This window comes from Bradyrhizobium diazoefficiens (assembly GCF_016612535.1).
GTDB classification, from domain to species: domain Bacteria; phylum Pseudomonadota; class Alphaproteobacteria; order Rhizobiales; family Xanthobacteraceae; genus Bradyrhizobium; species Bradyrhizobium diazoefficiens_C.
The window spans coordinates 2,405,816-2,521,158 of sequence record NZ_JAENXS010000001.1 but is presented as its reverse complement, the minus strand read 5'-3'; the positions used below and the strand labels follow the sequence as shown (position 1 = coordinate 2,521,158).

The window sequence follows — 115,343 nt, the reverse complement described above, 5'->3', positions numbered from 1 at the left end:
CGAGCCGTTGATCCAGCGCGTCGACGTCATCGGCCTGCCGATCGTCACCTATGCCGCGATCTCGCCCGGCAAGACGCCCGAGCAACTCTCCTATTTCGTCGACGATGTGGTTAAGCGCGCGCTGCAAGGCGTGCGCGGCGTCGCCCAGGTCGAGCGCATCGGCGGTGTCGAGCGCGAGATCCTGGTCTCGCTCGATCCCGACCGCCTGCAGGCGATGGGGCTGACCGCCGTCAATGTCAGCCAAAGCCTGCGCGGCACCAATGTCGACGTCGCCGGTGGCCGCGCCGAGATCGGCAAGAATGACCAGGCGATCCGGACACTGGCCGGCGCCAAGACACTGAGCGATCTCGCCGGCACCATGGTCCCGCTGTTCGGCGGCGGCGAAGTCCGCCTCGACGATCTCGGCACCGTCACTGACACCATCGCCGACCGCCGCACCTTCGCCCGCTTCAACGGTGAGCCGGTAGTCGCGCTCGGCATCAAGCGTTCCAAGGGCGCCAGTGACGTGAAGGTCGCCGAAGCGGTGCAGAAGCGCATCGACGCGCTCAAGGCCGCCTATCCCGATGTCGACCTCAAGCTGATCGACACCTCCGTCGAATACACCAACGGCAATTACGAAGCGGCGATCTCGACCCTGTTCGAGGGCGCCATACTGGCCGTCGTCATCGTACTGCTGTTCCTGCGCGACCTGCGCGCCACCATCATTGCCGCGGTCTCGCTGCCGCTGTCGATCTTCCCGGCTTTCTGGGCGATGGACATTCTCGGCTTCTCGCTCAACCTCGTCAGCTTCCTCGCGATCACGCTATCGACGGGTATTCTCGTCGACGACGCCATCGTCGAGATCGAGAACATCGTGCGGCATATGAACATGGGCAAATCGCCCTATCGTGCCGCACTGGAAGCCGCCGACGAGATCGGCCTCGCCGTGATCGCGATCTCGCTGACCATCATCGCGATCTTCGCGCCCGCGAGCTTCATGTCGGGCATCGCCGGACAGTTCTTCAAGCAATTCGGCATCACCGTCTCGGTGCAGGTGTTCTTCTCGCTGCTCGCGGCACGCTTCGTGACGCCGATGCTGGCGGCTTACTTCCTCAAGCATCACAATCACGAAGAGCCCCCGCCCGGCCGCGTGCTGCGGACCTACCATAAGGTCGTAACATGGTCGGTGAGGCACTATTTCATCACCGTGCTGGCCGGCTTCGGCATCTTCGCGGCCTCGATCTGGAGCATCACGCTGCTGCCGCAGGGCTTCCTGCCGGCGCAGGACAGCGCCCGTTCCCTGTTGGCCCTCGAACTGCCGCCGGGCACACAGCTCGCCTACACCGAAAAAGTCACCGAGGACATCGTCGCACGCCTGCGCAAGCGGCCCGAGGTGAAGAGCATCTTCGTCGACGGCGGGCGCGTTCCTCCGGGGACCCAGGAGGTCCGGCGCGCCGCCTTGATCATCAATTATACGCCCAAGAACGACCGCAACATCACCCAGCGCGAGCTCGAATTCTCGATCAGCCAGGAGCTGGAGAACGTTCCCGATATCCGCTTCTGGTTCCTGGATGAGAACGGCCTGCGCGCGATCTCGCTGGTCGTGACCGGTGCCGACCCCAATATCGTCAACAACGTCGCCAGCGAGCTTGCGACGCAGATGAAGCGGATTCCAACCATCTCCGACGTGATCTCGGAGACATCGCTGGAACGTCCCGAACTGCGCATCGAGCCGCGCGCCGATCTCGCCGCGCGGCTCGGCGTCTCGACCGAAAGCCTGTCGCAGACCATCCGTGTCGCGACCATCGGCGACGTCGGTCCGGCGCTCGCCAAGTTCGACGTCGGCGACCGCCTGGTGCCGATCCGCGTGCAGCTCGAGGACGCCGCGCGCGGCAATCTCAAGACGCTGGAGCAGCTGCGCGTGCCGCTCGGTGAGCACGGCGAGAAGGGCGGCGTGCCGCTCGCGGTCATCGCCGACGTCAAGCTCGACCAAGGCCCGACCAGCATCAACCGCTACGACCGCGAGCGGCAGGCAACCGTCGCCGCCGACCTCGTCGGCTCCGCGGCACTCGGCGATGCCACCAAGAAGATCTACGACCTCCCGGTGATGAAGAGCCTGCCGAAGGGCGTGAAGGTCTCACCCTCCGGCGACGCCGAAAGCCTCAACGAGCTATCCGACGGTTTTGCCACCGCGATCACGGCCGGCCTGATGATGGTCTATGCGGTGCTGGTGCTGCTGTTCGGCACCTTCCTCCAACCGATCACCATCCTGTTCTCACTGCCGCTGTCGATCGGCGGCGCGATCGCCGCCCTGCTCGTCACCGGCAAGCAGCTCACGACGCCGGTGTGGATCGGCATCCTGATGCTGATGGGCATCGTCACCAAGAACGCCATCATGCTGGTGGAATTCGCCATCGAAGCGATCCATGCCGGCAAGCCGCGCGACGAGGCGATGATCGACGCCGGCATGAAACGCGCCCGCCCGATCGTGATGACCACGATCGCGATGGCCGCCGGCATGATGCCGAGCGCGCTCGCGGTCGGCGCCGGCGGCGAGTTCCGCTCACCGATGGCGCTCGCGGTGATCGGCGGCTTAATCTTCTCGACCATCCTGTCGCTGGTGTTCGTGCCCGCGATGTTCATGGTGATGGACGACCTCGGCGCCCTGATCTGGCGCTTCGGCAAGCGGCTGATCGTGCACAGCGAGGATGCGGAGACCGCCGGTCATCACGCGACTCCGCCCGCCGACGCCGCGCACGCGGAAGCCATGCCGAAGAACATCGTGCATCCGGCGGCGGAATAATCGCGGCACCGACGGAAGCGACGCGGCCTGGCTGCGCCCCTATTCGTTCCGGGCAATTGTCGTCAATTTTGTCATGTTCTTAAGGAGGATGCGCCCGCGCTGGAGGTCCAGGATCGCCTCCTTCCGCCAGGCCTGAAGCTGCCGGTTGACGCTCTCGCGCGCGGCGCCGACGAAGACACCGAGCTGCTCCTGGGAGATGTGCACCTCGGAGCCAAAATCGGCGGCGAGCGCGCAGAGCCGCCGCGCCAGCCGCACCGGCAAAGGTTGCAGCATGGATTCTTCCATGCGCTCGCTTTGCCAGCGGATGCGCTGGCACAAGAGTGCAATGATCTTGATCGCCACCCTGGGCTCGCGCTCGAGGAAGGCGAGGAAGTCTTCGCGCCGCAGCACGAATAATTCGCTGGCCTCGCCGGCGGTCGCATCCGCGGTGCGACTCTGACCGTCCAGCACCGCGACCTCGCCGAACAGATCGCCCGATCCCATGAAATTCAGCGTCAACCGGCTGCCGTCGGAGGCGCCGGTCTCGATCCGGACCTGGCCGCGGCGCACGCCGAACAGCGCGTCGCCAGGGTCACCCTTCTGGAACAGCACCTCGCCGTTCGCCAGATGCTGGGTGTGGCAGAGGTTTGACAGCCGCTGGAGTTCGTCCGCACCGAGATCGGCGAACATGGCATTCATTTTCAGAATGACCGCAAATTCGGCCTGCTTGCTCATTTCAACGTCCTTGTGAATTTGTTTTGGCAAATCGCTTGGAAGCATCAACGTCAGAATCGCGTAAAACCGCGCCGTGGAAGTGTGTCATAAGTCACATAACTTTGCAGCACCTTCCGACTATTTTTAGTCGCTTGGAGCGGCTTCCCGTCCCGGGATAAACTCAGGCGTGAAGGACGGGTCATCTGCCGGATTCGACGCCGCTCGTCCGTCGTTGGAAAGTCCACATGAGAGCAGTGAAATTCGCCGGCGCCGCGGTGGCCGCAATCATCATCGTGATCGCACTCCTGCTGGTGATCGGGATCCCTTCGGGCTTCCTGACCGCGACGATCGCCTCGCGCGTCGAGCAGGCGACCGGTTATCGCCTGTCGATCGACGGCACCACCAAGATCAGCGTTTGGCCGACGCTGGACGTCACGCTGAACGACCTCACGCTTGCCGACCCCAAGGACCGCAGCGGCATCACCCGCCTGACCATCGAGAGCGTGCGGGCCGAGATGTCGCTGTCCAGCGCATGGTCGGGTCACCCGAATATCCGCGAGATCGTCGTCACCCATCCCGTGCTGTACCAGCCGTTGCTGCGTGACCGCCTGCCGAACGCCGACGCATCGCCGAAGCCGCTCGCGCTCGACATCAATGGCGCCAGCATCGACCGCATCAGGATTACCAACGGGGAGATCGCATTCTCTCGCGCGCGCGATCGCATCGAAGGCCGCATCAGCGCCATCAATGCCGACGCAGCCGCGGGACACGACCGCAAGATCAATGTCACGGGCACCGCGCGTGTCGGCGAGCACCCGACCAAGTTCGATATCAAGGCGACCACGCCGGCCCCGCCGATCGAGCGGCAGACCATCCCGGTGGATTTCGTCATCGACATGCCCGACGTGCTGACGTCGCAGCTCGCGGGCCATGCCGAGTTGCGGCTCAACGGCCCGATCGTGATGGTCAACGGCGTCAACGGCACGCTCGGCGATGGCGCCTTCAGCGGCTGGGCCTCGGTCGACATCGCGAGCAAGCCACTGGTGAAGGTCGATCTCGACTTCCAGCGGCTGGCGATCCCGCTGGCGAAATCGCCTGATGGCGCGTCCGGACGGCCCTGGAGCGATGCTCCGATCGACGTGTCCGGGCTCAACTATGTCGACGCGCAAATCAGGATCTCGGCCAACGAAGCCGTCATCGGCGAGGCCCGTCTTGCGCCGCTCGCGCTCGACGCGAAGCTCGCCGGCGGCATCTTGAAGGCGGGCACCGCCAATCTCGGCGCCTATGGCGGCCAGATCTCGGGCGAGGTGATTCTCGACGCGACCAGCGGCGCGCCGAGCTTTGCGATGCATTCCGATCTCGTCGGCGTGCGCGCGCTGCCGCTGCTGAAGGGCCTTGCCGAATTCGACCGGATCGACGGCAAACTGCAGGCCAAGCTTGCGCTGCGCAGCGCCGGCACCAGCCAGCGCGCGCTGATGGCGAACATGCAGGGCACGGCCTTCGTCACTTTCCAGGACGGCGCCATCCGCGGCATCAATGTCGCACAGATGATCCGCTCGCTGACGTCGGGCACGCTGTCGGGCTGGCAGGACAACCAGAACAACAGCCAAGAGCAGAGCACTGACCTGTCGCAGCTCTCCGCCTCCTTCCGCATCGACAAGGGCCAGGCGGTGACGACGGATCTCAATTTGATCGGGCCACTCGTGCGCGTCACCGGCGCCGGCACCATTGCGCTCGACACCAAGATGATGGGGTTTCGCGTCGAGCCGAAGCTGGTGATGACGACCGAGGGCCAGGGCCGCGCCTCCGATCCGGTCGGCTTCGGCATTCCCGTGATGATTACAGGGCCGTGGTCGCAGCCGCGGATCTATCCGGACATGGCCGGGGTGCTCGACAATCCGGACGCCGCCTATGCCAAGCTGCGCGAGATGGGCAAGGGCCTGTTCGGTCCCGATGGCGCTGGGCTCGGCAACATTCTGAACAGTTTTGGCCTCGGCGGCGCCGCAGCACCGGGTGGCGGCAACGCGGCCGGCAATGCCAATCCGCAGACGCAGCAGCCGGGGCAAGGACAAGGGCAGAACAATCTGCTCGGCGGACAGCTCGGAGAGACGATCGGCAATTTGATCCAGCAGGGGCTGTCGAGCGGCGCGGGAAACGGCACCGGCCGAAGCCGCAGCCTGCCCGGCGCCCCGACCACACCGGCACCGCAGGCTTCGCCGACCTCTCCCACCCAAGACCCGCCCGAGGTGCACCCGCCCGAGGCGCAGCAGGACAGCCAGCCGATGAATGACGTGATGCGGCAACTCTTTAATCGGTAGTTTGCGGACCAACGCGCTGAACTCCGAGGGCGGTCTTTACACCGGCTCCCCATCCACTTCTTCCTCCGAACGGATGAGGCCGCGCCGCAGACGGCTGCGACGATTCGCCGCCCTGCCAGCTCCCGGCAATTCCCGGGCGGGTAACCACACCGGCCCCTTGCCGGTCCAAAGGCCCAAATTGTGGTAGAAGGGCCATAGGCCTGTACGGCCCATGGCGCCGGCGTCAGTCGCGGCGCGAGAGGATCCGGATGGCGGGAGCGAAAGACAAGACCTGGTTTCTGCGCGAGGGCCTGTTCGCCAAATATGTCGTCTCCCTCGTCGGCCTCGTCGTGTTCGTGCTCGCCGTCAACGGCGCGATGGAGACCTGGATCTCCTATCGCGCCACCAAGATCTCACTGACCGACGCCCTCGAGGACAAGGCGCAAGGAACCGCCCGGCGCGTGGAGCAATCCGTCTCCGAGCTCGAACGCCAGATCAGCTGGGTGACGACGGCAAGCCGGGACACGATCGAGAAACGCCGCGCCGACTACGCCCAGCTGCTGCAGCAGGTCTCGGTCGTTTCCCAGCTGTTCCAGCTCAACGGCGACGGCCGCGAGGTGCTGCGCGTTTCGCGCCAATCGACCACGACCAATGGCAATGCCGACCTCGTCCGCGACATGCGCTTCACTGATGCGGTGGCGCGCGGCGTGAGCTACTCGCCAGCCAACTTCGTCGATCAGCGACCGGTGATGTCGATCTCGGTGGCGCATTCCGGCTTCAATGCCGGCGTCACCGTGGCCGAGATCGATCTCAGCTTCCTCTCCGACTTCCTGTCCGACGCCCAGGTCGGCAAGGCGGCGTTTGCCTATGTGGTCGACGCACGGGGCCGTGTGCTGGCGTCCTCGTCGAAGGGACCCGATGTCGGCAAGGATTTGTCGAAACTGCCACAGGTCGCGGCTGCGATCGCGCCCGCGCGCGAGCCGGAGACGTCGGGCACCGACTTCAACGGCCATGCGGTGCTATCAGCCGCGAGCACGGTGCCGAAGCTCGGCTGGAGCGTGCTGTTCGAGCAGCCGACCGCGCAGGCGCTGACGCCGATCCGCGACCAGCTCGTGCGCATCGCGCTGCTGATCGGCATGGGGCTGCTGGTTGCGATCCTCGCCGGCACGCTGCTGGCGCGCCGCATGATCATCCCGATCACGGCGCTGCGCGACGGTGCGCACAAGCTCGGCGAGGGCGATTTCAGCCACCGCATCGACGTGCACACCTCCGACGAGCTCGAAGAGCTCGCCGGCCAGTTCAACCGCATGGCGGGCCAGCTCCAGGAGACCTATTCGGACCTCGAAACAAAAGTCGAGGAGCGCACCCGCGATCTCGCGCAGTCGATCAACGAGCTGAAGGTGCTGGAGGAGGTCGGCCGTGCGGTGGCCTCCTCGCTCGACCTCAACGCCGTGCTGCCGACCATTGCCGCCCGCGCGCTGGAGATCAGCCACGCGGATGCGGTGCTGATCTACGGCTATGATGCCGAGAAACGCTGCTTCAACTTGGTCGAAGCCGACGGCATCGACAAATCGGCCGACGGCGCGCATGTCACGATCGACGAAGGCGACAACATCTTGAGCGAAGCCGCCGCGCGCTGCGAACCGATCGCGCTTGCCGATCTCGATCACGCCACCGAGCAGCCGCTGCGCGACGTCGCGGTCAATGCCGGCTTCCATTCGGTGCTGGTGGTGCCACTGGTCGACCAGCAGGGCACGCTCGGCTCGCTGGTGGTGCTGCGCCGCGCCGGCGGCGCGTTCGAAGGCAGCCTCACCGGGCTGATGCGCACCTTCGCCAACCAGGCGGTGCTGGCGATGCGCAATGCGCGGCTGTTCACCGAGGTCGACCACAAGAGCCACGCGCTGGAGACCGCGCACGAGACCGTGCGCGCCCAGGCCGACCAGCTGCGCGAGCAGACCGAGCAACTCAAGAACTGGAACAAGTCGCTGGAAGAACGCGTCGCGACCCAGCTCGGCGAGATCGAGCGCATCCGCAAGCTCGAGCGTTTCCTGGCGCCGCAGGTGGCGCAGCTGATCGCCTCCTCCGACAGCCCCGAGGGGCTGCTCGCGAGCCACCGTCGCGAGGTGACCGTGGTGTTCTGCGATCTGCGCGGCTTCACCGCGTTCACGGAAGCGACCGAGCCGGAGGAGGCGATGAACGTGCTGCGCGAATATCACGCAGCGCTGGGCAAGCTGATCTTCAAATATGAAGGCACGCTCGACAAATATGCCGGCGACGGCGTGATGATCCTGTTCAACGCGCCGATCCAGTTCGAGGACCACACCGCGCGCGCCGTGAAGATGGCGGTGGAGATGCGTGACACCATTGGCCCGCTGACCGAGCGCTGGCGCAACCGCGGGCATAGCCTGGGATTCGGCATCGGCATCGCGCTCGGCTATGCCACGCTCGGCCAGGTCGGCTTCGAGCAGCGGCTGGAATATGCCGCGATCGGCAGCGTCACCAACCTCGCCTCCCGCCTCTGCAGCGAGGCCCAGGCCGGCCAGATCGTGGTCAGCCGCCGCGTCTACGGCATCGTCGAGCCCTGGGTCGAGGCCCGCGCGCTCGACGATCTCCAGCTCAAGGGATTTAACCACCCCGTGCTGGCGATGGAGATCCTGTCGCTGCGCGACGAGGTGGACGACGTGGCCGACGTGGTCGACGCGTCGGCGGCGCGGCGGAGAGGGTAGCCGCAAACAAAAAGTCGAAAACAACCCCATGCACAGTAGGGAAGGCCCTGAGCGGCATGGCGATTTTCGTCAGCACTGCGGATTTTGCGAAATTCCCTTTGACACGTCGGGCAAAACACCGGCATGATGGCATCATCGGTCGTTTGCGCCGGGTCTCACCAAGCTCCGGTTTTTGCCTCGCGCCAGATCGTCGCGCTCGGGCGACCGCGCTGTGGTTGATCTCGCGAATCTTGCGGACCAGACGAACGACCTTTGGAGAATAGTGCTTCATTGCGCGCTCACGGCGCACTTGCCAGAAACGGGTTGACGACGGCGAGTCCCCCGATGCTGCGGCCGTGCTGCAAATCTTCGCTGTAGAGCGTGTCGCAGCCGGCCTCGATCGCGGAGGCAATGATCAGCGCGTCGTAGAAGGAAAAGCCGTGATCCCGGGCGAGCGCGAGGGCGGCGCGGCTGGTCGCGGCGGTCAGCGGCACCGCGGGTTCGAGCGCGTTGTCGATGTCGTCAAGGACGAGCTCGATATCGCGCCAGCTTCGATGGTCCTTCTTGCGCAGCACATTCGTCAGCTCGTTCAGGACCTGGGCGCTGACCGTCCCGCCTTGGGCGATGAGGTCTTGCGAGATGGTCGCTTTCGGGCCGGTCTGCTGGGCGTAGACGAGAATGTTGGTATCGAGGAACGCGCTCACCGCTCGTTCGCCTCGTCACGATCGAACTTGTAATCGGCCGGCAAGGCCGGCCAGTTCCTCGCCCGCATGTTTTCGATCGCGCGCTGCCGCCGCTGCTCTTTGGTCTCAACCTCGATCGTGCCTTCGCCGGCGGCGACGACCTCCAGCTCATCACCCTCCTTGAGGCCGAGCTGATCGACCAGCGCCTTGGGCAAGCGGACGGCGAGACTGTTGCCCCATTTGGAAACCTGCATAGGACCCTCGAAGATATACGCTTCGGGTTTGTATATCATATAGAGGATATGCTAGCCGTTCAACTGCGCATTTTGATCGCAGGGCCGCTCAGCCGCAATTCGGCCGGGCACGAGAGATGGGCGTCCACAGACCTTCTCAGCCAGGTCATTCCCCCGTCATCGGCTCCCGATACGGGTCGCGACTGGATCATCTGAAGACGCCGTCCAGCGTCGATTTTCTGAACATCCTTGGGGGGATCATGACTGCTTTCACCGTGGCAAGCGGGGCTACCGTCACGTCCGCGAAGACCGTCAGCGGCGCCGACACCGGCACCATTCAGGCAGGCGGCACGCTGTCCGACACCACCGACATCGTCTGGACCGGCGGGACGGCCGGGCAGACCGTGGTGATCGACAATGCCGGCACCATCAGCGCGACCACGCGCGGCATCGACACCAAGGGCTCGTTCACCTCGGGCAACCTGACCTTCGTCAACGAGGCCGGCGCCAAGCTGATTGCGGGCGACGACGCGTTTCGCATCAACACCGCGCTGACCGGCGGCACCATCAATGTCAACAATTCCGGCACCATCGTGTCGGGCACGGTTGACGCGTCGGGCAACATCGTTGCGGGCTCGAGCGGCCAGGCGCTCGACTTCGCCGCCATCGTGTCGGCAACCGAGGTGATCAACATCACCAATCACACCGGTGCCGTGATCGGCGCCTCCGGCGACGACGCGATCCGCCCCGGCGCCGGCATCGTCACCATCGACAATAACGGGCTGATCGACGCCACCGCATCGGCCAGCCGCGCGATCAACCTCAAGACCTCCAGCCTCTCGAACATCACCTCGTTCACGCTGGAGAACGACCAGCACGGCGTGATCCAGTCGCAGGGCGATGCGGTTCGCATCACAGCCTCGACGCTGACCACGACCGCAACCTACACGGTTTCAGTCGACAATGCCGGCACCATCCAGTCGACGGGATCGGGCGCGAACAACGGCCAGGCGATCGATTTCACCGACCTGGTCTCGACCAATGGCACCATCCATCTCACCAACGAGGCGACCGGCCTGATCAAGGCCGCCGATGCCGACGCGATCCGCGGCGGCGTCAACATGGTGATCGACAATTACGGAAAAGTCTTCGGCGGCAATTCGGGTGGCGACGACAACGACGGCATCGACTTCCAGGGCAATGCCGGCGGCACCGTCAACAACCACACCGGCGGCACCATCGAGGGCACGCGCCACGGCATCACCGGCGATGCGCCGGTCACGGTCAACAATGACGGCACCATCACCGGCGATCTCGGCAGCGGCATCAACCTCGACACGCCCAGCCTGTCGATGACCACTGTGACCAATCACGGCACCATCATCGGCACCGGCGGCTACCTCGCCGGCGTCGCGGTGGACGGCGACGGCATCGACGTCGACGGACTTTTGACGCTCGACAATTTCGGCACCATCCAGGCGGCCGGCGTACATGTGGTCGAGGCCGACGGCACGGTCGACCTCCAGGAGGCCGTCACCATCGGCGGCGGCACCATCATCAACGAGACCGGCGGCGTCATCACCAGCTTTGAGCGCGCGATCACCGTCAACGACAGCGACGGCACCGGCGGTCCCGATCACAACAACGGCAGCAATGGCGGCAATGGCTGGGCGCCGACGACGATCGTGAACTGGGGCCTCATTCACGGCGGCAATGGCGAGGCGATCTCCATCACCGACACCTTCGCCGACACCCTCACCAACCACGGCACGATCGAGGGCAGCGTCGCGCTCGGTGGCGGTGACGACATCGTCAACGACTATACCGGCGCGACCTTCACCGGCACGGTCGACGGCGGCACCGGCACCGACACTTTCAACCTGCTCGGCACCAGCTCCGGCACGCTGGCGCACACGGTCAATTTCGAGGTGCTCGACGTGCAGGGCGGCAACTGGTCCGTGACCGACGCCGAAAGCTTCACCTCCGGCATCAGCATCGAGACCGGCGCCAAGCTGACCGTGACCGACGGCGGCGCGCTCGTGGGCAATGTCACCGACAATGGCGTGTTTGTGTCGACGCATTCCGACGTCTTCACGTTCAACGCCTCGATTTCCGGCAGCGGCTCGCTCGACCAGGCCGGCACCGGCACCACCGTGCTGAGCCAGACCGACAGCTATACCGGCGGCACGACGCTGCATGCCGGCACGCTGGAGCTCGCCGCACTCGACGCGGCCGGCACCGGCGCAATCACCTTCGAGAGCGGCGCGCAGACGCTGACGATCGACAAGGCGGCGCTGGACCATGGCCACCTCGACAACACCATCGACGGCTTTGGCGTCGGCGACACCATCGATCTCGCCGGCATCGGCAAGGCCACGAAAGCAACGCTGTCGGCCGACAATGTGCTCAGCATCACCGGCGGCAATTCCGGCACCATCACGCTGCAGCTCGACTCGCATGCCTATGCCTCGGGGCTGAACTACCAGCTGGCGTCCGACGGCCATGGCGGCACCAAGATCAGCGTCGTCTCCGACAATCTCGTCGAGGGCAATGACGGCAACAATCTGCTGGTCGCAAACCTGTTCAGCCCCGTCGGCAGCTTCCTCGACGGGAAGGGCGGCAACGACATCCTGATCGGCGGCCAGCATTCCGACGTGCTCAATGGCGGCGGCGGCAACGATCTGCTCTACGCCGGCGCCGGCGCCGACCAGTTCCGCTTCAACGGCACCGACGAGAAGGCCGGCCAGCACGCCACCGACACCGTGTTCGACCTCAACTTTAGCAAGGGCGACAGCCTGGTGTTCTATGATTACGAGGCCGGCTCCTTCGCCTCATCCGGCGCACATCCCGCGACCGTGCTCGATACCGGCGAGGGTGCGGGCTCCGGCGTGGTGGTGAACTCGATGGCGTCACTGGCCGATCTGGTGAAGAACTCGGCTGACGTCACCGCCCAGCGCAGCGGCGGCAACGACCTCGTCATCGACATCAGTCAGAGCAATGGCAGCCACGAGACCATCGTGCTCGATCATCAATGGCAGGCCTACTCGCAGGCATCCAGCGGGCACTTCTTCAGCTGACGAACTCGCCGGAGAGCGCTTGAGTGCGCTCTCCGGTCGCCTCCGCTCACATCCCGCGCTTCGGCCCGATCGCCTCGAACCCCGCCTTCTGCTCATCGCTAAGATCGGCCTCGAAATCGTCGAGCGCATCGGCGACACCGTTGACCGCCTGCAGCATCGTCTGCAGCCGCGCCTTCACGGCGGCGAGGCGGGCTTGCGGTGTCGCTGCTGGCTTTAACGGGCAGGGACTGAGCGTCTCCATGGTGCGCAGCGTGGTGTCCTGGAGCACGTCGAGCCGGGCGCTTCCGGTGTCGTCGAGCTTCAGCGTGCTGACGATCTCGGCAGAGGGCCATTGCTGCTGCACGAACTGCTCGTATTGACGCTGGGCCTGCACATCGTAGCGGGGATCGTAGTTCGGATCGCAGGCAGATACCGCCTGCGCGTCCTTGTGCTGAGCCGCGGCAAGCGCCGCGCGGCGTTCGTTGGCCAGCGAATCGAGCTTTGCTTTCTGGCTATCATCGAGGAGATCGACGAATTTGGCCAGCGGCGCTGCGACGGCGTCCGTGGCCTTGATCATCGCGTCGAGGCGGGCCTGCATCACGCCGAGGCGCTCCGGCGCTGTCGCTGCCGCCTGCGCCGGGCACGAGGCGCGGATGGTCTCGCGCGCGGCCAGCCAGGCGGCGCTGAGATCGTCGAGGGCGGTGCGCTGCATCTCGTTCGGCTGCACCGCGGCGGCGATGCGATCGACGGGCAGGCCGCCGGTGTCGCTGGCATCGCAGACATTCTCCACCGACGGGACTCGTCGCGCGCGACGGCCCTGCGGCGCGGTGTAGGCGGCGAGTTCCGGGCTCGCATAGGGCGCGAAGATCGCCGCATAGATATCGCCATAGCCATAGAGCGAGAGGCTGGTCGTATCGCCTGATATCACCGCATTGGTGAGATCGTCATGCGCGAACGGCCAGAACACGGGACCGATCCAGCCATAGCTGCCGTCGGGATGACGCCACCAGCCCTGCGGACGGCGGCCGCCATGCCAGCCCGATAGCGCAGCTCCTGCCGTCAGCGCCGCGCGCAAAACGTAGGGATTGGCGGGCTGGCCACGCTCGGCCCCGCGAGGGTCCTGCGATCTCAAGGCGGCGTCGCGGGTCCGACCGCCCCGCACCGCCATCCGGGCATGGCGCAATCGCGACAGGCCGATGATGTGGCCGACGGCAAAGCGCGCAACACCGAGCGGCCCGCCACGCAGTCCGAATTGCGCCTCCGCCCTGTTCGGCAACAGCACTGCCAGAAGAGCGACAAGGGCTGCGCCCGCCAGTGCCAAGCGTGAGTTGACCACCGAGCCGACCACCTTTTGGCCCTCCTCCAGCGCCAAACGCGCATCACGTCGCATGAAGAAGACGCGCCAGGGAACCAAATGTTCCGCGGCGAGACGGTCAAAGCGTCGCACGACGGAGGGACGTCATCGCGGCGAGCGTGCGCTTTACCTCGCCCCGCTTGCGGAGAGAGGTCGGATCACATCGCAGATGTAATCCGGGTGAGGGGGTACAGGTCTCTCGACGATCTCGCTCGCGGCGAGGGCCCCTCACCCCGTAGGAATGGGGTGAGGGAGAAGGCCAAACCGCCTCACTGCGCCTTTTGCGGCATCACAAAAGTCTGGCCGGGATAGATCAGGTTGGGATTGTGGATCTTGTCGCGGTTGGCGTTGACGATCACCGCGTAGCGGTTGCCGTCGCCGTAAGCGAGACGGCTCAGCGCCCAGAGGCTGTCGCCGCGGGAAATCACCCGGCTGCCGCCGGCCTCGGCCGGCGGCGTGTTGAAGACCTCGGTCGGCGAGGCCGATGCGACCGTGGCACTCGCCGCCGGCAGCCTCGCCATGGCTCTCGGCTTGGGCGTGCCCGTCATTCTGGAGCGTATCGGCGCCGCGGCCAGACGCGGCGCCGGCAGCGACGCAACGACGTCCGATTTGTCCTGCGGCTTTTCACCCGGCTTGGCCTCCGGCTTCACGGCCGCCGCAACGCGCGCGGGCGGCGGCGCGGCTTCGGCGATTGTCACCGGCATGGTGCGGCTGGATTGCATGACGCTGCCATCCGGCGCCTTGGCGCGCAGCGTCAGCTCGTAGCTGCCGGCGGGAAGCTTGGGCGGGGTCATCACGAACTGGCCGGACGCATCGGCCACCGCGCTGTCGAGCGGCTGGCCGTCGCGCAGCAGTTCGACCTTCGCGCCCGGCGTGGCCTGGCCCGCGATCACGGCCGCCTCGCCAAAATCGTCGACGCGAGCGACGTCGAAACGCGGCCCGGTGTCCGCAATGGCCGGCTGCGGCTTGACCGGCGCGACATCGGCCAGCGCCGTGACCTGCTTCTGGGTCTCGGCGAGCGCATCCGGCCTCACATCCGCTTTGGGCGCGGGAGCCGGCGACGCGGCTGGCGCGGGTGGTGCAACCGCGGCGAGTTTCGGTTCTTCGGCCTTCTCGGTCTTGGGTTCGACCTTGGCTTCAGCCTTCACCTCAGGCTTCGCGACCGCGGCGACCTCGGTGTTCACCCCGCCCGGCAGCAGGCGGCGCAGCCCGGTCGGGCCGATCACCAGCACGGTGCCGGCCAGCGCGAGCAGGCAGAACGCAATGACGGCCTTGGATGCGGTGATCATCAGTCCTCAAACCTTGGGGCGCAAATCGCCCCTTGGCAAATTGCGCTGTTTTGGCCACGGCAGCAAGACGGTCGATGGATGAACCGGCACGGCCCCGTCTGCGTCAAACCAGCGAGGCCGCCTGACCACCATTTTCAGGGAATTTCCCCGTGACCGCATTTTGCCGCACCGCGCCATGGCTGGCGCTGGCCCTGACGCTCGCCGCCTCTCCCGCGGCTGCCGCCGCCGGGCCGCCGCCGGGGTTCATCCTCACCGACAATGCCGATCTCGCCTTCACCTCGCCGGACGGCGCCACCAGGCTCGAGCAGTACATGAAGGACGGTGGCGATTGGGACGTCAAATGGCAGGTCTGGGCGCGGCACGGCGAGCAGAGGACGGAGCTGAAGCCGGAACAGGGCTATGGCGCCGGCTTCCGCTTCACCCCCGACTCGCAATGGCTGGTGCGGATGCAAAAGACCGGCTCTGGCGAGCAGGATCTGTTTCTCTACCATCTCGAGAATGGCGTCTTCGTCAGCGCGACGAAGAAAACATCGCTCAGCGATCTCGCCTGGGCCTATTTCTACGGCCGGCCGGAGACGAAGAATTTCGCCAGGCTCGACTTCCACATCTCGGCCAATCTGATGAAAGGCACGGAAGAGGCCTATCGCTGGCTCGGCGTGAACTGGCCCGACAACCGCTACCTCGTGCTCTCGCTCGGGGGCGAATACGACAAGCATCCGAAAAACACCGTCATGAAGGGGCTGGGCGGCTGGCAATGCCGCTATGACCTCCAGACCGGCAAGTTCGACGTGCCGGCGATGTTCGCCAAGGAGAATGCCGAGGCGATGAAATGGGAGGTGAAGCGCCGGTAAAAACGGCCCCGGAATCGCGTCGCTATTTTGCGCTCCCCATACGTCGCGCCAACTCCCTGATTTTGTTCCGATTCACACTTCCCTAACCCTCGCTGGTAACGCGGTCTTTTTGGTTTTGCTGCATCTTGCCTCCGACGGGAGAGTGGGATGGGCGCATCAATTCGATGGACCGCGCGACTGCGCGCGTTGCTTCGCCGTTGGCGGGGCGCGCCGCTGACGTGGCTGATCGTCGGCGGCTTCGTGCTGATGGCGGCGATGGCCATCGGCACCGGGCTCACCGTCGATCGTTTCCGCCAGAATGCCATCGAGAGCGGCCGCGACAGCCTGGAAAGCTCCGTCCGTCTGCTCGCCCGGCATTTCGACCGCGAGTTCGAGGATTTTGCGGTGCTCCAGAAGAGCATCATCGCGGAACTCGAAAGCCACGGCATCGAGTCCCCTGACGTGTTCCGCAGCGAGATGGCCACGCTCGCCATGCACGAAGTTCTGCGCAACAAGGCGAGCGGCTGGTCCGACGTTGCCGGCGCCAACGTGTTCGATTCCAACGGCATCCTGATCAACTCGTCGAGGCGCTGGCCGGTCGCCGATATCTCGGTGTCCGATCGCGGCTATTTCAACCGGCTGAAGAACGATCCGGCCTCGCAGGAAGAGATCGAGGTCGTTCCCGGCCGGTTCGGCAAAGGTCCGGCGATCGTGATCGCCCGGCGCGTCTCCGGCCCGCACAGCGAATTCCTCGGCCTGGTGTCACGCGCCATCACGCCGGAGCAGCTCGAATCGTTCTTCGCCTCGACCGGAATCGGTGAGGACTCCTCGATCGCGATGCACCACCAGAACGGCCAGCTGCTGGCGCGCGTTCCGCATGTCGACGCCATGATCGGGCAGAACTACCGCACCGGCCCGCCCGAGCAGATGGCCGTGTTCGAGCGCAGCTTCGTCACGACAGAGCTCACAAGCCCGATCGACGGCAAGGACCGCATCGTCGCCTCGCGCATGCTGACCGGCGAGCCGCTGGTCGTGGTCGCCACCAAATCGCTGGACGCGACGCTCGCCACCTGGCGCACCCAAACCAAATTCTTCGTCACTGTCGCCGTGCTGTCGATCGGCCTGCTCGTGCTCACGCTGTTCCTGATCTTCCGCCAGGTGACGCATCGCGTCTCGCTGGAGAAGCAGCGGCTCGACACCGCAATGAACACGATGACGCAGGGCCTGTTGATGTTCGACCAGGACGAGCGGCTGATCGTCTGCAACCGCCGCTACATCGACATGTACGGGCTTTCGACCGCGGTGGTGAAACCCGGCGCCCATTTCCGCGACGTGATCCAGCATCGCCACGACACCGGCTCGTTCGAGGGCGACGTCGATTCCTATTGCGACGACATCTTGAACAGCGCCGGACGCATTCAGAGCAACATCATCGAGACCTCCGACGGACGCCTGATCGAAATCAAGAACCAGCCCGGCGCCGCCGGCGGCTGGCTCGCCACCCATGACGACGTCACCGAGCGCATCCGCGCCGACGAGCGGATCGCCCACATGGCGCATTACGACGCGCTGACCGATCTGCCCAACCGCGTGCTGATGCGCAGACATCTGGAGCGCCGGGTCGCGGAGCTCGCCGAGGGTAAGCCGTTCGCGATCCTCTATATCGACGTCGACGAGTTCAAGGGCGTCAATGATTCGCTCGGCCACGAGGTCGGCGACGAATTGCTGCGCCAGATCGCCAACCGCCTGCGCGCCTGCGTCAGCGGCAACGATCTGGTGGCGCGGCTCGGCGGCGACGAATTCGCCATCGTCAAGACCGGCACCACTGACCAGGCCGAGCTGACTATGCTCGCCGAACAGATCCTGAAGACGCTGCGCACGCCGGTGGACTGCAAGGGCCAGGAAATTGCGACCGACGCCAGCATCGGCATCGCGATCGCACCCGACCACGGCGACAATCTCGACGATCTGTTCAAGCGCGCCGATCTCGCGATGTATGCGGCGAAATCGGAAGGCCGCGGCACCTTCCGCATCTTCGTGCCCGAATACGACGCCAAGGCCGGGCTGCGCCGCCAGCTCGAGCTCGACCTGCGGCAGGCGCTCGTCCGCGGCGAGTTCGAGGTGCACTACCAGCCGCTGGTCGATCTGTCCGCCAATGTCGTCACCGGCTGCGAGGCGCTGCTCAGGTGGCACCATCCGGAGCGCGGCATGGTTTCGCCCGCGGACTTCATTCCGGTCGCGGAAGACACCGGCCTGATCGGCGAGATCGGCGAATGGGTGCTGAAGCAGGCCTGCAACGAGGCCGCGTCGTGGCCCGGCGGCATCCACATCGCGGTCAACGTCTCGCCGGTGCAGTTCCGATCGAAGACGCTGGCGCTGAAGGTTGCCGCTGCGCTCGCCGAGTCGGGCCTGGCGCCGGGACGGCTCGAGCTCGAGATCACCGAAACCGTGCTGATCCGCGACGACGAGGAGGCGCTGACCATCCTGCAGCAACTGCGCGAGCTCGGCGTGCGCATCGCGCTCGACGATTTCGGCACCGGCTATTCGTCGCTGAGCTATCTGCACCGCTTCCCGTTCGACAAAATCAAGATCGACCGCAGCTTCATCAGCGACATCGGCGAGCCCGAGGACTCGTCTCCGATCGTGCAGGCCGTGGTGCACATGGCCGCCGCCCGCCACATGGCGACGACGGCGGAAGGCGTCGAGACCGAAGCGCAGCGCGAGGTGCTGCGGCAGCTCGGATGCAGCCAGATGCAGGGCTGGCTGTTCAGCCCGGCCGTGCCGGCGGCGAAGCTGAAGCTATTGCTGTCGAAGCAGGCTGTTGCGGCTTGAGCCGCAGCCCCGTCAAAATCCATGGGGTGGAACTTTCTGGACCGCTGTCATCACAAGGCGAGACATTCTATGGATAAATTGACGACGGATGAATCGGCCAGGCAGGCGCAGCCGGAGATCAAATGACCAGCGACGAAGCGAATACCCGCCTCCTGCGGGAGGCCAATCGTGCTTTCAAGGCGACCGAAACCGCAAAACCGATGACCGACTACGCGAAAGCGCAGCAATCCTTCCACGACAACCGCGAGCGATTGAAAGCCGAGCGTTTGGCGCGCGAAGTCAACCCGAAAGACGCTCCCGGCTAGCCTGGCGCCTTGCCGCAAGGCGCGCTCGCGCCAGATGCGCGTTTCCCTTCAGATACTTGCGAAGGGAGCTGACGGCTTGCTTGCCGGTCTTATCGATTGACACGGCCACGCGAGAGTGGTCACGTCGCATCCACCGAACCGTATCGCTGTGACAAGATCGGCTTGTTCGAGGCCGGCGACGAAATACGCGGTCACGCTCATCCTCCCAATCGCAACAAATCTCCTGCGCAACTGGCTGCGTGCAGGATTGCCACGTTTCGCAGCCCAGCGAGGAGTTTCCAAATGCAGGTACTCGTCCGCGACAACAACGTCGATCAGGCTCTCCGCGTTCTGAAGAAGAAGATGCAACGCGAGGGCGTCTTTCGGGAAATGAAAGAGCGGCGCGCGTATGAGAAGCCTTCGGAGCGAAAGGCGCGCGAAAAATCCGAGGCCATTCGCCGCGCCCGCAAGCTCGCACGCAAGCAGGCGATCCGGGAAGGATTGCTGCCGGCGCCGCCGAAAAAGAAGCTTCCAGAGCGCAAGCCGCCGCTGCCGCAGGCCCCCGCCAGGCCCGCGGGCTGAAAAGCCGGCTTCCGACCGGACCTCGCGCGCAAGCCGACGTCGTTGCTGCGCACCTTGCATCCGCCAAGTTGTTCCATATCTCTTCGGCATGACGAAGCTCACGCTCATCCAGGACCAGGCGATACAGGCGCTCATGGCGGGCGCTGTCGGCGCCGAAACGTTCGATCGACTCTTCGCGGGCATCCGTTTCGACAAGCTCGACGGTACGATGCTCTACGCCTTCGCAAAGGACGAAGAGATCGCCTCCGACATCGAGGATGGCTATTCGATGTATATCGCGGCGGTCGCGTCGCGCGTGTTGAAGCGACAGGTCGATGTCGTCGTCGTGATGCCAAAGGTTCTGCAATAGGCGTGTCGATCTCCTTGGCTCAGTCGATGAGGGCCGCAAGCTCGTCGGGTGTTCCGGAGGGAAACGCTTCCTTGAGATAGTCGAAGAAGGCGGACACGCGGGCGCTCAGCAGTCGGCGCGATGGGTAGAGCGTCCAGAGCGTGATCTCAGGTCCATCGACATCACCCCAGTGCACAAGCGTTCCGGCCGCCAGATCGCGACTCACAAGCGACACGGGAAGCCGAGCGGCGCCGACGCCGGCTCGGACCGCATCGGGGACCATGATTAGCGATGACAGGCAAAGCACTGGTTGGACCATGATCCGCAAGTTTCCACCCGGCGCGACCACATCCCAGCTGGACGTCGGATCACCCGTCTCGCGCACCACGGCTGGAACGGCACGATCGCCGGCAGGACGACCCAGGCTCGGGCTCGCCACGACCACCAGCCGATCGCGCAGAAAGATTCGTCCGACGAGACTTTCGTCCGGATCCGGATTGACGCGGATCACCAGGTCATAACCTTCCTCGATCATGTCGACGGGACGGTCTTCCGTAGTGACCTCGAGCCGGACTTGCGGATATCTCAGCGCGAAGCCGGCGGCCAGCTTTCCCATCGCGGTCTGCGAGAAGAGGAGCGGCGCACTGATCCGCAGCGTCCCGCGCGGTCTGTCTCCGCCCGAGGCGATCGCAGCTGCGGTCTCGTCGAGTTCGGCAAGCAACGCCCCCGTCCGTTCGTGGAGCGCGCGTCCTTCCTGGGTGAGCTTCAGGTCGCGCGTTCCGCGCTCGAACAGGCGTAGATCGAGGCTGTTCTCCAGTTCCGAGACCCGGCGGGACAGCGTCGCCTTTGGACGGCCGGTGGCCCGTGCGGCCCGGCCAAACCCTCCGTGACGGGCGACCAGATTGAAATCGGAGAGGGCAAGAAGGTCCATCTGTTCCACCAATGAGACACTAGGTCTAGATATAGCGTCTATCGGGCCGCATGTGGATCACTAACTTGCGTGGTGTCTCTTAACCCCCAAACAGGAGTGACCCCCATGACCATCCTCGTAACCGGCGCTACCGGCCGTGTCGGCCGCCACGTTGTCCAGCAACTCGTTACGCGCGGCGCCGACGTGCGCGTGCTGTCCCGCGATCCCGCGAAGGCCGAATTCCCGGCCGGCGTGAAGGTCGTGAAAGGCGATTTGCTCGATATCGCTTCGCTGCGCGCGGCGTTCAGCGGCGTCAACACGCTGTTCCTGCTCAACGCTGTGACGGGAGACGAATTCACTCAGGCGCTCATCACCCTGAACATTGCGCGGGAGTCGGGCGTCGACCGGGTCGTCTATCTCTCGGTGCTCCACGCCGATCGCTTCGTGAACGTGCCGCACTTCGCGGTGAAGTTCGGCGCCGAGCGGATGCTCGAATCGATGGGCTTCAGTGCCACGATCCTGCGTCCGTCCTACTTCATCGACAATGATCTCACGATCAAGGACGTCATCTTCAACCATGACGTCTACCCGATGCCGATCGGAGCTAAGGGTGTCGCCATGGTCGATGCCCGCGACATCGGCGAGGTCGCAGCGATCGAGCTGATCCGGCGCGAGCAGGCGGCGGGCAAGCTGCCGATCGAAACCATCAATCTTGTCGGCCCCGATACGCTGACCGGTCCAGACGTGGCCGCGATCTGGTCGGACGTCCTGGGCCGCCCGATCGTCTATGGCGGCGATGATCCCACCGGCTTCGAGCAGAATCTGGCGACGTTCATGCCGCGATGGATGGCCTACGAGATGCGCCTGATGACCGAGCGCTTTGTCGGCGACGGAATGATCCCCGAGGCTGGCGACGTGGCGCGCCTCACCAAAATCCTTGGCCGCCCGCTGCATTCCTACCGCAACTTCGCGACGCAGATCGCGGCGGCTGCGGCAAAGCCGATCTGATCCTCGCAGCAACGCGCATACGATGGCTCTTAGGGCCAGCCCCCCCGGACGCCGCCACGAGGCGACGTCCGGGACTCACATGACTGCGGCATGACCTCGCGATGAAACCACGCTACCCGCTTGGGACACGAACAAGAGGAAACGCCAATCGTGTACGACTTCATCATCCTGGGCGGCGGCTCGGCGGGGTCCGTGCTGGCCCACCGGCTCTCCGCCAAGAGCGCCAACAAGGTCTTGCTGTGCGAAGCCGGACAGGACACGCCACCCGGCAATTGAGCCGGCCGAAATCCGAGACAGCTATCCGGGCATCGCCTATTTCAGAGCAGCAAACAACGGCACGTCAATCAGGCGCGGAGAGATTTACGGAAAAACACGCGCTGATAGCCGTTCTGCTCGCGACGATCTATCTCGACCCATCCGAGAGCGGGATACATCGCCAGATTTTCCGACATCTTCTCGTGCGTATACAAGATGATCTCGCGATAGCCGCGGCGAACGGCTTCCTGTTCGGCAAAATTCAACAGCGCGCGTCCGATACCGCGACCGTGATGACCCGGGTCAACGGCGACGTTGTCGAGGAGAAGGTGGTCCGTTTGCTCGATGAGGATCAACAGTCCTGCGATCTCGCCGCTCATGTCCGCCACCCAGGCAGCGCCGCTCTGAACGTGCGCAGAATAATCGTCCAGCATGGGCCCCGGAGGTTTTCCAATCCGCTCGATGTAGACGCTATATGCATCCGACACGATGCGTTCGATCGCAGGCAGATCAGTGACGTTCGCTGGACGAATGATCACGGGCTTTCCTGATCGGAGCCACACGGAAACAACAGACTCGCCGCTTGCAAGTCTGGACCACGTTCGACGAAACGGACAAGCCGTTTTTACACCTCGAATAAGCCGTTGATTTTGTTGATCGCACTCGTTCGCAATTGCGCGATCCGAAACATGCGCAACAGTGCGCTGACCTTCGATTGGGCGGACCGCCTCGGCTCGTTTGGGAAAGACCGATGCCCACGGCTTGCGCGGTAGCGCGCGCCGCCTCGCAAGATTGGATCAGGCCGCCCTGAGATCGCCGACGAAGCGATCGACGTCGCGCTTGAGATCATCGGACAAGCGCGCCAGCATCTTGGCCGAATCCAGCACTTCGCCGGCGGCTGCTCCCGTCAATTGAGGCTCATTTCGCCCGCCTTGTGGCCTGGATCTCGACGAACTCGGCGTCTGGATGGGCGACGATGGTGGTGAACATGATTCCGCTGATGATGAGCGACCAGGCGGTGTCCCAATAAATCCAAAACACTTTCCAGCCTCCGTTTTGCCAGCCTCTGTTTCAGCGTCCTCCACCCCGCAAGACCGGAGTAACGGCGGGAGGAGGCTGCCGTTCCCGAATGATCATGGGCCCACGGCCTGCGGCTCGAGCAGGCAAAGCTTAGCGCCTTCGGGGGTTGGTCGGCGAGACCTTGCGACCGGTTTGATCAGATTGACCGGTGTGGCGCTTTGCCACGACATCTTCATCTTCATCGTGCCCGCCTTCTCGCGGACGAGGCTGCGGCTTGGGCTGGCCGGACTGGCCGCCGTGCTTGCCCCCCATATCGGGTTTACCTTCAAGGTCGTTTTCGCCGGGCATGCCGGGTCAATGCACACGGCCGGCAATGGTTCGTAATTTGCTCGCGCGCGATTCGGCTGTGAACGAGTTCATAGGGTCGCCACCTTTTGCGGTGCACGATGGTTGGCGCGCTTTGGGCGCTCAAACTTTCGACGGACGGATTTGGCCTGATGCGGAAGCAACTCGTCGCCTGGACCCTCCTGACCTCGGCTCTGGTCGCCGTCGCCGTGTGGACCGTGCTCGGACCGCCCGACCATCCGGCCGGCCCGCATCTGCCCTCGCGCGACCGGACCGCCGCGGTGCGGTAGCGGGTACACCCGAACCGATACAATTTCGGCATCGATCAATCCCAACTGGAATTTGGTACAGCGGAACACGAGCCGCTATCCTCTCCCACAAAACGACAACGCCACACCGGCAGGAGGACGCCCATGATCACACCGACACGCCCCATCGCATCCGCAGCACCCCGCGCTGCAATCGCCACCACCCTCTTCACCTGTCTCGTTACTTGTCTTGCCCTGGTTTCCGGAGTCCGCGCCGGCATGGCCGAAACCTTCGCCTATGTCGGCAATGCCGACTCCAACGACATCAGCGTGTTCAAGATCGCCGAGAACGGCGAGATGACGCCCGTGCAGACGGCCGCCTTCACCGGCGTCGAAAAGCCCGGCGCCTCGACCCCGCTCGCGATCACGCCGGACCACCGCGTGCTGATCGCCGGCGTCCGCTCGCAGCCGTTCCAGGCCGTGAGCTTTGCCATCGATCCCAAGACGGGGCAGCTCAGCCACATCGGCAATGGACCGCTCGCCGACAGCATGGCCAACATCGCGACCGACCGCAGCGGCAAGGTGCTGTTCAGCGCCTCCTATGGCGGCAACAAGGTCGCGCTGAATCCGCTTCAAGCCAACGGCGTCGTCGGCGAGCCAAAGCAGGTGATCCCGACCGGGCTGAACGCCCACGCATTCCTGCCCTCGCCGACAACCGCTTCGTGTTCGCGACCAATCTCGGCTCCGACCAGGTGCTGAGCTTTGCGTTTGATGCCGCGGCGGGAACGCTGACGCCGAGCGATCCGCCGGCGATCAAGACGCCGCTGAAATCGGGGCCGCGGCACTTCGTGTTCCATCCCAACGGCAAGTTCGTCTATCTCATCCACGAGCTGAACGGCGACGTCGCAGCGTACAGCTATGACGCCAAGAGCGGAGCCTGGAGGGAGATCCAGCGCACCACCGCGCTGCCGGAAGGGTTCACGGGAAAACCCTGGGCCGCCGACATCCACATCACCCCGGACGGCCGTTTCCTCTACGCCTCCGAACGCACCACCAACACGCTCACCGCCTACAAGGTCGATGCGACCAGCGGCAAGCTGACCACGATCGGCAACGTGCCGACCGAGAAGCAGCCGCGCGGCTTCAACATCGATCCCACGGGGCGCTACCTCGCCGCGGTCGGCGAGCTGTCCGACGGCATGAGTGTCTACGCCATCGACCAGACCACCGGCGCGCTCAGCAAGCTGAAATCCTACCCCACCGGCAAGAAGCCGAACTGGGTGGAGTTTTTGAAGCTGTAGTGAGGGCGCGTAGTCGCCTCCACGCCGTCATGCCCGGGCTTGTCCCGGGCATCCACGTTCTTCGCACCGCGTGGCCAAGGCGTGGATGGCCGGGACAAGCCCGGCCATGACGAGTTCGCGGGTTCACCAGCGAACCTCAGCTCCGGTCCGGTAGACCAATTCAACGGGCGGCTTCGCGCCGCCGGCGCTGCGGCATTCTCATCTGGTCAGCCCATGGCCCTGTGCTGCCGCTTCTGTTATCGATCGAGGCCTCATCGACCAGAGCCTTGCGGCCAACCGGAATGACCGATGCGTTCATTGCCTGCGCGTTCCTTTTCCCGGACCTTTGCTGCCTTCGCCGGACTGGTGCTGGTCTCCGCCCAGCCCGGTCTTGCGGCCGATGATGATGCGCCCAAGGGGCCGGCCGTCACGGTGCTGAAGGCGGCAAAGTCCTGCTTTTCCGACATCGTGGAGGCCACCGGCTCCATCATCGCACGCGAGGAAACCTCGGTGCGGCCCGAACGTCCGGGGCTGAAGGTGACCGAGGTGCTGGCCGAAGCCGGCGAGACCACGACGGCCGGCCAGGTGATGGCGCGGCTGGCACTGCCCGAAGGCGGCACGCTGCAGGTCACCGCCCCCGTGGCCGGAATTATCGCCACCTCGACCGCGCAGATCGGTGCGCCCGCCTCGGCCAAGGGCGAGGCGCTGTTCACCATCGTGGCGCGCAGCGAATACGACCTCGTCGGCCTGGTGGCAACCAACGACGTGCGGAAGCTCGCGGTCAATCAGCCGGCGACCGTGCGCATTGCCGGCACCGGCGATCTCGACGGCAAGGTGCGCCGCATCGGTCCGACCGTCGAGCCGAACATCCAGCAGGGCATGGTCTATATCGGCATCTCATCGCAAAAGCGGCTGCTGCTGAACGCGAGCGGGCGCGCGCTGATCAAGACCGGGCAGAGCTGCAACGTCGCGGTGCCGCTGACGTCGGTGCAATATTCATCCGCCGGCACCGTGGTGCAGGTGATCCGGCGCAACCGCGTCGAGACCAAGCGCGTCGAGATCGGATTGATGTCGGGTGGCAATATCGAAGTCCGCGACGGCCTCAACGAAGGCGATATCGTCGTCGCCCGCGCCGGCGCACTGTTGCGCGAAGGCGACCCGGTGCGCCCGGTGATGGCGAGCGAAGCTGCGAAGTAGCGGACGGTCTCGTAGGGTGGGTTAGCTCGCGGCTGCGCGAAGCGCAGTCCGCTGGCGTAACCCACCTCTTTGCTTTCAGCGCCGGCGATAGAGAAGGTGGTGGATTACGCCTTCGGCTAATCCACCCTACGAACCGAGCGAAACTAGCCGCCAGCTTCGTTCAAATCGACGTCCTCGAGCAGCGAGGAGGAGACCGTTGGAACCTGATCGCCTTCGGAGGCGCGGGAGATGGCGACGCGGGTCTTGTTGAAGACGCTTTCGGCGCTGCCCTTCGCATCGAGATTGGTGAGGAGCTCGCTGACCAGCGTGCTGTGCTCGCCCTTGCCGTCGTCGACGACCTTGCCGGGCGAGGCCGAGGACAGGATCAGCGAATTGTCGGGCGTGCCGATCGGCGCGAGGCCGTGCGAATAAGAGCGGAAGCGGCGCTCGTAAGGATTGCGGCGGGACGCATCGACCACGACGAGCTTGGCCTTGGCGCCCTGCTGCTTCATCATGTCGAGCACGCCTTCGATCGAGACGCCCTGGCGGCGGACGTCGCTCTCCTTCCAGATCACGGCATCAACTGGCAGCATGTAGCTCTCGCGGCCGGCCTGGACGCCATAGCCGCCGAAGAACAGCATGACGATTGTGTCGCGCTTGATGCGGGACTTCAGGCGGTTGACGGCGCGGACCATGTCGTCCTTGCTCGCGTCTTCCACCATGTCGACGTCAAAACCGTTCTTGCGCAGCGACGAGGACAGCGCGCGCGCGTCGTTGATCGACTGCGTCAGCGGCGCGTTGGCGTCGGGATAGTGACCATTGCCGATGACGAGGGCGAGGCGCGAGGCATGGCCGATCGAACCCGTGACCTGGTCGGTCGAGACGGCCTTGGTGGCATCGAGCGCGCGCATGTTGAGCGCAGCATGGGCGCCGATCGCGAGCGACACCGTGCCGATCAGTGCTGCGGCGACAGCAATCGTGCGTCGGGAAATGTCGAGCTGCTTTACATCCATCTCGCTTCATTCCTGTCAGTGCCAAAGACCGGCCAAGCGCACGCACACTGGTTGAGTAGCGCGATGGCGGCTTTAGGTTTGAGGGATTGGCCGGGGGAGTGCCCCCGAATTGCGCGCAATTTGCGGCACCGCACCAAACAAACCTTTAACCGGATATCGCCGCCCCAGCAATAGATTGCCCCAAATTTGATCTAAACCACTGAATATGTTGGTTAATTTCGCAACCCGATCTTGCGTGTTTTTCACTCCCCCGTAACCTTCCGGGGGGCGATCATGGAGCCCTTATGCCGGGTTTTTCCGTGACCTCCGTCACATTTGTATTTCCTGCGAATCCGGGTAGCTTTTTCAAAGACTTGCGGGGGCGGGTCTCAGGCCCAAACCCTGAGAGATGCCTCCGCGAAAGTCCCCGCGACCAGGTATTTCATGAGCTTTCATTATTTCGCAGGTGCCGCGTGCCGGGTGCTGACGGCGCGGAAGGACGGCCCCTCGCTTTATGACGTCTGCGATCCCGTATTATCGGGCCAGGCCAGCGGCGATCCGCATCTGGCCAAATTCTACAAGACCGCGCTCGGCAATCCCGCATTGCGCCTGCTGCTGCGCCGCGCCGGCCTGAGCGAGCTGCGCAACGAGGCCAAGCTGACCCGGCTGCGCGAGGCGCTCGCCCGCGCCCGCGACGATGCCGAGCCCGACTGGGCTGCGGTCGGCCAACCCGTGGCCGAACTCGTCGACAGCATCGCGCTCGACCATCCCAAGCCGCCGCCGGCCATGTTCGTAGCCGCCATGCCGGAACAATCGCAGATCGACGGCGTGATCCGCGATTGCGCGCAGCATCTGCTCGGCTCGTACCGCAAGAACGGGTTTCTGCCGACCTATGCCGCCTTCAACCTGATCGGCGATCCCGATTTCCGCGGGCGCGAGCTGATCATGGCGCTCACGGGCCTGAATGCGCGCGGCTACAAGAACTCCTCGCTGCTGTTCAACCTCGCGCGCGTCTTCATCGCACGCTCGGAGGCCCGCGCCGTGGTCAATCCGCCCTGGAAAGGCATCGCCGAGCCGATGTGGGAGCCGGTGCAGATCCGCCACCGCTCGGCCTATTACGACGCGTTCTTCATCGAGGCATTGCTGAGCTATGTCGAGACCGGGCTCGCCGGGCCGGCCGACAAGATCGCGGCCGAGCGCGCGATCGCCGACATGGTCGATTTCTGCGTCAACATCAGCCGCGAGGAGGTCGAGGGCATCGACGGGGCGCGCTTCAACGTCATCACGGCGCTGGCGCCGGCGCCGCACCCGCGGTTTTCGCGCTTCTTCGCCCAGATCAAGCAGGACCTCGGCTTCGGCGTCTACGTGCCCGACTGCGACACCACGGCGTGCTCGATTTCCGCGGCAACGCAGGCCGGCTGCACCGATCCGATCATCGACCAGCCGCTGCTCGATTTCTACAGCGGTTACCAGGTGCATGCGGGCGTCAACGAACCGCGCGTGACGGTGCCGATCAACGACCATATCGATTACGAGGGCGGCGTTGCCACCTGGATCGACAATCTCAGGGGTGAGCGGCCCTACGGCAACGATCTCGATCCGACGCTCAATCTCGACATTCTCGAGGTGAGTTTTCGCAATCTGGCGCGCTGGAACGTTCTGGAAACGCCGGCGCGGCTCGCCACCGTGCATCGCATCATCGGCTTCCAGAAACGCCTGGCTGCCAGCGGCGCCTTCGCCAATCCGCGCTCGCACATCTACTATTTGCCGGAGCTCTACAGCGCCTATTTCGGCCGCTGCTATGCGGCCTTCCTGGCGCTGCCGCTGGCAGCCCAGGCCGCGATCGATCCCAACGGCGATTTCGACTTCATCCGCCATCGCGTGCTCGCCTACGTCAAGGGCGAGCTGATGGCCGCGGAAATGAACGTGTTCGACGCCGCACTGGCGCTGATCGCGCTCGGCCATCTCGGCGCCGACCCGCGCGCCTTTGCGCCGGCGCTGAACGTGATCGTCGATGCCATCGGCGAAGGCGGCCGCCGCGGCCCGTTCCGCGCCTATGAATGGAACAAGATGAAGACGCCGACGCGGATTTTGGTGGGCGGGCCGGAGGTGACGTCGGCCTTCGTGCTGATGGGGCTGGCGGTGGCAAAGAAGGCGATGGCGCGCGGTGAGTAGCGCCCGCTACAATGACAGCAAGTTGAAGGCCTATCCGTTAGGCAAGCGCTGGCCGAACGGCCCAAAGCCGACCACAATTGCGGGGCTTATCCAGATTTTCCTGAACCTTCGGACCGGCATGCTGCGAAAAATCCTGATTGCGCTGTCTTTGCTCGCTCTCCCGTCGCTGGCGCAGGCCGCCGACGTCACGGGCACCGCCAAGATCCGCGACGGCGATTCCGTCGCGATCGGCAATACCCGGATCCGCCTCGGAGGCATCGACGCGCCGCAGGTCGACCAGCTCTGCCTCAACACCAAAGCCGAGCGCTGGACCTGCGGTGTCGCCGCGCGCGACGCGCTCGCCAAATACACCGAGGGCAAGAGCTGGGTCTGCCATGCCCGCTCGATCGACCGGCGCGGCCGCACCGTGGCGCGCTGCGAGGTTGGCGGCGAGGACATCCAGAAATGGCTGGTGCGCAACGGCTGGGCGCTGGCCTACGCCCGCCTCTCCCACGATTACGACGCCGACGAAGCCGCCGCGCGCGAGGCAAAAGCCGGGATGTGGCAGGGCGCCTTCATCGCGCCCTGGGACTGGCGCGTGCGCAACAAGAAGACGACCATATTGGGTGCGACCAAGCCGCCCGAGGGGGCTCATGCCGTGCTGCTCGCCTCGGCCTCCGGGCCGGTCGCGCCGTCGCCGGACTGCACCATCAAGGGCAACGTCAACAGCGCCGGCGAGTGCATCTACCACACTCCGACCAGCCGCTGGTACGCCCAGATCAGGATGAAGATCAGCAAGGGCACCCGCTGGTTCTGCTCGGTCGAGGAGGCGGAAGCTGCCGGCTGCCGCGAAACCAAGCGATAGGCGCATCTGGCGTGCGTTTTACGCGCTTTTCTTGCGGGCCTCCGGCGCGTAAAAGCGTGGCGAAGCAACCCTCCAGACAGTCTTCATGACACGAGGAAGTTAGCAATGACCGTTCGCGCGGGCCGGGAGTTTCTGGCCATCCCTGGGCCCACCACGATGCCCGACGCTGTGCTCCAGGCGATGCATCGTCCGGCGATCGACATCTACTCCAAACAGATGACTGATCTGACCGAGAGCCTGCTCCGCGACATCTCGAAACTGTTTGCGACCAAAGGCAACTCCTACATCTACATCGCCAACGGCCACGGCGCCTGGGAAGCCGCGCTGAGCAACGTGCTGTCGCGCGGCGACAAGATCCTGGTGCTGGAGAGCGGACGCTTCGCAATCGGATGGGGCAATGCGGCATCTCTGATGGGCGCCGAGGTCGAGGTGCTCAAGGGCGACTGGCGCCGCGCGGTGCGACCGCACGAGGTCGAGGAACGGCTGCGCCGCGACACCGAACACAAGATTAAGGCCGTCGTCGTCGTCCAAATCGACACGGCCTCGGGCGTGCAGAACGACATCGAGGCGATCGGCAAGGCGATCAAGGCCAGCGGCCATCCCGCGCTGTACATGGTCGACACCGTGGCTTCGCTCGGCTGCATGCCATTCGAGATGGACAAATGGGGCGTCGACGTCGCGATGTCCGGCTCGCAGAAGGGCCTGATGACGCCGCCCGGTCTCGGCTTCGTTTCCGCCAACGCGCGCGCGCTGGAAGCGCACAAGACCGCGAACATGTCGACGCCCTATTGGAGCTGGAGCGAGCGCGAGGGCAGCGAGCACTATCGCAAATATGCCGGCACCGCGCCGGTGCATCTGCTGTTCGCGCTGCGCCAGGCGATTGACCTGATCCACGAGGAAGGGCTGGAGAACGCCTTCCGCCGCCACAGCCTGCTCGGCGAAGCCACGCGACGCGCTGTCGGCGCATGGTCGGAGGGCCAGGTGCTCGGATTCAACGTGGCCGAACCCCATGAGCGCTCCAACACCGTGACCACGGTGACCATGACCACCGGCCACGATCCCGCAGTGCTGCAGCGCTATTGCAAGGAGAAGTGCGGCGTCGTGCTCGGCACCGGCATCGGCGATCTCTCGGGACAAGCCTTCCGCATCGCCCATATGGGCCATGTCAACGCGCCGATGCTGCTCGGCACGCTCGGCGTGATCGAGGTCGGGTTGAATGCGCTGAAGATCCCGCATGGCAAAGGCGGGCTCGAGGCGGCGGTGGCGTATCTGGGTGAGCAGGTGGCGGTGTAAAACTCCGCTGTCGTCCCGGCGAAGGATGAGGCAGCATCGGTGGCTCACAGCCATATTCGCCTTCTTTAAATTCCCCACATTCGATCTGATATAGGGACAGGACACGCCCCCATATCGAGGATCGACTTGCCCAAATCCGCCAGCACTGCCCCGACCGCTCCCGTCGCCCCGCGCCGGCCGCATTCCTTCACCCGCCACGGCATCACCGTGACCGACGACTACGCCTGGCTGAAGGACGCGAAATGGCAGGAGGTGCTGCGCGATCCCAAGGTGCTCGATCCCGACATCCGCAAATATCTCGATGAGGAGAACGGCTACACCGAAAGCCTGCTCGGCCACACCGGACCATTGCAGAAGAAGCTGGTCGGCGAGATGCGCTCCCGCATCAAGGAGGACGATTCCAGCGTGCCCTCGCCGGATGGTGCCTTCGCCTATTTCCGCAAGTTCCGCGAGGGCGGCCAGCATGAGCTGTTCGGCCGCATGCCGCGGGACGGCGGCGAGGGCCATATCGTGCTCGACGGCGATGCGCTCGCAAAGGATCACAAATATTTCAAATTCGGTGGCAGCCGCCACTCCGACGATCACAGACTCCAAGCCTGGAGCGCCGACACCAAGGGCTCCGAATATTTCTCGATCCGCGTGCGCGACTGGGCGACCGGCGCGGACCTCGACGACCTCGTCGAGGAGACCGACGGCGGTATCGTCTGGAGCAAGGACGGCAAGAGCTTCTTCTATGTGAAGCTCGACGACAATCACCGGCCGATGCAGGTGTGGCGGCACAGACTGGGGACGAAGCAGGTCGACGACACGCTGGTCCACGAAGAGCAGGATTCCGGCTGGTTCACCCATCTGCACGAGAGCACCAGCGGCCGCTTCTGCGTGATCGCCGGCGGCGACCATGAAACCAGCGAGCAGCGGCTGATCGATCTCGCCCATCCCGAAGCGCCGCCGCGCCTCGTCGCGGCGCGCGAGGACGGCGTGCAATATTCGCTTGCCGACCGCGGCGACGAACTGTTCATCCTGACCAATGCCGACGACGCCATCGACTTCAAGATCGTCACCGCGCCGCTTGGCCAGCCCGAGCGCAAGAACTGGCGTGATCTGATCCCCTACCGTCCCGGCATCTACATCATCGACCTCGATCTCTATGCCGGTCATCTGGTGCGGCTGGAGCGCGCCAATGCGCTGCCGGCGATCGTGATCCGCGACCTCGCGACCAAGGAGGAGCACGCCATCGCGTTCGACGAGGCCGCCTATTCGCTCGACACGATGGGCTCCTACGAATTCGAGACCACCAATTTGCGCTTTGCCTATTCGTCGATGACGACGCCGTCGGAAGTGTATGACTACGACATGGCGAAGCGCACGCGCACGCTACGCAAGCGCCAGGAGATCCCGTCCGGCCACAACGCGGCAGACTACGTCACCACCCGCATCATGGCGAAGGCCCAAGATGGTGCCGAGGTGCCGGTGTCGATTCTTCATCGCCGCGGATTGAAGCTCGACGGCGCGGCGCCGCTGTTGCTTTACGGCTACGGCTCCTACGGCATGGCGATGCCGGCCTCGTTCAGCGCCAACCGGCTGTCGCTGGTCGACCGCGGCTTCGTCTACGCCATCGCCCATATCCGCGGCGGCGCCGACAAGGGCTGGGGCTGGTATCTCGACGGCAAACGCGAGAAGAAGACGAATTCATTCGACGATTTTGCCGTCAGCGCCCGCGCGCTGATCGATGCGAAATACACCAGCGCAAAACGCATCGTCGGCCATGGCGGCTCGGCCGGCGGCATGCTGATGGGCGCGGTCGCAAACCGCGCCGGCGAATTGTTCGCAGGCATCGTCGCGGAAGTGCCGTTCGTCGACGTGCTCAACACCATGCTCGACGACACGCTGCCGCTGACGCCGCCGGAATGGCCCGAATGGGGCAATCCGATCGAGAGCGAAAAGGATTTTCGCACCATCCTGTCCTACTCGCCCTACGACAATGTCGCGGCAAAGGACTATCCTGCGATCCTGGCGATGGGCGGCTTGACCGATCCGCGCGTCACCTATTGGGAGCCCGCCAAATGGATCGCGCGCCTGCGCGCCACCATGAGCGGCGGCGGCCCGGTTCTGTTGCGCACCAACATGGGCGCCGGCCATGGCGGCGCGTCGGGGCGCTTCAACCGGCTGGATGAAGTCGCGATCGTGTATGCGTTTGCGCTGTGGGCGGCGGGGATGGCGGAGGCTTAGCATTTCGCGCAAATGCCTCCACAACGTCGCCCCGGCCTAGTGCGCAATTGCGCATGGGGGGCCGGGACCCATACCGCGTGATCCATCGGTGAAATAAAGGTAGCAGTAGCGCGCAACTACCAGTCTTCGCCAAACTACTCCCTGGGTTAAGGGTCCCGGCCTTCGCCGGGACGACGGCAGAAGCTGTGGGGCGAGTTACCGGCCCCACAAACAAGCCTCACACCGCCCCCTGCGCCTCCACATAGAGCGCGTAGATGGAATGACAGCTCGCCATATAGAGGCGGTTGTTCTTCGGCCCGCCGAAACAGAGATTTTCGCAGCGTTCGGGCAGCTTGATGAAGGCGAGCGGCTTGCCTTCGGGGTTGAACACCATGACGCCATCGAGATCCTCAGATCTGCCCTTGAGCTGGTAGACCTTGCGGCCACCGACATCGGTCGGCTCGGATGCCAACGCGCCATTCGAGCCCCAGCCACACCAGAGATTGCCGTCGCGGTCCACGCGAAAACCGTCGAGCGAGCCCTGGTCGGCGGCGTCGATCAGCTTGGTCTTGCCGCTCAGGCTACCGTCGTCGCCGACATTGTAGCTCCAGATGCTGCGATTGGGCGTGCCCTTCCACTCGACGATGTAGAGCTTCTTCTCGTCCGGCGAAAACGCGATACCGTTCGGATTGACGAGGTCGGTGAGAACAGCTGTGAGCTTGCCGTCCTTGGCGATGCGGTAGACGTTGGTGGTGGCCTGCTCGGGCTTCTCCTTCTTGCCCTCCCACTCGCCGCCGATGCCGAAGGTCGGATCGGTGAACCAGATGCTGTCGTCGGACTTCACCACGATGTCGTTCGGCGCGTTCAGCCGCTTGCCCTCGAATTTGTCGGCGAGCACGGTGATCTTGCCGTCCTTCTCGGTCCGGGTGATGCGGCGGGTGACGGAGTGCTCGCAGGTGACGAGGCGGCCCTGGCGGTCGCGCGCATTGCCGTTGGCGTAATTGGCGTTGGCGCGGAACACGCTGGTCTGCCCGGTCTTCTCGTCGAACTTCATGATCCGGTTGTTGGGAATGTCGGAGAACAGCAAATAGCCGCCGTCCGGGAAATAGACCGGACCTTCAGCCCAGCGCAGGCCGGTCGCGACCTGCTCGAGCGTCGACGAATAGAGCCGATACTTGGCGAAGCTCGGATCGAGGATCTGGACCGCCGGGTCCGGATAGCGCTGAGCCGGCGTGAACGGAAACGACTGGGCGCCGGCAGCGCGGACGAGCAATGCGGAAGCTGCGGTTGCTCCAGCGCGGGCCAAAAGATTGCGTCGTGTGAAAGTCATGAAAGTCCTCCCTGCTTGATCAAAGGCCGGCTCTCGATAAGGCGGGCCTGTTTCTGGACGTGATTTGGTGCTGGCGCGAACGAGCTAGCGGCCGTTCTTCTTCCGCCATTCCGCGAAATCGGTGAGCGTTTGCGGATCGGTCGCGGGATAAAGACCGAAGATGCCCCGGCCCTTGCCGACTTCCTCGGTGACGAAATCCTCGAACGCGGTCATCTCGAAGGTTTCGTTGGCGATCTCGTCCGCAAGATGCGCGGGGATGACGATGACGCCGTCGGCATCGCCGAGAATGACGTCGCCGGGAAACACCGGCGCGTCACCGCAGCCGATCGGGACATTGATCTCGATCGCCTGATGCAGCGTCAGATTGGTCGGCGCTGAGGGGCGATGATGGTAGGCGGGGATGCCGAGTTTCGCGATCTCGGCGGAATCGCGAAAGCCACCATCGGTGACGACGCCGGCGACGCCACGCTTCATCAGCCGCGTCACCAGGATCGCGCCGGCCGAGGCCGCGCGCGCGTCCTTGCGGCTGTCCATCACCAGCACGCTGCCTGCCGGACAATCCTCGACCGCCTTGCGCTGCGGATGCGAGCGATCCTTAAAAACATCGATGGTGTTGAGGTCCTCGCGCGCCGGCATGTAGCGCAGCGTGAAGGCCTCGCCGACCATGGTCGGCTGGTCGTGACCCAACGGGTGCACGTCCTGGATCATCTGGATGCGCAGACCACGCTTGAACAAGGCGGTGGCGACGGTGGCGGTGGAGACGGCTTTGAGCTTGTTGCGGGTGGCTTCGCTGAGTTTTGTCATATGCATCCTTTAATAAATCGACGGCTCGCCAATCGGCGCGCCGAAATCGGTTTCCAGGAAGTCGAAGTCGCAGCCGTCATTGGCCTGCTTGATGTGCTTGGTGAACATCCAGCCATAGCCGCGCTCGAAGCGGCGCTCGGGCTGCTTCCAGGCGGAGCGGCGCTTGTCGAGTTCGGCCTCGGGGACATCGAGATTGATGGTGCGCGCGGCGACGTCGAGCGAGATGCGATCGCCATTCCGCACCAGCGCCAGCGGGCCGCCGATGTAGGATTCCGGTGAGACGTGCAGGATGCAGGCGCCATAGCTGGTGCCGCTCATGCGCGCGTCCGAGATGCGCACCATGTCGCGCACGCCCTGCTTCACGAGCTTGGTCGGGATCGGCAGCATGCCCCATTCGGGCATGCCCGGGCCGCCCTGCGGGCCCGCATTGCGCAGAATGAGGATGTGATCCTCGGTGACGTCCAAATTGGGATCGTCGACCGCCTTCTTCATCGCGGGATAGTCGTCGAACACCAGCGCGGGCCCGGTGTGCTTGAGAAAGCGCGGCGCGCAGGCGGAGGGCTTGATGACGCAGCCGTCGGGCGCGAGATTGCCCTTGAGCACGGCGAGCGCGCCCTCCTTGTAAATGGGATTGTCGACCGAGCGGATCACGTCGTCATTGTGAACTTCGGCGTAGGCGATGTTCCCACCAAGGGTCTTTCCGCTTACGGTGATGCAGTCGAGATGCAGATGAGGCTTGATCTGACTCATCAGGGCCGGCAGGCCGCCGGCATAGAAAAAATCTTCCATCAGATAGGCATCGCCGCTCGGCCGCACATTGGCGATCACGGGCACCTTGCGGCTCGCGATCTCGAAATCGTCGAGCCCGATGTCCTGGCCGGCGCGGCGGGCCTGCGCGATCAGATGGATAATCGCGTTGGTGGAGCAGCCCATCGCCATCGCCACCGCGATTGCGTTCTCGAAGGCTTTGCGGGTCTGGATCGTCTTCGGCGTCAGATCTTCCCACACCATCTCGACGATGCGGCGGCCGCATTCGGAGGCCATGCGGATGTGATTGGCGTCGGCGGCGGGAATCGAGGAGGCGCCGGGCAGCGTCATGCCGATCGCTTCCGCGATCGCGGTCATGGTCGAGGCCGTGCCCATGGTCATGCAGGTGCCGTAGCTGCGGGCAATGCCGGCTTCGATGTCGAGCCAGTCCTTGTCGGAGATTTTTCCGGCGCGCCGCTCGTCCCAATATTTCCAGCCGTCGGAGCCGGAGCCGAGCGTCTTGCCCTTCCAGTTGCCGCGCAGCATCGGGCCTGCCGGCAGATAGATCGCGGGGATGTTCATCGAGGTCGCGCCGAGCAAAAGCGCCGGCGTGGTCTTGTCACAGCCGCCCATCAGCACCACGCCGTCAACGGGATGGCTACGCAGCAGCTCTTCGGCTTCCATCGCAAGGAGATTGCGATAGAGCATCGTGGTCGGCTTCAAGAGCGATTCCGACAGTGACAGCGCCGGCAACTCGATTGGCAGGCCGCCGGCCATCAGGATCCCGCGCTTGACGTCGTCGACGCGGGACTTGAAGTGCATGTGGCAGGGCTGCGCGTCCGACCAGGTATTGATGATCGCGATGCACGGCCGGTCCTTCCACTCCTCGGGCGCGTAGCCCATCTGCATGGCGCGGGAGCGGTGGCCGAACGAGCGGAGATCGTCGGGCGCGAACCAGCGCGCGCTGCGGAGCTGGTCCGGTGTTTTTTTCTTGGTCATGATTGCGTGCCCCATTTCTGGACGGTGTTCCGCTCGATGGCGCGGAAGATCAGGTTCTCGACAAAGAGCCCGATGATAATCACCGTCAAGAGGCCTGCGAAGACTGCAGGTATATCGAGGAGATTGCGGTTCTCGAAGATGAACCAGCCGAGTCCGCCCTGCCCCGAGGACACACCGAACACCAGCTCGGCCGCGATCAGCGTGCGCCAAGCAAAGGCCCAGCCAATCTTGAGGCCGGTGAGGATCGAGCCGAAGGCCGCGGGGATCAGGATCCTGGCGATATAGGGCAGTCCGCGCAGGCCGTAATTGCGCCCGACCATACGCAGCGTGTTGGACACGCTCTTGAAACCGGAATGAGTGTTGAGCGCGACCGGCCACAGCACCGAATGAATCAGCACGAAAACGAGGCTGCCATTGCCGAGCCCGAACCAGATCAAGGCGAGCGGCAGCAGCGCAATCGCCGGCAACGGATTGAACATCGCCGTCACCGTCTCCAGGAAATCGGTGCCGATGCGGGTCGAGATGGCGAGGACCGTGAAAATGGCGGCGAGCGCGATGCCGGCCGAGTATCCCATGAACAGCACCTTCAGCGAGGCCCAGGCCCGCAGCGGAATGGTGCCGTCCTTCACGCGCTCCCACAGCGTGACGATCGTATCGTGCAGCGTCGGAAACAACAAAGGATTGTCGAGATAAACGCCGTAAGCCTCCCAGACCGCTGCCAGGAACAGGATGATGACGGCCTTCCGGACGAAGCCGTCGTTCCACAACATTTCAGGCGCGCTGAGCTTGCGCTCGACTTCGGCTGCGCCACTCGTGGCCACAATCGGCGCGTCACGCAGCAATATTCTCGCTTCGCCCATGAGCGGCTCCCTCAATGCGCGGTGGCTTCGCCGGCGAACAGGAAATCGTGGATCTCCTTCTCCAGCCGGCCCGCACTTCCGTCCTCGTTCGTGACCTTGTCGACATCAACCACTTCGGCCTTGACCCGGCCGGGATGCGGCGACAGCAGCAGGATGCGGTTGCCGATGCGAATGGCTTCCGCAATCGAATGTGTCACGAACAGCACGGTGAATTTGGTCTCGCTCCAGAGCTGGAGCAGCTCGTCCTGGCAGGTTCGCCGCGTCAGCGCGTCGAGCGCCGCGAACGGCTCGTCCATCAGCAGGATGTCCGGCTCCATCGCCATGCCGCGCGCGATCGCGACGCGCTGCTTCATGCCGCCGGAGAGCGTGTGCGGATAGGCGTCGACCACGCGGGTGAGACCGACCTTGTCGATATAGGCCCGCGCGCGAGCTTCGGCGTCCTTGCGCGACAGCTTTCGCGCGGTGAGCAGCGGAAACATCACGTTGGCGAGTACGCTCTTCCACGGCAAGAGCTGGTCGAATTCCTGGAAGATCATCATGCGGTCGGCACCGGGGCCGCGGATCTCACGATCGCCGATCGTCATGCGGCCTTCGCTCGGTGACATGTAGCCGCCGACCGCCTTCAGCAGGGTCGACTTGCCGCAGCCGGACGGGCCGAGCAGCACGAAGCGGTCGGACTTGTCGACGGAGAAGCTCACCCTCTCGGTGGCGGTGACGACAGCGCTGGAGGTCTTGTAGCGCAGCGTCACCCCGCTGACGTCGAGCAGCGCCATCAGTTGCCTTTCAGGTCGTGCGCGACGGGGAGATAATAGTCCGTCCAGGCCTTGGGCTGGGTCTTCAGCGTGCCGGTCTTGTAAAGATGGGCGGCGAATTTCATCGTACCCTGCGGCTCGAGATTCCACTCCATCATGCCGGGCTGCTTGAGGAGATCGAGCAGCTCCTCCAGCGAGGTCTTGTCGCCGGTGATCTCCTTGTAGATCTCGACCGCTTGTTTGGTGTCGCTGCGGATCAGGTCCTGCGCCTCCTTGGTGGCATCACGCACCGCCTGGATGATCTTGGGATTGGCGTCGGCGAATTTCGTCGTGGTGAAGAACTGCGCCTGGCTGAGCGGGCCGCCCATGACATCGGGTGAATTCAGCACGACATGCGCGCCCGGCACGTTCTTCAGTTCCAGGAACGTGAAGGGCGGGATCGAGAAATGATTGTGCACCTCATGCTTGGGATTGGCGAGTGCCGCATAGGCGTCGGGATGGCCGAGCTGAACGGTGTTGGCATCGAGCTTCGACCATTGGTCGGCACCGAAGGCCTCGGCGGCCGCGATCTGAAGCACGATCGCCTGCGTCGAGATCTTCACCGTCGGCACCGCGATCTTGTCGCCCGGACCAAAATCCCTGATCGACTTGATGTTGGCGTCGCGGCTGATCAGCGTCATCGGCTGCGCCGAGGTCGCGACGATCCCCTTCACGCCGCCGCGGGTGCGATCCCACAGCAGCAGCAGATTGCCCGTGCCGGTGTTGAGGATGTCGACGCCGCCTGCGAGCAGCGCATCGGTCTGCGCACCGCCGCCCGAGAAGGTCACCCATTTGGTGGTGACATTCGGCACGCCGAGCAAAGCCGCGTGCTTCTCGATCAGCTTCTGCTTCTCCATGATGTGGCTCGGCATGTAGAAAATGCCGGGCTGCCGCGACAGGGAGATCTCGGATTTCTGCTGTGCCTTCACCGGCAGGGCCGTTGCGGCCGTCAAGACGATGGCGGCAAAGCCAATCTGGAAGAGCTTCATCATTGTTGTTCGTTTCCTCCGGTCGGCATTGACGCGCGACCGCGCTGATGCACTAATGCATTAGTGCATCAAAGGCAAGTCCGCCGGAGCCGTCGCCATGGAATCAGCCCATCCCGCGCCGCGCGCGACTGCCCGGCTCGACCGCGCCCGGCAGGCCGCGCCGCAGGTGTTCGAGCGGCTGCGCAACGCGATCATCGCCCTGGAGCTTCCGCCCGGTGCGCCGCTGTCGCGCGCCGAATTGGCCGGCCAGTTCGGCGTCAGCTCGACGCCGGTGCGCGACGCACTGATGCGGCTCGAGGAAGAGGGTCTGGTCGATGTGTTCCCGCAGCATGCGACCGTGGTCAGCCAGATCGACGTCGATCGCGCGCAACAGGCACATTTTCTGCGCCAGGCGCTGGAGCTGGAGATCGTCCGGCTCCTTGCAGACAAGCCAGATCCGTCCCTGATCATTCGTCTGGACCACGCCATCGCGCTGCAACAGCAATTCGCCAAGGCCGGCGACTTCGAGGCCTTCATGGCCGGCGACAATGATTTCCACGCTCAGCTCTATGCCGCCGCCGGAAAGCAGGACCTCTGGATGCTGGTGCGCAGCCGCAGCGGACATATCGACCGGCTGCGCCGGCTGCATCTGCCTTCGCCCGGCAAGGCCCAGAACATCGTGCGCCATCACAGACTGATCGCGCGCGCCATTGAAGCAGCAGACGCCGATGCGGCACAGCAGCATCTGCGCAAGCACCTGTCAGGCACGTTGAGCGAGCTGGACGCGATCCGAAGCCGCTATCCCGAGTACCTCACCGACTAGGTGCGCGCGCCGAGGAGCCATCTGCACGCAAGCATGCATATGGTTCGCGCCGGAACAAAGGCGCGGCGGCCGACGATCGGATGGAGCGCGAAGTGCTTGCAGGCTGAGCGGAATCCGCGCAACAATTTCGCATTGGAGCTTTGATTTGGGTCGCGGGGAACATTCCTGCCCGACCCGGAGGTTGATGACGTGGCCAACATCCTGATCGTGGATGACGACCCGGCCGTTCAGCTCACGATCCGGCTGCTCCTGGAGCGGGCCGGTCACCACGTGACGGTCGCCGGCGATGGCCGCAAGGGGCTCGCTCTGGTCGAGGGCAATCAATTCGACCTGCTATTCCTCGATATCTTCATGCCCGGCATGGACGGGCTGGAGACGATGCGCCATGTCCGGGCGCTGCAAGCAACCATTCCGATCATCGTCATTTCCGGCCGCTCGATCACGCCGGACGCCTATGCCGAGCCGGACTTTTTGAAGATGGCGACCAAGCTCGGCGCCGTCGCGAGCCTGCAGAAGCCGTTCCGGGCCGACGTATTGCTGGCCGCGGTCGACGGCTGCCTGAAATCGGCGCAACCATCATCCCGCCCGCAACCCGATGCCGGCGCCGGAAGCCGATGACGGGATCATCCATGTCGCACCGTAGCGGAACATTCGGGTCCATTCTCGACGCGGCGCGAAGGCCAACATGACGCTCGCAACCCGGCTGGCCGTCGCAATGATCCTGCTGGTCGCGGTTACGGTGGCCGCAGTCGGCTGGCTGGGCTATCGCAACATCAGCCAAGCCGTCATTCCGCGGGTCCTGGAACGGGTCGAAGCCCAGTCACGCCTGCTGGCGACCAATCTCGAATCCTACGTTGCCGGAGCTCGCGGCGATCTGCTCGGCTATCGCTCCGCCGCAGCCATCAACGGTCTGATCCGCGCCCACATCGGTGGTGGCATCGACGCTGTCGACGGCGTTTCGGAGCAAACCTGGCGCGAGCGCATCGCGGCGCGACTCGCGGCCGAGATCGAGGCCAAACCCAGCTACGGCCAGTTTCGAATCATCGGTGTCGACGATGACGAGCGCGAGCTGGTCCACGTCGATCGCGCCGGTCCGAACGGCACAGCACGAATCGTCCCCAACGGCGAATTGGAGCGCAAGAGCGAGCGAGCCTATTTCCAGGACACAATGCGACTGGCGCCGGGCGAAATTTACGTTTCGCCGATTGATCTCGCCACCCGCCAGGGGGGGACCACGGCCCCTCACATCCCGACCTTGCGGGTGGCGACGCCGCTGTTCACACCGGACGGCAAGCCATTCGGTATCATCATCGCCAATATCGACATGCGTCCCGCACTGGACCGCATCCGCTCGACCACGGACAGAGGGGGAGAGATTTACGTCGTGAATCTGCGCGGCGACTATCTCGTCCATCCCGATCGCACGCGAGAATTCGGGGCATCGCGAGGCCGTCCCACCAACTGGCGCGATGATTTTCCATTTTTTGCGGCCCAGACCGGCAAGCTGGAGGGGTCCACGCAGCTCGTAGCCGACCGATCGGGGCCAAGCGGCGCTGCGATCGCGCCGGCGCTGCTTGCGGGCAAGGATTGGGTCGCGGTCATCGAGACCGTTCCTCCTGCCGTGTTCGGCCGCGTGCCGGCGGCGATCCAAAAAACATCCTTGCTGGTCGGCTTGCTTGCCGTCCTCGCCGCGGCTTCGCTCGCTGTGCTGCTGGCGCGCTCATTGACTCGTCCGATCGGGCGTCTGACCGCGGCGGTGGAGGCGATCGGCAGCGGACGCCCGGCCGATATTCCCGTCGATGCCAGCGGCGAGACCGGCGTTCTGGCGCGGGCCTTTGCCCAGATGGTGGAAGAGACGCGGGCGAAGACCGCCGCGCTCGAGCGCGAGGTTCAGGAGCATCGCCGCACCGAGGCCGCGCGAAGCCATCATGCCGCGCGCGAGCGCTTGTTCAGCGCCGCTGTCGAATCATCCGACGACGCGATCGTGATGCAATCGCTCGATGCCATCATCACGGGCTGGAATCCCGCCGCCGAACGCCTCTATGGCCATTCGGCCGAAGAAGCGATCGGGAAATCCACCTCGATCATCGTTCCGCCCGACCGCCGCGAGCAGGGAAAGGATTATCTACAGCGGATCGCCCGCGGCGAGCCGATCGAACGCTTCGAGACGATTCGCCTGCGCAAGGATGGCACGCCAGTCGAGATCTCACTCAGCCTTTCGCCGATCCGAGGCCCCTCGGGCGAGATCGTCGGCGTTTGCGGGTCGGCAAGCAGCCTGACCGAAGCGCGGCGGGCCGAGCGGGCACTGCAACAGCAGATCGAGGAGCGGCGGCAGCTCTTCGACACCTCGCAGGATCTGATCATGATCATGAACTCGCAGGGCGCCGTCGTGCAGATCAGCCCGAGCTGCGAGGCCATTCTCGGCTACCGGCCCGCCGAGATGATCGGCCGCAGCGGTGCTGATTTCATTCACCCCGCCCACCTCGATCAATCCCGCGAGGAGATGCGCGCGCTCCGACGCGGCGGGCACCCGAAGCTTGCCGACACCCGCTGCATCCACAAGGACGGGCGGGAGGTCTGGCTATCCTGGCTCGGCAGCTGGTCGGATCAGGCCAACCGCTACTTCTTCGTCGGGCGCGACATGACCGAGGCCAGGCACGCCGAGGAGTCCTTGCGCGAAAGCGAGCAGCTCGCGCGCAACATCGTCGAGACCGCGCTTGATGCCTTCGTCCAGACTGACGACCGCAGCACCATCCTGAACTGGAGCTCGCGGGCCGAAGAGCTGTTCGGCTGGCGGCGCGAGGAGGCGCTGGGCAGGAACGCGGTCGATCTGATCGTCGCGGAGAGCGAGCGCGAGAGGGTCAAGGCCGGTCTTGCGCGTTTCCTCGATTCCCGAGACAGCCAGACGCTCAGCCGCCGCCGCGATCTCATGGTTCGCCGCCGCGACGGCAAGGAATTCAAGGCCGAGCTGAGCGTCACGGCGCTGCGGCGCCGCGAGGGCGTCCTGTTCAACGTGTTCTACCGCGACCTCACCGACAAGATCGCCTCCGAGGAGCGCATCCGCCACGCCGAGAAGATGGAGGCGGTCGGCCAGCTGACCGGCGGCGTGGCGCACGATTTCAACAACATCCTCACCGTCATCACCGGGACGATCGAGATCTTGGCCGACGCGGTGGCGAAGGAGCCGGAGCTTGCGGCGATCACGAAGATGATCGACGAGGCTGCCGGACGCGGCGCCGAGCTGACCCAGCACCTGCTCGCCTTTGCGCGCAAGCAGCCGCTGCAACCGCGCGAAATCGACATCAATTCGCTGGTCATCGACACCGCAAAATTGCTGCGGCCCACCCTGGGCGAGCAGATCCAGATCGAGTCCGTGTTCGAGGAGGAGAGCTGCGTTGCGATCGTCGATCCCAACCAGCTCACCACCGCGATCCTCAACCTCGCGCTCAACGCCCGCGACGCGATGCCTGACGGCGGCAAGCTGATCGTGGAGACGGGCGCCGCCTATCTCGACGAGGTCTATGCCAGCGCCAACGACGTCGCGCCCGGACACTACGTGCTGATCGCCGTGAGCGACACCGGCTCGGGTATCGCCGCGAACATGCTGACCAGGGTGTTCGATCCCTTCTTCACCTCGAAGGGGCCGGGCAAGGGCACCGGGCTCGGGCTGTCCATGGTCTATGGCTTCATCAAGCAGTCCGCAGGACACATCAAGATCTACAGCGAGGAGGGCCACGGCACCACGATCAAGATGTACCTGCCGCCCGGCAAGACGCCGACGGCCGTCGGCGAAGGCGTGACGCCGGCGTCGATCGAGGGCGGGCACGAGACTATCCTCGTGGTCGAGGACGACCGGCTGGTGCGCGACTACGTGCTGGCACAATTGCATTCACTCGGCTACGTCACCCTGCAAGCCGCCAATGCCGCGGAGGCGCTCGCGATCGTCACGAGCGGAAAGCCGTTCGACCTGCTGTTCACCGACGTGATCATGCCCGGCAAGATGAATGGACGGCAGCTCGCCGACGAGCTCCTGAAGACCAGGCCCGAACTCAGGGTGGTCTACACCTCCGGCTACACCGAGAACGCCATCATCCATCACGGCCGGTTGGATTCAGGCGTATTGCTGCTGGCAAAGCCCTATCGCAAGTCGGATCTGGCCAGGATCTTGCGCAAGGCGCTGGACAGCTGAGGCCTGCACGTCTGTATATGCACGCGAGGGTGCATAGCCGCATCTGCAATCGACAATGGGCGGGACGAGCGCCCGCTCAATCGCAAACTGCTTGCAGACTGTCGAAAATCCGCGCAACATTTTGCTCCTGACCTTCACGCCGCTCGCGAGCACCTGTTCAGCGCAATGGTCGAAGCCCCGGATGATGCGATCGTCTCGGAATTGCTGGACGGCACCATCATCGGCTGGAACGACGCGGCAGCCCGCTTGTATGGCTACGCCGCAGACGAAGTCCTCGGCCAGTCCATTTCCCTGATCGTCCCCGCCGATCGAAGCGCCGAGACGGAAGCGAATCTGAGCCGGATCGCGCGGGGCGAGTCGATCGCACCCTACGAGACATTACGCCTGCGCAAGGACGGCGGCGCGGTCGAGGTTTTGCTGAGCCTCTTGCCGATCCGGGGGCCCACCGGCGAGACCATCGGCGCCACCAAGGTCGCGCGCGCCGTCTCCGAGATGCGACGAACGGAACGCTCGCTGGAGGAGCGGCAACAGCTCTTCGATACCTCGCAGGACCTGATCATGATCACGGACGCGAGGGGCTATGTGGTGCAGATCAGCCCGAGCTGCCAAGCCATCCTCGGCTATCGGCCGGAGGAGATGATCGGCCATCTCTGCACCATGTTCATGCATCCCGACTATCTGGAGGGCTCACGCGAGGAGGTGCGCGCGCTGCGGCGCGGCGAGCGGCCGAAACTCTCGGACAATCGCTGTCTCCACAAGGACGGGCACGAAGTGTGGCTGTCCTGGCTCGGCAACTGGTCGGAGCAGACCAAACGCTTCTTCTTCATCGGGCGCGACATGAAGGAGGTTCGGCTTGCGCAAGAATCCCTGCGCGAGAGCGAGCGGCTCGCCCGCGAAATCGTCGAGACGTCGCTCGATGCATTCACCCAGACCGATGAAACCGGTACCATCCTGAGCTGGAATTCACAGGCCGAAAAGCTCTTCGGCTGGCGGCGCGAGGAGGCGATCGGCAGAAACGCCATCGACCTGTTCGTTGCCGGTGGCGAGCGCGAAAGCGTCAACGCCGCGCTGCAGCGTTTCCTGCATTCCGGCGAAGAAAGGCTAACCAACCCGCGGCGTGAAATTGTCGCACGGCGACGCGACGGCAAGGAGTTCAGGGCCGAGCTCAGCGTCACGGCGCTCCGGCGACATGGAGGTATCCTCTTCAATTCGTTCTATCGTGATCTGACCGACAAGATCGCTGCCGATGAGCGCATCCGCCACGCCGAGAAGATGGAAGCGGTCGGCCAGCTGACCGGCGGCGTGGCGCACGATTTCAACAACATTCTCACCGTCATCACCGGCACGATCGGGATCCTGGCGGAGGCGGTGGCGACGGAGCCACAGCTTGCGGTCATCGCCAGGATGATCGACGAGGCTGCGGCCCGCGGCGCCGAGCTGACGCAGCATCTGCTCGCCTTCGCGCGCAAGCAGCCGCTGCAACCGCGCGAGACCGACGTTAATTCGTTGATCATCGAAACGGCCAAGCTGCTGCGGCCGACGCTTGGCGAACATATCCAGATCGAATCCGCGTTCGAGGACGAGATCTGCGTCGCCACCGTCGATCCCAACCAGCTCACCACCGCGATCCTCAACCTCGCACTTAATGCCCGCGACGCGATGCCTGACGGCGGCAAGCTGATCGTGGAGACGGGCGCCGCCTATCTCGACGAGGTCTATGCCAGCGCCAACGATATCCCGCCCGGCCATTACATGCTGATAGCGGTGAGCGACACCGGTGCCGGTATCCCGCCCCACATGCTCGCCAGGGTGTTCGAACCCTTCTTCACCTCGAAGGAGCCGGGCAAGGGCACCGGGCTCGGGCTGTCCATGGTCTATGGCTTCATCAAGCAGTCCGCAGGACACATCAAGATCTACAGCGAGCAGGGCCACGGAACCACGGTCAAGATGTATCTGCCGCCTGGCAATCCCGCCGCCGTGAGCAGCGAGGTGGCAGCGCCGGCGCCGATCGTCGGCGGATGCGAGACCGTTTTGGTGGTCGAGGACGACCGGCTGGTGCGCGACTACGTGCTGGCACAATTGCATTCACTGGGCTACGTCACCCTGCAAGCCGCCAATGCCGCGGAGGCGCTCGCGATCGTCACGAGCGGAAAGCCGTTCGACCTGTTGTTCACCGACGTGATCATGCCCGGCAAGATAAACGGACGGCAGCTCGCCGACGAGCTCCTGAAGACCAGGCCTGACCTGAAGGTGGTGTACACCTCCGGCTATACCGAGAACGCCATCATCCATCACGGTCGGTTGGATTCAGGCGTATTGCTGCTGGCAAAGCCCTATCGCAAGTCGGATCTGGCGCGGATCATCCGCAAGGCGCTGGGCGGGTGAGTGCTGCCGACCTAATGAGGCCCGTAGCCCGGATGGAGCGAAGCGCAATCCGGGAGAGATCGTGCCGCAAGCGCAAATCCCGGATTTCGCTTCGCTCCATCCGGGCTACGGCATCTCACGGATAAAGTTACGACGCGCGCTGGGCCGCGGTCATCACGATGCGGATCAGATCGGCGGCGTTGCGTGCGCCGAGCTTCTTCATGATGTTGGCGCGGTGATCCTCGATGGTTCGCGGGCTGATGCCGAGCGTGCGGCCGGCTTCCTTGTTGGAGGCACCGGCAGCGAACTGCTCGAGCACCTCGCGCTCCCTGCGGGTCAACGGCTCGCGTCCGGGGAAATGCAGCGAGCCGAACTTCGGCGACGCATTCTCCGCCTGCCTGCGTGCATAAGCGCCGATCGCCTCGTCCAGCCGGCCGACGATCTCGCTGCCGCGGAACGGCTTCTCGATGAAGTCGAGCGCGCCGCTCTTGATGGCGCCCACTGCCATCGTAATGTCCCCCTGGCCGGAGATCATGAAGATCGGGGCCGGATAGTCCTCGCCGTGCAGCTCCTTCAAAATGTCGAGACCCGACTTTCCGGGAATGTGCACGTCGAGCAGGATCGCAGCCGGTGTGCGGTTTCGCGCGACCGAGAGCAGTGCTGCGCCGTCCGCAAAACAGATCACCTCGTAGCCCGCCGCCTTCAACACCATCGACAGGGTGTCGCGAACAGCAGGGTCGTCATCGACCACGAAGATCTCACCACGGGGGGGTTGTTCGACCATGTGCCATGTCCATTCGCCAAGTCGATCACTAAGTCGATCGCCAAGTCTATTCGGCATCCAAGGACTCGCGTCCGCGCCTCAAATTATGGCTTTCGGCGCAGATTCGGCCCACCCGCATTTGTACGGGACATGAACTTAACGCACAAGTAGCGGTGAGGTGCCTTATTGCGGGGAACGGAGAATATCCATGCTAAATTACGCCGGCACGCCCCCGCTCGCTGCAATGGCTGAAACGGACAGCCGTCAGCTGATCGCGGCCGAACTTCGCTCCCTGATCACCCGCATCGAGATCAGCGTGCGTCTGATCGACGCCGCCATGGCCTCGGAAGATGTGGGGCCTGAAAACGATAGCGCTATCTTGGGTTCCACCGAGGTCGTGGTGCTCGACGACGTCACGCCCCGCTATGCCACGGCGACCGCCGCCCTCAACACCTGCCGGGCGGAGCTCGGCCGCGCCCTGCAGAATCTGGCGGAATCCGGCAATGCAGCGTAGGCGCAATCAGCGCGGCTGATTTGCCGCAGCCGATTGCATGGCAGCTCCGCGCCTCAGGCGCGGTGCCGTTCCACGATCGCATCGGTGGCCACACCGCCCCAGGTATGGATCGTCGGCAGCCCCATCGCCGTCTTGCCGAGATTGGCGAGGCTGATGCGGAGCGCCGCGAGATCCAGCGGCTTCGGCAGGCTCTGCAGCTCGATGCCGACGGAACGCGCGAAGCTGCGGGCGGCGCTGCGGCGCTTGCCGTCCATACCGCTGATCACGATCACGGAGCCTGAGAATTTCGCCGCCGCCATCTCGCGCAGCACGTCGACGCCGTCGCCGTCCTCCAGCACGAGATCGAGGGTCACGCAGTCGAAGCGCGCGGCGCGCAGCTTTTCGATGGCTTCCGCAACCGACGGCGCAACGGCGATTTCATGGCCAGCCTGCTTGGCGGCGACCGTGATCAGGCTGCGCTGTGTGGCGTCGTCGTCGACCACCAGGAGCTGAAGCGCGCGCCGCTCGGAATTGTCGGGCAGATTTGACGGGATGGGGGAGAGAGAGCTTCTTGGCATGGTCGGACCCTGAAATTGCGACCGGCCATTGATACACGGTGCGCGCTTAGGCCACGTAAAGCCGGCTCTGCGAATTCGTCTGGATGTTTTCAGAAAATGTGAAGCAACGCGTCAGGAAAGGGCGGCACGATGCGCGTGGCGATCACGCCACCGCGTCATGGCCACTGGCTGCGCCGCGCTTCTTGCGGTTCTTGCCGCGCAGGAACTGAATGTCCATCTCGGCGCCGTTGACGCGCACCAACTCGCAGCGGCGGTAGGCAAGGCCCGTGGACGACAGCAGCAGGAAGAACTCCTTCAGGTTCAACCCCTGGATCGAGCCCTCCACCGTGAGGATGGCGTCGGTGTCGGAAATCGCGTTCAGCTTGCAGTCGCGGCGCCAGGTGCCGTCGATGGCCATGATGCAGACATCATAGCCGCGACTGAACGTGACACGCTCTGCGCCTTTGCCATCCTCGGCCATGCCTATCGTCCTGCCATCACCGCCATGCGCGGCGCGCCGAAACCTTCGGCCGGCTTGGCCGCTGCGACACGCGGATCGTTCGGCTTGTAGAGGCCGCGCCGATCGGCGATCGGCCTGAACGTATCGGTCAGTCCGACCACGGTTTCCGCCGCGCCCAACACCAGGAAGCCGTCGGGCTCGATCTGGCGGGCAAGGCGGTTGAAGATGTTGATCTTGGTCTCCTGATCGAAATAGATCAGGACGTTGCGGCAGAAGATGACGTCGAACGTGCCGAGGTGGGAGAAATCCTGCAGCAAATTGAGCTGCCGATGCTGGATCATCGCCCGCAGTTCGGGATTGATCTGCCAGGTCTCGCCGGTCTGCTTGAAATATTTCATCAGCATCTGGATCGGCAGGCCGCGCTGGACCTCGAACTGGCTATAGACGCCGGCCTTGGCCTTCTCCAACACTTCTTGCGAAAGGTCAGTTGCGATGATCTCGATGCGCCAGCCGGTCAGGGCCGCGCCCATCTCCTTCAAGGTCATGGCAAGCGAATAGGGCTCCTGCCCGGTCGAGCCTGCGGCACACCAGATCCGCACGCTGCGGCGCGCGGAACGGGCCTTGATGATGTCCTGCATGATGGTGTCGCGGAAATGATCGAATGGGACCTTGTCGCGAAAGAAGAAGGTCTCGTTCGTGGTCATGGCTTCGACCACGCTGGTGATCAGCGCGCTCGAGCCGCCTTGCAGCTTTTGCACGAGTTCGCTGATACCGGAGAGTCCGGCTTTGCGCGCCAGCGGCAGCAGGCGGCTTTCGATCAGATATTGCTTGTCGGCGGACAGGTCGAGACCGGAGCGCTCTTTCAGCAACTTACGCAGATACTCGTAGTCGGGCGGGTTCACAGGAAGCCTCTTGACGCTAGCGGGTGTATTTTCAGACAGCTGTTTCTTCTTCGCGCGCGACCAGTCCGACCTCCTGGAACTTCGCCAACACGATTTCCTTGTCGAACGGCTTCATGATGTACTCGTTGGCACCGCCGCCCATCGCCTTGGTGATGTGGTCGATGCCGTTCTCGGTGGTGCAGAACACGACCTTGGGCTCTTCGCCGCCGGGCATGCGGCGCAGCGTTCCCAGAAACTGGAAGCCGTCCATGACGGGCATGTTCCAGTCGAGCAGGACGGCTTCGGGCATCGCCTTCTTGCAATGAACCAACGCCTCAACGCCATCTTCCGCTTCCAGGACTTGAAAGCCCAGCGCTTCGACGATGCGACGGGCGACCTTGCGTACGATGCTGGAATCGTCAACCACCAAACAGGTCTTCATCTTGGTTCTCCGGCTAAATGTCTTTGGTGAAAGTTCAGGCCGCCATCATCTCGGGCGCGAGCTCGAGGACGCGGTCGACGTCGAGGACGACCATGAGCTGGCCGTCGAGGCGGTGGACGCCGCCGGCGAGCTTGGCCATGCGGGGGTCGAGGTTGACGGGGTTGTCTTCCTTGCCGTCATCGGCCAGCCGCAGCACTTCGCCGATCTGGTCGATCAAGAGGCCATAGGATTCACCGCGCAGGTCGACACCGACCGCCATCGGCGGCTTGCCGTCCTCGGGCTTGGGCAGGCCGAGCCGGGCACGCATGTCGACCACGGTGACGATGCGGCCGCGCAGGTTCAGGACACCCGCGATCTCGCGCGAGGACAGCGGAACGCGGGTGACGCGTTCGGGCATGAACACGTCCTGGACGCGGGAGATCGGCAGGCCGAACAGCTGGCCGCCGATCATCGCGGTGACGTATTCGACCATGGCGCCTTCGCCGGTCTGCATCTTCTTGCTCATCTTGGCCTCTCCTCTCGCGCCGCTCACGCCGCCGCCCGGTTCAGCTCGGAGGCGCCAGCGGCACCCGCGGTCTGCTCCTTCAGCGCCGCGATCAGACCGGGACGGTCGAACTTGGCGACATAATCGTGGAAGCCGGCCTGACGGCCGCGCTCGATCGCCGCCGGCGACACCAGCGCGGAGAGGCCAATGATCGGCATCGCGCCCAGATTGCTGTCGGAGCGGATAACTTCCGCGAACTCGAACCCGTTCATGTCGGGCATTTCGATGTCGGTCAGGACCACGTCGAAGCTCTGCGCCCGCAGCGCAGCCAGGCCCTCCTGCGCGGTCGGCGCGGTGCGGACGCGGTAGCCGGCGGCCTTGAGCACCGGCGCCAGCATGTTGCGGAAGAACGCCGAGTCGTCGACCAGCAGCACCGACTGCGAGTGCATCGACGGCTTCATCTCCTTGCGGGTGAACCAGTCGGCGAACGCCATCGGCAGGAAGTGGCCGACGTCGATCACCTCGGTGGCCTGGCCCTTGATCACGGCCGAGCCCAGGATGCCGCTTGCCGAGCCGCCGACCTCGATGTTGAGCCGTTCCTCGACGATGTCGATGATCTCGTCGACGACGAGGCCCATGGAGCGGCCGTCATCGGAGAACACCAGGATCGGCTGGGCGCCCTGGCTGGCAATGGTGACGCTCTCCATGGCGACGAGCGGCATCAGTTGCTCGCGGTACTGCACCATGTAGCGGCCGTTGGAGAACTCGATCTTGTCGGAGGGCAGCTCTTCCAGGCGGGTGACGAGCCCGAGCGGGACCGCCTTGGGCTGACTGGAGCCGGCGCGGAACACCAAGAGCGAGGTGGTCTGCTCGCCCGAGGAGGCGTGATGGCCGGAGGCCTCGTCGGCCATGTCATGGGCCGAGGAGCCGGACGCGCCGAGGGCCTTGGCGATGCCGTTGGGATCGATGATCATGATCACCGCGCCGTCGCCCAGAATGGTATTGCCGGAGAACATGTCGATGTGACGCAGCTTCGTCGACATCGGCTTCACGACGATCTCTTCGGTGTGGAACACGCCGTCGACCACGATGCCAAAGGTCTGGCTGCCGACCTGGGTCACCACGATAAAACCGTTCTCGGGATCGGAGGCCGCGCCGTCGTCGATCTTCAAGAGCTTCTTGAGGTGGATCAGCGGCAACAGCTTGTTGCGCAACCTGAGGACCGCGGTGTCCTTGATGCGCTCGATGCGGTGCTCCGAGTTGGCGCGGGCACGCACCAGCTCGACCACCGCGAGCTGCGGGATCGCAAAACGGTCACCGGCGGCCTCCACGATCAGCGCGGAGACGATCGCCAAGGTCAGCGGGATCTTGATGGTGACGGAAGACCCCTCGCCGGCCACCGACTTGATGTCGATGGTGCCGCCGATCTGGTCGATATTGGTGCGGACCACGTCCATGCCGACGCCGCGCCCCGACACCGAGGTGATGGCGGCCGCGGTCGAGAAACCGGGTGCGAAGATGAACTTGTGGATCTGGGCTTCCGACATCTTGTCGAGCTCAGCCTCGGTGACGAGACCTGAGGAGATCGCCTTGGCCTTGATCTTCTCGGTGTTCAGCCCACGGCCGTTGTCGGCGATGCAGATGATGATGTGGCCGCCCTCGTGATAGGCGGAGAGCCGGATGGTGCCCTGCTCGCCCTTGCCGCTCGCGAGGCGCTCGGCGGGGGTCTCGAGGCCATGGTCGGCGGAGTTGCGCACCATGTGGGTGAGCGGGTCCTTGATCAGGTCGAGCACCTGGCGGTCGAGCTCGGTGTCGGCGCCGTGCATCTCCAGATCGATCTGCTTGCCGAGTTCGCCCGAGAGATCGCGGACGATGCGGGGCAGCTTCTGCCAGGCATTGCCGATCGGCTGCATGCGCGTCTTCATGACGCCTTCCTGCAGCTCGGCGGTGACGTTGGAGAGGCGCTGCAACGGCACCTTGAACTCGGTGTCCTCGTTGCGGCGGGAGATCTCCAGGAGCTGGTTGCGGGTCAGCACCAGCTCGGAGACCATGGTCATCAGATGCTCCAGCGTATCCACGTTGACGCGGATCGACTGGTTGGCGATGCTGGCACCTTCGCCTGCGGCCTCGTCGGCCATCGCCTTCTTCGGCGCGGCCTTGTCCTTGGCAGGCTTCGCGGCTTCCTTGTTCGCTTCCTTGGCGACAGGCGCCGAGGTTTCAGCAGCCGGCTCGGCCTTGACGTCAACCTTGGCAACGGGTGCGGGAGCCGGCGCTTCGATCGCGGTCTCGCGGAAGGCGCGTTCGAGCTCGTCGAGCGACACTTCGCCCGGACGCAGCGGGCGCTCCAGGGTCTGATCGATCAGCGAGCCCTGGGTCATTTCTTTTGCCGGTGCGGCTTTGGCTTCGACAGGGGCCGGCGCTTCCGGCACCAGCGGCGGGGCTTCGGCAACGGGAACAGTGGCCCCTGCCGGCATCGGCTGCGCCGAGCCGGACGTGATCGGCGAAGTCGACGCTGACATCGCGGCGATGCCCTGCTCGACCATCGCTTCCAGCTTGTCGATGAGGTCGCGGTCGGTGCCTTCGGGCTCGGCTTCGGTCGCCTCGAGGCCGGCCAGGATCTCCTTGATGCGGTCGATCGAGGACAGGATCAACGTCACGGCCTGTCCGGTCACCGGCATGCCGTCGCGGAACTTGCTCATCAGCGTCTCGCCGGCATGCGCCAGCGCTTCAAGCCGCGGCAGTCCGAGGAAGCCGCACGTACCCTTGATGGTGTGAACCAGGCGGAAGATGTTATCCAGGATCTTGGCGTTGTTCGGCTCCTGCTCGAACTTCACCAGCTGATTGTCGACGGTGTCCAGGCTCTCGCTGGTCTCCGTCAGAAACTCCCGCAACAGATCATCCATGAGCTACGCCTTACTGAGCTGGACCTCTACGCCTGGGCCGCACCTGGAATCGGCGGAAGTCCGCGGTCTAGATCGTTAGACAACCCATTTCACGGTCCCGTTAATTTCAGCCTCCGTGCTAATACGGATATTGAAGAGAAGTTTGCCGTTCGAGCGCATGTCGCCACGGCTTTCGGCAAATCCTGCATGCGGCTTCCGGTCGGAGCGCGACAGGTAAACGCGCGGATAACGGCTTCGCGACATGCGAAAAGAAATCCAGCGAATATCGAATGATACGCACGTATCGCGCGAGTTGAATCAAATCACCCGCGATCGGAATCGAGGCTGCCAGTGTGTGCCGATGTGCCGATGAAATCCGCAAGACCTGTGCTTGCGGTAAACGAACGCTTACCGCGCGGGCGTCGCGGTCGATAATGCGCTAACCCAGCCGCGTGGCAGCGGCATGGTGCTCGGCGAGACAGTCCCTGATGGAGGCCAGCAGCGCGTCCGGCGTGAACGGCTTGCGCAGGCAGCGCGCAGCGCCGAGCTCCAGCGCCATCCTCAGGAAGTCGGGCGCGGGCGAATTCAGATCCGCGAAGGCGTAGCCGGACATCGCGATCAACGGAACGGCGGGAGCACGGTCGTGAAACAGCCGGACCGATTCGAACCCACGCATGTGCGGCATGAAGATGTCGATGATCATCAGGTCGAGCTGTTCGTTTTTGAGAGCGCGAAGTCCCGCTTCTCCCCCGTCCGCGATCGTGACCCGGAAATTGTTTCGCTGGAGATAGATCTCGATGGCCATGCACACCATCGGGTCGTCGTCGACAACGAGAATATGCCGCCGACTTTCTGTCTTCGTTTGAATGTCCCGCTTCGGCGATTCAATCATCGAACCGTGGCGCACGCCGTGCTCCTCTCGCTTGCATTGAATTGATGATGACCGCGCGCGGCCGGCCTGGCGCAACATGCGAATGGGATCAATGCGAAATCTGTGGCCAGGCTACGCAATGGCGCGAAGCAATTGCCGACGGCTGAAAAGAACCGGCGAACGAGCAAGGTGGCGCGGACCAGCGGACGTCCCATGGAACTGCGGATGCAATGCCTGCGATCGATTGCCCGTTTCCGGCGCATGAAGCTCCTGCCATCCTTTTCCGGCCGGTGACGCAGGACTCGCTCGCCGGGCGTGCGCGCGAATCAGCGCGCAGTTCTTACTTCCGCCGCAAATGCGGCGAGCTGTCTGCCCCCCAACAGGTATATGGACAGCACACAACCCATAGAATATGTTTATGTTGTCACGCAACTGGATGTCGAAGCGCGGCGCCGACGCCTCATGAGCATACTGGACTGATTTTGCATGACCGCGAGCAGCCCATCGCCCAACCGATTGCTGCAGATGCTGGACGCGGCAAACTTCGATCTTTTGCGCCCTCACGTCACCAGGATTGAATTGGTCAGGACGACTGTCTTGGGTGAAGCAGGTGCGGCAATGCGGCACGTCTACTTTCCACACGACGGTACCGTTTCGCTTACGGTGGGCCTGTCCGAAGCACAGACGATCGAGGTGGCAATGCTCGGCCGCGACGGCATCATCGGCGGAGGTGCGGCGATCGCCGGTCGAGGCGCGACTGGCGCGCTGGCTGCTGCGTGCCCGGGATATGTCCGTCAGCGAAATCCTGCCGCTGACGCAGGAGACTCTGGCTCAGATGATGGGAGTGCGGCGCAACGCCATTTCGCTGATCGCACACGCGCTGCAACGTGCCGGCATCATCCGCTACAGCCGGGGCCAGATCGAAATCACCGATCTGCGCGCGCTGGAAGCGACCGCCTGCGACTGTTATGCCGCGGTGAAGGCGCACCACGCGCCTGCTGGAGGCCCGGCGATGACGCCAGATCGATGCAGGCTGCTGCATGCTGGTGCGCACGCAAGGAGGTATCAGGCGATTGCCGGCACTTGCATGTGAACAATGTACCAATTGCCAACATATCCCGACGGGAACATGATGGAACTTACCCGTGCAAGGGACGGTGAATTCGCCGACAGGCGTTCGCCTGTGAAGACGGCTGGAGGCAGCTTTGGAAACGATGGTGCGCCCATCCAACGGTTTCCTGTCGGCGCTTACGGCAGACGACTATGAGTTGATCCGTGCCTATCTGCGCACCGTCGATCTGCCGCATGACACAGTGCTGGTCGAGGCCGGCGAGACGCTCAAGCGCGCCTACTTCCCGCATCGCGGCGTGATCTCGCTGGTCGTGAAACTCGCCAAGGGCGAGCATGTGCAGGTCGCCATGATCGGCCGCGACAGTCTACTCGGGACGCTCTCGACCATGGGCGACGCATGCGCGCTGAACACGGCGATCGTGCTGGTTCCCGGCGTCGCATCGGTGATGGACCTCGACCGACTGCGGATCGCAGCGGAACAGAGCACCACCCTGCGGACGTTGTTGACGCGCCACGGGCTCGCGGTCTACGCGCAGGTGCAGCAGACCGCGGGCTGCAACGCAGCGCACCCGGTGGAATCGCGGCTTTCGCGCTGCCTGCTGCACACCCATGATCTGTCGGGCGACTACCGGCTGCTGCTGACGCAGGAGGCCATGGCGCAGATGATCGGGGCGCGGCGCAACAGCGTGTCGCTGGTCGCCAATACTTTGCAGCAGGCCAATTTCATCCACTACAGCCGCGGGCACATCCAGATCCTCAATCTGGACGGGCTGCGCCAGACGGCGTGCGAATGCTACGCCACGGTCAAGGCCCAGTACGACCGGCTGCTCGGGTCCTGATCGCGCGCGGAGCGGCCTATGGTAAAGCAAGTGCTTACGGCCGCCTGCAAACACCGCGCGTCTCGTGACCAGAACCGAAATCGGAATGAAGGTAGATGTTCCGACGACGCCTCGCGCCCAGAGCTTGCGACGCGCACAATTGGGACCGGGACGGAGCCATGTTTGAAGCGACCTACGCGCCCGCGCCGGGCGCGCTCGAGACCGAACCGCTGCGCGAGCCGGGCGCGTTCGGCGCGCTCGTGCACGAGATCGGCGAGGACGGCGCCCGCGAGGTGCGCGCCGTGTTCTGGAGCGAAACATCGGCACGGCTCAAACTGTTTCGCACGCTCGACCTCGGCCTGCATCGCGCCAGGATCGGGCGCGAGTCGCATTCGTTGAAGAGCGTGGCCAAGACTTTCGGGTATCTCCGGCTCGCCGCGCTCGCGCTGCGGCTTGAGAGGACCGTGGACGCGCTCGGCGAGCGCGAATTCAGCGATCTCGTGGAGCGGATGGATGCAGCCTACGCTGCCGCGCGAGAGCAGGATCCAAAGCTCTAGAGCTTTTCGTTCCGATAGAATCGGAACGGAAGCTCTAGATTCTCGTTTTGACGCGTTTTCTTCACGCGAACCGGTATCCACTTCGCTGGAAAACGCTCTAGCCATCTCGCGTGCAGCCCGCGCCGTACTTATACGGTTTACGATTTTCATATATGCCTAATCATAGGCGGCGATATTCGCCGGAAACCAGGAGGGTTTCCATGTTCACCTATGAGACTGCGGACCAGAAAGAAGTCCGTCGCTTCCGCATCGCACAGTTCAACGGCCGGATGGCCACAGTGAAGGCCGGCGAGTCGACGGTGACGGGTTTCGTGCGCTCGGTGCTCGAGCAGGAATCGACCATCCCGCCTCGCTGGACCATCACGATCATTCCGACTGCGCCAAAGGAAGAGCCGAAGATGCTGCGGCCTGCCTCGCGCGTGCGCCCCTTCGCCGAAGACTATTTGTAAGCGCGATCGGGTCGCTCCAGCGGCGCTCGACCGATCTCGAGCCTTTGGCCGCGCCCCCGCGAAGGCGGCGCCAGACGACAGCCTCAATCGATCGAATGCAACAACGCCGCGCGGACGAGGTCGGCGGTGTTGCGCGCGCCGAGCTTGCGCATCGCTTCGGCCCGATGGCTCTCGAAGGTACGCGGGCTGATCTGCATGCGCAGCGCCCCCTGCTTGTTCGAGAAACCCTCGCTGATCAGCCGCAGCACCTCACGCTCGCGCTTGGTCAGTCGCTTGCCCGACAGGCTCGAGAGCTCGGAGCCCGCCTCACGCGGCGCCTGCGCCACGCGGCCGGCCTTCGACTCGGTATCCTCAGTCGTGGACGGCGCAGGCAGGCCGCCCTTGTGCGGGCCGGCGAGCTGCTTGACCAGGCCGCAGACGCGCTCGGTCTGCGCCAGTGCGTTCTCCACGACCTGCTGCAAATAGGCGCGGTCGCCCGAGACGGGCGCGAGCTGATCGCTGTGATGCTTGATCTCGCCCATGTAGAGCAGGAGCGCGGTCAGGGGACCATTGAGCTCGCGGGCGATCGCCGCGGCCCTCTCATCGGCCGCCTTGGCGCGGGCGGCATTCAGCCGGACGAAATCGAGCTCTTCAGGCGCAGAAGTGCTGCTTTCGAACCATTCCGACGGCCGCGAATCAGTGACCGTATCGTTCTGTGACCCCATGTGACTCGTGTAGCGGAACCCGGGGCGTTCTGTGGTTAACTTTTTGCTCCGTAAGACTACGGTAAATTTGTCAGTTTCGTGCAGAAATACCGGCGTCGGCACAATTATTGCGTGCATACCAAGACCGTTAGCTATGTCAGGGTTGGTAAATCTGCCCAAATCGCGGGCAGACAGGCGAACGCTTCCTTAACGATCGCCCCACTCCCGATGTCCGGGCCCCAGGATTTTACGGATAAATTAACGGCGACTTGCTTCTCTATGTCACAATTGAGAGCGCGCAAATGCCTCCATGCATTGGGCCCGGTAGGCCTGCTGGAATCGTTGCGGAAGATTGCGTGCCATGAACGACATCGACCAGCTATCGGAGTTCTTGCAGAAGCTGACGCCGTTGTCGCGCAGCTGTCTGCTCAGCGAGCTCGAGCGGCTGGAGCTGTGCGGCATCGACATGCCGGGCTCGCCGGAGATCCAGGCCAAGCTGCGTGCCGAGTTCCGCAAGGACGGATCGAGCCAGGCGCGCGCCACCAGCCCTTCGCGCTACTTCTTCGCACCGCTCGAACTGCTGCTGATTGACGGAGCGCCCGAGCACGCCAATGCGGGCCGGATCTCGCGCAACACGCTGACCCCGATCTGGGAGTGGATCTGCCGCGACCTGCTGCCGACCATGGCGCGCGACTACGTCAAGGCGATCAACGACCAGGTCACCGCCAACAACCCGAAGGAAGTGCTGAAGATCGCGTCGATCTTTCAGACCAAGGTCGTCAAGGTGCTCGAAAACACGCTTGCTTCGGCGGAGAGCACCGAGTTCGCGCGCGGCAAGCTCGCGCAATACACCGCCTCGCGCACCGCCTTCAATGACGTGACGAAGATGCTGCAGGTGCTGCGCGCCGGCGATGCATTGCCGAAGTTCAACGAAAAGCTGCCCGAGCAGATCGCGAAATTCGACGACGGCCAGGTCGCCCAGATCACCGCGCGCCTCGATGCTTTCAAGAAATCCCTGCCTGCGGCACTGCCGTTTGCGCTGACGCTTGTGGCGCGGCGCCTGAAGACGTCCTGGCAACTGGTGCGCCTCGCCACCAAGGCCGCCGCGAGCAAGAGCGCGGCCGACGTCGCCGCCACGCCCTATGCCTGCGTCGTTCCCATGGTACTGGACCGGCTCGACGACAAGCGCCTGGCGCTACGCATCGCGCTCCGGCACAACCGGTTCCTCGTCGCGAAGGACCTGCTCACCGAGATCTACGACACCGAATATGCACTCAAGGTCCGGATCGACGGCATCGAGCATTGCGAATGGGGCGTCCGGCTCCAGCAATTGATGGACGCGATCGCGGCGCTGGTGTCCGAGGAGGTGAGCCGCTTCCCCGCCAATGTCGGACACATTCTCGGTTCTCGCCGGCTGCGCAGTCACGATACGCTGGGCGGCAGACTGAGCTATCTGGCCTGGAAAGGCCGTGACGCCGTGCAGGATGGCGCGGCGGCGCTTCGCAAATTGATCGGCGCGACCTGATTCTTATTCGGGTGTGTGCGGCAGGCTCAGGAAGCGATCGAGAAATCGCCCTGACATCACGAACCTGAACCACCAATAGATCATCCGCCGCGTCGTCATAGCTGCAATCCCTGACAGCCCACCACCGGCTACACAGTCCAATAGCGCAGCTGCAGCAATACGCATGTGAGGTGCTTCACACTCGCCCGCCCAGTGTCCGGGCATGACAAAGCCACGACGAATTGACACAGGCGTTATTCAATTGGGCGAAGCGCAAACAGCTTCGTCCAATTGCGGGACACCGACCGCATGCATGCCCCCCGCCGCGTCCTGACGAAATCTCCCGAGATTGCCGCGAAGCCCACGCGCGACGTGCGGGCAGATGTAAACACTTCGCCAAGACGATCCGGACAATTTTACAAATGATGGGGGCTTTAACGTTACCCGGACAATCCAACAATCGCGCTGAAGCTCTCCATATTTGAAGCCCGTCCGCAGCGCTAACACACCGTCACGGAACGGGAGTGGTTTGCGATGGACGATGGGATCGGTGAGCTCGCCGGACGGAGGCCAAGGACCTTCGGACGGCGGAAGGTGATGCCGCGCGCTTGCGTGGCCGACAGCAAGCGCCATCTGCGCGCGTTCATGAGCGAGGTGCTCGAGGATCTCGGCTTCGTCACCAGCGAATGCGCCAGCGCGGACGAGCTGCAGGCGGTGCTCGCCGGCGAGCTGCCGGACCTGATCCTGCTCGGCATCGCCGCCGATGGCATCGAGCCGGGGCGGTTTCTGGAGATCCTGGTGCGCGAGGCCTTCGACGGCAAGGTGCTCCCGGTCGGCGCCCGCGACTCGATCATCGTCAAGGCGGTGCGGCAGGTCGGCGAGGAATACGGGCTTGCGATGCTGCCGCCGCTCACTACGCCCTTTGCCGCGGAAACGCTGCGCGAGCGCGTCGCGACGCTGCTGCCGGACGAGCCCGCGCCGAGCCCTGCCGTGCATGTCGGCGAGGCCCTGCATGCGGGCTGGCTCGAGCTCTGGTACCAGTCGAAGATCGACGCACGCTCGCTGGTCCGCCGCGGCGCCGAGGCTCTGGTGCGGATGCGGCATCCGACCTGGGGCGTGGTGCCGCCGGCCTATTTCATCCCCGAGCCGCACGATCCGCATTTCCGCGAGCTCTCGGACTTCGTGATCGAGCGCGCCCTGCAGGACTGGCACTACCTCCTCGAGCGACAAAGCGCGGTCGATCTGTCGATCAACCTGCCCGCGCCTTATCTGAAGGAGCCGCAGGCCGTGCGCGATCTCTGCCGTCGGATGCCGACGCATCCGGCCTTCGGCGGACTGACGATCGAGATCGCGAGCGACGAGGCGATCCACGATCTCGCATTCCTCACCGAGGTCGCGCGCGAAATGCGCTTCCACAATATCGGCCTGTCGGTCGACAATCTCGGCGCCAACTGGCCGGACCTGATGGGCCTGGACAAAATCCCGTTCATGGAGCTGAAGGCCGACCGGCAATTCGTCACCGGCTGCGGCAATGACCGGCTGAAGCGGACGGTGTGTCGTCACATCGTCGAGCTCGCACGGGGCTACGGCGCGCGCACGGTGGCCGAAGGCGTCGAAAGCCGCGGCGACCTGATGGCCGTCACCGAACTCGGCTTCGACCTCGTGCAGGGCTATTTGTTCGGCAAGCCGATGCCGCTGAAGAAATTTGCGCGAAGCGCGCTGACGCGGACGGTGATGGAACAGGGGTGAGCGACCGGACGCATGACGAGATCGGGCGCCACCCGGGCGGCGCTTCCGTGACCGGACAAGAAAAAGGCGAAAACAACCCCATGCACAGTAGCCGGTCATGACCGGCGCGACGCCCGTCGCATCCAGCGAACTGCCTGATGCGCTGGGAGAAATGCCGCTCGCGGCGGACGCCGGAGGATGATGAGCCCTGTCCGCCTCACAATGCTCTCATGGCCGACACCGTCGCTTGCCTTCGGAGCGATTTCCGGTAATATTTCCGGAAATGGGAATAGAGGATGACCAGGAAAACGAAATCCCCCGTCGCCAGCCACCGCGCACGTCGGGAGCGCCAAGGCTTCGTGCGGGTCGAGGTCAATGTCCGCAAGGAAGATGCGAGCCTGGTTCGACGGGTTGCTTCGGCCTTGTCCGATCCCGTGCGCCGGACGGAGGCACGTGCGCTGCTTCGCCAGCGCTTTGCCGAGCCGTCCCATGTCAGCCTGAAGGCGCTGCTCGCGTCCGCGCCGCTCGACGGGATCGACCTCGATCGCAGCCCTGATCCGGGACGCGACGTCGACCTGTGAGTTACCTGATCGATACCACCATCATCTCCGAGATCCGGAAGGGCGCGCGTTGCGACACCCACGTGTCCGCCTGGTATGCATCAATCGCTGACGTTGATATCTTCCTGAGCACGCTCGTCCTCGGTGAAATACGAAAGGGCGTTGAACTTGCGCGCCCACGAGATGCGGGCAAGGCGGCGGCGCTCGAACGCTGGTTGCGGGAGGTCGAGGCCGCATTCGATGGACGCGTGCTCGGTATCGACAACGCCGTGTCCGATCAATGGGGTCGCATGAGCGCCATCAGATCCGTTCCGGTCATCGACGGCCTGCTCGCGGCGACCGCGTTGACGTATGATTTGACGCTGGTGACGCGCAACGATCGCGATGTTGCGGGGCTGGGTGCGAAGGTGATCAATCCGTTTAGGGGCGGAAGAGATGGCGATCGATCGTAGTGTGGACCGGAGCGTGTCGTCGCGCAGACAGTCGTAGCGATGACCGCGTGCCTCACCACAGTCTTCCGACGCCATAGGCGTCGAAGGCTTGCTCATTGGAGACAAGCACGAGATTTTCCAGCATCGCCTGAGCGATCAGCATCCGGTCGAATGGGTCGCGGTGAGGGCCGGGCAAGGTGCCCGCCGCTTGCCCATGCCGAAGGCTGATCGGCAAGCCAGCGAAGCCCTGATCGGCGATCGCGCCCTCGATATCCGCAACAATGGCGGCAACGCCGGGCAATTTGCCGATCCGGTGCTTCGCCGATATTTCCCAAGCAGAAGCAGCACTGATGAAAATGCCGTTGCTCTCATCCGCTATTGCCGATCGAGCCGCAGCGGACAGCGCGTCATCGCCGGAAAGCCACCAGAGAAGGGCGTGCGCATCCAGCAGCAACTGCATGCCGCTACTCCCAGGCCGCCAATTCCTGCTCGGACAGGGGCTCGAAGAATTCAGGCCCAACACCGACGATGCCGTGCAACGCGCCGAACTTGCGCTTTACCGATGGCGGATGGAAAGGCACCAATTTGGCGATCGGCTGCTTGCCCCGAGCAAGGACAATTTCCTCGCCAGCTTCAACACGCGCCAGAAGTTGCGACAGGGTCGTCTTTGCGGTGTGGATTGCGACTGTTTTCATGGACCTTACTCTGAGCTAAATCTTAGCTAAATCATGTGTCCTTGTCCCGTGCGATTTCAGCGACCCGCGATCGTGACGCAGATCGATATCTCCCTTTGATTAATGTGGCCACATGCCAAGTTCAAACGTGCTCACGATCGGGCGCGTCGCATCGTTTAGTGCGATGTCACCGTACGCGGAAAAACCCACCTGAGGAGTTTGGAAGCTATTGGTAGCATCCGGTCATCCCTGCTTTTTCGCGCAAGCTTCAACTGCGTACGCACACTGCTCACCGCCGGTTAGAAGCCCGCCAGTCGGCCCGGAATAGTTGACTTGGCTAACAACTCCGCCCTGAATGACGATATTAACTGTGCAGAAACGCGCGGTGCTAACGCCGGTTGCAGAGCCGAACGTGTTGACCGCCCCTGACACGTTGTTGCCTGAACGCGTTGCGTTGAAATTGCCATCAGTGCCCGCAACCACTGTCGTTGATCGGTAACCGTTCCCAGATGGATACGACCAAATCTCTGTTGCCCCCTCGGCAGCTTTTGATGCGGCTGGCCCCATGCAAGTAAAAAACTGCTCCTTGGTCATGCCGACTATCGAGGCTTTTGCTTCCTGAGCGACTTGCGAGCGCTGAATTGCACAACCAGCCAATGCAACGCTAAGCGCGCAGACTCTTAAAACACGCATAAAAATTAGTCCCCCAACCTACAGCCGCACGTTTCTCCGCGTACGGCACTGTGATGAGCGTTTCGTTTGAGCTCAGCAAGGCTGACGGGGCCTCTTCTCAGACTAGAATCCACACAAAACCAAGCTTCTTCCGACGCAACGTCAGCCTTCTGCTTGAAATCCAAGTCACCGCGCCAATGCTATTCATCTGCAATTTTGTACCAGTTACCGTTGGAATCTTTCATATCGCGATGAGTGGTCCCGTCATCCCAATCGTAACAAGTCCGAATATCGGCGGAAGTATTAAACGAGCAGATTTCCCGGCGGATAATCTTGTCTTTCATATCCTTGGTGACTTTCACCATACTCAGCTTGCCATCACTCGCCACGACCGTGACAGCATCGTAGCATGTTTTGAATTCCGGCTGGCATCCGCGGGTGTAGTACGGCTTACCATTGTTTTGATCAGCTGACCGCTTGATGACCTTGTCCAAGAACTCTGGCCATGAAGGCTGTGATGCACTTTTGGTCTGTGGCTGCAACTGCGTTGGCTCATCCGGCTGGGTCTGCTTGGGTACGACCGAAGATTCAGCTGTGGCTGTCGCTGTTGGGGAAACGGGCGTTTGAGCCGGCTTTCCGATCATGGTCGTCCCCATCGACTGCAAATCCTGAGGAGTAAGCCACACCATCGCGTTCGGCGGCGTAACGACCATTCGACCTATAATCGCCGGGGGTACACCTAGGTCTTTTGCCGCCCGGGCCATGGAAACAGTGGCGGCATTTGAGGCCGTCGTTTCATCGCCTTGCTTGTCTGAGGCGCCATGCACGCCGACTTGCGCCGTGTAGTTCGCAAATTTGGTAGCGCCAGCTGCGTAGACAAGAAAACATGCCGAAGCACAGATTGCATTTCCTGCAACGTTAGTGGCCACCTTTGCGAAACGCACCACATCAGCAAGTTTGAGGCTCTCTAAGAGATTCCCGCCTGGCGAATTCAATCGGACTCCCGAGACTAGCTTTCCGACATCGTTAGCGCTTTTGATCGCAGCCTTAAGAGTGTCGGCGTCACCCTCGCTGATTTCTCCCGACAGAAGAATAATAGTCTTGCCGTCCTTCGTCGCGACGCTCTTGAAGGTCGCTGCCGAAAGGGCCGACGGAACGATGGACGACAAGGCGACAGCGAATGCAAGATTGCGAACGCGCAGAATTGTGATCTTCATCATTCAGCCCCCCGCTGAGCAGGGCATATTATTTTCGATCGTAGATTGAGTCCATCGAACTAGACCAAACACGGACAGTTTCACTCAGGTTAGGAACCAACCTGGGATGGCCAAGAACGCAAAACTGGATATTGCAATGAAATCAACTAGTCCGGAAGAATCATGGCGGAGAGGGAGGGATTCGAACCCCCGATAGGCTTGCACCTATGCCGCATTTCGAGTGCGGTGCATTCAACCACTCTGCCACCTCTCCTGAAGGCGCCATATTAGGAGCAGGGCCCCTGTGGTTGGGGGCGTTAATAGGCGAGGATGGCGGGCCAGACAAGGCGCGCCGGACGAAAATCGGGTCCGTTTTCGGTTTGGCAACGGGGATGTTGCGGCTGCGGCGGCGTCGATGGCTGATTTCGGGGGGAGTCTGCGCCGTTTCCTTCGGAGATCGCTTCGGTTTGGTTCGATGTGACGCCGCCGGTCGGCGCTGGCGGCCGAATCATCTGGTCACTCGGCACCCCCTAAGGGGCTGAGCAATCGCATCTGCGGTCTGAGCGCGCGCCTCGTCCTTCGAGACGACCGCTCCGCGGTCTCCTCAGGATGAGACTAAGCGGCATCGGCATTGGGCTCCCTCTCCCGCTTGCGGGGGTGGGCTGGGGTGGAGGTGTCTCCGCGTCGACGTCGAGGATTGCCGAGGATGTCCCTGCGTGGCGAGAGCCCTCACCCGCCGCGCGCGGGACGATGCTTCGCATCGCCCGGGGCGCGTCGGCCTCTCCCGCAAGCGGGAGAGGCCGAGCAAGCCCGCGGACAATCCTCGTGAACCCATATCTGGACGAACCTGCATCGGGGCAGGTGTTCAGTCTCATCCCAACATGCTTTGAAAGAGGGGTGGGACCGCCAGACGCGGTAAACACTGGCGGTCCCGTGCCGCTCATCGAAATGCTGGCCAGGAAGGGCGGCTTCGCAGGCCTGCGTGAGGCGACGATTCGACCGTAGCGTGCGGCGGCTTCCCCGCAACGCAATCCGTCCCTTAACCTAACCAGTCAAGGTTACTCCTTGTCGTTCTTGCCCTTTTTCTTGCCGTTCTCGGTAGAATCCCGGTCCTTGTCTTTCCCGTTGCCGCCGTTCTTGCGGCGGTTGGTGAAGCGCGCGTTGCCAAGTCCGGTGCCGATGGTGAGCACGCCCCAGCGCTCGATATCCTGCATGAACGGCACTTCCGAGAGGCCCTGCACCACGCCGTCATTGTGCATGAGGATCGCGGTGTCGTGCTCGCCGATCTCAGGAATGCCTTCGATCAGGCTCGCCGGCAGGTTGAACTTGCTGCTCTCCCAATTGCCCGGCAGGTTCTGCGCGCCTTTTTCGATGGAGCCGTCCGCGTTGATCACGCCGGGACAGGCGATGCCGATGAAGGGCGCGAGCTTGAGGCCTTCGGCATCGGCCAGCGTAATCAATCCTTTCAGCATTTTTGTGAGGCGCTTCACCGCGCCCTCGCGGGTCGGCTCGTCGTCGGCATGGCGCCACAGCTCGGATTTCCACACGCAGGCCTTGGAGAGGTCGTCCGCCTTCTTCCAGCGGGTCTCGACCACGCCGCAGCGGATGTTGGTGCCGCCGATGTCGACGGCGAGAATGCTGTCGTAAGCCTCGAAAATCCAGGAGGGCGCCAAGTGCAGCGCGCCGATCAGGGCAGCCTCGTCCGGATGATGGCGGATCGGCTGCATGTCGACCTTGAAATCCTCCGATTTCAGGATGATCTCGGCGCGCGCGATCGCGAGCTCGCCAAGCCTTGAATCGCGAAATCCGCCGCCGACCACAATGCGCTCGGTCTTGGCCCAGGCCTTGGTCTTGAGGAAACGGCGCGTGACATGGGCAAGCTCCTGGGCGAACTCCTCGATCGCGCTGTGCACCACCGCCGAGGCCTCGGTGTCGTCGCCGACCAGGATGTCGTCCAACGTCTTCTTGCTGATCTTGTCCGTGTCCTCCTTCCCGAACGGATCCTCGCCGGATTTGCGCAACGGCTTGCGCCAGCGCTCGAGAATCTCGCGGAATGCGCCCTTGCTGGCGCGGTCGCCGAGAAAGCCGTCCTCGTCCTTGATCTCGATGTTGAAACTGTCGAGGTCCACCGACGGCAGCCGGCTCGCGCCGTGCTGCGCGATGCCTGTCGTCGCGACCAGTTCGTCCGTTGCCATGAAAGCCCTTGCCCGTCTGGAAATTCGCCGGGACAACGGCGCGGGAACCCGTTAGTTGCAAACCGCCCGCAGATTCGCCGGTGGCGTGGAAGCAGGCCAAATCCTTCCAATCCGGGCCTTTTCGCCCGCTTTTCCTTGACTCTCGGCGATCCCCGGCTATAAGTCCCACAACCGGCGCGGGGCGTTTCTCGCGCCGCTTGTTTTTGCGCGGGTTTTCAAAGGGATAACTCCCGCCCGCACAAAACTCAGTAAACCCATAGCGACTGACAAAAAGCCGGCCCCTGACGCTATCCGTCGTGAGGCCGGGATTGAACACGAAGGAAAACAACGATGTTCGCAGTCATCAAAACCGGCGGCCGGCAGTACCGTGTCGTTCCGGATGATGTCCTGGAAGTAGGCAAGATCGAAGGCGAAGTCGGCACGATCGTGCAGCTGAGCGAAGTCCTGTTGGTCGGCGGCGACACGCCGGTCGTGGGTCTCCCCACCGTTGCCGGCGCATCCGTCGCCGTCGAGGTGCTCGACCACAAGCGCGGACCGAAGGTCATCGCGTTCAAGAAGCGCCGCCGCAAGAATTCGCGCCGCAAGCGCGGCTATCGCGACGAGATCACGGTTCTTCGCATCAGCGAGATCCTGACCGACGGCGCCAAGCCCACCAAGGGCCCGCGCCCGAAGCGGGAAAAGGTCGTCAAGGAAGAGGCAACCGAAGAAGCCGCCGCATAAAATCGATCACGCCAATTCACGAATTGATGCGTGAGACATTTTGAAATGATTCCGTCAAGGAATTGACCTAGACATACGCAGGATTTCGGAGACGAGCCATGGCTCACAAAAAGGCAGGCGGTTCATCGCGCAACGGTCGCGATTCCAAAGGCAAGCGCCTCGGTATCAAGGCGTTCGGCGGGGAAGTTGTGATTCCCGGCAACATCATTGCGCGTCAGCGCGGCACCACCTGGCATCCCGGCCTTAATGTCGGCATGGGCACGGACCACACTCTGTTCGCCAAGATCGAGGGTCGCGTTACGTTCCAGGCTAAAGCCAACGGCCGCACCTTCGTATCGGTACTCCCGATCGCAGAGGCGGCTGAATAGACGGTGGACCAAATCTGGAGTCCGCCGGGTCCTACCGAACCGGCGGAGTCCACAAGAAGGCTCCAGGGGAGGCGGGAAACCGGCCTCCCCTTTTCGTTTGACGAGTTCACTTTTCACTTAGTGACTTTGACGGAGCCGGACATGTTGCAGGATTTCTCGAGCGTGACCTTGCAGGAGGCGAGACCCGAAGTCGTCGCCACCGAGCGGCTGACCTTACGGCGGCCGACGCTGGCCGACGTCAGGACCATCGCCCGCCTCGCCAACGACCGCCGCGTCGCGGAAAACACCCGCCGCCTCCCCCATCCCTATTCGCAGGACCACGCCGTCGAATTCATCCGCGCCACCTCCGCGCTCGGCAGCGAAACCGTGTTCCTGATCGAGCACGACAGCGGACCGGTCGGCATGGTCGGCATCGACTGCTCCACGCCAGACCATGCCGAGCTCGGCTACTGGCTCGGCGTCGAGCATTGGGGCCAGGGCTTTGCCACCGAGGCCGCGCGCGGCGCGATCGACTTCTTCTTCGAGGAGTTCGAGGACGACCACCTCTATGCCGGCGCGCGCGTCACCAATCCGGCCTCGCGCAAGGTGCTGGAGAAGTGCGGCTTCCAGTGGAGCGGTGTCCAGCTGCACCGCTTCCTGGCGTTGGGCTCGTCCACCCCGGTCGACTGCTTCCGCCTCTCGCGCGGCGTGTGGTCGTCGCTGAAGAGCTGGAGCAGTGCGAGAAGGATGAGGTAGGGCGGAGGCGGCGCCTCACACTCCGCCGTCGTCCCGGCGAAGGCCGGGACCCATAACCACGACTGGTTGTGGGGCGAAGGCACCAACTCCGAGTCTTCGCAAAACTATTGCTGCGGCGTATGGGTCCCGGCCTTCGCCGGGACGACAGCGGGATTGTGGTTATGCTGGCGGATTCACCTCTGCGACGTCCCGCCCGAGATCGCGCTCGCGCAGGTAAATGTAGAACCCGGCGCCGATGATGATCGCGGCGCCGACAATCGTCGCCACCTGCGGCACATCGCCGAACACCACGAAGCCGAAGATCACCGCCCAGACGATCATCGAATATTGGTAAGGCACCACCACGCTCGCCGGCGCGAGCTTCAGCGAACGATTCACGCAGAACAGCGCGGTCACGGAGATGCATCCCGCCAGCGCGAAGATCACGAGGCTGCCCGGGGTCGGCGGCACCCAATGGAACGCCGACAACGCGGCGCCCAGCGAAAACGTGCCGATGAATTGCGAGGACGCCATCACGATATCCGGCGTCTTGCGCAGGCTGCGCGTGATCAGCATCAGCGTTGCAAAAGAAAGACTGCCGCCGAGCGCGATCAGCGCCGGCAGGCTGACCGTCTGCGCCGACGGCCGCAGCGCAATCAGCACACCGCAAAAGCCGATCAGGATCGCGCTCCAGCGCCGCCAGCCGACATTCTCGCCCAAAAAGATCGCCGACATCGCGGTGACGAAAATGGGGCCTGCGAGATAATAGGTGATGACGTCGGCGAGCGGCAGATAGACCGTCGCGGCGAAGAAGGCCGCAACCTCCAGCGTCGACAGCGTGACACGGAGGAGCTGCAACCAGGGGCGCTCCATACGGACGAAATCGTGACGCTGCCGCCAGATCATCGGCGCCAGCAGCAGCAGCGCGGCGCAGGCGCGCAGGAACAGCAGCTGCCCCACCGAATAAGTCCCGACCAGGAACTTGCCCATGGCATCGCCGAACGAGAACATGAAGATCGACAGCACCATCAGCGCGATGCCGGCAAGGCGCGCGGAGCGATCGTCATAGGCGGAGAGATTCTTGAAGAGGGGCATTGGCGCCGTTTTAATCGCGTGGGCGCGCGGGACAAGCCCGCCTCTGGCGAATTGAACGCATTGTCGCACTGCGCGTGGCGCGATACGGATCAGGCTTCCCGAATTCGTCCCGATGGTGCAGCGCATGACCGATTTCGATCCGACCCAGCATCGCATGATCGCGGCACAACGCTGGTTCGAGGATTTCGTGGTCGGCGAGCGCTTCGTGCTGCCGAGCCGCACCCAGACCTCGGCGGTGTTCGCCGCGTTCCAGACCGCGAGCGGCGACACCCACCCGGTGCATTATGATGTCGAATATTGCCGCGCCCGCGGCATGCCAAACCTGCTCGCCCACGGCTTCCAGACGCTGATCCACACCGCGCCCGGCGCGGGCCTGTTTCCGTTCATGGTCGAGGACTCCCTGGTCGGCTTCCTCGAGCAGTCGAGCCGGTTCCTCAAGCCCGTGTTCGCCGATGACACCATCTATCCCGTGCTCGAGGTCGCCGAGCTGGTGCCGGGCCGCACGACCGGCGCGGTGACGCTCAAAAGCATCGTGTACAACCAGCGCAAGGAGCTGGTGCTGGAGGGGATGCAGAAATTCCTGATCCGGCGCAGGCCCGCTGGTTAAGCAAGGGCCCAAAATCGAGAGAAAATCGGCCGATTTGCGGATAAGTCCGGGTTGCCGCGCGGGACCGGCTGGCCTACCTATGGCCCATGAAATTCCTCGACGAAGCAAAGGTCTATATCCGCTCCGGTGACGGCGGGAACGGCTGCGTGGCGTTCCGCCGCGAGAAGTTCATCGAATTCGGCGGTCCCTCCGGCGGCAATGGCGGCCGCGGCGGCAATGTCATCATCGAGGTCGCCGACGGCCTCAACACGCTGATCGACTACCGCTACCAGCAGCATTTCAAGGCCCAGAAGGGCGAAAACGGCTCCGGCTCGGACCGCCATGGCGCCAACGGCAAGTCGATCGTGCTCAAGGTCCCCCTGGGTACGCAGATCTTCGACGAAGACCGCGAGACGCTGATCCACGACTTCACCGACGTCGGCGAGAAATTCGTGCTGTCCGAGGGCGGCAATGGCGGCTTCGGCAACGCGCATTTCAAGACCTCGACCAATCGCGCGCCGCGCAACGCCAATCCCGGCCAGCCCGGCGAGGAACGCTGGATCTGGCTGCGGCTGAAACTGATTGCGGATGCCGGTCTCGTCGGCATGCCCAATGCCGGCAAGTCGACCTTCCTCAGCAAGGTCAGCGCGGCGCGGCCGAAGATCGCCGACTATCCCTTCACCACGCTGCATCCGCAGCTCGGGGTCGTGAACGCCGACGGCCGCGAATTCGTGCTCGCCGACATTCCCGGCCTGATCGAAGGCGCGCATGAAGGCACCGGCCTCGGCGATCGCTTCCTCGGTCATGTCGAGCGCTGCCGCGTGCTGCTGCATCTGATCGACGCGACCTGCGAGCATGCCGGCAAAGCGTACAAGACCGTACGGACGGAACTCGACGCCTATGGCGGGCTGCTCACCGACAAGATCGAGATCGTCGCGCTGAACAAGATCGACGCGGTCGGTCCGGACGAACTCAAGAAGCAGAAGGACCGGCTGAAGCGCGCCGCCAAGAAGACGCCGCTGCTGCTCTCCGGCATCACCGGCGACGGCGTCAAGGAAGCGCTCCGTGCGTTGGTCGACGTGATCGGCGAAAGCCCGGTCTCGGCCAAGGCCAAGAGCGCGGCCGAAGCGGAGCCGTGGTCGGCGTAAGCTCTTTCCCCAGCGGGGAGAGGTTTTCTTCGCGTCATCAATAGCGCAATATCCGACAAACGCAGGGTGGAGCGACAGGCATGGCGCGCGCGAAGAACGTTCTCTGGATCATGTGCGACCAGCTTCGCTATGATTACCTCGGCTGCACCGGTCATCCCTCGCTGAAGACCCCCAACATCGACGCCATGGCCAGGCGCGGCGTGCTGTTCTCGAAAGCTTACGTGCAGTCCCCGATCTGCGGACCGTCGCGGATGTCGTTCTACACGGGACGCTACATGCGTTCGCACGGCTCGCATTGGAACGGCTGGCCGCTGCGCGTCGGCGAGCCCACGCTCGGCGATCATCTCAAAAAGATCGGCGTCCGCAACGTGCTGGTCGGCAAGACCCACATGGCGCCCGATCTCGAAGGCATGAAGGCGCTCGGCATCCCGCCGGAATCGATGATCGGCGTCCACGTCGCCGAATGTGGTTTCGAGCCTTATGAGCGCGACGACGGCCTGCATCCGACCGGACGGCCACGCCCGAAATACGACGACTATCTGCGCCGGCAAGGATTCGAAGCGACGAATCCGTGGGAGCATTGGGCCAATTCAGGCGCGGCCGACGACGGCTCGTTGCAGAACGGCTGGCTGCTGGTGCACGCCGACAAGGCCGCGCGCGTGCCGGACGAGCATTCCGAAACACCTTACATGACGCGGCGCGCGATGGACTTCATCAGCGAGGCCGAGACCGACGGCCGGCCGTGGTGCCTGCATCTGTCCTACATCAAGCCGCACTGGCCCTACATCGCGCCCGAACCCTATGCCAGCATGTATTCGACGGCGGACATGATCCCGGTGATCCGCTCCGAGCGCGAGCGGCAAAATCCGCATCCCGTGTTCGGCGCCTATATGGACATGCGCTACTCCCGCAACATGGCGCGCGACGAGGCCCGCGAGAAGGTGATCCCGACCTATATGGGCCTGATCACCCAGATCGACGACCAGATGGGCGTGCTGATGAAGTTCCTGGAGGAGCGCGGCCTCCTCGAAACAACCATGATCGTGTTCACCTCCGATCACGGCGATTATCTCGGCGACCACTGGATGGGCGAGAAGGATCTGTTCCACGAACAATCGGCGAAGATTCCGCTGATCATCATCGATCCCTCCGCGGAGGCCGACGCCATGCGCGGCACGCGCAGCGACGCGCTGGTCGAAGGCATCGATCTCGCGCCGACCTTCGTCGATTATTTCGGTGGCAAGGTGCCGGGCCACATTCTCGAAGGGCGCTCGCTGCTGCCGCTGCTGCGCGGCCCGACGCCACCGGATTGGCGCAAGGTGGCGTTCTCCGAATACGACTATTCCATGCAGGACGTGCGGCTGAAGCTGAACCAGCCGATCGAGCGCTGCCGCCTGTTCATGGTGTTCGACGGCCGCTGGAAATACATCCACGCCTCCGGCTTCCGCCCGATGCTGTACGATCTCGAAACCGATCCGGAAGAGTTTCTGGATCGCGGCGACGATCCGGAATGCGCGGGAATCATCGCGCGGCTGCAGGCCGAGCTGTTCGACTGGGCACTGCATCCCAACGACCACATCACCACGCCGCGCGAAAAGATCGCGAACTACGCCGACAATCAGCTCCAGGTGAAGGGCGGGATTCTGATCGGCATCTGGGACGAGGCCGAGCTGGCGGCGATCAAGGATGGGATCGCAGAGCGCGCGAAGATGTGAGTTCTTCGCCTCTCCCCGCTTGCGGGGAGAGGCCGGATCGCATCGCAGATGCGATCCGGGTGAGGGGGACTCTCCACGAGTCCAACTGTCACCGTCCCCGCGGAGACTCCCGCTCACCCCAACCCTCTCCCCGTAAGAACGGCGAGAGGGAGAAGACCTCAATTCTCGATCTTGTATCCCGTCGCCTTCACGATCGGCTGCCAGAACCCGGTATTCGCGGCGAGCTCTCTGGTGAGCCCATCCGCGCTGCTGCCAACCGGGATCAGGCCGATCGCCGTGAGCTTCTCCCTCACCTCGGGCTTGGCGAGCGCGGCACTCGCGGCTGCGCCGAGCTTGCTGGCGAATTCCGGCGGGCTGCCGGCGGGAAGCCACATGCCGTACCAGGCATCTGCGACGAGATCGATGCCGTTCTCTTTCAGCGTCGGAACGTCAGGCGCGAAGGGCGAGCGTTCCGCGCTCGACACCCCGATGATCGTCACGCCCTTGGCGCGATGCTGGGGCAGCGCATCAGCCAGCGTGGTGATCCCAAAAGAAATATGGCCGCCGATGATGTCGTTGAGGATGGGCGCGCTGCCGCGATAGGGCACGCGCGTCAACGGGATACCAAGATCCTTCTCGAGCTTGGAGCCCATGAAATGCGGAATGGTGCCGTTGCTCGGCACACCGAACGACGTCTTGTCGGGATGCGCCTTCAGCCACGCGACGAATCCCTTGAAATCCGAGGCATCCATCGCAGGTCCAACCACGAGCGCGAACTCGAATCGCGCCAGCAGCGACACCGGCATGAAATCCTTGGCCGTATCGAAGGTCGGCGTCGTCTCCACCATCGGCAGCAGATACATGGTGGGGCCTGTCGTCACCAGCACCATGTTGCCGTCGGGGCTTGCCCCCTTCACCGCCTTGATGCCGATCAGGCCGTCGCCGCCGGTGCGGTTCTCGACCACGATGGTCCGTTGCAGCACCGGCGCCATCTCCTGCGCGATCAGCCGGCACAGCGTGTCGCCGCCGGCCCCCGCCGCGAACGGGAAGATGATCTTTGTCAATCCGGCCTGGGCTTCCACTTCGCCCGCCTGTGCAAGCAGCGGCAGCCCGAGGCATCCGGCGATGAAGTTGCGGCGATCCATTCGTTTCCTCCAGCCCATTATCGTTGGCGGCAATTAGAGCCACGCGGCGGTGCGACACAAGGCCGACATTGGTGGCGGTTACCGTGCAGGCCGCCTTGCGCCGGCCATCGTCCTGCTGCAAAAACAGGCCCCATCGGCGCCGCCCGTCGCTCCGCCGTTTCCCGAGCAATTCGCACCAAAGCGGCAAAATATACGCAGATGGCCAGCCCTGAACTCAATCAATTCCGCCGCATCGTCGTCAAAGTCGGCTCCGCGCTGCTGGTGGATTCCGACAAGAGCGAGGTGCGCGCGTCCTGGCTCGCCGCGCTCGCCGACGACATGGCCAAGCTGCACAAGGAGGGACGTGACGTCCTCGTCGTCTCCTCGGGCTCGATTGCGCTCGGCCGCAGCCGGCTCAAATTGCCGCGCGGCCCGCTGAAGCTGGAGGAGAGCCAGGCCGCCGCCGCCGTCGGCCAGATCGCGCTGGCGCGGATCTGGTCGGAGGTGCTCGGCGCGCACGGCATCGGCGCGGGCCAGATCCTGGTCACGCTCCAGGATACCGAGGAGCGCCGCCGCTACCTCAATGCACGCTCCACCATCGGCAAGCTGCTGGAATGGCGTGCGATCCCTGTCATCAACGAGAACGATACGGTCGCCACCAACGAGATCCGCTACGGCGACAACGACCGCCTCGCCGCGCGCGTCGCCACCATGGCGAGCGCCGACTTGCTGGTACTGCTCTCCGATATCGACGGGCTCTATGACGCCCCGCCGAAGAACAATCCTAACGCCAAGCTCATTCCCGTGGTCGAGAGCATCTCCTCTGAGATCGAGGCGGTGGCGGGCGACGCCGAGTCCGAGCTCTCGCGCGGCGGCATGCGCACCAAGGTCGAGGCGGCCAAGATCGCCACCACCGGCGGCACGCATATGCTGATTGCGTCCGGCAAGATCGAGCACCCCTTGCAGGCGATCGCCGATGGCGGCCGCTGCACCTGGTTCCTGACGCCGGCCAATCCCATCACCTCGCGAAAGCGCTGGATCGCCGGCACGCTGGAGCCGAAGGGGACGCTGACCATCGACGCCGGCGCGGTGACGGCACTGCGCGCCGGTGCCAGCCTGCTGCCGGCCGGCGTGATCAAGGTCGAGGGCCAGTTTGCCCGCGGCGACGCCGTGATCGTCCGCGGCCCCGACACCAGCGAGGTCGGCCGCGGCCTGATCGCCTATGACGCCGAGGTCGCCGAACGGATCAAGGGCCGCTCCTCCCCGGACGTGATGGCCATCCTCGGCATCAATGGAAGGTCGGAGATGATCCACCGCGACGATCTGGTGGTGGGCGGGTAAGAGCTGCCGCGGCCTCTTTTTCGAACCTCAGCTCGGCCAAAGGCCTAGCCGCGGCACGGCCCGGGAGACCTGCCATACCCTCCCCGCCCTTCGCAAAAGCGGGATTTCCGTGCTAGGACACTGCCTTAGCAGAAGGTTGAACTCTCCATGGCCGCCCCTCTCAAAGCCGTTGACGGCAATGCCGATCGAACTGCCGATCTCCTGGCGCTGATGACCGATCTTGGCACCCGTGCCCGCGCTGCCGCGCGCGTGCTGGCGCTGGCGTCGCCGGAGCAGAAAAACCGGGCGCTGGAAGCCATGGAGCGGGCGATCCGCGCGAACGCAGCAGCGATCCTCGCCGCCAATGCCGAGGATGTCGCGGAAGCCCGCGCCTCGAGCAGCATGACCTCTTCCTTCATTGATCGCCTGACGCTGACGCCGGCGCGTGTCGAGGCGATGGCCGAAGGCATCGGCATCGTGCGCGGCATCGCCGATCCCATCGGCATCGTCACCGAGAGCTGGCAGCGGCCGAACGGCATGACCATCGAGCGGGTGCGCGTGCCGCTCGGCGTCGTCGGCGTGATCTTCGAGAGTCGGCCCAACGTCGCGGCCGATGCCGGCGTGCTGTGCCTGAAGTCCGGCAATGCCGTGATCCTGCGCGGCGGCTCCGACAGTTTCCGCTCCTGCCGCGCCATCCATGAATGCCTGGTGCAGGGCCTGCGTGAGGCCGGCCTGCCCGAGGCCGCCATCACGCTGGTGCCGACGCGCGATCGCGCGGCGGTCGGCATGCTGCTATCCGGCCTCAACGGCGCCGTCGACGTGATCGTGCCGCGCGGGGGCAAAAGCCTCGTCGCGCGCGTCGAGGCCGAAGCCCGCGTGCCGGTGTTTGCGCACCTCGAAGGCGTCAACCACGTCTATGTCGACGGCAGCGCCGACCTCGCCATGGCGAAGTCGATCGTGCTCAACGCCAAGATGCGCCGCACCGGCGTCTGTGGCGCGGCCGAGACACTGCTGGTCGATCGCGCCGCTGCTGCATCGAACCTCAAGCCGCTGGTCGAGATGCTGATCGAGGCCGGCTGCGAAGTGCGCGGCGACGACGCCGTGCAGAAGACCGACGCACGTGTAAAGCCTGCCAGCGAAGACGATTGGGACACCGAATATCTCGACGCGATCATCGCGGCGAAGGTGGTCGACGGCGTCGACGGCGCGATCGCGCACATCCAGGATCACGGCTCGCACCACACCGATGCGATCGTGAGCGCGGATGACGTGGTTGCGAAAAAATTCCTGAGCGAGGTCGATTCCGCGATCGTGCTGCATAACGCCTCGACGCAGTTCGCCGATGGCGGCGAATTCGGCTTCGGCGCCGAGATCGGCATCGCCACCGGTCGCTTCCACGCCCGCGGCCCTGTCGGCGCCGAGCAGTTGACGAGCTTCAAGTATCGCGTCCACGGCACAGGGCAGACGCGACCGTAAGTAACGTCGCGAGGCGGGGGCATTGAGTAACAAATTCGTCGTGCCGCGTTCCGTGGCGCAAGCGGTCCCGCCCCACACCCAGGGCATGCGCATCGGCCTGCTCGGCGGCTCGTTCAATCCTCCGCATCAAGCGCATCGCGCGATCAGCCAATTCGCGCTCAAGCGATTGCAGCTCGATCGCGTCTGGTGGCTGGTGACGCCAGGCAATCCGCTGAAGGAGAACGGAAATTTGCATGAGCTCGGCGAGCGCATGCAGGCCGCGCGCGACGTCGCTGATGACCCTCGGATCGAGGTGAGCTGTCTCGAATCCGTCATTCGTACGCGCTACACTATCGACACGATCAACACCCTGCGCCGCCGCTTCAACGGCCTGCGCTTTGTCTGGATTATGGGCGCCGACAACCTCGCTCAATTCCATCGTTGGCAGGACTGGCGGCGCATCGCCGGCCAGGTGCCGATTGCGGTCATCGATCGTCCGCCGCAGAGTTTTCGTGCCCTCGCCTCTCCCGCGGCCAAGGCGCTCGCGCGCTACCGCCTGCCGGAGAATAAGGCGGCCCTGCTTGCGGATCAGCCGGCGCCGGCGTGGGTCTTCCTGACCGGATTGAAGCTGAATCTCTCCTCAACGGGGCTGCGGAACCCGGACGGGAGCTGGAAAGGTACGAAGTGAGACGGATATGCGGACGTCGTGGGGACTTCCGGGCTCTCTGGCATATTGAAACCCTTAACCCCACATGATGTAGTGTAGCCAGTGAGCGCTGGATTCGGCGTTCGCGATACAGTGAAAGGAATGGTCCCTGACCACATCTGTATTGTCCAAGTCTGTTTTACCCAAGGCAAAACCGGCGCGTAAAACATCGACCAAAGCTGCGGCCTTGAAGGCGCAACCCGACGCCGACAAGACGCTGAGCCTGATCCTCTCCCGCCTCGACGACATGAAGGCGGAAGAGACGGTCACCATCGACCTTCGCGGCAAATCGGCATACTCCGACTACATGATCGTCACCACCGGCCGGGTGAACCGGCACGTTGGCGCGATCGCGGAGAACGTCGCGAAGAGCCTCAAGGAAAACGGCATCAAGAACATCCATGTCGAGGGCTTGCCCAATTGCGACTGGGTGCTGATCGATTCCGGCGATGTGATCGTGCACGTGTTCAGACCCGAGGTCCGTGAGTTCTACAATCTCGAGAGATTGTACACGCAGGGCCCAGGGGCGGCGAAGGCGATCTAGGCTCACTGAGCCGATTTCGAATCGGCTGACGCGCATGCTAGCGTCGTGCGCGCGCATATTGCGCGCGGTCTTGAAAACACGGCCCTGAAGACGTCATGCGTGTTGCTGTCATTGCGGTGGGGCGGCTGAAGCAGGGCCCCGAACGGGAGCTTGCCGACCGCTATTTCGAGCGGTTCGACGAAGCCGGCCGCAAGCTCGGATTCCGCGAACTCACCATCCATGAAATCCCCGAAAGCCGCGCCCGCGACACCGCGACGCGGATGACTGAGGAGGCCGCGGCGATCTCCGCGCATATTCCGGACAAATCGATATTGGTTGCGCTGGACGAGCGCGGCCAGAATCTCGACTCCACCGTATTTGCACGGCATCTCGGGCGCTGGCGCGACGAGGGCGCCGGTCATACAATCTTCGTGATCGGAGGGGCGGACGGACTTTCGCCCGAATTGCGCCGTAAGGCCAAGCTCGCGATCGCGTTCGGCTCTGCGACCTGGCCGCATCAAATGGTCCGCGTCATGCTTCTGGAACAGCTCTATCGGGCCGCCACCATTCTGGCCGGCCACCCCTATCATCGCGCGTGATTCGCGCCTCAACGAGCACCTTTGCTGACACGATGCGAGCGCCGCTCCTCAATTTATTGCTGATGGCGAGTGTCGCGGGCGCAAGCCTGTTCGCTGAAGAAAGCCTCGCGCAAGCTCCGACGACAACGCCCGCGCCGCAGACCGCAGCTATTTCGCCCGACGCGATCAAGCAGCGCGAGCAGGAACTGGAAGCCGCGCGCGCGAGTAAAAAAAATGCGGAAGAGGCGCAAGCCAAGCTGAAGGCCGAGATCACCTCGCTCGGCCAGGACCGCACCCAGCTCAATCAGCAATTGATCGACACCGCCGCCAATGTCCGCACCGTCGAGACCAAAATCGACGAGGCCGAAGCGCGGCTGAAGGCCCTGAACGGCCGCGAGCAGGCGACGCGCGCCTCGCTCGATTCGCGCCGCGCCGACATCGTCGAGGTGCTGGCGGCCCTGCAGCGCGCCGGCCGGCGGACGCCGCCGGCGCTTTTGGTACGGCCCGAAGATGCTTTGCAGTCCCTGCGCACCGCAATACTGCTCGGCGCCGTCGTGCCGGAATTGCGCAACCGCGCCGAAAAGATCGCGGGCGAGCTCGGCGAGCTGGTGGCTTTGCGCAAGAGCATCGCCGCCGAGCGCGATCAGCTTGCCTCCGACCGCGACAGGGTCCGCAACGACCAGACCCGGCTCACCGCCCTGATCGACGAGCGCCAGCGCCAGCAATCGGCGCGGGAAAAGGACCTCGATACCGAGAATACGCGCGCCATCGCGCTGTCAAAGCAGGTCGGCGATCTCCAGGGGCTGATCGCCAAGATGGAGCAGGACCTGCAAAGTGCTGCCAAGGCGGCCGAGAAAGCGGCCGAGGCGGCAAAGCAGGCCGAGGCCAAGGCGGCGGCAAACGCGGCCGCCAACGTCAAGCCGGGTCCGGCCGTTTTCAAGGACCGCTCCCGGACCACGCCGGCGATCCTGTTCGCCTCGGCGAGGGGCCTCCTGCCTTTGCCGGTTAACGGTAACAAGATCAGGGACTTTGGCGGTTCCGACGGGGTCGGCGGGGTCCAGAAGGGCATTTCGCTGGCAACCAGGCCCGGCTCCCAGGTCACAACGCCCTGCGACGGCTGGGTGGTCTATGCCGGTCCGTTCCGCAGCTATGGACAACTCTTGATCCTCAATGCCGGTGGCGGGTATCATGTCCTGATCGCCGGGATGGAGCGCATTTCGGTCAACATCGGACAGTTTGTGCTCACGGGGGAGCCGGTCGCGACCATGGGGTCGACATCTCAAGTCGCCTCCATTCTCGCCACGAACGCGAGTCAACCTGTGCTGTATGTCGAGTTCCGCAAAGACGGCACTCCAATCGATCCAGGCCCATGGTGGGCCACAAATGAAGGCGAGAAGGTTCGCGGATGATGCGCAAGACTTCAGTTATCCTCCTCAGCGCGGCGACCGGTGCAGCGCTGACGCTGTTCGTGACGCAGCCGCGCGCGGTGTTCATGGGCTCCAGCGCGCGAGCCGCGACCGCTGACACCTATCGCCAGCTCAATCTGTTCGGCGACGTCTTCGAGCGCGTGCGCTCCGACTATGTCGAGAAGCCCGATGACACCAAGCTGATCGAATCCGCCATCAGCGGCATGCTCACCGGTCTCGATCCGCATTCGAGCTACATGGATGCCAAGAGCTTCCGCGACATGCAGGTGCAGACCCGCGGCGAGTTCGGCGGCCTCGGCATCGAGGTCACGATGGAAGACGGCCTGATCAAGGTGGTCTCGCCGATCGACGATACGCCCGCCTCGCGCGCCGGCGTCATGGCCAACGACATCATCACCAATCTCGACGATGAGGCGGTGCAGGGCCTGACCCTGAACCAGGCGGTCGAGAAGATGCGCGGACCCGTCAACACCAAGATCAAGCTCAAGATCATCCGCAAGGGCCAGGACAATCCGATCGACGTGACGCTGGTGCGTGACAACATCCGCGTCCGCTCGGTGCGCGCGCGCGTCGAGGCCGACGACATCGCCTATATCCGCATCACCACCTTCAACGAGCAGACCACCGAGGGTCTGAAGAAGGAGGTTGCCAACCTCTCGAGCCAGATCGGCGACAAGCTGAAGGGCTATGTCATCGACCTCCGCAACAATCCCGGCGGTCTGCTGGAAGAGGCGGTCACCGTGTCCGACTCGTTCCTGGAGAAGGGCGAAATCGTGTCGACCCGCGGCCGCAATGCCGAGGAGACCCAGCGCCGCACCGCGCATGCGGGCGACCTCACCAAGGGCAAGCCGGTCATCGTGCTCGTCAACGGCGGTTCGGCCTCGGCATCCGAGATCGTCGCGGGCGCGCTGCAGGACCACAAGCGCGCGACCATCGTCGGCACGCGTTCGTTCGGCAAGGGCTCGGTGCAGACCATCATCCCGCTCGGCTCGGGCAATGGCGCGCTGCGCCTGACCACCGCGCGCTACTACACGCCGTCGGGCAAGTCGATCCAGGCCAAGGGCATCGTGCCCGACATCGAAGTGCTCCAGGACGTGCCGGACGAGCTGAAGTCCCGCACCGACACCAAGGGCGAGGCGTCGCTGCGCGGCCACCTCAAGAACGACGGCGACGAGAAGACCGGCTCGCAGTCCTATGTCCCGCCGGACGCCAAGGACGACAAGGCGCTCAAGCTCGCCGACGATCTGCTCCACGGAATCAAGAACAGCGCTTCCGCAGCGCCCGCGCCCGGCACCACCACCGACAAGGCGGCAGCCGACAAGCCCAAGGCCGCGAACTAAGCGCGACCGACCAAACCTGACGAAAAGGGCGGCTCCACGAGCCGCCCTTTTTGCTTGGAACTCCTGACGTCCCCGGCTTATCCCGGCCTGCCGCCGCTTGACCCCGGCGTGGTATCGTCGGCGGGAGTGATTCGGGATCGCGCATGACTGAAACGGCCGATGATCTGAGCGCCCCGCTCGGACAGGACAAGCCGCGCCGGAAACGGCGGCTGCGGCTGCCGTTCACGACCATGCAGGCGCTGGCCGTGATGCTCGGCCTATTCCTGGCCGCCTTTGCCGGTTTCGCCATCTTCAACAAGGACCCGCTCGGCGGCGAGCCTCTGACCCGAATCGCGATCCGCGACATCAAGGGAGCTGACAAGGCCGCCGAGGAGAAGCCTGCCGCCCACGGCGAAGAGAGCAAGCAGGCGCCGAAGGAAGCCGCCTCCGGCGAGCACAAGACCGTCACCATGATCGACGGCTCCACCGGCGCCCGCCACGACGTGGTGATCGGCGCCGACGCCGCCGACAAGGGCGAGGCCGCCTCCGCAGCGCCTCCCGTCATGGCCGGGATCGACCCAAAACTGCTGGAAAAGTCCCGCTACGGCATGATCCCCGTGATGTCGGGTGATCTCAAGCCGTTCAACGTCTATGCGGCCGAGGCCGACCGTGCCAAGGCGGCGAAAATGCCTGTCGTGGCGATCGTGATCGGCGGCCTCGGCGTCGGGGCCGCCAAGACCACCGACGCCATCATGAAGCTGCCGGGCGCGGTCACCCTGGCCTTCACGCCCTATGGCGCCGACCCCGGCAAGCTCGCCGAGCGCGCCCGCGCCCAGCGCCACGAGATCTTCCTCCAGATCCCGATGGAGCCCTACGACTTCCCGGACAACGATCCCGGGCCGCAGACGCTCTTGACCTCGCTCACCACCGACCAGAATACCGACCGCCTCTACTGGCACCTGAGCCGGATGCAGGGCTATGCCGGCATCACCAATTTCATGGGCGCCCGCTTCGTGGCGACCGAGGCGGCGATGCAGCCGATCATCCGCGAAGCCTCCAGGCGCGGACTCGGCTTCTTCGACGACGGCTCCTCGCCCCGCAGCATTGCGCCTCAGGCGGCTGGGAGCCTCGCCGTGCCGTTCGGCAAGGGCGACATCGCGCTCGACGCGGTGCCGACCCCGACCGAGATCGACCGCGCCCTGAACAAGCTGGAATCGACCGCGCGGGAGCGCGGCGTCGCCATCGGCACCGCCTCGGCGCTCCCCGTGTCCATTGAGCGGGTCGGCGCCTGGATCAAGACATTGAGCGACCGGGGTATTCTTTTGGTGCCATTGACAACCGCGATGCTGAAATCAAAATCCAGCTAAATCAAAGAATTGGTACGCCACGGGCGCGAGCGCCCGACACTGGCCTGCCGGCAGCATGCGAGAGGTTTGGCAGAAATGACGCGTTATGAGGATCTGCCCTACCGAACCTGCGTCGGCGTGATGCTGATCAACACGAAGGGACTGGTATTCATCGGTCGTCGCGCCGGCGGTATCGAGCATGTCGACGACGGCCATGTCTGGCAGATGCCGCAGGGCGGCGTCGATCCCGGCGAGGACAATTGGGCCGCAGCCAAGCGCGAGCTCTATGAAGAGACCAGCGTGCGCTCGATCGAGAAGCTCGGCGAGGTTCCGGACTGGCTCATCTACGACATTCCGCGCACGGTTGCGGGGCGCGCCTGGAAGGGCCGCTACCGCGGCCAGCGCCAGAAATGGTTCGCGGTGCGCTTCACCGGCAAGGACAGCGAGATCAACGTCGAGAAGCCCGGTGGCGGCGGCCACAAGGCCGAATTCGTCAACTGGCGCTGGGAACCGATGAAGAACCTGACCGAGCTGATCATTCCGTTCAAGCGCCCGGTCTACGAGCGCGTGGTGAAGGAATTTTCCGCGCTGGCGGATGAATAAATCAAATTGTCATCCCGGCTTCGGTGCTAATGCATCGCCGGAATGACGATGAGAGATCCAGGCGTGACAAACGAAAAGCCCTACCGTCCCAATGTCGGGATCGCGTTGTTCAATGCCGACGGACGGGTGCTGATCGGACACCGATTCAAGGGCGACGGCCCCGAGATCATTTTGCCGGGGCTCGACTGGCAGATGCCGCAGGGCGGCGTCGACGAGGGCGAGAACCTGCGCGACGCCGCGATGCGCGAGCTCTGGGAGGAGACCAGCGTCGTCAGCGCCGACTATCTCGGCGAGAGCGACTGGCTCACTTACGAATTCCCGCCTTATGACGGACCGCCGACGCATCGGCTGGCGAAGTTTCGCGGCCAGCGCCAGAAATGGTTTGCGCTGCGCTTCACCGGCAAGGATGACGAGATCGATCCGCTGACGCCACGCAACGACCAGCCCGCGGAATTCGATGCATGGCGCTGGGAGCGTCTCGACCGCGTCGCCGAACTCGTGGTGCCGTTCCGCCGTGACGTCTATCGCGCGGTGGCCGAGCGGTTCGCGCCCTTCGCGAACTGAAATCGCGAAAACAACCCCATGCACAGTAGCTAATTCGTCGGCCCGACCGTAAACGGACCGATCGCGATCACGCGGCAGTCGCTGTCATGTTTGACGCAATCGGCCAGCGCGCCGTTGACGGCGGTCTGTTCGTCCGCGGCTTTGAGGCCGAGGCCGGGGCGGCCTGCGGTGCCGACGGCGATCGCATTCCAGCCCATACCGTCGCCGAGTTTGCGCACCACGTCGTCGCGCGCATCAGCCACGATCGAGGGATTGGTCGCGGCGTGGAAGAAACCTGTGGCCCTGAGCAGGGTCGGGATCGGCACGACGAAGACGTCGTCGACCGCCACGATCATGCAGGCCGCACCGGCGATAGCGCCACACGACTCCAGCGAGCGCCGCGTCGTCTCGTCGACCGACGACGCCCCCATCACCATGAAATATTGTCCGCCCGGGCCGAGCGCGACCGAGCGCGATTTTGCCGCCGGGACATACATGTTCGTGACGCGGACTTTGGCCTGGTCGCGCAGCATCGGAAAGTCCTTCGGCACGACGGCTCGCTCGGTCATGGTATCGTGTCGCACCCAGGGCTGCGGCGGCATCGGCGGCATGCCACGGCTGTAGACGACGGCGTTGCCGACCGCATAGAGCTCGCAGCGCCGCGGCGCTTGCGCGGCGTCCGCGCGCTTCTGGCACTGGTCGAGCGCGGCATTGCCTGCGGTATCCTCGTTCGGTTGATTGAGCGCAGAGCCGGTGAAGCCGGCGATGTTCAGGGCGAAGGCCTTGTAGTCGCCGGCGGCGGCATATTCGTTGCCGAGATAGCTGCGCAGGCGTTCGCCGATGAACGGCACCGCGTCGACGGGGAGCTTGCCGCTCGATGCAGCCGGCGGTGACAAGCTCGGCGTTGCGCCCGCCGTGGCAATCTGCGTCGGCGTCGGCAAGGGTTCCGGCGCCTTTGTTGCGATCGTCGGCCTCGGGCTCGGTACTGGCGCAGCCGCGGTCGATTTGACCTGCGCGGTCTCGAGCTTGGTGAAATAGAGGAAGCCGCCGACGCCGATGGCGACGACGGAGACCACGCCGACCACCAGCGGCCACATCCAGTTCGGCCCGGGCGTGGCCTTGGCGACCTTCTTCACCTGCGGCGTGGCATAAGTCCCGTCCTCCCGCCGCATCGCCACCATGTAGGCGTGCACCGGTGTCGGGATGTTCTTGACCTCCTGCGCGCCGATATCGGCGAACTGCACCGACAGCTTGTTGGCGACCTGTTCGTGCACGGCCCGGGAGACGCAAATGCCGCCGACCTCGGCCAGCCCCTCGAGCCTTGCCGCGATGTTGACGCCGTCGCCGAGGAGATCGCCGTCGCGCTCGACCACGTCGCCGATGGTGATGCCGATGCGGAACGACATCTGCCGGCTCGGCGGATAAGCCATGTTGCGGGTTCGCAAGCTCTCCTGAATATCGATCGCGCAGCGCACCGCGTCCACCGCGCTCGGGAATTCCGCGAGCACGGCATCGCCAGCGGTGTTGAAGATGCGCCCGTTCGCCCTGGCGATGAAATCGTCGACGACCGATCGATAGGACGCGAGACGCCTCAGCGTCTCTTCCTCGTCTTCCGCAACGAGCCTCGAATAGCCGGCAATATCGGCCGCGAAAATCGCCGCGATCTTGCGCTTCATCTGTGACCCGCCCTGGAACCTCGCTCGCGGCGGCAGAATGCCGCTATCGGCGGCGCGGTGCAACAAAGTTTCAGCGCCCGCCACTTCCGTGACGAGCGCTGATATTGTTACGGTTTTTAGACGACCGGCGAGGCGTGAAGAATCAGTGCATCGCCGTCGTGCCGAGCTCGTGCTGGATGCTCTTGAAGTGGTCGAGGCGCTCGATCGCCTGATCCAGTTCAGTGCCTTCCTTCTCCTTCAGCCCCTCTTCCATCTCCGAGATGGTCTCGGCGAACCGGGCGCGATCGAGCTCGGCCAGCTCCGTCGCGACGTCGGCGAGCACGGTCAGGCCCTTCTCGGAGACTTCCGCGAGGCCGCCGAGCACGATGATCTTCTCGTGCTTGCCGCCGCTGGTGATGGTGAGGATGCCGGGACGGATCGCAGCCACGAGCGGCGCATGACCCGCCAGCACGCCGAAGTCACCTTCGACGCCGGGAATGTCGACCTGGTCGACCTCGCCCGAGAAGGCGAGCTTTTCCGGAGAGACGAGATCGAAGTGGAAGGTGGCCATCGTAAAATCCGTTTCGCGCGAACAAGGCGGTCGTCATCCTGAGGTGGCCGCGCTTGCGGCCCTCGAAGGATGAGAAAGAATACCCTTCGAGGCTCGCTGCGCTCGCACCTCAGAGTGACGGCGCAGCTGGTCGCTGTTAGGCAGCTTCAGTGGCGAGCTTCTTGCCCTTCTCGACGGCTTCTTCGATGGTGCCGACCATATAGAAGGCGGCTTCCGGCAAATGGTCATACTTGCCTTCGCAGAGGCCGCGGAAGCCCTTGATGGTGTCCGCGAGGTCGACGAACTTGCCGGGCGAGCCGGTGAAGATTTCGGCGACGTGGAACGGCTGCGACAGGAAGCGCTCGATCTTGCGGGCGCGGGCCACCGTCAGCTTGTCCTCTTCCGAAAGCTCGTCCATGCCGAGAATGGCGATGATGTCCTGGAGCGACTTGTAGCGCTGCAGCACCTGCTGGACCATGCGCGCGGTCGTATAGTGCTCTTCGCCGACGATATTCGCCTGCAGCATGCGCGAGGTGGAGTCGAGCGGATCGACCGCCGGATAGATGCCTTTTTCCGAGATCGCGCGGTTCAGCACCGTGGTCGCATCCAAATGCGCGAACGACGTCGCCGGCGCCGGGTCGGTCAAGTCGTCAGCCGGCACGTAGATCGCCTGCACCGAGGTGATCGAGCCCTTGTTCGTGGTGGTAATACGCTCCTGCAGCGCGCCCATGTCGGTAGCAAGCGTCGGCTGATAACCCACCGCGGACGGAATGCGGCCGAGCAACGCCGACACTTCCGAGCCCGCCTGCGTGAAGCGGAAGATATTGTCGATGAAGAACAGCACGTCCTGGCCCTGGTCGCGGAAGTGCTCGGCAACCGTCAGGCCGGACAGCGCGACGCGCATGCGAGCACCGGGCGGCTCGTTCATCTGGCCGAACACCAGCGCGCACTTCGACTTCACGCTCGGGTCGGGATTGTGCGGGTCGGCGTTGACCTTGGATTCGATGAACTCGTGATAGAGATCATTGCCTTCGCGGGTGCGCTCGCCGACGCCGGCGAACACCGAATTGCCGCCGTGCGCCTTAGCGACGTTGTTGATCAATTCCTGAATCAGCACGGTCTTGCCGACGCCCGCGCCGCCGAACAGGCCGATCTTGCCGCCCTTGGCGTAAGGCGCGAGCAAGTCGACGACCTTGATACCGGTGACGAGAATCTCGGCCTCGGTGGCCTGGTCCGTGTAGGTCGGCGCTTCCTGGTGGATGGCGCGCTTGCCTTCGGACGGGATCGGGCCCGCTTCGTCGATCGGCTCGCCGATGACGTTCATGATGCGTCCGAGCGTGCCGGCGCCCACCGGAACCTCGATCGGCTGGCCGGTGTCGGTCACATCCTGGCCGCGCACCAGACCTTCGGTCACGTCCATCGCGATCGTGCGCACGGTGGACTCACCGAGATGTTGCGCAACTTCCAGCACGAGGCGGATGTTGCCGTTCCTGGTTTCCAGCGAATTGAGAATGGCCGGGAGGTGGCCCTCGAACTGAACGTCGACGACGGCGCCCATGACCTGGGTGACGCGACCGACCGGGTTAGCTGCTGTAGCCATGAAGCTCTCCTTCGAAAATTCTGTACTTGAACGACCGTCGTGAGTTCGTGCGTCAGACCGCCTCGGCGCCGGAGATGATCTCGATCAGCTCCTTGGTGATCTGGGCTTGACGGGTTCGGTTGTAGATCTGGGTTTGCTTGCGGATCATTTCGCCGGCGTTGCGGGTGGCGTTGTCCATCGAGCTCATCTGCGCGCCGTAGAACGAAGCGTTGTTTTCCAGCAGCGCACGGAAGATCTGCACCGCGATGTTGCGCGGCAACAGGCCCGAGAGGAGTTCGTCTTCCTCCGGCTCGTAGTCGTAGGACGTCGACGGCGCGTTCGCCGCCTTCTCTTCCACGACCAGCGGAATGATCTGCTGCGCGGTCGGGATCTGGGCGATCACCGACTTGAACTGCGCGTAGAACAGCGTGCAGACGTCGAACTCGCCGGCGTCGAAACGAGCCAGAACTTTCTTCGCGATATCCTCGGCATTGACGAAGCCGAGCTGGCGAACGCTACGCAGATCGAGATGTTCGACGATCTGCTTGTCGAACAGGCGGCGGAGCTGCTCATAGCCCTTGCGGCCGACGCAGAAGAATTTGACTTCCTTGCCCTGCGCAATCAGCGCGTTCGCGCGTTCGCGCGCGAGGCGCACGATCGAGGAGTTGAACGCGCCGGACAGACCGCGCTCACCGGTGCAGACGAGAAGCAGGTGAACCTGGTCGTTGCCGGTGCCGGCCAGCAGCGCCGGCGCGCCGGGCGAGCCCGCGGCAGCGCCGGCGATATTGGAGATCACCGCGCTCATCTTGTCGGCATAGGGCCGCGCCGCCTCGGCGGCTTGCTGGGCGCGGCGCAATCTGGACGCTGCAACCATCTGCATGGCCTTGGTGATCTTCTGCGTCGCCTTGGTCGAGGCGATGCGGACGCGCATGTCTTTAAGTGACGCCATTCTTCGTTCACCCCGACGGTTCGATCTCTTAGGATCAGACCGCTAGCCTATCCAGTCGTGATGCCCGGCCGAGTGCCGAGCACGCCTATTCTTGTATTGCCTCTCGCGAAGCGGTCATGGCCGGAAGATCCGGCCATGCAGCATCAAGCGAAGGTCTTGGCGAAGGCTTCGACCACCGACTTCAGCTTGGCGGCGCTGTCGTCGGAGAGGTCGCGGCTGTCGCGGATCGCATTGAGGATCTCGACGTTCTTGCCGCGCAGCAGCGACAACAGACCGTCCTCGAACGCGCGCACCTTGTTGACCGGGAGCGGATCGAGATAGCCGTTGGTGCCGGCCCAGATCACGCAGACCTGCTCTTCCATCTTCAGCGGCGCGAACTGCGGCTGCTTCAGGAGCTCGGTGAGGCGCGAGCCGCGGTTGAGCAGGCGCTGGGTCGAGGCGTCGAGATCGGAGCCGAACTGCGCGAACGCCGCCATTTCGCGGTACTGCGCCAGCTCGCCCTTGATCTTGCCGGCGACCTTCTTGGTGGCCTTGGTCTGCGCCGAGGAGCCGACGCGCGACACCGACAGACCGACGTTCACCGCGGGGCGAATGCCCTGGAAGAACAGGTCGGTTTCAAGGAAGATCTGACCGTCGGTGATCGAGATGACGTTGGTCGGAATGTAGGCCGACACGTCGTTGGCCTGGGTTTCGATAACCGGCAGCGCCGTCAGCGAGCCCGAACCCTGGTCCTTGTTCAACTTCGCCGCGCGCTCGAGCAGGCGGGAGTGCAGATAGAACACGTCGCCCGGATAGGCTTCGCGGCCCGGCGGGCGGCGCAGCAGCAGCGACATCTGGCGGTAAGCGACGGCCTGCTTGGACAGATCGTCATAGATGATGACGGCGTGCATGCCGTTGTCGCGGAAGTACTCGCCCATGGTGCAGCCGGTGAACGGCGCGATGTACTGCATCGGCGCTGGATCCGAAGCGGTGGCGGCGATGATGATCGAGTACTCGAGCGCACCCTGCTCTTCGAGCACCTTCACGAACTGGGCGACGGTCGAGCGCTTCTGGCCGATCGCGACGTAGACGCAATACAGCTTGATGTTCTCGTCGGGCTGCGCGTTGAGCGGCTTCTGGTTCAGGATGGTGTCGAGCGCGATCGCGGTCTTGCCGGTCTGGCGGTCGCCAATGATCAGCTCGCGCTGGCCGCGGCCGATCGGGATCAGGGCGTCGATCGCCTTGAGGCCCGTCGCCATCGGCTCGTTCACCGACTTGCGCGGAATGATGCCGGGCGCCTTGACGTCGACGCGCATGCGCTTGTCGGCCTGGATCGGGCCCTTGCCGTCGATCGGGTTGCCGAGCGCGTCGACGACGCGGCCGAGCAGACCCTTGCCGACCGGCGCGTCCACGATGGCGCGGGTGCGCTTGACGGTCTGGCCTTCCTTGATCTCGCGGTCGGCACCGAAAATAACGATACCGACGTTGTCGGTCTCGAGGTTCAGCGCCATGCCGCGCGTGCCGTTCTCGAACTCGACCATTTCACCGGCCTGGACGTTGTCCAGACCGAAGACGCGAGCGATACCGTCGCCGACGGACAGCACCTGTCCGACTTCGGAGACTTCAGCTTCCTGGCCGAAATTCTTGATCTGGTCCTTGAGGATCGCGGAAATTTCCGCGGCGCGGATGTCCATCAGCCTGCCTCTTTCATCGCGTGCTTGATCGAATTGAGTTTGGTGCGAAGCGAGCTATCGATCATGCGGCTGCCAAGCTTGACGACGAGGCCACCGATGATCGAGGGATCGACATTCACGTTGAGCGCGACGTCCTTGCCGGTCACCGACTTCAGGGCAACCTTGAGGGCATCGAGATTCTTGTCCGAGAGCGCCTCCGCCACGGTGACGTCCGCCGTGGCCTCGCCCTTGAATTTGGCAACGAGGGCGCGGTAGGCGCGGATGACGTCCGTCACCGCAAACAGGCGGCGGTTGGCGGTCAGCACTTTGAGGAAATTGGCGGAGATGCCGGCGATGCCGGCCTTGTCCAGCACGGCCGAAAGGGCCCTGGACTGGGTCTCGGCCGCGAACACCGGACTGCGGACGAGGCGCTTGAGATCGGCGCTTTCGTTCAGCAGGCCCTCGAACCTCTCGAGATCGGCCTTGACCTCGTCGACCGCTTTCTGGTCGCGGGCCAGTTCAAACAAGGCCGTTGCATAACGGCCGGACACACCGGAAACGGAGGTATCTTCTGCAGCCACAGACGCGCTCTTTATAGCTGTCAAATTCGCAAGGGAAAAACCGTCGCCACAAAGCGGCGCCTAGCGATCCAAGCCCTTGGAATTCAAGAGGGACTTCGATTTTCGGTCGACACAGGAAGTGCCGGGCCCGTTAAAATCGCGGCTTTGCTAACATAGCAGGCGCGCACGTGCAACATGACGGCAACTTAAAGGCCTGGCTCTTTCTCGCCCGTTCGTCGCACGCCGCGATACTCACTCCTTGACCTGCCACGTCACGGAATTGCCGCGAGCGTTACGGCTGCAATCGCGGCATTCGTTCCCGCCCTCAGCGCATAGCGGCCATGAACACAGCTCGCAGAGTCGTGAATCTGTCGGCCTGCCGAATACTTACCCAATTCTAAACAGTAAATTCGACGACTTCGTTTTACAGTATTAACAAGTAATAACTTAGTTAATGAATTGTTAAAGCCAACTATTACGGAACATCCTTGGAATATCCGCAGGGGTCACAAGATATTTCATCACGACACATAGCGAAACTACTGCCCAATTCATGCCTCATTGCCAAAGGAAACGCCAACCCGCTCACAAACTGATGGGGGCTCCACTAGCCACATATGTGGCAATACTAGCTTAGGGACCACTAAATGCTGTCTTTGAAGACGCTGGGCTCTGTGACCCGGCCGCGTACGGCGATCGCTTTCGTCGCTGCAACTCTCCTCGTCGGTGGAACTGCCACCGAAGCTTCGGCCAAATCCCGGCATCACCACCACCGGTACTCTCACCATCATCACCGCGACCACGCCCAGAACGATTCCAGCTCCGATTGGCGCAACGCCAATGCGTCGATGACGCCGTCGTCGGGGACGGGCCACAGCTTCTCGGGCATGGCCTCCTATTACGGCAACGAATCCGGCAGCCGGACCGCGTCGGGCCAGCGCTTCAACCAGAACGCCATGACCGCGGCGCACCGTTCGCTGCCGTTCGGCACCAAGCTGCGCGTCACCCATGGCGGCTCGAGCGTCATCGTCACCATCAATGACCGCGGCCCGTTCGTGCGCGGCCGCGTGCTCGACCTCTCCACGGGCGCTGCCCGCGCCATCGGCCTCACCGGTGCCGGCGTCGGCCGCGTCACCGCGGAAGTCGTCTCCTAACGGCGCCATCAGCGCCTCACCTGATAAGCGCAGCAATGTCATTGTCCGCATGGACGTGAGCGGCTTGCTGCGTGGGTAAACAAAGCCCGCTGTCTTGGGGGACAGCGGGCTTTTTATTTCTTTTCGTCACTGCGAGCGTAGCGAAGCAATCCAGAATCTGCCCGCGGAGGGACCCTGGATTGCTTCGCTTCGCTCGCAATGACGTGGGAGAGAGCGGTGGGACCTTACAAAAAGCTTTGCGGATCGACGTCGACTTCGAGCTTCTGATTGCCCTTCGGTTTCGGGCAGACGGCGAGCCAGTTGCGCAAATAATCCGAGAGGTCAAAACCGCGCGCCGACTTCACCAGAATGCGGAAGCGGTAGCGGCCCTTGATCACGGCGAGCGGGGCTTCCGCAGGGCCCAGCACCACCACGCGCTCGTCGCGCGGCGCCAGCGCAACGAGCTTGCGGCCGAGACCTTCCGCGCTCGGACGATCGCCCGCCGAGATGATCAGGCTCGCGAGCCGGCCGAACGGCGGATAAAGCGTGCGCTCGCGCAGATCGATCTCGCTGTCGTAGAAGGCCTCGCGGTCGCAGGCGATCAGCGCCTTCATCACGGGGTGATCGGGCTGATGGGTCTGGAGATAGCCGACGCCGCGGCCCTGCTCGCGTCCGGCACGGCCGATCACCTGGTTGAGCAATTGCCAGGTGCGTTCCGACGCACGCGGATCGCCATTGGAGAGGCCGAGATCGGCATCGACCACCCCGACCAGATTGAGCCGCGGAAAATTGTGGCCTTTGGCCACGAGCTGCGTGCCAATGATGATGTCGACGCGGCCCTCGGCGATCTCGGCAAGCTCGGAGCGCATCGTCTCGACCGACGTGATGAGATCGCTCGACAGCACCATCGTGCGCGCATCCGGAAACAACGCGGCCGCCTCCTCCTGCAAGCGCTCGACGCCGGGACCGACCGCGACCAGCGACTCCTCAGCCGAGCAGTTCGGACAGATCTGCGGGCGCGGCATCGAGAAGCCGCAATGATGACAGACGAGGCGCTGGCGAAAGCGGTGATCGACCAGCCAAGCATCGCAGATGGTGCAGGCGAAGCGATGACCACAGGCTCGACACAGCGTCAGCGGCGCATAGCCGCGGCGATTGAGGAACAGCAGCGCCTGCTCGCGCTTTTCGATCGCGGTTCTGATCTCGGAGGCCAGGCGCGGCGAGATGAAGCGGCCGCGCGCGGGCGGCTCGCGGCGCATGTCGATGGCCTCGATATGCGGCATGTGCTGGCCGCCGAAGCGCGAGGGCAGCGCGATGCGCTGATAGCGGTTCTTGCGCGCATTGACCTCGGACTCGACCGACGGCGTCGCGGACGCCAGCACGACCGGGATCTTGGCGACATGCGCGCGCACCACCGCCATGTCGCGGGCGTGATAATGCACGCCCTCGTCCTGCTTGTAGGCCTGGTCGTGCTCTTCATCGACCACGATCAGGCCGAGATTGGCGTAAGGCAGAAACAGCGCCGAGCGGGCGCCGACCACGACCGGCGCGGTGCCTTCGGAGATCGCCGCCCAATTGCGCGCGCGGGTGCGCGGCGTCAGCTCGGAGTGCCATTCCAGCGGGCGCACGCCAAAACGCTGCGCGAAGCGGTCGAGGAACTGGCCGGTCAGCGCGATCTCCGGCATCAGGATCAGCGACTGCTTGCCGCGACGGATGGCTTCGGCAATCGCCTCGAAATAGACCTCGGTCTTGCCCGAGCCGGTGACGCCGTCGAGCAGCGCGACGTGAAAGGTACCGTTGGCCGCAAGCGCGCGCATCGTATCGACCGCGGCGCGCTGGAGCGGCGTGAAATCCGGCCGGCCGAAATCCGGATCGGGTGCCGGCGGCGGTGGCGGCGGCGGCATCGGCTCGACCGTGAGCGTGCCTTCGTCGACGAGGCCGTCGATCACGCCGGCCGAGACGCCGGCTTCCTTGGCCGCTTCGGACTTGCCGTGCAGCAGCCGGTCCGACAGCACCTCGATCAGACGCTGCCTTGCCGGCGTCAGCCGTCGCGGGAGATCGCCGACCAGGCGCACGCCGGCGCGGACGCGCTCGGGGCCGAGGTTCTCGCCCATGCGCAGGCACATGCGCAGCACCATGCCGCGCGGACTCAGCGTGTAATTGGCGACCCAGTCGACGACCGCGCGCAGCTCGGGTTTCAAGGGCGGGAGGTCGAGCTTTTCACTGACCTCCTTGAGGCGGTTGTGCAGGCGCGGATCGGGATTGGCGTTTTCTGCCCAGACCACGGCGAGCACCTCGCGGGGCCCGAGCGGCACACCGATGAGATCGCCCGCCCTCAGCTCCATGCCGCGCGGCACCTTGTAGGAATAGGTCTGGTCGAGCGCGACCGGCACCAGCACGTCGACCATGCGGGTCGCGTTGGCGGGGGCGGTTTGGCTACGCGACGAATGATCCATCAACGGTCTTTGGGAGGAGAATCGGAACCGGAGAATCGGAACCTTGGGCCCCAAGGCTAGCCGCGCAAGGCGGCCTTAGCGAACGATAAACGAGTGTGATGCGATATACTGTGCGGAATCATTACGTCCAGAGCGCATGAGCAAAGCGGCCGCCCCACCACTCGAGCTCGCCAGCGCCGATCCCTCGATCGCGCAGGAGATGGCGCGCTGGCTGGCGCATCTCGGCGCCGAACGGCGGCTGTCGCCGAAGACGCTGGAGGCGTACAGCCGCGACTTGCGGCAGTGCCTGGATTTCCTTTGTGCGCATTGGGGCGAGCGCGTGACGCTGAAGCGCTTCGCCGCGCTGGAAGCCACCGACATCCGCGCCTTCATGGCGATGCGGCGCGCCGACGATATTGCCGGCCGTTCCCTGATGCGCGCGCTGGCGGGCCTGCGCTCGTTCGGCCGCTTCCTCGAGCGCGAGGGCAAGGGCAAGGTCGGCGCACTCTCGGCGATCCGCGCGCCGAAGGTCGCAAAGACGCTGCCGAAGCCTCTGCCGATGGCATCGGCAAAGCGCCTGGCCGATGCTGATGAACGCGCCGGCGAGGACCGCGAGACCTGGATTCTGGCGCGCGACGCCGCGGTGATGGCGCTGCTCTATGGATCAGGCCTGCGCATCTCCGAGGCGCTCGGGCTGAAGCGCCGCGAGGTGCCGAGGCCCGGCGAAGGCGACGTGCTCGTCGTCACCGGCAAGGGCAACAAGACGCGCATGGTGCCGGTGCTGCAAAACGTGCTCGCGCTGGTGCAGGAATATGTCGGGATGTGCCCGCATGCGCTGCCGCCGGAGGGACCGATCTTCGTCGGGGCGCGCGGCGGGCCGTTGAGCCCGCGCATCATCCAGCTCGCGATGGAGCGGCTGCGCGGCGCGCTTGGGCTGCCCGACAGCGCCACGCCGCACGCGCTGCGGCATTCCTTCGCCACGCATTTGCTATCGCGCGGCGGCGATCTGCGCGCGATCCAGGAATTGCTTGGCCATTCCTCGCTCTCAACCACGCAGATCTACACCGGTATCGATTCCGAGCGGTTGCTGGAAGTCTATGCGAGCGCGCATCCAAGACGCTAAAAGAGGCGCTGAAAGAGCCGCTGAAGAGCTCGTTGATTCCTGACATCAGGCTGTCATAGCCAGCTCCTGCCCCGCATGCCTCTTGCGCAGGCCGCGCGGTTCGGTCAATCGTGCGGAACCGACACAGGAGGGGATTCATGAGCGCACACGAAAGCATGGAGCACGCCGAGCATGCCGAGCACGCATCCGGCGAGAACAAGAAGATCGCCCTTCTGATCGCGGTGCTGGCGCTGTTCCTGGCGATCTCCGAGACGCTCGGCAAGGGCGCCCAGACCGAGTCGATCAGCAAGAACGTCGAGGCCTCTAATCTCTGGGCGTTCTTCCAAGCCAAGAGCATCCGCCGCACCGTCGTGCAGACCGCCGCCGACCAGGGCAAGCTGACGCTGGGCAGCATCACCGACGACGCCATGAAGGCCGCGGTGCAGAAGCAGATCGACGACTGGCAGAAGACCGCGGCGCGCTACCGCTCCGAGCCCGAGACCGGGGAAGGCACCGAACAGCTCGCCGAGAAAGCCAAGGAGGCCGAGCACGTGCGCGACGAGGCCACCGCGAAATACCATCACTTCGAGCTGGCGTCGGCCGCCTTCCAGATCGGCATCGTGCTGGCATCCGCCACCATCATCACCGGCATACTGCCGCTCGCCTGGATCGCCGGCCTCTTGACGCTCGCCGGGTTAGGCATGACCGTGCTCGGCGCCTGGTTGCCGCATCTGTTGCATCTGCACGGGTGAGGGAGCGTCATACTCCATCGTCGTCCCGGCGAAGGCCGGGACCCATACCGCGTGGTGTATCGATTGCGTTTGGTAGGAGTACCGAACTCCGAGTCTTCGCCAAACTTCTCTCTGGGAGTATGGGTCCCGGCCTTCGCCGGGACGAGAGCTGAGAGTTTGGCGCTCACCGCGCCTCGTGGACGCTCTTGCGAAAGCGCTGGATCAAGCGAAGCGTGCGCGAGGACCAGCCTTCGCCGTTGCCTTTCACCATCTCCCGGATGCGCTGCTTGATCGGTTCGACGAGTTCGGTGGCCTTGGTGCGCAGCCTCAGCACCAGCTCGTAGAGCCGCTCGAACCAGTGCATCTCGAGAAGCTTGTCGCGCGTGACGTCGAACACGAAGGCGGTGACGCCGACGCCGAGCATCTTTGCGAACAGGATCGTGAAGAGCGCACTGGTCCAGTATTCATGCGTGAGCAGCCACAGGCCGACCAGCTTGAGCGGAAACAGCGGAATGATCGGGACGACGAACACGATCAACGTCATCGCCGGGGAGAGCGCATCGACGCGCTCCGACAGCCATTGCTTGAAGCGCGCGAGCGGGATGAGTGCGACAGCCCGCGCAACGATCGGTTCGAGGTGATCCCACAGCCAAGCTTCGATCAGGAAGATGATCGCCAGCAGGACCCAGACCGGTTGAAGAAGGCGGCGCAGCATATGTTTCCCGCCCGATTCGGCTCTGGGCGCGGACCTACATATGGATGGCCCGCTTGCCGACTGCAAGCGCGGCTTCCTTGATGGCTTCCGAGCGGGTCGGATGCGCATGGCAGGTGCGGGCGAGATCTTCCGCACTTCCGCCAAACTCCATCAAGACGCAGGCTTCGTGGATCATTTCGCCGGCCTCAATGCCGATGATGTGCACGCCGAGCACGCGATCGGTCTTCGCATCTGCGAGAATCTTCACAAAGCCGTCAGTGGTCTGATTGACCTTGGAGCGGCCGTTGGCGGTAAAGGGAAACTTCCCGACGGTATAAGCCGCGCCGGCCTGCTTCAGCTCTTCCTCGGTCTTGCCGACGGAGGACACTTCCGGTGTGGTATACACCACGCCTGGGATCACGTCGTAGTTCACGTGGCCGGCCTGCCCCGCGATGATCTCCGCGACCGCAACGCCTTCATCCTCGGCCTTGTGCGCGAGCATGGGGCCGGCGACGACGTCGCCGATGGCGTAGACGCCCTTCAGGCTGGTAGCGAAATGCGGATCGATCTGCACGCGACCCCGATTGTCCAGCGCAACGCCGGCTTCCTTCAGACCGAGACCATCCGTGTACGGCACGCGGCCGATGCAGACCAGCACGACGTCGGCTTCGAGCGTCTCGGCAGCGCCGCCGGCGGCAGGCTCGATCGTCGCCTTCAGCGACTTGCCCGAGGTGTCGACCGCGGTGACCTTGGCCCCTAACTTGAACGCAAAACCCTGCTTCTCGAGGATGCGCTGGAATTGCTTGGCGATCTCGCCGTCCATGCCGGGCAGGATGCGGTCCAGAAATTCGACGACGACGACTTCGGCGCCGAGCCGCTTCCACACCGAGCCGAGCTCGAGGCCGATCACGCCGGCACCGACGATCAGCAGCTTGCCGGGGACCTTGTCCAGCGACAGCGCGCCGGTCGAGGACACGATGCGCTTCTCGTCGATCTCGATGCCCTTGAGGCGCGCGATGTCCGAGCCGGTGGCGATGACGATGTTCCTGGTCTCGATGATCTGCGACTTGCCGTCGGCGGAGACTTCGACCTTGCCGGTGCCCAGGATCTTGCCGGTGCCCTTGAGCACGTCGACCTTGTTCTTCTTCATCAGGAACTCGACGCCCTTGACGTTGCCGTCGATGCCCTGCTGCTTGAAGTTCATCATCGCCGGCAATTCGAGCTTCGGCGCGGAGACGCTGACGCCCATCTTGGCGAAGGAATGGCCTGCTTCCTCGAACATTTCGGAGGCGTGCAGCAGCGCCTTCGACGGCATGCAGCCGACATTGAGACAGGTGCCGCCGAGCGTGGAGTTCTTTTCGACCACGGCGACTTTCATGCCGAGCTGGCTGGCGCGCACCGCGCAGACATAACCGCCAGGTCCGGTGCCGATGACGACGAGATCGTAGGGTGCCATGAGAGAAAGTCCCGTGAGTTTAACGTGGAATGATGCGTCAGCGTCCGCCGGTGCGTCAGCGTCCGCCGGACACATCGAGAATGGCTGAGGTGACGTAGGAGGCATCGTCCGACATCAGCCAGACGATGGCATTGGCGATTTCGTCCGCGGTGCCGACGCGCTTCATCGGCACCATATGGGCTAAGCGATGATGCCGATCGGGCTCACCGCCGGAGGCGTGGATTTCGGTGTCGATCAGGCCTGGACGGATCGCGGCGACGCGGATGCCTTCAGCCGCGACCTCGTAACCGAGCCCGATGGTGAAGGAATCGATCGCGCCCTTCGACGCCGCGTAATCGACGTAGGTATTTGGCGCACCGAGCTTGGCAGCAACCGATGACAGATTGACGATGACGCCGCCCTTGCCGCCATGCTTGGTCGACATCCGTTTGACGGCCTCGCGCGCGCAGAGGATCGAGCCGGTGACGTTGACTGCCATCACGCGCTGGATGCGCTCCGCCGACATCTCGTCGACGCGCACGCCGCTCTGGCCGACGATGCCGCCATTGTTGACGAGCGCGCCGAGCGTGCCGAACTTGTCGGCTTGCTTGAACAGATCGAGGATGTCGCGTTCCTGGGCGACATCGCATTTCACGGGAATCGCCTTGCCATTGCTGGCTTCGATCTCGGCGACCACCTCGTCGGCGGCCGTCTTGTTGCTGGCATAGCCGACGACGACGCGGAAGCCGCGCGCCGCCGCAGCAATCGCGGTCGCCCGCCCGATGCCGCGACTGCCGCCGGTGATGACTACGACTTTATCCGTCATGCCCGCCTCCATGGTTCGACACACGCCGTCGCGCAAAACGGCGACGGCGCTTGCAGAGCATCAGCGATCAGAGATCGAGCACCAGGCGCGCCGGATCTTCCAGGCTTTCCTTGACGCGAACCAGGAAGGTGACGGCCTCCTTGCCGTCGATCACGCGGTGATCGTAGGACAACGCCAGATACATCATCGGGCGAACCTCGACCTTGCCGCCGACAACCATCGGCCGCTCCTGGATCTTGTGCATGCCGAGGATGCCGGACTGCGGCGCGTTCAGGATCGGGGTCGACATCAGCGAGCCGTAGATGCCGCCATTGGTGATGGTGAAGGTGCCGCCCTGCATCTCGTCGATCTTGAGCTGGCCGTCACGGGCGCGGCGGCCGAAATCGGCGATGCCCTTCTCGATGTCGGCGATCGACTTGTTGTCGCAGTCGCGCACCACCGGCACGACGAGGCCCTTGTCGGTGCCGACGGCGACGCCGATGTGATAGTAATTCTTGTAGATCAAATCGGTGCCGTCGATCTCGGCGTTGACGGCCGGGATGTCCTTCAGGCCCTGCACGACGGCCTTGGTGAAGAAGCCCATGAAGCCGAGCTTCGAGCCGTGCTTCTTCTCGAACGCGTCCTTGTAGTGGGCGCGCAGCGCCATCACGTTGGTCATGTCGACCTCGTTGAAGGTCGTGAGCATCGCGGCCGTGTTCTGCACGTCCTTGAGGCGGCGCGCGATGGTCTGGCGCAGGCGGGTCATCTTGACGCGCTCTTCGCGGGCGGCGTCATCGGCTGGCGACGGCGCGCGAACCTGCACGGCGGCGGCGGGCTGGTTGACCGGGGTCGGCGCGGAGGCCGCACGCTCGATCGCGGCGAGCATGTCGCCCTTGGTGACACGGCCATCCTTGCCGGAGCCCGGAACGGTGGAAGCGTCGATACCGGTCTCGGCGGAAAGCTTGCGCACGGACGGGGCGAGCGGCGTATCGGCCGGCGGCACCTTCGGCGCAGCAGCAGCCGAAGCCGCGGCGGCCGGCGCAGCAGCGGCGGGCTTGGCGGGCGCAGCGGCCGGCTTGGCGCCGGCGGCACCGTCGGTGATCTGGCCGAGCAGCGCGCCGACCGCAACCGTCGTGCCATCAGCGGCGATGATCTCGCTCAGCGTGCCGGCAGAGGGTGCGGGGACTTCGATGGTGACCTTGTCGGTCTCGAGCTCCACCAAGGGCTCGTCGACGGCGACGGCGTCGCCGGCCTTCTTGAACCAGCGGCCGATGGTGGCCTCGGTGACGGATTCGCCGAGCGTCGGCACACGAATTTCAGTCATGGTCTTTTCCTTAAGGAGATCGCCAATGCGGTCGTGAAATCGGGGAAGCATCGGCCGGCGAAAAGCAGGCCATCCAGCAAGCCGGGACGCATCGCATGTACGAGAACGTCACGTCTTGCTGGATGCCCCGCTCTTGTGCGCAATTGCGCACTGGGAGCGGGGCATGACGCAGTTCGAAAAAGTTCAGCTCAGTGCTTCGTCCAGGAACGCCTTCAGCTGCGCCTGATGCTTGGACATCAGACCAGTGGCGGTCGCAGCGGAAGCGGCGCGGCCGACATAACGCGGACGCCGGCTCACGCCGTTCACCTGGTTCAGCACCCATTCCAGATAAGGCTCGATGAAGTGCCACGCACCCATGTTGCGCGGCTCTTCCTGGCACCAGATCACTTCGGCCTTCTTGAAGCGGGACAGCTCGGCCACCAGCGCCTTCAACGGCACGGGATAGAGCTGCTCGACGCGCATCAAATAGATGTCGTCGATGCCGCGCTTCTCGCGCTCCTCGTAGAGGTCGTAATAGACCTTGCCCGAGCACAGCACGATGCGGCGGATCTTGTCGTCCGGAACGAGTTTGATCGCCTCGTTCGGCAGCATCTGGGCGTCATCATAGAGGATGCGGTGGAAGGTCGTGCCCTTGGCGAGCTCCTCGAGACGCGACACGGCGCGCTTGTGGCGCAGCAGCGATTTCGGCGTCATCACGATCAGCGGCTTGCGGATTTCGCGATGGAGCTGGCGGCGCAGCACGTGGAAGTAGTTCGCCGGCGTGGTCGGATAGACCACCTGCATGTTGTCTTCCGCGCACATCTGCAGATAACGCTCCAGACGCGCCGAGGAATGCTCCGGTCCCTGGCCCTCATAGCCGTGCGGCAAGAGGCAGACGAGACCGGACATGCGCAGCCATTTGCGCTCGCCCGAGGAGATGAACTGGTCGAACACGACCTGCGCGCCATTGGCGAAGTCGCCGAACTGGGCTTCCCAAAGGGTCAGCGTATTCGGCTCGGCGAGCGAATAGCCGTACTCGAAGCCGAGCACGGCCTCTTCCGACAGCAGCGAGTTGATGACCTCGTAATGGCCCTGCTCATGGCCGAGATGGTTGTACGGCGTGTAGCGGCTCTCGTCCTCCTGGTCGATCAGGACCGAATGACGCTGCGAGAAGGTGCCGCGCTCCGAATCCTGTCCGGACAGGCGGACGTGATGGTTTTCGTTGAGCAGTGTGCAGAACGCCAGCGCCTCGCCGGTCGCCCAGTCGATTCCCGCACCGGTGTCGATCGCCTTCGAGCGGTTCTCGAGGAAACGCTGGATGGTGCGGTGGACGCGGAAGCCGTCCGGCACCTTGGTGATCTTGCGGCCGATATCCTTCAGCTCGGCGACATCGACGCCGGTGACGCCGCGCCGCGCATCCTCTTCCTGGTCGGCGATCTTGAAGCCGGCCCATTTGCCGTCCAGCCAGTCGGCCTTGTTGGGCTTGTAGCCGGAGCCGGCTTCGAGCTCGGCATCGAGCCGCGCGCGCCAATCCGCCTTAGCCTTCTCGACCTCGCCCTCGGTCAAGACGCCTTCGCCGATCAGGCGGCGGGAGTAGAGCTCGAGCGTCGTCGGATGAGCCGCGATCTTCTTGTACATCACCGGCTGGGTGAACGCCGGCTCGTCACCCTCGTTATGGCCATGCCTGCGGTAGCAGAACATGTCGATGACGACCGGCTTGTGGAACTTCTGCCGGAATTCGGTCGCGACCTTGGCCGCGAACACCACGGCTTCCGGATCGTCGCCGTTCACGTGGAAGATCGGCGCGTCGATCATCTTCGCCACATCAGACGGATAGGGCGAGGAGCGCGAGTAACGCGGATAGGTGGTGAAGCCGATCTGGTTGTTGACGATGAAGTGCACGGAGCCGCCGGTGCGGTAGCCCTTCAGATCCGACAGGCCAAAACATTCCGCGACTACGCCCTGGCCGGCGAACGCCGCGTCGCCATGCATCAAAAGCGGCATCACCGAGATGCGCTGGTCCGGGGGATCGCCGTGCTGATCCTGCTTGGCGCGGACTTTTCCGAGCACGACGGGATCGACGATCTCGAGATGCGAGGGGTTCGCGGTCAGCGACAGATGGATGCGGTTGCCGTCGAACTCGCGGTCCGAGGACGCGCCGAGGTGATACTTGACGTCGCCCGAGCCTTCGACCGCGTCCGGGTTGGCCGAGCCGCCCTTGAACTCGTGGAACAGGGCGCGATGCGGCTTGCCCATCACCTGCGTCAGCACGTTGAGGCGGCCGCGATGCGGCATGCCGACCACGACTTCCTTCACGCCGAGATTGCCGCCGCGCTTGATGATCTGCTCGAGCGCCGGGATCAGCGATTCAGCGCCGTCGAGACCGAAGCGCTTGGTGCCGGTGAATTTGGTGTCGCAGAACTTCTCGAAGCCCTCGGCTTCGACCAGCTTCATCAGGATGGCACGCCGGCCTTCGCGGGTGAACGAGATCTCCTTGTCCGGACCCTCGATGCGCTCCTGGATCCAGGCCTTCTGCGCGGCATTGCTGATGTGCATGAATTCGACGCCGAGCGTCTGGCAGTAGGTCCGCTCGCAGATCGCGGTGATTTCGCGCAAGCTGGCGTATTCGAGACCGAGCACGTGATCGAGGAAGATCTTGCGGTCGAAATCGGCCTCACTGAAGCCGTAGGTGCGCGGATCGAGCTCTTCGCGGTTGCGCGGAGCTTCGATGCCGAGCGGATCGAGTTTGGCGTGGAAATGGCCGCGCATGCGGTAGGCGCGGATCAGCATCAGGGCGCGAACGGAGTCGCGCGTGGCCTGGAGCAGGTCGGCGGAGGAGAAGTCGGCGCCTTTGTCGCCGCCCTTGGTCTGCGCCTTGGCGGCGATCTTGCTGCCGACCACCTTCTCGACTTCGGCCCAGTTGCCGTCCAGGGCGGAGGTCAAATCGTCCTGCGGGGTCGGCGGCCAGTTGGCGCGCTCCCAGGACGGGCCTTGGGCGTTCTTGCGGACGTCGTCCGGCTGGTCCTTCAGGCTCTTGAAGAACTCCTGCCACTCGGCGTCGACCGAGGACGGATCCTTTTCGTAGCGGGCGTAGATTTCGTCGATGTAGGTGGCGTTGGTGCCCTGCAAAAAGGAAGAGAGGGCAAAGGCTGCGTTCGCGTCTTGGCGAGACATACTTGAGTTCCTGGCGATTTCGGTTCGCGCATAACAAACGGCGCTGGCGCTGAGCTCCCCGGCAGAGGCTCAGCGCGACAGGCACCATTTATCCTATTTGCTGCGAAACTTCGCCCGGAAAAGTACGAAGGAGTGAATTAGCCCTTCAACTTTTCGGCAAGCGTGTGGCCGAGGCGGGCGGGAGACGGCGAGACTGTAATTCCTGCCGATTTCATCGCGTCGGTCTTGGAACCGGCGTCGCCCTTGCCGCCCGAGATGATCGCGCCGGCATGACCCATGCGGCGGCCGGGAGGCGCCGTGACACCAGCGATGAAACCGACCATCGGCTTGGTGCGGCCCCGCTTGGCCTCGTCCTTGAGGAACTGGGCGGCGTCCTCCTCGGCGGAACCGCCGATCTCGCCGATCATGATGATCGACTCGGTCTTGGGGTCGCCGAGCAGCATTTCCAGCACGTCGATGAACTCGGTTCCCTTGACCGGGTCGCCGCCGATGCCGACCGCGGTGGTCTGGCCGAGGCCTTCCTGGGACGTCTGGAACACCGCTTCATAGGTCAGCGTGCCGGAGCGGGAGACGATGCCGACGCTGCCGGTCTTGAAGATATTGGCCGGCATGATGCCGATCTTGCACTCGCCGGCGGTCATGACGCCCGGGCAGTTCGGCCCGATCAGGCGCGACTTGGAGGCAGCCAGCGAGCGCTTCACGCGGACCATGTCGATCACGGGAATGCCTTCGGTGATGCAGACGATCAGCGGGATCTCGGCGTCGATGGCTTCGCAGATCGCGTCCGCAGCACCCGGCGGCGGCACGTAGATCACGGACGCATCGGCGCCGGTCTTCTCACGCGCTTCGCGCACGGTGTCGAACACCGGCAGTCCCAGATGCGTCGCGCCGCCTTTGCCCGGCGAAGTGCCGCCGACCATCTTGGTGCCATAGGCAATCGCGGCCTCCGAGTGGAAGGTGCCGTTCTTGCCGGTAAAGCCCTGGCAGATGACCTTGGTGTTCTTGTCGATCAGGATGGACATGAGGTCTGCTTTCGCGAAACTAACGAGTGAGAGGTCAGTGGATGCGGCGGTAGACGCCGGTGAGCACGTCGGCCCAGCCTTCCGCGTCCGGCGAGAACTGGATCTTCAACGAATAGGAATTGTCGTCGATGATTCCGTAGACGTGGCGCGCATTGCCGCGGAGCGAGCCGCGCACCAGCGTCAGGGTCTTGCCGACCCACCCGCCGGAAGCGGGCGAGGGCGGCGTGTAGCCGAGCGAGTCGTACCAGAACAATTTATAGGTCCGGTCCTCGCGATCGTAGGTGAAGAGGCCATGGGTCGCGAAGATCGGCTTGCCGTCGCGCGTCTGCACCGAGTCCTGGATCAGGTAGAACCCGTTGAGATCCATGCGCGCGACGGTATGCGAGGTGGCCGGCCCGCCGGCAGTCCAGCGCGACGGGAAGACCATCTCTTCGCCATTCCATTCGCCGGCGAACGCGGCGAGGCGCGTATGCTCTGCAAGCGGAGATGATGCGGCGAGATGGTCCTGGGTCATGGCCTTAGCCTCCCTTGACGGCCTTCACGATCTTCTGCGCGGCGTCGTCGAGATTGTCGGCCGGCACCACGTTCAGGCCGGACTCACGGATGATCTTCTTGCCGAGTTCGACATTGGTGCCTTCGAGGCGAACCACTAGCGGCACGCTGAGACCGACTTCACGCACCGCGGCGGTGACGCCCTCGGCGATCACGTCGCACTTCATGATGCCACCGAAGATGTTGACCAGGATGCCCTTCACGTTGGGATCGGCGGTGATGATCTTGAAGGCGGCTGCGACCTTCTCCTTGCTGGCGCTGCCGCCGACGTCGAGGAAGTTCGCCGGCGCCATGCCGTAGAGCTTGATGATGTCCATCGTCGCCATGGCGAGACCGGCGCCGTTGACCATGCAGCCGATATTGCCGTCGAGCGTGACGTAGTTGAGGTCGTATTTCGACGCCTCGATTTCCTTGGCGTCTTCCTCGGTCTCGTCGCGCAGCGCGAGCACTTCGGGATGACGGAACAGCGCGTTGTCGTCGAACGACACCTTGGCGTCGAGCACGCGGAGCTGCCCCTGCTTGGTCACGACCAGCGGATTGATCTCCAGCATCGACATGTCCTTGGCGACGAAGGCGGCGTAGAGCTGCGCGGTGAGCTTCTCGGCCTGCTTGGCGAGATCGCCGGAGAGCTTCAGCGCGTTCGCCACGGTGCGGCCGTGATGGCCCATGATGCCGGTGGCGGGATCGACCGAGAAGGTCACGATCTTCTCGGGGCTGTTGTGCGCAACGTCCTCGATGTTGACGCCGCCTTCGGTCGAGACGACGAAGGAGACGCGCGAGGTCTCGCGGTCGACCAGGATCGACAGATAGAATTCCTTGTCGATGTCGGAGCCGTCCTCGATGTAGAGGCGGTTGACCTGCTTGCCGGCGGGGCCGGTCTGGATCGTCACCAGCGTGGCGCCGAGCATCTGCTTGGCGAATTCGGTGACTTCGGCTGCCGACTTGGCGATGCGGACACCGCCCTTGTCGCCGGCCGAGGCTTCCTTGAACTTGCCCTTGCCGCGGCCGCCGGCATGGATCTGGCTCTTCACCACCCAGACCGGGCCGGGCAAGGCCTTGGTAGCGGCTTCCGCGTCGGCCGCCTTCAGGACCGGAACGCCCTTCGAGATCGCCACGCCGAACTCGTTCAGCAGCGCTTTGGCCTGATATTCATGGATATTCATGTAGTCGCTCCCTGAATCCGCGGGCGATGGCCTCTCAGGCCCACCTCAGTCTTGTGGCTGGCATACCACATACCACAGGAACTACAACCCGGATTCTCTGACATCGAAATCTCTGGACTGCCGACCCGGAACTCGCCCGACGCGAGCCCCGGAAATGAAACCGCCGAAGACCGGGTTTCGATCTTCGGCGGGGATTGCTCTCGCTTAGCGGCCGAGAAGATCAGGTGCGATCTTCTTGCAGGCGTCAACCAGACCCTGCACCGCGCCGACCGACTTGTCGAAGGCCTCGCGGTCCTTGCCGGCAAGCTCGATTTCGACGACGCGCTCGACGCCCTTGGAGCCGATCACGACGGGCACGCCGACATACATGTCCTTCACGCCGTATTCGCCGTTGAGATAGGCGGCCGAGGCCAGCACGCGCTTCTTGTCGCGCAGATAGCTCTCGGCCATCGCGATCGCGGAGGCGGCCGGGGCGTAGAAGGCCGAGCCCGTCTTAAGCAGATTGACGATCTCGGCGCCGCCGTTGCGGGTGCGGTCGACGATCTCGTCGAGGCGTGCCTGCGAGGTCCAGCCCATCTTGACGAGGTCGGGCAGCGGGATGCCGGCAACGGTGGAGTACTTCACCAGCGGCACCATGGTGTCGCCGTGACCGCCGAGCACGAAGGCGGTGACGTCTTCGACCGAGACGTTGAACTCGTCGGCCAGGAAGTAGCGGAAGCGCGAGGAATCCAGCACGCCGGCCATGCCGACAACCTTCTTGTGCGGCAGGCCCGAAGCCTTCTGGAGCGCCCACACCATCGCATCGAGCGGGTTGGTGATGCAGATGACGAAAGCGTCGGGGGCATACTTCTTGATGCCTGCGCCAACCTGCTCCATGACCTTGAGGTTGATGGAGAGGAGGTCGTCGCGGCTCATGCCGGGCTTGCGCGGCACGCCAGCGGTGACGATACAGACTTTCGCGTTATCGAGCGCCTCGTAGGAGTTGGCGCCGGTGTAGTGCGCGTCAAAGCCGTCGACCGGCGAGGACTGCGCGATGTCGAGCGCCTTGCCCTGCGGCACCCCCTCGGCGATGTCGAACATCACGACGTCGCCCAGTTCTTTCAGGCCGATGAGGTGAGCCAGCGTTCCGCCGATCTGGCCGGAGCCAATCAAAGCAATCTTGTCGCGCGCCATGTGAACCTGTCCTTTAGACACGTGAGGAGGGGAAAACTGGATGGGTGGTTATCCCTTTCGCTTCCCCCGTTCAAGTCGGGGGATGCTCAATTGTCGGGCTTGGCGAGATGGGAGCCAGCATGCCCCCTCCGTCATTCCGGGATGCGCCGACAGGCGCAGGGCCGGAATCCATCGGGCGGCAGAGTTGGTTGCGCGATGGATTCCGGGCTCGCGACTTTGTCGCGCCCGGAATGGCACCGGCAAGAGCGGCGAGACTAGGACTTAAGTCTCCACCAGGCCCTTGGTGGAGCCGCTGGCGGTGGAATCCTTGCGGCCGTGAGGCAGCGCCAGATAGGATTCCGAGCTCATTTCGATCAGGCGCGACGACGTCCGCTTGAACTCGTTGGCCTCGTTGCCTTCGTGGGCGAGATAGAGCGAGATCGGGTTGGCATCGGCCGAGGCCATCAACTTCACGGCATTGTCATAGAGCGTGTCGATCAGCGTGATGAAACGCTTGGCGGCGTTGCGCTGGGAGAGGTCCATCACTGGAATACGGTCGACCAGGACGGTGTGATAGTCGTGCGCCAGCCTGAGGTAGTCGGATGCACCTAACGGCTTCTCGCAGAGATCGACGAACGAGAAGCGCGCCACGCCATGGGCCGAGCACGGCACGTGCAGGATGCGGCCCTTGATCGAAATATCGCGCGACTTGCATTTGGCACCGCCGGTCATCTTCGACCAGGCGCGATCGAGCGCGGTGTCGGCGTCTCCGTCGGCCGGCGTCAGCCACATCGGCACGCCCTGAAGTTTCTCCAGCCGGAAATCGGTGCGCGCGTCCAGCCGCAGCACGTCCATGTGGTCGGTGATCTGCTTGATGAAGGGCAGGAATAGCGCGCGGTTCAAGCCGCCCTTGTAGAGATCGTCGGGCGCGACGTTGGAGGTCGCGACCACGACGGTGCCGAGCTCGAACAGCTTTGCGAACAGGCGTCCCAGGATCATCGCGTCCGCGATGTCGGTGACGTGGAATTCGTCGAAGCAGAGCAGCCAGCTCTCCTCGAAGATCGCGTGCGCCGTCAGCGCGATGACGTCGCCATCGGCCGTCTCGCCCCGCGCGATGCTCTGGCGATAATCGTAGATGCGCTCGTGTACGTCGGCCATGAATTCGTGGAAATGCGCGCGCCGCTTGTGGTCGATGGTGCAGTGCTGGAAGAACAGATCCATCAGCATGGTCTTGCCGCGGCCGACCTCGCCATGGACATAGAGCCCGCGTGGCGCCTCATCCTTGTCGCCGTTGCTGAACAGGCGGGCGAGCAGCCCCTGCTTGCGCGGTGGCTTGTAGTTCGCGAGCCGCAGGTCGAGCGCCGCATAGGCCTCTGCGATTTCGGCTTGCGCGGCATCGGGTTCGATCGCGCCGGACGCGATCTGGGCCTGATAGGCTTCGCTGAAGGAGGAATTTTGGGTGGAGAGCATCGCTCTTTACCGCCAGAGACCGGCGGAAATTGCAACTGCGTATTGGCGCAACGGCTTATGCGTCCGGTTCTTCGCGGGCAGATGGCGCAGGGTGGATAAGAACCGACGCGTAGGTGTTGGGGTCAGCCGAACGGATCTATTCTTGCGCTCAGCCGGGCTAGAATATACCTATTGAGGAACCAAGGAACCTCAACATGGCGCTTAGCATCAAGGACCCGGAGACGGAGCAATTAGCGCGGAGTCTGGCGCAATTGACCGGAGAGAACATTACGACAGCGACCAAGCGCGCCATTGAAGAGCGATTGCGTCGGCTCGGCGGTCAACCTCGCAAAGACGCACTGCTGCACGACATGGCCGAGATCAGGCGACGCTGGAGCGAAATGCGAATCGTGGATGACCGTACGCCTGAGGAAATTCTCGGATACGACGAGCATGGATTGCCGCGCTGATGGTGATCGACACATCGGCGATCGTGGCAATCGCGCTCAACGAAGACGATGCAGCGGATATTGAGCGACTGATCGCAGACGATCCGATCCGCCTGATCTCTGCGGCAACGGTGCTTGAAGCAACGATGGTGATCGAGACACGGCTAGGCGATGCGGGTGGGCGCGAGTTCGATCTCTGGCTCGTCAAGATCGGCGCCGAGGTCGTGGCGGTCGATGCGGGACAGGCCGATGCAGCACGGCGCGCGTGGCGGCGCTACGGCAAGGGACGTCACGTCGCGTCGCTCAACTACAGTGATTGCTTCTCGTACGCGCTGGCTATGACCCGCACCGAACCCCTGCTGTTCAAAGGCAAGGACTTTGCAAAGACCGACATCATTCGATCAGGCGTGGCGCCGCTGCGATAGCGTACCAAAGTAAAGACCTTACTCACACAGCTCGTAGGCGTCTTCGACCACATACGGACCGCCGCCGGTCGATGCGCGGGACGAGAACAGCACGAAGCGTTCGGCTGTGAACGCCTTGCTCGGGAAGTAGCCGCGGAGCGAGAGATAGTCGGCGACGTCACGGTCGGTGGCGTCGTGCAGCCGGGCCAGCGTGACATGCGGGATAAACTTGCGTCCCTCCGGGTTGAGGCCGATCCGCTGCATCATGCGCTCGAGCTCGGCCTGCAAGTCCATCAGCGGCTTGCTCGGTGTGATGGTAGCGACCACCGCGCGCGGCTTGCGGCCGCCGAAGCTCGTCAGCCCCTGCACCTTGACCTCGAACGGCTTGCGGTCGACGCGAAACAGCATCGAGGCGATTTCGTTGGCAGACATGCCATCGATATCGCCGATGAAGCGCAGAGTGACGTGATAATTTTCGGGATCGATCCACCGGGCGCCGGGAAGGCCGCCCCTCAGATTGGAAAGCGACTGGCCGATCTCGGCCGGAATTTCCAGACCAGTGAACAAACGCGGCATCGTTTCGCACTCCCGATGCTTGGGCATGATCCCTAGGAAAGATCATATCCAAATTTTAGAGCCAGCGACGAATCACCGGTACTCTGATTCCTATCGCAGTTGTGTGACTCTGCGAAGTGTTGCCAAGGCTACACCGGGAAAACCCTGGGTGTTAGGGTTAGCGTTGCCTGCTTTTCAACGGCGTTGCTCGCCGATCGTGCGCAGGAATGCCTCCACCGTGGGCAGCATGTTGTTGACGATGATGTCGACGCCTTCAGCGGTCGGATGAATGCCGTCGGCCTGATTGAGCTTCGCGTCGGCGGCGACGCCGTCGAGGAAGAACGGATAGAGCGGCACGTCGAACTGTTTCGCCAGATCCGGATAAATCGAATTGAAGCGCGCGCCATAGTCCGCGCCGAAATTCGGCGGCGCCAGCATGCCACACAGCATCACGGCGATCTTGCGCGCCTTGAGACGCTGAACGATGTCGGTCAGCGCCGCGCGCGTCAAGTCGGGATCGATGCCGCGCATCGCGTCGTTGGCGCCGAGCTCGAGGATGACCCCCTCGGTTCCCTCAGGCACCGACCAGTCGAGCCGGTCGCGGCCGCCGGAGGAGGTGTCGCCCGACACCCCCGCATTGATCATGTCGACCTCTATGCCTTTGGCTTGCAAGGCTTTTTGAAGTTTTGCGGGAAACGCCTCCTGGGCCGGAAGGCCGAGGCCGGCGCTCAGGGAATCGCCGAGAACGACGAGCTTGATCGGTTTTGTCGCCTCCGCGGAAGCGGGATTGGTGACCGTCATCAAAGCGAGCATCAACACGGCTATGTGCATGAACATTCCGTAACGCCTCTCGACCGCGCTAGCGGAGTTGCCATATGACCGGACCATGGACACTCGCATCGAATCCTCTTCGCTCGCCGGCACTGCGCCGGACACCATCGCCATCTCCAACGTCAATCTCTCATTGGGTTCGGGGGCGGCACGCGTTCACATCCTCAAGGATATCAGCTTGCGCGTCGGCTCGGGGGAGACGGTCGGCCTGATCGGCCCGTCAGGCTCGGGCAAATCCACGCTGCTGATGGTGATGGCGGGGCTGGAGCGTCCTGATAGCGGAGAGGTGGTGGTGTCAGGCACGCCTTTCAATGCCCTCGACGAGGATGCGCTGGCCCGCTTCCGCGGCCGCCAGGTCGGCATCGTCTTCCAATCCTTCCATCTGATCCCGACCATGACGGCGCTGGAAAACGTCGCCGTCCCGCTCGAGCTCGCCGGCAATCCCGATGCCAACAAGCGCGCGGCGCAGGAGCTGCAATCGGTCGGGCTCGGCGACCGTCTGCATCATTATCCGACCCAGCTCTCCGGCGGCGAGCAGCAGCGCGTGGCGCTTGCCCGCGCGCTGGCGCCCGATCCCGCCATCCTCGTCGCCGACGAGCCGACCGGCAATCTCGACGAGACCACCGGCAAGCAGATCGTCGACCTGCTGTTCACCAAACATGCCGAGCGCGGCATGACGCTGGTGCTGGTGACGCACGATTCCTCGCTGGCGCATCGCTGCGATCGCGTGATCCGCCTGCGCTCGGGCCGCATTGACACCCAGACGACGAAAGCATGAGCATAGCTGTCGAACCGTTTGCGAAGCCCAACGGCATCGCGCTGTCGTTGCGTTATGCGCTCCGCGAACTGCGCGGAGGCCTGCGCGGCTTCTACGTCTTCATCGCCTGCATCGCGCTCGGCGTGATGGCGATCGCCGGCGTCGGCTCGGTGTCGGCGAGCCTCAGCGACGGGCTCGCGCGAGAGGGGCGCACGCTGCTCGGCGGCGACGTCTCCTTCGTGCTGTTCCAGCGCGAGGCCAAGCCCGAAGAAGTTGCCTTCCTGCGCTCGCGCGGCACCCTCTCCGTCGCCGCGACCTTGCGCGGCATGGCCCGTGCGGCCGACGGCAAGCTGGCCCTGGTCGAGATGAAGGCGGTCGACGACACCTATCCGATCCTCGGACAGCTGACGCTGGCGCCGCCGCTGCCGCTGGCCGACCTGCTCGCGGAGCGTGACGGCGCGTTCGGCGCCGCCGCCGATCCGACGCTGCTGGCGCGTCTCTCCCTCAGGGTCGGCGACCGCGTCACCATCGGCTCTGCGACCTTCCAGATCCGCAGCACCGTCGAGGCCGAACCCGACAAGCTCGCTGGCGGCATCGGCTTCGGCCCGCGCTTCCTGATCAGCGAGGCGGCGTTGCGCGCCACCGGCCTGATCCAGCCCGGCAGCCTAGTGCGCTGGGTCTACCGCGTGAAGCTGCCTGACGCGGCCAACAGCGACCGCGCCACCGATGCCTTCATCGCGGATGCCCGCAACGCGGCGCCGCAAGCGGGCTGGGAGGTCCGCAGCCGCTCCAACGCCTCGCCGCAGCTCGAACGCAATATCAGCCGCTTCACCCAGTTCCTGACCCTCGTGGGCCTCGCCGCGCTGCTGGTCGGCGGCGTCGGCGTCGCCAATGCCGTGAAGAGCCATATCGATCGAAGGCTCGAAGTGATCGCGGCCCTCAAGGCCGTCGGCGCCACAGGGCGCGACGTGTTCGGCATTTATCTGGCGCAAGTCGTCCTGCTGGCTGCGATCGGCTCGCTGATTGGCCTCGCGCTCGGCGCCGCGATGCCATTCGCCATCGTCGGCCTGTTCGGAAAACTGTTGCCGCTACCGGTGGTGCCGGCCGTGCATGCCGACGAGCTGGCGCTGTCCTTCGTCTATGGCCTCTTGACCGCGCTCGCCTTCGGCCTGTGGCCGCTCGGGCGCGTCCACGACGTGCCGGTGGCGGCGCTGTTCCGCGACACCATTGCTGCCGAATGGCACCGGCCGCGCTGGAGCTATCTCGCCTTCATGGGCGTTGTCGTCGCGCTTCTGGTCGCCGTGGTGATCGGGCTGTCCTTCGACAAGCGCATCGCCGCGGTGTTCGTGGTCTCCTCCGTCGTCGTGTTCGCAGTGTTGCGCGGTGTTGCCGCACTACTAATGGCAATCGCGCGAAAACTGCCGCGCACGCGCTTCACCATGCTGCGGCTTGCGATCGCCAACATCCACCGGCCGGGCGCGCTGACGCCCTCGGTCGTGCTGTCGCTCGGGCTGGGGCTCGCCGTGCTCGTCACCATCATCCAGATCGACGGCAATCTGCGCCGGCAGTTCCTTGCCGCGCTGCCCGATCGTGCGCCATCGTTCTTCTTCATCGACATTCCGAGCACGCAGGCCGCCCCGTTCGACGATTATCTGCGCCAGATTGCGCCGGGCGCCAAGGTCGAGGACGTGCCGATGCTGCGCGGGCGCATCGTCGCCGCCCGCGGCGTCCGCGCCGAGGACCTCAAGCCCACCACCGATTCCGAATGGGTGCTGCAGAGCGACCGCGGCCTGACCTATACCGGCGAGCTGCCGAAGGGCTCCAAGGTGGTCGAGGGCGAATGGTGGGGCGGCGGCTATTCCGGCCCGCCGCTGGTCTCGATGGAGAAGAAGATCGCCGATGGGCTCGGATTGAAGCTCGGCGACGAAATCGTGGTCAACGTGCTCGGCCGCGACATTCCGGCCAAAATCGGCAATCTGCGCACCATCGACTGGCAGGGGCTCGGCATCAATTTCGTGCTGGTGTTCTCGCCGAA

At 64.1% G+C, this 115,343-nt stretch carries 101 protein-coding genes, 1 tRNA gene and 4 pseudogenes (2 of these 106 running past the window's edge); 55 read left to right on the top strand and 51 right to left on the bottom strand.

The features are described from left to right. On the top strand, positions 1-2,782 hold the 3' portion of the coding sequence (locus JJE66_RS11880; protein WP_200514450.1) for an efflux RND transporter permease subunit. Its footprint begins 377 nt before the window's first position; the window shows 2,782 of its 3,159 coding nt (coding positions 378-3,159); its start codon lies beyond the left edge, outside the window; it ends in the stop codon at positions 2,780-2,782. Between the two features lie 39 nt (positions 2,783-2,821). Here JJE66_RS11880 and JJE66_RS11875 read toward each other — a convergent pair whose 3' ends face one another. Further along, on the bottom strand, positions 2,822-3,496 hold the full coding sequence (locus JJE66_RS11875; RefSeq protein ID WP_200514449.1) for a Crp/Fnr family transcriptional regulator: 675 nt from the start codon (positions 3,494-3,496) through the stop codon (positions 2,822-2,824). 224 nt (positions 3,497-3,720) lie between these two features. On the opposite strand from JJE66_RS11875, the gene JJE66_RS11870 reads away from it, so the two are divergent. Continuing rightward, positions 3,721-5,793, top strand: a complete 2,073-nt coding sequence (locus JJE66_RS11870; protein ID WP_200514448.1) for an AsmA family protein — start codon at positions 3,721-3,723, stop codon at positions 5,791-5,793. Positions 5,794-6,041: 248 nt separating this feature from the next. Next, positions 6,042-8,498 carry an adenylate/guanylate cyclase domain-containing protein gene (locus tag JJE66_RS11865; RefSeq protein ID WP_200514447.1) on the top strand — a complete coding sequence of 819 codons (2,457 nt, stop codon included), beginning with the start codon at positions 6,042-6,044 and terminating at the stop codon, positions 8,496-8,498. 278 nt (positions 8,499-8,776) lie between these two features. Here JJE66_RS11865 and JJE66_RS11860 read toward each other — a convergent pair whose 3' ends face one another. Further along, positions 8,777-9,181 carry a PIN domain-containing protein gene (locus JJE66_RS11860; RefSeq protein ID WP_200514446.1) on the bottom strand — a complete coding sequence of 135 codons (405 nt, stop codon included), beginning with the start codon at positions 9,179-9,181 and terminating at the stop codon, positions 8,777-8,779. Then, the gene (locus tag JJE66_RS11855) at positions 9,178-9,414 is read right to left on the bottom strand and encodes an AbrB/MazE/SpoVT family DNA-binding domain-containing protein (protein WP_200514445.1); all 237 of its coding nucleotides are present in this window, start codon (positions 9,412-9,414) and stop codon (positions 9,178-9,180) included. The genes JJE66_RS11860 and JJE66_RS11855 overlap by 4 nt, the downstream gene beginning before the upstream one ends. A 239-nt stretch (positions 9,415-9,653) precedes the next feature. Between JJE66_RS11855 and JJE66_RS11850 the strand changes: the two genes are divergently transcribed. Continuing rightward, entirely contained in the window at positions 9,654-12,470 is a 2,817-nt protein-coding gene (locus JJE66_RS11850; RefSeq protein ID WP_200514444.1) for a calcium-binding protein, read from the top strand. 46 nt (positions 12,471-12,516) lie between these two features. On the opposite strand, the gene JJE66_RS11845 is transcribed toward JJE66_RS11850, so the two are convergent. Next, positions 12,517-13,839: a Spy/CpxP family protein refolding chaperone gene (locus JJE66_RS11845; RefSeq protein ID WP_200514443.1), complete on the bottom strand. Its 1,323-nt coding sequence runs from the start codon at positions 13,837-13,839 to the stop codon at positions 12,517-12,519. Positions 13,840-14,072: 233 nt separating this feature from the next. After that, complete coding sequence (locus tag JJE66_RS11840) at positions 14,073-15,092, bottom strand: LysM peptidoglycan-binding domain-containing protein (protein WP_200514442.1); 1,020 nt, start codon at positions 15,090-15,092, stop codon at positions 14,073-14,075. Between the two features lie 149 nt (positions 15,093-15,241). Here JJE66_RS11840 and JJE66_RS11835 point away from each other — a divergent pair, with 149 nt between their 5' ends. From JJE66_RS11835 to JJE66_RS11815, 5 genes are all read left to right on the top strand, one after another. Further along, entirely contained in the window at positions 15,242-15,943 is a 702-nt protein-coding gene (locus JJE66_RS11835) for a hypothetical protein (protein ID WP_200514441.1), read from the top strand. Positions 15,944-16,090: 147 nt separating this feature from the next. Beyond that, complete coding sequence (locus JJE66_RS11830; RefSeq protein ID WP_200514440.1) at positions 16,091-18,754, top strand: EAL domain-containing protein; 2,664 nt, start codon at positions 16,091-16,093, stop codon at positions 18,752-18,754. A 122-nt stretch (positions 18,755-18,876) separates the two neighbouring features. Further along, positions 18,877-19,059: a hypothetical protein gene (locus JJE66_RS11825; protein ID WP_200514439.1), complete on the top strand. Its 183-nt coding sequence runs from the start codon at positions 18,877-18,879 to the stop codon at positions 19,057-19,059. A gap of 282 nt (positions 19,060-19,341) precedes the next feature. After that, the gene (gene rpsU, locus JJE66_RS11820) at positions 19,342-19,620 is read left to right on the top strand and encodes a 30S ribosomal protein S21 (RefSeq protein ID WP_200515333.1); all 279 of its coding nucleotides are present in this window, start codon (positions 19,342-19,344) and stop codon (positions 19,618-19,620) included. 88 nt (positions 19,621-19,708) lie between these two features. Beyond that, positions 19,709-19,969: a hypothetical protein gene (locus tag JJE66_RS11815; protein ID WP_200514438.1), complete on the top strand. Its 261-nt coding sequence runs from the start codon at positions 19,709-19,711 to the stop codon at positions 19,967-19,969. Between the two features lie 19 nt (positions 19,970-19,988). Here the strand turns inward: JJE66_RS11815 and JJE66_RS11810 are convergent, their stop codons facing one another. Then, the gene (locus JJE66_RS11810) at positions 19,989-20,879 is read right to left on the bottom strand and encodes a LysR family transcriptional regulator (protein ID WP_200514437.1); all 891 of its coding nucleotides are present in this window, start codon (positions 20,877-20,879) and stop codon (positions 19,989-19,991) included. 105 nt (positions 20,880-20,984) lie between these two features. Between JJE66_RS11810 and JJE66_RS11805 the strand changes: the two genes are divergently transcribed. Next, complete coding sequence (locus JJE66_RS11805; RefSeq protein WP_200514436.1) at positions 20,985-21,866, top strand: SDR family oxidoreductase; 882 nt, start codon at positions 20,985-20,987, stop codon at positions 21,864-21,866. A gap of 150 nt (positions 21,867-22,016) precedes the next feature. Beyond that, positions 22,017-22,215, top strand: a pseudogene (locus tag JJE66_RS11800) (lycopene cyclase family protein); the annotation flags it as partial. On the opposite strand, the gene JJE66_RS11795 reads toward JJE66_RS11800, so the two are convergent. Further along, the gene (locus tag JJE66_RS11795) at positions 22,211-22,609 is read right to left on the bottom strand and encodes a GNAT family N-acetyltransferase (protein ID WP_409362831.1); all 399 of its coding nucleotides are present in this window, start codon (positions 22,607-22,609) and stop codon (positions 22,211-22,213) included. The pseudogene JJE66_RS11800 and the gene JJE66_RS11795 sit on opposite strands and share 5 nt — an antisense overlap. A gap of 430 nt (positions 22,610-23,039) precedes the next feature. Next, entirely contained in the window at positions 23,040-23,162 is a 123-nt protein-coding gene (locus JJE66_RS38435) for a hypothetical protein (RefSeq protein ID WP_311979848.1), read from the bottom strand. A 171-nt stretch (positions 23,163-23,333) separates the two neighbouring features. Between JJE66_RS38435 and JJE66_RS11790 the strand changes: the two genes are divergently transcribed. The 4 genes and pseudogenes from JJE66_RS11790 (at position 23,334) to JJE66_RS11775 (ending at position 26,211) form a co-directional block, all read left to right on the top strand. Further along, positions 23,334-23,525, top strand: a complete 192-nt coding sequence (locus JJE66_RS11790) for a hypothetical protein (protein ID WP_200514434.1) — start codon at positions 23,334-23,336, stop codon at positions 23,523-23,525. Positions 23,526-23,638: 113 nt separating this feature from the next. Then, positions 23,639-23,776: a hypothetical protein gene (locus tag JJE66_RS11785; RefSeq protein WP_200514433.1), complete on the top strand. Its 138-nt coding sequence runs from the start codon at positions 23,639-23,641 to the stop codon at positions 23,774-23,776. A 123-nt stretch (positions 23,777-23,899) separates the two neighbouring features. After that, positions 23,900-25,035, top strand: a pseudogene (locus JJE66_RS38855) (lactonase family protein). Positions 25,036-25,323: 288 nt separating this feature from the next. After that, complete coding sequence (locus tag JJE66_RS11775; protein WP_200514432.1) at positions 25,324-26,211, top strand: efflux RND transporter periplasmic adaptor subunit; 888 nt, start codon at positions 25,324-25,326, stop codon at positions 26,209-26,211. A 143-nt stretch (positions 26,212-26,354) separates the two neighbouring features. Here the strand turns inward: JJE66_RS11775 and JJE66_RS11770 are convergent, their stop codons facing one another. Beyond that, entirely contained in the window at positions 26,355-27,203 is an 849-nt protein-coding gene (locus JJE66_RS11770; RefSeq protein ID WP_200514431.1) for a caspase family protein, read from the bottom strand. Positions 27,204-27,626: 423 nt separating this feature from the next. Here JJE66_RS11770 and JJE66_RS11765 point away from each other — a divergent pair, with 423 nt between their 5' ends. The 4 genes from JJE66_RS11765 (at position 27,627) to JJE66_RS11750 (ending at position 33,723) form a co-directional block, all read left to right on the top strand. Beyond that, positions 27,627-29,357 carry a hypothetical protein gene (locus tag JJE66_RS11765; protein WP_200514430.1) on the top strand — a complete coding sequence of 577 codons (1,731 nt, stop codon included), beginning with the start codon at positions 27,627-27,629 and terminating at the stop codon, positions 29,355-29,357. A 118-nt stretch (positions 29,358-29,475) separates the two neighbouring features. Further along, positions 29,476-30,201: a thermonuclease family protein gene (locus tag JJE66_RS11760; protein WP_200515332.1), complete on the top strand. Its 726-nt coding sequence runs from the start codon at positions 29,476-29,478 to the stop codon at positions 30,199-30,201. Positions 30,202-30,306: 105 nt separating this feature from the next. After that, a complete protein-coding gene (locus JJE66_RS11755; protein ID WP_200514429.1) occupies positions 30,307-31,494 on the top strand; it encodes an alanine--glyoxylate aminotransferase family protein in 1,188 nt (395 codons plus the stop codon). Positions 31,495-31,620: 126 nt separating this feature from the next. Then, a complete protein-coding gene (locus JJE66_RS11750) occupies positions 31,621-33,723 on the top strand; it encodes a S9 family peptidase (protein WP_200514428.1) in 2,103 nt (700 codons plus the stop codon). 217 nt (positions 33,724-33,940) lie between these two features. Here the strand turns inward: JJE66_RS11750 and JJE66_RS11745 are convergent, their stop codons facing one another. From JJE66_RS11745 to JJE66_RS11720, 6 genes are all read right to left on the bottom strand, one after another. Then, positions 33,941-35,032, bottom strand: a complete 1,092-nt coding sequence (locus tag JJE66_RS11745; protein WP_200514427.1) for an SMP-30/gluconolactonase/LRE family protein — start codon at positions 35,030-35,032, stop codon at positions 33,941-33,943. 84 nt (positions 35,033-35,116) lie between these two features. Beyond that, the gene (locus JJE66_RS11740) at positions 35,117-35,836 is read right to left on the bottom strand and encodes a ribonuclease activity regulator RraA (protein ID WP_200514426.1); all 720 of its coding nucleotides are present in this window, start codon (positions 35,834-35,836) and stop codon (positions 35,117-35,119) included. A 9-nt stretch (positions 35,837-35,845) separates the two neighbouring features. Next, positions 35,846-37,582, bottom strand: coding sequence for an L-arabinonate dehydratase (gene araD / locus JJE66_RS11735; RefSeq protein WP_200514425.1), 1,737 nt, complete (start codon positions 37,580-37,582; stop codon positions 35,846-35,848). Then, positions 37,579-38,442, bottom strand: a complete 864-nt coding sequence (locus JJE66_RS11730) for an ABC transporter permease (protein WP_200514424.1) — start codon at positions 38,440-38,442, stop codon at positions 37,579-37,581. The genes araD and JJE66_RS11730 overlap by 4 nt, the downstream gene beginning before the upstream one ends. An 11-nt stretch (positions 38,443-38,453) precedes the next feature. Beyond that, positions 38,454-39,215, bottom strand: a complete 762-nt coding sequence (locus tag JJE66_RS11725; RefSeq protein WP_200514423.1) for an ABC transporter ATP-binding protein — start codon at positions 39,213-39,215, stop codon at positions 38,454-38,456. Beyond that, complete coding sequence (locus tag JJE66_RS11720; protein ID WP_409362830.1) at positions 39,215-40,222, bottom strand: ABC transporter substrate-binding protein; 1,008 nt, start codon at positions 40,220-40,222, stop codon at positions 39,215-39,217. The genes JJE66_RS11725 and JJE66_RS11720 overlap by 1 nt, the downstream gene beginning before the upstream one ends. Before the next feature lie 97 nt (positions 40,223-40,319). On the opposite strand from JJE66_RS11720, the gene JJE66_RS11715 reads away from it, so the two are divergent. The 4 genes and pseudogenes from JJE66_RS11715 to JJE66_RS11700 form a co-directional block, all read left to right on the top strand. After that, complete coding sequence (locus JJE66_RS11715; RefSeq protein ID WP_200514421.1) at positions 40,320-41,024, top strand: GntR family transcriptional regulator; 705 nt, start codon at positions 40,320-40,322, stop codon at positions 41,022-41,024. Positions 41,025-41,213: 189 nt separating this feature from the next. After that, the gene (locus tag JJE66_RS11710; protein WP_200514420.1) at positions 41,214-41,642 is read left to right on the top strand and encodes a response regulator; all 429 of its coding nucleotides are present in this window, start codon (positions 41,214-41,216) and stop codon (positions 41,640-41,642) included. 31 nt (positions 41,643-41,673) lie between these two features. Continuing rightward, positions 41,674-45,213 carry a PAS domain S-box protein gene (locus JJE66_RS11705; protein WP_409362829.1) on the top strand — a complete coding sequence of 1,180 codons (3,540 nt, stop codon included), beginning with the start codon at positions 41,674-41,676 and terminating at the stop codon, positions 45,211-45,213. A 135-nt stretch (positions 45,214-45,348) separates the two neighbouring features. Further along, a pseudogene (locus JJE66_RS11700) lies at positions 45,349-47,598 on the top strand (PAS domain S-box protein); the annotation flags it as partial. Positions 47,599-47,725: 127 nt separating this feature from the next. Here JJE66_RS11700 and JJE66_RS11695 read toward each other — a convergent pair. Further along, entirely contained in the window at positions 47,726-48,361 is a 636-nt protein-coding gene (locus JJE66_RS11695) for a response regulator transcription factor (protein WP_200514417.1), read from the bottom strand. Between the two features lie 187 nt (positions 48,362-48,548). Here JJE66_RS11695 and JJE66_RS11690 point away from each other — a divergent pair, with 187 nt between their 5' ends. After that, positions 48,549-48,854, top strand: a complete 306-nt coding sequence (locus JJE66_RS11690) for a hypothetical protein (protein ID WP_200514416.1) — start codon at positions 48,549-48,551, stop codon at positions 48,852-48,854. A 53-nt stretch (positions 48,855-48,907) separates the two neighbouring features. Here the strand turns inward: JJE66_RS11690 and JJE66_RS11685 are convergent, their stop codons facing one another. The 7 genes from JJE66_RS11685 to JJE66_RS11655 form a co-directional block, all read right to left on the bottom strand. Then, entirely contained in the window at positions 48,908-49,411 is a 504-nt protein-coding gene (locus JJE66_RS11685; RefSeq protein ID WP_200514415.1) for a response regulator, read from the bottom strand. Positions 49,412-49,553: 142 nt separating this feature from the next. Then, a complete protein-coding gene (locus JJE66_RS11680; RefSeq protein ID WP_200514414.1) occupies positions 49,554-49,871 on the bottom strand; it encodes a PilZ domain-containing protein in 318 nt (105 codons plus the stop codon). Positions 49,872-49,873: 2 nt separating this feature from the next. Continuing rightward, positions 49,874-50,752 (bottom strand): protein-glutamate O-methyltransferase CheR, encoded by an 879-nt coding sequence (locus tag JJE66_RS11675; protein ID WP_200514413.1) that lies wholly within the window; start codon positions 50,750-50,752, stop codon positions 49,874-49,876. A 31-nt stretch (positions 50,753-50,783) separates the two neighbouring features. After that, complete coding sequence (locus JJE66_RS11670; protein WP_200514412.1) at positions 50,784-51,173, bottom strand: PleD family two-component system response regulator; 390 nt, start codon at positions 51,171-51,173, stop codon at positions 50,784-50,786. 34 nt (positions 51,174-51,207) lie between these two features. Then, the gene (locus tag JJE66_RS11665; protein WP_200514411.1) at positions 51,208-51,678 is read right to left on the bottom strand and encodes a chemotaxis protein CheW; all 471 of its coding nucleotides are present in this window, start codon (positions 51,676-51,678) and stop codon (positions 51,208-51,210) included. A gap of 23 nt (positions 51,679-51,701) precedes the next feature. Further along, positions 51,702-54,560, bottom strand: coding sequence for a hybrid sensor histidine kinase/response regulator (locus tag JJE66_RS11660; RefSeq protein ID WP_200514410.1), 2,859 nt, complete (start codon positions 54,558-54,560; stop codon positions 51,702-51,704). A 418-nt stretch (positions 54,561-54,978) separates the two neighbouring features. Beyond that, entirely contained in the window at positions 54,979-55,431 is a 453-nt protein-coding gene (locus JJE66_RS11655; RefSeq protein WP_200515331.1) for a response regulator, read from the bottom strand. A gap of 465 nt (positions 55,432-55,896) precedes the next feature. On the opposite strand from JJE66_RS11655, the pseudogene JJE66_RS11650 reads away from it, so the two are divergent. From JJE66_RS11650 to JJE66_RS11635, 4 genes and pseudogenes are all read left to right on the top strand, one after another. Continuing rightward, positions 55,897-56,404, top strand: a pseudogene (locus JJE66_RS11650) (Crp/Fnr family transcriptional regulator); the annotation flags it as partial. 220 nt (positions 56,405-56,624) lie between these two features. Next, positions 56,625-57,320, top strand: a complete 696-nt coding sequence (locus JJE66_RS11645; protein WP_200514409.1) for a Crp/Fnr family transcriptional regulator — start codon at positions 56,625-56,627, stop codon at positions 57,318-57,320. A 158-nt stretch (positions 57,321-57,478) separates the two neighbouring features. Then, positions 57,479-57,856, top strand: a complete 378-nt coding sequence (locus tag JJE66_RS11640) for an Hpt domain-containing protein (protein ID WP_200514408.1) — start codon at positions 57,479-57,481, stop codon at positions 57,854-57,856. Between the two features lie 200 nt (positions 57,857-58,056). After that, positions 58,057-58,305, top strand: a complete 249-nt coding sequence (locus tag JJE66_RS11635) for a hypothetical protein (RefSeq protein WP_200514407.1) — start codon at positions 58,057-58,059, stop codon at positions 58,303-58,305. 83 nt (positions 58,306-58,388) lie between these two features. Here the strand turns inward: JJE66_RS11635 and JJE66_RS11630 are convergent, their stop codons facing one another. Continuing rightward, on the bottom strand, positions 58,389-59,009 hold the full coding sequence (locus JJE66_RS11630) for a LuxR C-terminal-related transcriptional regulator (RefSeq protein ID WP_200514406.1): 621 nt from the start codon (positions 59,007-59,009) through the stop codon (positions 58,389-58,391). 340 nt (positions 59,010-59,349) lie between these two features. Here JJE66_RS11630 and JJE66_RS11625 point away from each other — a divergent pair, with 340 nt between their 5' ends. From JJE66_RS11625 to JJE66_RS11610, 4 genes are all read left to right on the top strand, one after another. Next, a complete protein-coding gene (locus JJE66_RS11625) occupies positions 59,350-60,513 on the top strand; it encodes a hypothetical protein (protein ID WP_200514405.1) in 1,164 nt (387 codons plus the stop codon). 513 nt (positions 60,514-61,026) lie between these two features. After that, a complete protein-coding gene (locus JJE66_RS11620) occupies positions 61,027-62,241 on the top strand; it encodes an EAL domain-containing protein (protein WP_200514404.1) in 1,215 nt (404 codons plus the stop codon). Between the two features lie 275 nt (positions 62,242-62,516). Next, complete coding sequence (locus tag JJE66_RS11615; protein ID WP_200514403.1) at positions 62,517-62,801, top strand: hypothetical protein; 285 nt, start codon at positions 62,517-62,519, stop codon at positions 62,799-62,801. Continuing rightward, positions 62,798-63,232 carry a type II toxin-antitoxin system VapC family toxin gene (locus JJE66_RS11610; protein ID WP_200514402.1) on the top strand — a complete coding sequence of 145 codons (435 nt, stop codon included), beginning with the start codon at positions 62,798-62,800 and terminating at the stop codon, positions 63,230-63,232. The genes JJE66_RS11615 and JJE66_RS11610 overlap by 4 nt, the downstream gene beginning before the upstream one ends. 52 nt (positions 63,233-63,284) lie before the next feature. Here the strand turns inward: JJE66_RS11610 and JJE66_RS11605 are convergent, their stop codons facing one another. The 6 genes from JJE66_RS11605 to JJE66_RS11580 all read right to left on the bottom strand — a co-directional run bounded on the left by JJE66_RS11605 (position 63,285) and on the right by JJE66_RS11580 (position 67,948). Then, entirely contained in the window at positions 63,285-63,671 is a 387-nt protein-coding gene (locus JJE66_RS11605) for a type II toxin-antitoxin system VapC family toxin (RefSeq protein ID WP_200514401.1), read from the bottom strand. A 4-nt stretch (positions 63,672-63,675) separates the two neighbouring features. After that, complete coding sequence (locus tag JJE66_RS11600) at positions 63,676-63,906, bottom strand: type II toxin-antitoxin system Phd/YefM family antitoxin (RefSeq protein ID WP_200514400.1); 231 nt, start codon at positions 63,904-63,906, stop codon at positions 63,676-63,678. A 222-nt stretch (positions 63,907-64,128) separates the two neighbouring features. Then, positions 64,129-64,479: a hypothetical protein gene (locus tag JJE66_RS11595; protein WP_246756158.1), complete on the bottom strand. Its 351-nt coding sequence runs from the start codon at positions 64,477-64,479 to the stop codon at positions 64,129-64,131. 278 nt (positions 64,480-64,757) lie between these two features. Next, the gene (locus JJE66_RS11590) at positions 64,758-65,777 is read right to left on the bottom strand and encodes an ATP-dependent Clp protease proteolytic subunit (RefSeq protein WP_200514398.1); all 1,020 of its coding nucleotides are present in this window, start codon (positions 65,775-65,777) and stop codon (positions 64,758-64,760) included. 160 nt (positions 65,778-65,937) lie between these two features. Continuing rightward, positions 65,938-66,027, bottom strand: a tRNA-Ser gene (locus JJE66_RS11585). Positions 66,028-66,811: 784 nt separating this feature from the next. Beyond that, positions 66,812-67,948 carry an ROK family protein gene (locus JJE66_RS11580; RefSeq protein WP_200514397.1) on the bottom strand — a complete coding sequence of 379 codons (1,137 nt, stop codon included), beginning with the start codon at positions 67,946-67,948 and terminating at the stop codon, positions 66,812-66,814. Positions 67,949-68,278: 330 nt separating this feature from the next. Between JJE66_RS11580 and rplU the strand changes: the two genes are divergently transcribed. From rplU to JJE66_RS11565, 3 genes are all read left to right on the top strand, one after another. Beyond that, complete coding sequence (gene rplU / locus JJE66_RS11575; RefSeq protein WP_200514396.1) at positions 68,279-68,668, top strand: 50S ribosomal protein L21; 390 nt, start codon at positions 68,279-68,281, stop codon at positions 68,666-68,668. A 98-nt stretch (positions 68,669-68,766) separates the two neighbouring features. Next, complete coding sequence (gene rpmA / locus JJE66_RS11570; RefSeq protein ID WP_011083253.1) at positions 68,767-69,036, top strand: 50S ribosomal protein L27; 270 nt, start codon at positions 68,767-68,769, stop codon at positions 69,034-69,036. A 141-nt stretch (positions 69,037-69,177) separates the two neighbouring features. Then, positions 69,178-69,771, top strand: coding sequence for a GNAT family N-acetyltransferase (locus JJE66_RS11565; protein WP_200514395.1), 594 nt, complete (start codon positions 69,178-69,180; stop codon positions 69,769-69,771). Positions 69,772-69,930: 159 nt separating this feature from the next. On the opposite strand, the gene JJE66_RS11560 is transcribed toward JJE66_RS11565, so the two are convergent. Next, on the bottom strand, positions 69,931-70,845 hold the full coding sequence (locus JJE66_RS11560) for a DMT family transporter (RefSeq protein WP_200514394.1): 915 nt from the start codon (positions 70,843-70,845) through the stop codon (positions 69,931-69,933). A gap of 124 nt (positions 70,846-70,969) precedes the next feature. On the opposite strand from JJE66_RS11560, the gene JJE66_RS11555 reads away from it, so the two are divergent. The 3 genes from JJE66_RS11555 to JJE66_RS11545 all read left to right on the top strand — a co-directional run bounded on the left by JJE66_RS11555 (position 70,970) and on the right by JJE66_RS11545 (position 74,294). Then, entirely contained in the window at positions 70,970-71,452 is a 483-nt protein-coding gene (locus tag JJE66_RS11555) for a MaoC family dehydratase (protein ID WP_200514393.1), read from the top strand. An 86-nt stretch (positions 71,453-71,538) separates the two neighbouring features. Then, positions 71,539-72,579, top strand: coding sequence for a GTPase ObgE (gene obgE / locus JJE66_RS11550; RefSeq protein WP_200514392.1), 1,041 nt, complete (start codon positions 71,539-71,541; stop codon positions 72,577-72,579). Positions 72,580-72,659: 80 nt separating this feature from the next. Next, positions 72,660-74,294: an alkaline phosphatase family protein gene (locus JJE66_RS11545; protein WP_200514391.1), complete on the top strand. Its 1,635-nt coding sequence runs from the start codon at positions 72,660-72,662 to the stop codon at positions 74,292-74,294. 158 nt (positions 74,295-74,452) lie between these two features. On the opposite strand, the gene JJE66_RS11540 is transcribed toward JJE66_RS11545, so the two are convergent. Then, positions 74,453-75,418: a Bug family tripartite tricarboxylate transporter substrate binding protein gene (locus tag JJE66_RS11540; protein WP_200514390.1), complete on the bottom strand. Its 966-nt coding sequence runs from the start codon at positions 75,416-75,418 to the stop codon at positions 74,453-74,455. A gap of 198 nt (positions 75,419-75,616) precedes the next feature. Here JJE66_RS11540 and proB point away from each other — a divergent pair, with 198 nt between their 5' ends. The 10 genes from proB to JJE66_RS11490 all read left to right on the top strand — a co-directional run bounded on the left by proB (position 75,617) and on the right by JJE66_RS11490 (position 85,238). Beyond that, entirely contained in the window at positions 75,617-76,738 is a 1,122-nt protein-coding gene (gene proB / locus JJE66_RS11535; protein WP_200514389.1) for a glutamate 5-kinase, read from the top strand. Positions 76,739-76,885: 147 nt separating this feature from the next. Continuing rightward, on the top strand, positions 76,886-78,193 hold the full coding sequence (locus tag JJE66_RS11530) for a glutamate-5-semialdehyde dehydrogenase (protein ID WP_200514388.1): 1,308 nt from the start codon (positions 76,886-76,888) through the stop codon (positions 78,191-78,193). A gap of 22 nt (positions 78,194-78,215) precedes the next feature. Then, the gene (locus JJE66_RS11525; RefSeq protein WP_200514387.1) at positions 78,216-78,860 is read left to right on the top strand and encodes a nicotinate-nucleotide adenylyltransferase; all 645 of its coding nucleotides are present in this window, start codon (positions 78,216-78,218) and stop codon (positions 78,858-78,860) included. Positions 78,861-79,065: 205 nt separating this feature from the next. Further along, on the top strand, positions 79,066-79,422 hold the full coding sequence (gene rsfS, locus JJE66_RS11520; protein WP_200514386.1) for a ribosome silencing factor: 357 nt from the start codon (positions 79,066-79,068) through the stop codon (positions 79,420-79,422). A 95-nt stretch (positions 79,423-79,517) separates the two neighbouring features. Continuing rightward, positions 79,518-80,000, top strand: coding sequence for a 23S rRNA (pseudouridine(1915)-N(3))-methyltransferase RlmH (gene rlmH / locus JJE66_RS11515; protein WP_200514385.1), 483 nt, complete (start codon positions 79,518-79,520; stop codon positions 79,998-80,000). 32 nt (positions 80,001-80,032) lie between these two features. Then, a complete protein-coding gene (locus JJE66_RS11510; protein WP_200514384.1) occupies positions 80,033-81,388 on the top strand; it encodes a murein hydrolase activator EnvC in 1,356 nt (451 codons plus the stop codon). Beyond that, complete coding sequence (locus JJE66_RS11505) at positions 81,385-82,746, top strand: S41 family peptidase (RefSeq protein WP_200514383.1); 1,362 nt, start codon at positions 81,385-81,387, stop codon at positions 82,744-82,746. The genes JJE66_RS11510 and JJE66_RS11505 overlap by 4 nt, the downstream gene beginning before the upstream one ends. A 143-nt stretch (positions 82,747-82,889) precedes the next feature. Continuing rightward, entirely contained in the window at positions 82,890-84,092 is a 1,203-nt protein-coding gene (locus tag JJE66_RS11500) for a divergent polysaccharide deacetylase family protein (protein WP_200514382.1), read from the top strand. A gap of 75 nt (positions 84,093-84,167) precedes the next feature. Beyond that, positions 84,168-84,674 (top strand): RNA pyrophosphohydrolase, encoded by a 507-nt coding sequence (locus tag JJE66_RS11495; protein ID WP_200514381.1) that lies wholly within the window; start codon positions 84,168-84,170, stop codon positions 84,672-84,674. A 63-nt stretch (positions 84,675-84,737) separates the two neighbouring features. Then, entirely contained in the window at positions 84,738-85,238 is a 501-nt protein-coding gene (locus JJE66_RS11490; protein WP_200514380.1) for an RNA pyrophosphohydrolase, read from the top strand. A gap of 29 nt (positions 85,239-85,267) precedes the next feature. Here the strand turns inward: JJE66_RS11490 and JJE66_RS11485 are convergent, their stop codons facing one another. The 6 genes from JJE66_RS11485 to JJE66_RS11460 all read right to left on the bottom strand — a co-directional run bounded on the left by JJE66_RS11485 (position 85,268) and on the right by JJE66_RS11460 (position 92,183). Further along, the gene (locus JJE66_RS11485; protein ID WP_200514379.1) at positions 85,268-86,893 is read right to left on the bottom strand and encodes an adenylate/guanylate cyclase domain-containing protein; all 1,626 of its coding nucleotides are present in this window, start codon (positions 86,891-86,893) and stop codon (positions 85,268-85,270) included. Between the two features lie 142 nt (positions 86,894-87,035). Further along, positions 87,036-87,443, bottom strand: a complete 408-nt coding sequence (locus JJE66_RS11480) for a F0F1 ATP synthase subunit epsilon (RefSeq protein ID WP_200514378.1) — start codon at positions 87,441-87,443, stop codon at positions 87,036-87,038. 136 nt (positions 87,444-87,579) lie between these two features. Continuing rightward, positions 87,580-89,022: a F0F1 ATP synthase subunit beta gene (gene atpD / locus JJE66_RS11475; protein WP_200514377.1), complete on the bottom strand. Its 1,443-nt coding sequence runs from the start codon at positions 89,020-89,022 to the stop codon at positions 87,580-87,582. A gap of 52 nt (positions 89,023-89,074) precedes the next feature. Then, a complete protein-coding gene (locus JJE66_RS11470; protein WP_200514376.1) occupies positions 89,075-89,950 on the bottom strand; it encodes a F0F1 ATP synthase subunit gamma in 876 nt (291 codons plus the stop codon). Between the two features lie 143 nt (positions 89,951-90,093). Further along, the gene (atpA, locus tag JJE66_RS11465; protein ID WP_200514375.1) at positions 90,094-91,623 is read right to left on the bottom strand and encodes a F0F1 ATP synthase subunit alpha; all 1,530 of its coding nucleotides are present in this window, start codon (positions 91,621-91,623) and stop codon (positions 90,094-90,096) included. After that, positions 91,623-92,183, bottom strand: a complete 561-nt coding sequence (locus JJE66_RS11460) for a F0F1 ATP synthase subunit delta (RefSeq protein ID WP_200514374.1) — start codon at positions 92,181-92,183, stop codon at positions 91,623-91,625. Before JJE66_RS11460 ends, atpA begins: the two co-directional genes overlap by 1 nt. Before the next feature lie 626 nt (positions 92,184-92,809). On the opposite strand from JJE66_RS11460, the gene JJE66_RS11455 reads away from it, so the two are divergent. After that, positions 92,810-93,316, top strand: coding sequence for a septal ring lytic transglycosylase RlpA family protein (locus tag JJE66_RS11455; RefSeq protein WP_200514373.1), 507 nt, complete (start codon positions 92,810-92,812; stop codon positions 93,314-93,316). Positions 93,317-93,540: 224 nt separating this feature from the next. On the opposite strand, the gene JJE66_RS11450 is transcribed toward JJE66_RS11455, so the two are convergent. After that, entirely contained in the window at positions 93,541-95,751 is a 2,211-nt protein-coding gene (locus tag JJE66_RS11450) for a primosomal protein N' (RefSeq protein ID WP_200514372.1), read from the bottom strand. A gap of 136 nt (positions 95,752-95,887) precedes the next feature. Here JJE66_RS11450 and JJE66_RS11445 point away from each other — a divergent pair, with 136 nt between their 5' ends. Then, entirely contained in the window at positions 95,888-96,853 is a 966-nt protein-coding gene (locus JJE66_RS11445; protein WP_200514371.1) for a tyrosine recombinase XerC, read from the top strand. Between the two features lie 137 nt (positions 96,854-96,990). Then, positions 96,991-97,584 (top strand): DUF4337 domain-containing protein, encoded by a 594-nt coding sequence (locus JJE66_RS11440; protein ID WP_200514370.1) that lies wholly within the window; start codon positions 96,991-96,993, stop codon positions 97,582-97,584. 163 nt (positions 97,585-97,747) lie between these two features. Here the strand turns inward: JJE66_RS11440 and JJE66_RS11435 are convergent, their stop codons facing one another. The 10 genes from JJE66_RS11435 to zapE form a co-directional block, all read right to left on the bottom strand. Continuing rightward, positions 97,748-98,278 carry a hypothetical protein gene (locus tag JJE66_RS11435; protein WP_200514369.1) on the bottom strand — a complete coding sequence of 177 codons (531 nt, stop codon included), beginning with the start codon at positions 98,276-98,278 and terminating at the stop codon, positions 97,748-97,750. Between the two features lie 34 nt (positions 98,279-98,312). Further along, complete coding sequence (gene lpdA, locus JJE66_RS11430; protein ID WP_200514368.1) at positions 98,313-99,713, bottom strand: dihydrolipoyl dehydrogenase; 1,401 nt, start codon at positions 99,711-99,713, stop codon at positions 98,313-98,315. A 55-nt stretch (positions 99,714-99,768) separates the two neighbouring features. Beyond that, entirely contained in the window at positions 99,769-100,518 is a 750-nt protein-coding gene (locus JJE66_RS11425; RefSeq protein ID WP_200514367.1) for an SDR family oxidoreductase, read from the bottom strand. A gap of 67 nt (positions 100,519-100,585) precedes the next feature. Next, on the bottom strand, positions 100,586-101,821 hold the full coding sequence (gene odhB / locus JJE66_RS11420) for a 2-oxoglutarate dehydrogenase complex dihydrolipoyllysine-residue succinyltransferase (RefSeq protein WP_200514366.1): 1,236 nt from the start codon (positions 101,819-101,821) through the stop codon (positions 100,586-100,588). 183 nt (positions 101,822-102,004) lie between these two features. Further along, positions 102,005-104,974, bottom strand: a complete 2,970-nt coding sequence (locus JJE66_RS11415; protein ID WP_200514365.1) for a 2-oxoglutarate dehydrogenase E1 component — start codon at positions 104,972-104,974, stop codon at positions 102,005-102,007. A gap of 137 nt (positions 104,975-105,111) precedes the next feature. Continuing rightward, the gene (gene sucD, locus JJE66_RS11410; protein WP_200514364.1) at positions 105,112-105,996 is read right to left on the bottom strand and encodes a succinate--CoA ligase subunit alpha; all 885 of its coding nucleotides are present in this window, start codon (positions 105,994-105,996) and stop codon (positions 105,112-105,114) included. Between the two features lie 34 nt (positions 105,997-106,030). Then, complete coding sequence (locus tag JJE66_RS11405) at positions 106,031-106,510, bottom strand: DUF1579 family protein (protein WP_200514363.1); 480 nt, start codon at positions 106,508-106,510, stop codon at positions 106,031-106,033. Positions 106,511-106,514: 4 nt separating this feature from the next. Beyond that, a complete protein-coding gene (gene sucC, locus JJE66_RS11400) occupies positions 106,515-107,711 on the bottom strand; it encodes an ADP-forming succinate--CoA ligase subunit beta (RefSeq protein WP_200514362.1) in 1,197 nt (398 codons plus the stop codon). A gap of 204 nt (positions 107,712-107,915) precedes the next feature. After that, positions 107,916-108,884, bottom strand: coding sequence for a malate dehydrogenase (gene mdh, locus JJE66_RS11395; RefSeq protein WP_027533317.1), 969 nt, complete (start codon positions 108,882-108,884; stop codon positions 107,916-107,918). A gap of 261 nt (positions 108,885-109,145) precedes the next feature. Continuing rightward, positions 109,146-110,333, bottom strand: a complete 1,188-nt coding sequence (zapE, locus tag JJE66_RS11390; protein ID WP_200514361.1) for a cell division protein ZapE — start codon at positions 110,331-110,333, stop codon at positions 109,146-109,148. A 194-nt stretch (positions 110,334-110,527) separates the two neighbouring features. On the opposite strand from zapE, the gene JJE66_RS11385 reads away from it, so the two are divergent. Both JJE66_RS11385 and JJE66_RS11380 read left to right on the top strand, forming a co-directional pair. Further along, positions 110,528-110,782, top strand: a complete 255-nt coding sequence (locus JJE66_RS11385; protein ID WP_200514360.1) for a type II toxin-antitoxin system VapB family antitoxin — start codon at positions 110,528-110,530, stop codon at positions 110,780-110,782. Further along, a complete protein-coding gene (locus tag JJE66_RS11380; RefSeq protein ID WP_200514359.1) occupies positions 110,782-111,186 on the top strand; it encodes a type II toxin-antitoxin system VapC family toxin in 405 nt (134 codons plus the stop codon). Before JJE66_RS11385 ends, JJE66_RS11380 begins: the two co-directional genes overlap by 1 nt. 18 nt (positions 111,187-111,204) lie before the next feature. Here JJE66_RS11380 and thpR read toward each other — a convergent pair whose 3' ends face one another. Next, positions 111,205-111,741, bottom strand: a complete 537-nt coding sequence (gene thpR, locus JJE66_RS11375) for an RNA 2',3'-cyclic phosphodiesterase (protein ID WP_200514358.1) — start codon at positions 111,739-111,741, stop codon at positions 111,205-111,207. Between the two features lie 174 nt (positions 111,742-111,915). Beyond that, positions 111,916-112,551: an arylesterase gene (locus tag JJE66_RS11370; protein WP_200514357.1), complete on the bottom strand. Its 636-nt coding sequence runs from the start codon at positions 112,549-112,551 to the stop codon at positions 111,916-111,918. 55 nt (positions 112,552-112,606) lie between these two features. Between JJE66_RS11370 and JJE66_RS11365 the strand changes: the two genes are divergently transcribed. Together JJE66_RS11365 and JJE66_RS11360 are read left to right on the top strand one after the other, a co-directional pair. Continuing rightward, positions 112,607-113,329 (top strand): ABC transporter ATP-binding protein, encoded by a 723-nt coding sequence (locus tag JJE66_RS11365; protein ID WP_200514356.1) that lies wholly within the window; start codon positions 112,607-112,609, stop codon positions 113,327-113,329. Continuing rightward, a protein-coding gene (locus JJE66_RS11360) for an ABC transporter permease (RefSeq protein WP_200514355.1) crosses the window boundary here: on the top strand, positions 113,326-115,343 show its 5' portion. Its footprint extends 553 nt past the window's final position; only the first 2,018 of its 2,571 coding nucleotides appear in the window; its start codon is at positions 113,326-113,328; the stop codon falls past the right edge of the window. The genes JJE66_RS11365 and JJE66_RS11360 overlap by 4 nt, the downstream gene beginning before the upstream one ends.

Excerpts from the sequence above, each read along its gene's own strand:
- JJE66_RS11875 (WP_200514449.1), bottom strand. The coding sequence starts at position 3,496 with ATGAGCAAGCAGGCCGAATTTGCGGTCATTCTGAAAATGAATGCCATG.
- JJE66_RS11870 (WP_200514448.1), top strand. The coding sequence starts at position 3,721 with ATGAGAGCAGTGAAATTCGCCGGCGCCGCGGTGGCCGCAATCATCATC.
- JJE66_RS11865 (WP_200514447.1), top strand. The coding sequence starts at position 6,042 with ATGGCGGGAGCGAAAGACAAGACCTGGTTTCTGCGCGAGGGCCTGTTC.
- JJE66_RS11855 (WP_200514445.1), bottom strand. The coding sequence starts at position 9,414 with ATGCAGGTTTCCAAATGGGGCAACAGTCTCGCCGTCCGCTTGCCCAAG.
- JJE66_RS11850 (WP_200514444.1), top strand. The coding sequence starts at position 9,654 with ATGACTGCTTTCACCGTGGCAAGCGGGGCTACCGTCACGTCCGCGAAG.
- JJE66_RS11845 (WP_200514443.1), bottom strand. The coding sequence starts at position 13,839 with ATGCGACGTGATGCGCGTTTGGCGCTGGAGGAGGGCCAAAAGGTGGTC.
- JJE66_RS11840 (WP_200514442.1), bottom strand. The coding sequence starts at position 15,092 with ATGATCACCGCATCCAAGGCCGTCATTGCGTTCTGCCTGCTCGCGCTG.
- JJE66_RS11830 (WP_200514440.1), top strand. The coding sequence starts at position 16,091 with ATGGGCGCATCAATTCGATGGACCGCGCGACTGCGCGCGTTGCTTCGC.
- JJE66_RS11825 (WP_200514439.1), top strand. The coding sequence starts at position 18,877 with ATGACCAGCGACGAAGCGAATACCCGCCTCCTGCGGGAGGCCAATCGT.
- rpsU (WP_200515333.1), top strand. The coding sequence starts at position 19,342 with ATGCAGGTACTCGTCCGCGACAACAACGTCGATCAGGCTCTCCGCGTT.
- JJE66_RS11815 (WP_200514438.1), top strand. The coding sequence starts at position 19,709 with ATGACGAAGCTCACGCTCATCCAGGACCAGGCGATACAGGCGCTCATG.
- JJE66_RS11810 (WP_200514437.1), bottom strand. The coding sequence starts at position 20,879 with ATGGACCTTCTTGCCCTCTCCGATTTCAATCTGGTCGCCCGTCACGGA.
- JJE66_RS11805 (WP_200514436.1), top strand. The coding sequence starts at position 20,985 with ATGACCATCCTCGTAACCGGCGCTACCGGCCGTGTCGGCCGCCACGTT.
- JJE66_RS11785 (WP_200514433.1), top strand. The coding sequence starts at position 23,639 with ATGCGGAAGCAACTCGTCGCCTGGACCCTCCTGACCTCGGCTCTGGTC.
- JJE66_RS11775 (WP_200514432.1), top strand. The coding sequence starts at position 25,324 with ATGCGTTCATTGCCTGCGCGTTCCTTTTCCCGGACCTTTGCTGCCTTC.
- JJE66_RS11770 (WP_200514431.1), bottom strand. The coding sequence starts at position 27,203 with ATGGATGTAAAGCAGCTCGACATTTCCCGACGCACGATTGCTGTCGCC.
- JJE66_RS11765 (WP_200514430.1), top strand. The coding sequence starts at position 27,627 with ATGAGCTTTCATTATTTCGCAGGTGCCGCGTGCCGGGTGCTGACGGCG.
- JJE66_RS11760 (WP_200515332.1), top strand. The coding sequence starts at position 29,476 with ATGCTGCGAAAAATCCTGATTGCGCTGTCTTTGCTCGCTCTCCCGTCG.
- JJE66_RS11755 (WP_200514429.1), top strand. The coding sequence starts at position 30,307 with ATGACCGTTCGCGCGGGCCGGGAGTTTCTGGCCATCCCTGGGCCCACC.
- JJE66_RS11745 (WP_200514427.1), bottom strand. The coding sequence starts at position 35,032 with ATGACTTTCACACGACGCAATCTTTTGGCCCGCGCTGGAGCAACCGCA.
- JJE66_RS11740 (WP_200514426.1), bottom strand. The coding sequence starts at position 35,836 with ATGACAAAACTCAGCGAAGCCACCCGCAACAAGCTCAAAGCCGTCTCC.
- araD (WP_200514425.1), bottom strand. The coding sequence starts at position 37,582 with ATGACCAAGAAAAAAACACCGGACCAGCTCCGCAGCGCGCGCTGGTTC.
- JJE66_RS11730 (WP_200514424.1), bottom strand. The coding sequence starts at position 38,442 with ATGGGCGAAGCGAGAATATTGCTGCGTGACGCGCCGATTGTGGCCACG.
- JJE66_RS11725 (WP_200514423.1), bottom strand. The coding sequence starts at position 39,215 with ATGGCGCTGCTCGACGTCAGCGGGGTGACGCTGCGCTACAAGACCTCC.
- JJE66_RS11720 (WP_409362830.1), bottom strand. The coding sequence starts at position 40,222 with ATGAAGCTCTTCCAGATTGGCTTTGCCGCCATCGTCTTGACGGCCGCA.
- JJE66_RS11715 (WP_200514421.1), top strand. The coding sequence starts at position 40,320 with ATGGAATCAGCCCATCCCGCGCCGCGCGCGACTGCCCGGCTCGACCGC.
- JJE66_RS11695 (WP_200514417.1), bottom strand. The coding sequence starts at position 48,361 with ATGGTCGAACAACCCCCCCGTGGTGAGATCTTCGTGGTCGATGACGAC.
- JJE66_RS11690 (WP_200514416.1), top strand. The coding sequence starts at position 48,549 with ATGCTAAATTACGCCGGCACGCCCCCGCTCGCTGCAATGGCTGAAACG.
- JJE66_RS11685 (WP_200514415.1), bottom strand. The coding sequence starts at position 49,411 with ATGCCAAGAAGCTCTCTCTCCCCCATCCCGTCAAATCTGCCCGACAAT.
- JJE66_RS11680 (WP_200514414.1), bottom strand. The coding sequence starts at position 49,871 with ATGGCCGAGGATGGCAAAGGCGCAGAGCGTGTCACGTTCAGTCGCGGC.
- JJE66_RS11670 (WP_200514412.1), bottom strand. The coding sequence starts at position 51,173 with ATGAAGACCTGTTTGGTGGTTGACGATTCCAGCATCGTACGCAAGGTC.
- JJE66_RS11665 (WP_200514411.1), bottom strand. The coding sequence starts at position 51,678 with ATGAGCAAGAAGATGCAGACCGGCGAAGGCGCCATGGTCGAATACGTC.
- JJE66_RS11660 (WP_200514410.1), bottom strand. The coding sequence starts at position 54,560 with ATGGATGATCTGTTGCGGGAGTTTCTGACGGAGACCAGCGAGAGCCTG.
- JJE66_RS11655 (WP_200515331.1), bottom strand. The coding sequence starts at position 55,431 with ATGATTGAATCGCCGAAGCGGGACATTCAAACGAAGACAGAAAGTCGG.
- JJE66_RS11645 (WP_200514409.1), top strand. The coding sequence starts at position 56,625 with ATGGTGCGCCCATCCAACGGTTTCCTGTCGGCGCTTACGGCAGACGAC.
- JJE66_RS11640 (WP_200514408.1), top strand. The coding sequence starts at position 57,479 with ATGTTTGAAGCGACCTACGCGCCCGCGCCGGGCGCGCTCGAGACCGAA.
- JJE66_RS11635 (WP_200514407.1), top strand. The coding sequence starts at position 58,057 with ATGTTCACCTATGAGACTGCGGACCAGAAAGAAGTCCGTCGCTTCCGC.
- JJE66_RS11630 (WP_200514406.1), bottom strand. The coding sequence starts at position 59,009 with ATGGGGTCACAGAACGATACGGTCACTGATTCGCGGCCGTCGGAATGG.
- JJE66_RS11625 (WP_200514405.1), top strand. The coding sequence starts at position 59,350 with ATGAACGACATCGACCAGCTATCGGAGTTCTTGCAGAAGCTGACGCCG.
- JJE66_RS11620 (WP_200514404.1), top strand. The coding sequence starts at position 61,027 with ATGGACGATGGGATCGGTGAGCTCGCCGGACGGAGGCCAAGGACCTTC.
- JJE66_RS11615 (WP_200514403.1), top strand. The coding sequence starts at position 62,517 with ATGACCAGGAAAACGAAATCCCCCGTCGCCAGCCACCGCGCACGTCGG.
- JJE66_RS11605 (WP_200514401.1), bottom strand. The coding sequence starts at position 63,671 with ATGCAGTTGCTGCTGGATGCGCACGCCCTTCTCTGGTGGCTTTCCGGC.
- JJE66_RS11600 (WP_200514400.1), bottom strand. The coding sequence starts at position 63,906 with ATGAAAACAGTCGCAATCCACACCGCAAAGACGACCCTGTCGCAACTT.
- JJE66_RS11595 (WP_246756158.1), bottom strand. The coding sequence starts at position 64,479 with ATGACCAAGGAGCAGTTTTTTACTTGCATGGGGCCAGCCGCATCAAAA.
- JJE66_RS11590 (WP_200514398.1), bottom strand. The coding sequence starts at position 65,777 with ATGATGAAGATCACAATTCTGCGCGTTCGCAATCTTGCATTCGCTGTC.
- JJE66_RS11580 (WP_200514397.1), bottom strand. The coding sequence starts at position 67,948 with ATGGCAACGGACGAACTGGTCGCGACGACAGGCATCGCGCAGCACGGC.
- rplU (WP_200514396.1), top strand. The coding sequence starts at position 68,279 with ATGTTCGCAGTCATCAAAACCGGCGGCCGGCAGTACCGTGTCGTTCCG.
- rpmA (WP_011083253.1), top strand. The coding sequence starts at position 68,767 with ATGGCTCACAAAAAGGCAGGCGGTTCATCGCGCAACGGTCGCGATTCC.
- JJE66_RS11565 (WP_200514395.1), top strand. The coding sequence starts at position 69,178 with ATGTTGCAGGATTTCTCGAGCGTGACCTTGCAGGAGGCGAGACCCGAA.
- JJE66_RS11560 (WP_200514394.1), bottom strand. The coding sequence starts at position 70,845 with ATGCCCCTCTTCAAGAATCTCTCCGCCTATGACGATCGCTCCGCGCGC.
- JJE66_RS11555 (WP_200514393.1), top strand. The coding sequence starts at position 70,970 with ATGACCGATTTCGATCCGACCCAGCATCGCATGATCGCGGCACAACGC.
- obgE (WP_200514392.1), top strand. The coding sequence starts at position 71,539 with ATGAAATTCCTCGACGAAGCAAAGGTCTATATCCGCTCCGGTGACGGC.
- JJE66_RS11545 (WP_200514391.1), top strand. The coding sequence starts at position 72,660 with ATGGCGCGCGCGAAGAACGTTCTCTGGATCATGTGCGACCAGCTTCGC.
- JJE66_RS11540 (WP_200514390.1), bottom strand. The coding sequence starts at position 75,418 with ATGGATCGCCGCAACTTCATCGCCGGATGCCTCGGGCTGCCGCTGCTT.
- proB (WP_200514389.1), top strand. The coding sequence starts at position 75,617 with ATGGCCAGCCCTGAACTCAATCAATTCCGCCGCATCGTCGTCAAAGTC.
- JJE66_RS11530 (WP_200514388.1), top strand. The coding sequence starts at position 76,886 with ATGGCCGCCCCTCTCAAAGCCGTTGACGGCAATGCCGATCGAACTGCC.
- rlmH (WP_200514385.1), top strand. The coding sequence starts at position 79,518 with ATGCGTGTTGCTGTCATTGCGGTGGGGCGGCTGAAGCAGGGCCCCGAA.
- JJE66_RS11510 (WP_200514384.1), top strand. The coding sequence starts at position 80,033 with ATGCGAGCGCCGCTCCTCAATTTATTGCTGATGGCGAGTGTCGCGGGC.
- JJE66_RS11505 (WP_200514383.1), top strand. The coding sequence starts at position 81,385 with ATGATGCGCAAGACTTCAGTTATCCTCCTCAGCGCGGCGACCGGTGCA.
- JJE66_RS11500 (WP_200514382.1), top strand. The coding sequence starts at position 82,890 with ATGACTGAAACGGCCGATGATCTGAGCGCCCCGCTCGGACAGGACAAG.
- JJE66_RS11495 (WP_200514381.1), top strand. The coding sequence starts at position 84,168 with ATGACGCGTTATGAGGATCTGCCCTACCGAACCTGCGTCGGCGTGATG.
- JJE66_RS11485 (WP_200514379.1), bottom strand. The coding sequence starts at position 86,893 with ATGAAGCGCAAGATCGCGGCGATTTTCGCGGCCGATATTGCCGGCTAT.
- JJE66_RS11480 (WP_200514378.1), bottom strand. The coding sequence starts at position 87,443 with ATGGCCACCTTCCACTTCGATCTCGTCTCTCCGGAAAAGCTCGCCTTC.
- atpD (WP_200514377.1), bottom strand. The coding sequence starts at position 89,022 with ATGGCTACAGCAGCTAACCCGGTCGGTCGCGTCACCCAGGTCATGGGC.
- JJE66_RS11470 (WP_200514376.1), bottom strand. The coding sequence starts at position 89,950 with ATGGCGTCACTTAAAGACATGCGCGTCCGCATCGCCTCGACCAAGGCG.
- atpA (WP_200514375.1), bottom strand. The coding sequence starts at position 91,623 with ATGGACATCCGCGCCGCGGAAATTTCCGCGATCCTCAAGGACCAGATC.
- JJE66_RS11455 (WP_200514373.1), top strand. The coding sequence starts at position 92,810 with ATGCTGTCTTTGAAGACGCTGGGCTCTGTGACCCGGCCGCGTACGGCG.
- JJE66_RS11450 (WP_200514372.1), bottom strand. The coding sequence starts at position 95,751 with ATGGATCATTCGTCGCGTAGCCAAACCGCCCCCGCCAACGCGACCCGC.
- JJE66_RS11445 (WP_200514371.1), top strand. The coding sequence starts at position 95,888 with ATGAGCAAAGCGGCCGCCCCACCACTCGAGCTCGCCAGCGCCGATCCC.
- JJE66_RS11440 (WP_200514370.1), top strand. The coding sequence starts at position 96,991 with ATGAGCGCACACGAAAGCATGGAGCACGCCGAGCATGCCGAGCACGCA.
- JJE66_RS11435 (WP_200514369.1), bottom strand. The coding sequence starts at position 98,278 with ATGCTGCGCCGCCTTCTTCAACCGGTCTGGGTCCTGCTGGCGATCATC.
- lpdA (WP_200514368.1), bottom strand. The coding sequence starts at position 99,713 with ATGGCACCCTACGATCTCGTCGTCATCGGCACCGGACCTGGCGGTTAT.
- JJE66_RS11425 (WP_200514367.1), bottom strand. The coding sequence starts at position 100,518 with ATGACGGATAAAGTCGTAGTCATCACCGGCGGCAGTCGCGGCATCGGG.
- odhB (WP_200514366.1), bottom strand. The coding sequence starts at position 101,821 with ATGACTGAAATTCGTGTGCCGACGCTCGGCGAATCCGTCACCGAGGCC.
- JJE66_RS11415 (WP_200514365.1), bottom strand. The coding sequence starts at position 104,974 with ATGTCTCGCCAAGACGCGAACGCAGCCTTTGCCCTCTCTTCCTTTTTG.
- sucD (WP_200514364.1), bottom strand. The coding sequence starts at position 105,996 with ATGTCCATCCTGATCGACAAGAACACCAAGGTCATCTGCCAGGGCTTT.
- JJE66_RS11405 (WP_200514363.1), bottom strand. The coding sequence starts at position 106,510 with ATGACCCAGGACCATCTCGCCGCATCATCTCCGCTTGCAGAGCATACG.
- sucC (WP_200514362.1), bottom strand. The coding sequence starts at position 107,711 with ATGAATATCCATGAATATCAGGCCAAAGCGCTGCTGAACGAGTTCGGC.
- mdh (WP_027533317.1), bottom strand. The coding sequence starts at position 108,884 with ATGGCGCGCGACAAGATTGCTTTGATTGGCTCCGGCCAGATCGGCGGA.
- zapE (WP_200514361.1), bottom strand. The coding sequence starts at position 110,333 with ATGCTCTCCACCCAAAATTCCTCCTTCAGCGAAGCCTATCAGGCCCAG.
- JJE66_RS11385 (WP_200514360.1), top strand. The coding sequence starts at position 110,528 with ATGGCGCTTAGCATCAAGGACCCGGAGACGGAGCAATTAGCGCGGAGT.
- JJE66_RS11380 (WP_200514359.1), top strand. The coding sequence starts at position 110,782 with ATGGTGATCGACACATCGGCGATCGTGGCAATCGCGCTCAACGAAGAC.
- thpR (WP_200514358.1), bottom strand. The coding sequence starts at position 111,741 with ATGCCGCGTTTGTTCACTGGTCTGGAAATTCCGGCCGAGATCGGCCAG.
- JJE66_RS11370 (WP_200514357.1), bottom strand. The coding sequence starts at position 112,551 with ATGCACATAGCCGTGTTGATGCTCGCTTTGATGACGGTCACCAATCCC.
- JJE66_RS11365 (WP_200514356.1), top strand. The coding sequence starts at position 112,607 with ATGGACACTCGCATCGAATCCTCTTCGCTCGCCGGCACTGCGCCGGAC.